Genomic DNA, 112,014 nt, shown 5'->3' on the forward strand with positions numbered 1-112,014 from the left:
GTGAGCGCACCTGGTGTCGCGGGTTCACGTGTCCGATGATCGAGCGCAGCTCGCGCAGGTCCACCCGGCCGAGTCGCTTGCCGAGCACGTCGACACTTCCGCTGGTCGGATGCTGCACCGCGCCGAGCAGGCTGAGCAGCGTCGACTTCCCCGCGCCGTTCGCTCCGATCAGTGCCCAGTGCTCGCCGCGGTCGACCGTCAGCGAGATATCCGAGAGGATCGCCCTCCCCTGCCGGACGAAGGCGACATCGGACACGGTGAGGATTCGTTCGGACACAGCACTATTGTCCCAGGACGCGCGCCTGGCAATCACCGCCGGGCGGCGGAGCCCGCATGACGCGGCAGCAGTGCGGCCTCCACCATGGGGAAGACCAGCAGCACAGCGACGACCGCGAGCGCCCAGCGGTAGCCGAGCCAGGCATCCGATGGGCCGAGGGCCGATGCCGCGGCAGTCGTGACCCGCACGATGAGGGCCGCCACCGCGATGCCGATCCCGACCGCCACCTGCTGCATGGTCGAGGCGAGCGTGTTCGCCGAGGTCATCAGCTCGCTCGGCACGTCGGCGAACTGCAGAGAGTTGTATCCGCTGAATCCGATGGACCGGAACACACCGCTGAGGAACAACAGCACGGCGATCAGCCAGAGGGGGGTCGTCGGGTCGATGAAGACGCACGCCACGTAGACGAGTGCGCCCAGCAGATTGCTGCCGACGATCACGTTCTTGAACCCGAAACGACGGATGAGCGGCGTCGTCACCGGCTTGATCGCGATATTGCCCACGAAGACGGCGCCGACGAGGAGGCCGGCCTGAGCTGCGGTCCATCCGAAGCCCACCTGGAACAGCAACGTGAAGAGGAACGGTGCAGCGCTGATGATCAGGCGATACACTCCACCGCCCACATTCCCCACGCGGAATGTATCGATGCGCAGGGCCGCGAAGTTCAGCAGCGGATGCCGCACCCTCCGCATCCAGACCACCCCGGCCACGCCCGCTCCGACGGCGATGATCAAGTAGGCGATGGCCCATCCCCAGTTCGTCGAGGAGGATCCGACCTCCTCCATACCGAGCACGAGCGCGGCGAGCGCGACCCCGGTGAACGCGAATCCAGCCCAGTCCAGGCGCCGCGCCTCCGGGCTCGGCGTGTTCGGCACGATCTTCAGTGCAGCGATGAACGCCCCGACACCGAACGGGATGTTGATCAGGAAGATCCACGGCCATCCGACCGTGTCGGTCAGGATGCCGCCGAGCGCGGGCGCGACCACCGGTGCCAGCAGGCCGGGCCAGGTGAGGTATGCCATGGCATCCAGGAGGTCACGGCGGTCGAGACCGCGCAGCACTGCCAGCCGTCCGACCGGGACCATCATGGCCCCGCCGATACCCTGCAGCACGCGCGCCGCTGTGAGCAGTGGCAGGTCGGGCGCGAAGGCGCACAGTGCTGATGCGACGGTGAAGACGGCGAGAGCGGTCGTGAAGATGCGACGCTCGCCGAAGCGGTCGGCGAGCCATCCGCTCACGGGCACGCACACCGCGACCGTGAGGAGATATGCCGTCATGGCAATATTCAGGTCGACCGCTCGCACGCCGAAGTCGTGTGCCATCGCAGGGGCCGCGGTCTGGATGATCGTGCCGTCAAGGTTCTCCATCGACAGGCCGACCGCGGCGAGCAGAGCGAGCGGGCGATTCAGGGTGGCGGATCGGGGCACTGTGACAGTCTGCCCTGCCAGACGGCCCGTTGCCGGTCAGTGCTTCTTCGCTGTGACCTCATCCTCGCGACGCGCGTAGTCGTCGAGCAACGGCAGGAAGACCTCGTCGACGACGGAGAGGACGAAGCCCTCCGCGATGGCGCTGAGCGACATCAGGAGTTCGTGCCGCAGCAGGTCGAAGGGAAGGCTCTTGACCCTGGCCGGAAGATCACGTGGAACACGCTCGCCACGCGCGCGGGCACGATCCAGCAGGATGTCGACGGCCGACGAGCGCGGATCGACGAGCCGCGCCCTGATCTGGCCGATCGTCTCTCCCGTTGACGAGTAGTAGCCGCCGAAGAGCACGCTGACGAGCGAGACCATGTCGGTGAACCGCGTGCTCGCGGATTCCATCAGTGCGATCAGGTCTCCGCGCAGGCTTCCGGTGTCGCGAATCTCGACCGGCGCGCGGCTGGTGACGTGCCTGGTGATCGCCGCAAGCACGAGGTCGTCCCGCGTCGGCCATCGCCGGTACAGCACCGGCCTGCTGGTCTGAGCGCGCTGCGCGACGGCGTCATAGGTGAGCGCCGCGTAGCCGTTCTGCTCGAGCTCGTCCCATGCGGCATCCAGAAGGGCTGCTTCAAGTTCGTCCCCTCTACGCCGACGCTGGCCCTGGGCTGCGCTAGGAGAGTCTGGGCTTTTCGACTCAAGATCCACTTGCGTATCTTATCGCAGCCTCGTATCCTGGACATTGTTAGATACATGCGCGTATCTAAATGAGGAGATTCCATGAGCACCACACCCCCGGCGGCGACCTCGGACCCGATCGTCAGCCGCGAACTCAAGCGAACGACCACCGCCCTCGTCGTCGGCGTGCTGGCGGTCGTCTTCGACACCACGATCATGAGCGTTGCCCTGCACACGCTCTCCAAAGACCTCGATGTGTCGGTCTCGACCATCCAATGGGTCACCACCGGCTACGTCCTCGCTCTCGCCGCGACGGTCCCGCTGAGCGCATGGGTGCAGCAGTGGCTCGGCGGCAAACGCGCCTGGATGATCGCCCTCACCCTGTTCCTCGTCGGCTCCATCCTCTGCAGCCTTGCGTGGAACGCCGAGAGCCTGATCGCGTTCCGCGTCATCCAGGGCATCGGCGGCGGCATCATGCTGCCCCTGCTGCAGACGCTCGTCATGCAGGCGGCAGGCGGCAAGAACCTCGGCCGCATCGCGGCCACCGTCGGTCTGCCCGCCATGCTGGGACCGATCCTCGGACCCGCGGTGGGCGGCATCATCCTGAACTGGCTGGACTGGCAGTGGATCTTCTGGGTCAACGTGCCGTTCTGCGTTGTCGGCCTCTTCCTGGCCTGGCGGATGCTCCCCCGCGACGTCCCCGCGAAGACCCGACCGCGGCTCGACGTCGTCGGCATGATCCTGCTGCTTCCGTCGCTGGTGGCGCTGCTGCTCGGTCTCTCCAACTCCGCGGGGTCCAAGGGATTCGGCGCCACGGATGCCTGGCTGCCGCTCACGATCGGCGCAGTCCTGCTCGCCGCCTTCGTGGCCTGGGCGTTGCGGCGTAAGGAGAAGGCACTGGTGGATATCAGACTGCTCCGTCATCGATCGGTGTGGTCGGCGTCCGCGCTGCTGTTCCTCTCCGGCCTCGCCGCGTACGGGATCATGCTCCTGCTCCCTCTCTATCTGCAGCAGTTGCGCGGCGCCGACGTTCTTGCGGCCGGCCTCTTCCTCATCCCGCAGGGACTCGGCACGCTCGCCAGTCGCAGCCTCGCTGGCGGCCTGACCGACAAGCTCGGTGCGAAGTGGGTCGGCGTCATCGGCTTCGCCATCGTCGGCCTGGCGACCATCCCGTTCGCGTTGAGCACGGCGACCACGAACGAGTGGTACCTGATGGCCGTGCTGTTCGTGCGAGGCTTCGGGCTCGGCGCCATCGTGATGCCGCTGATGGTGGCGTCGTTCCAGGGCTTGCAGCGGGCCGACATCCCGCACTCCAGCATCATCACCCGCACCGCGCAGCAGCTCGGCGGATCGTTCGGCACGGCCGTGCTCGCCGTCATCCTGCAGTCCGCACTCACCGCGCACGCCTCGGCGGGCGTGGCCGGTGTCGCCACCTCGTTCGACACGGCGTTCTGGTGGTCGATCGGCTTCACCGGAGTCGCGACGCTGCTCGCGTTCGCGCTGCCAGGACGGCCGAAGGCCGTCACGGATGCCAAGCCCGGCCCCGAGCAGAGCGTGGCATCACCCGCGGTCGCGAAGCAGGCTTAGGAGCGGCTCGGAGCAACGCAACGGATCGAAGGGTGGACGGAGTTCCAGCCCTTCGATCCGTTCGGTTCACTCGGCGAGTTCGATCGGCCGGTCCTACGCCGTCGTGTCGAGCAGGCGCTCCACCTCGGTGAGCAGGATCGCCGTGCACATCCCCTCGAGCGCCTCCACCAGCTCCGCGAGTGACGGCATGGTCGGCGCGATCCGGATGTTCGCGTCCTTCGGGTCGCGGTGGTACGGATACGTCGACCCGGCAGGTGTCACCGCAATGCCCGCCTGCGCGGCGAGCGCGACGGCTCGCTCGGCGCATCCGTCATGCACGTCGAGGCTCACGAAGTAACCCCCCGTCGGGGTGGTCCAGGTACCGGCTCCGTACGGCGAGAGCCGACGCTCGAACACCTCGCTCACCGCCGCGAACTTGGGCTCGATCAGTGCACGGTGGCGAAGCATGTGCTCGCGCACCCCGGCCTCGTCCTTCAGGAACTGCACGTGGCGCAGCTGGTTCAGCTTGTCCGGTCCGATCGACTGCACGGCCGCATGGCTGAGGTACCAGGAGACGTTCTCTGGTGATGACCCGAAGAACGCGACGCCTGCGCCCGCGAACGTCACCTTCGAGGTGGACGCGAACACGAACACGCGGTCCGGGTTTCGGGCCTCCGCCGCCAGCGACAGGATGTCGATGGGCTCGGGCACGTCGTCGGTGAGGTGGTGCACGGCGTAGGCGTTGTCCCAGAAGATGCGGAAGTCGGATGCCGCGGGCAGCGACACCAGAGCGCGCGCCACCTCTTCGGTGTAGACGGCACCCGTCGGGTTGGAGTGCACGGGGACGCACCAGATGCCACGGATCGTCGGGTCCTCAGCGAGCAGACGCTCGACTTCCGCGACATCGGGTCCGTCATCCGTCATCGCCACCGGGATCATGCGGATGCCGAGGTGCTCGGTGATCGCGAAGTGACGGTCGTACCCTGGCACCGGGCACAGGAACGACACGGTCTCCTCGCGGGCCCACGGCCGCTCGCTTTCCGGGAGTCCGTGCAGCAGCGCATGCACGACGACGTCGTGCATGATCGTCAGGCTCGAGCTGCCGAGGGCGAGGAGCTGGGGCACCGGCACGCGCAGCACGTCGCTGAAGATGGCGCGCAGTTCGGGGAGGCCCTGCGGGTTGCCGTAGTTGCGAAGATCCGCTCCGCCCGCGTCACGGTAGTTCCCCTCGCCCGGGAGCATCAGCAGGGCGTTCGACAGGTCGAGCTGTTCGGCGGACGGCTTGCCGCGCGTGATGTCGAGAGACAGCCCGCGCTCGACGAGCGCGGCGTAGTCAGCGGTGAGCTGCGCGTGCAGTTCGCGGAGCTCGGCAGAGGACAGTTCGGTGAGGGCGGTCACCCTTCGATCGTAGTCAGCCGCGTATACCGGTCGAGCGTCAGCTCTGCCGGATCGGGGCTCCGTTGTCTGGGCTCATGTGCCGCTGGTTGAGCTCGTGGAAACCAGCCCGGCCGCACGACCGCTGGTCCAGGTGGGGGCGCGGTGAGAGCCGAACGGCTCAATCTGCCGGATCGGAGCGGACCGTCGCTAGCTCGCCTTGGCGAGAGTGCCGTAGTCGGCCGAGACCACGATCGGCAGGTGATCGGAGTCGCCCCTGCGCAGAGTCTCGACCGTGTGCACATCGAGCCCGGCAGAGGTCACGAAGTCGAAGTGTCCTTTGAAGAACTTGTAGCGCGTGTACGTCTTGCGGTCGCTGAGAGACATGTCGTACCCGGCGGCCTTGACCTTCTCACCGAGCGACTGGGTGAAGAACGGGTAGTTGTAGTCGCCGATCATGAGCGTGGGCGCCCCGTGTCCGAGCCGCAGCAACTCGGCGTGCGCGGCATGGATCTGCGTGCGGCGCAACGAGTTCAGCGCGGTGAGCGGTGCCGCGTGGAACGACGCGACGACGACCTCGTGGCCGGTGGCGGCATCCTGAAGCAGAGTTCCGACGAGCCGCTCGTGAGCCGGAGCCAGCACGCGGTCGTGCAGCGACTTCTTCAGCTCGAAGGTGTCGGTCTCGCGCAGGTGGAATCGGTCGGCTCGGTAATAGACGGCGAGGCCGAGCCGGTTGCGCTTGGTGGAGTCGGCGAGACGGAGTGTTCCGACCTCCTCCGGCAGCACCGTGGTGTCCGCTTCCTGAAGGCACATCACGTCGACCGAGGTGGCGGCAGCGAGGTCGATGAGCTCGCCCGTCGCTCGGTTCTTGCGGAGGTTGTAACTGAGTACGCGTATCAGGACGATCACTTCTTCATCGGGGCGGTCGGGTGGAGCGATGATACCTGCGCGGTGTGTGCGACGTGTGAACGCGGTCCGACCGACAGGTGCGCCGACCCCCGCTACTCCGCCCAATCGAACGTTTTTGTCACGGCCTTCTTCCAGGTCTTGTACAGCTTCTCCACGGGCTGGCGATCGGATGTCGGCACCCACCGCTTGCCCTCCTGCCAATTGGTCCGCAGCTCGTCGCGGTCCCGCCAGAAGCCGACCGCGAGTCCGGCGGCATAGGCTGCGCCGAGCGCGGTCGTCTCGGCGACTGTCGGACGCACGACGGGGATGCCGAGCAGATCCGCCTGGAACTGCATGAGCAGCTCGTTGGCCGTCATCCCACCGTCGACCTTGAGCTCCGTGAGCGCCTTCCCGGTGTCCTGTTCGACGGCCTCGAGCACGTCTCGGGTCTGGTACGCGGTGGACTCCAACGCCGCACGTGCGAGGTGCGCCTTGTTCACGAAACGGGTGAGGCCGACGATCGCGCCGCGGGCATCCGGTCGCCAGTAGGGGGCGAACAGACCCGAGAACGCCGGAACGATGTAGGCACCGCCGTTGTCGTCGACGGAGGCGGCGAGCTTCTCCACCTGCTTCGCGTCCGAGATGATGCCCAGATTGTCGCGCAGCCACTGCACGAGCGAGCCGGTGACGGCGATGGATCCCTCCAGGGCGTACCGCGGCGCCTCGTCGCCGAGCCGGTACGCGAGCGTCGTGATGAGCCCGTTCCTGCTGTGCACAATCTCCTCGCCGGTGCCGACGATGAGGAAGTTGCCCGTTCCATAGGTGTTCTTCGACTCACCGACGTCGAACGCCGCCTGGCCGAAGGTGGCCGCCTGCTGGTCGCCCAGGATGCCCGCGATCGGCGCCTCCCGGAGCAGGCTGTGCGTCTCCGCCTCGCCGTACACCTCGCTCGAGGAACGGATCTGCGGCAGCATCGACCGCGGCACCCCGAAGGCGTCGAGGATATCGTCACGCCAGTCCAGCGTCGTCAGATCCATGAAGAGCGTGCGGGATGCGTTGGTCACATCCGTGGCGTGTACGCCTCCGTGCCTGCCGCCGGTGAGATTCCAGAGCACCCAGGTGTCGGTCGTGCCGAAGAGCAGCTCACCGCGCTCCGCGCGCTCGCGTGCTCCGTCGACGTTCTCCAGGATCCACGCGATCTTGGTGCCGGCGAAGTAGGTGGCCAACGGAAGCCCGACCTCCTGGGAGAAGCGATCCAGCCCACCCTCTGCGGCCAACCGGTCCACGATCGTCTGGGTGCGGGTGTCCTGCCAGACGATCGCGTTGTAGACGGGCTTGCCCGTCGCCCTGTCCCAGACCACCGTCGTCTCGCGCTGGTTCGTGATGCCGACGCCGGCCAGATCGTGCCTGGTCAGGTTCGCCTTGGCGAGCGCGATGCCGATGACCTCGCGCACGTTGCGCCAGATCTCCATCGGGTCGTGCTCTACCCAGCCCGCCTTGGGGAAGATCTGCCTGTGCTCCAGCTGGCCGACGGAGACGACGCTGCCCGCGTGGTCGAACACGATCGCGCGGGTGCTCGTTGTCCCCTGGTCGATGGCGAGGATATGGGTCGACATGCTCGTCAGGCTAGGGCGTGTCGCCGTCGTCGGCCGAGAGCATCGCGGGAGGGAGTCGGTTCCGCCCTGGCCCCTATCGGGTGACTCCGTCGCGCCTCGGCACCTTCCGGGTGCGAGGAGCGCAGAGTGGCGAGATGGAGAGCTCGGAGGCCGCCGCACCCGATGGACCACGTCGAACAGGACGCCAGGTCGACGTGCTGCAGGCGGCGCGGGCATCCGCTCTCCTCGCACTGCCGTTCCAGCTCGGCTTCATCGTGCTCGCCGTCGCGTTCTCGCTGTTCGGCCTCTCGACCAACATGATCGTGGCCGTGCTGATGGTGCCGGCGCTCTGGGTGCCGGCGATAGCTCAGCTCGTATTTCGCACGGTTCTGCCGCGGGCGCTGCAGCTCCACTTCCTGATCTTCCTGACGGGCGGGCCGTTCGCCGGCAGTGCGCTCGGCGTCTACGGGTACATTCCGCACTGGGACAAGGTCGTGCACCTCGACTCCGGCATCATGCTCGCGTGGGTCGGGTGGGTCGCTGTGCGACGCGTCGAGGAGCATACGGGCATCGCACTGCCGCGCTGGTTCTCGCTGACCATCGGGATCCTCACACCGATGGCGTTCGCCGCCGCCTGGGAGATCTGCGAGTTCACCAGCGACCACCTGATCGGCACGCACGCGCAGAACGGCAACACCGACACCATGGGAGACATCATCGCGGCGACGATCGGCGCCTTCCTCACGCTCGGGCTCACGCTCCTCTGGAAGCGACCGCGGAGTGTTCTGCCCCTCGCGCTGCTCGATCCGGATCACCGTCCTAGCCGCACGGCCACGTGGGCGGCGCCCACCGAGTAGTCGAGCATTCCTCTTTACCCGGCGACCGCAGCGGCGTAGTCTCACAGCACGTTTTCCCGGTCCTGCGGCGCCCGCCCGCGACCGGGCGAGACGCCGGCGTTCGGCGGATGGCGATGGCCCCGCCGGCGCCGTGCGCTGTCCGGATCGCCTCGGTCTGAGTGTCCGCGGATGTCGCTACCCTCATCACGAGCGCCGGCCCGACGACGCCACGACCCGGAAGATCCGCATGCCCACTGCTCCCGTTCGCCGCCGCCTTCACGCGGCTCGCGGAACCATCGCCCTGGCCGCCGTCGCCGCGGTCACCCTGATGCTCGCGGCGTGCTCGGGCGTGGCATCCGCTCTCTCGGACGGATCGCTGGACGGTCCCGATTCACCGACGTCCGTCGCGACGTCGACCGTCGCACCTGCCGCCGCAGGCACGGCCTTGGCCGCGCTCGACACCGTCCCGGTCAAGGGACGTGCGCCACACACCGGCTACGACCGCGTCGGTGACTTCGGCGCGGCGTGGAAGGACATCGACGGCAACCACTGCGACACCCGCGACGACATACTGTCCCGCGACCTGCAGCAGGTCGCGAAGAAGGGATCGTGCACCGTGGAGACGGGAGTGCTGAACGATCCGTACACGGGCAAGACGATCGACTTCCAGCGCGGAGTGCAGACGTCGCTGCTCGTGCAGATCGACCATCTCGTTCCGCTGTCGGATGCCTGGGAGACCGGCGCGCAGCAGCTCACGCAGCAGCAACGCGAGACGCTCGCCAACGATCCGCTCGAGCTTCTCGCGGTCGACGGCCCGACGAACAGCGCGAAGGGCGATGGGGATGCCGCCACCTGGCTTCCCCCGAACCGCTCGTACTGGTGCACGTACGCCGCGAAGCAGGTCTCCGTGAAGGCCGCCTATCACCTGTGGGTGACGCAGGCCGAGCACGATGCGCTGGCACGAATCCTGAGCGGATGCCCGACACAGCAGGCGTGGATCTCCACCCTCGCACCAACGGTCGGGCTCGGCTGAGCTCAGCGCGACTGCAGGGCTGCGGCGATCTGCACCACGTACTTCGCGCGCGTCTCCGCCCGCTTCGCGAGCGCGAGCTTCGTCAGCGAGGCCTTCTGCACGCTCGGAGTCTGCGCGAACCACGCGTCAGTGGCGCCTGCCGCCGCGAGCGCCGCCGAGAGATCATCCGGGACGACGAGCGCCTCGGCGTCGTCGAGCAGGTTCCAGCTGCCGTCGGCCTTCGCGGTCTCGATGACACGGCGACCGGCATCGGTCATCCTGCCGTCCGCCTCGAGTCGCGCGACCCTGACCTTGTTCGTTCCCGCCCACGGCGACCCCGGCCTTCGCGGACCGAACCGGAGCGCGGAGCGCTCCTCGTCGATCGTCTTCGCCTGGCTGTCCACCCAGCCGAAGGCCACGGCCTCCGTGATCGACTCGTCGTAGGTCATCGCCGGGCGCCCGGTCACACGTCGCCAGGACACCAGCCAGACTCCGGCGGACGAATCGTGGTTGCGCAGCAACCAGTCGCGCCAGGTCGCCGCGTCCTCGCAGTGCACGTGTTCCGCGTCGTCGCTCGGCATCTCAGCGTCCTTCCTCGCGCAGGTACTCGATGAGCGCCGACTCCACGGTGCGGTCCTGGAACTCGAAGCCGTCGTCCAGCAACGCGACCGGCAGCATGCGCTGGCTCCCCAGCAGCAGCTCGTCGGCCGCGTCCCGGAGCACGAGCCGCAGGGCGATAGCGGGTGCCGGCATCCCGTACGGCCGGTGGACGAGGCGTGCGAGCGTGCGCATGAACTCCGCCTCGGTCGCCGGAGTCGGCCCGGCGAAGTCGACCGGTCCCGCGATCCGGGATCCGATGAGGTGGTCGATCGCAGCCACCTCATCGCGGAGGCTGATCCACGGCCACCACTGGCGACCGGATCCGATCGGCCCGGCCAGTCCGGCCCTGGCCACGAATCCGAGCGCCTTCATCGCGCCTCCGCGTCCGACGACCAGTCCTGTGCGCACGAACGCGACCCGCGTGGCGTCAGAGGCCCTCGCGGCCTCCTCCTCCCATGCCTTCACGACCGCGGAAAGGAAGGCGGTCCCCCTCGGCGACGACTCCGTGAGGTCTTCGTCGCCCCGATCACCGTAGAAGCCGACGGCCGATCCGCTCACGAAGACTGCTGGTGGTCGCTTCGCTGCGTGGATGGCATCCACGATCGTGCGCGTCACGTCGAGCCGCGACTGCATCACGACCTCTTTATATGCACGCGTCCACGGAAGCCGCGCGGTGGGTGCTCCCGAGAGGCTCACGACAGCATCCGCTCCGCTCACCACCGCAGGGTCGAGGATGCCCTCCGCCGGATCCCAGCGCACCTCGCCCGCCGCGCGCTCCGGCCTGCGCACGAGCGAGACGACCTCGTCGCCCGATGCCTGCAACCGTGTCGCCAGCGCCGTTCCGATCATGCCCGACGCGCCCGCGATCACGATGCGCCGGGATCGGGGTTCGCCCGTCTTCTCCGCCATGAGGTCCACTCTGCCGCCGTCGGCCGCGAACGTGAACCGGATGCGTGCATCCGCTTCCCCGAACCGTTCGACTGCTCGCCCGGAACGACGGGGAAAGCCCTCACCTGAGGATCACTAAACTAGACAGTCACGTGCTCCCATCCACCAGTTCCTCGAAAGGGGATGCACCCATGCCCGACCAGACAGCGCTCGATGCCGTCATCGCCCTCGCCCGCCACCGCGGGTTCGTCTTCCAGTCGGGCGAGATCTACGGCGGGTCGCGGTCCGCATGGGACTACGGCCCCCTAGGCACGGAGCTGAAGGAGAACATCCGTCGCCAGTGGTGGCAGACGTTCGTGCGCGGCCGCGCCGACATGGTCGGCCTGGACTCGGCGGTCATTCTGCCGAAGCAGGTGTGGGTGGCATCCGGTCACGTCGGGGTGTTCACCGACCCGCTGGTGGAGTGTCTGCACTGCCACAAGCGCTTCCGCGAGGACCACCTCATCGAGGCCTTCGAGGAGAAGAAGGGTCGCGCGCCGGAGAACGGCATGGGCGACATCGCCTGCCCGAACTGCGGCACCCGCGGTCAGTGGACGCCTCCGCGCGACTTCAACATGATGCTCGAGACGTTCCTCGGACCGGTGAAGGACGACTCCGGACTGAACTATTTGCGCCCCGAGACGGCGCAGGGCATCTTCGTGAACTTCGCCAACGTGGTACAGGCGGCGCGCATGAAGCCGCCGTTCGGCATCGGCCAGGTCGGCAAGGCGTTCCGCAACGAGATCACGCCGGGAAACTTCATCTTCCGTACGCGCGAGTTCGAGCAGATGGAGATCGAATACTTCGTGCCGCCGGCGGAGGCGAAGGAATGGTTCGACCACTGGGTGGATGCCTCGTGGAACTGGTTCGTCGACCTCGGCATCGATCCGTCGCACATGCGCAAGTTCGACGTTCCGGAGTCCGAGCGCGCGCACTACTCGGACGGCACCATCGACATCGAGTACGAGTTCGGCTTCGCCGGCAAGGGCTGGGGCGAGCTCATGGGTGTCGCCAACCGCACCGACTTCGACCTGAAGAACCACACGGACGCCTCCGGCCAGAACCTCGCATTCTTCGACCAGGCGACGAACGAGCGCTACCTGCCGTACGTGATCGAGCCGTCGTTCGGTCTCACCCGGTCGATGATGGCGTTCCTCGTCGACGCCTACCACCAGGAAGAGGTGCCGAACGCGAAGGGCGGCACCGACACCCGCACCGTGCTGAAGCTCGACCCGCGCCTGTCGCCGGTCAAGGTCGCCGTCCTGCCGTTGTCACGCAACGAGAAGCTCTCGCCTCTGGCACGCTCCCTCGCCGACGACCTCCGCAAGCACCGCAATGTCGACTTCGACGATTCGGGCGCGATCGGCCGCCGCTATCGCCGGCAAGACGAGATCGGCACGCCGTTCTGCGTCACCGTCGACTTCGACTCCCTCGACGACAACGCTGTGACCGTGCGCGACCGCGACACGATGGGTCAAGAGCGCATCCCGCTCGAGGCACTCGACGCCTACCTCACGGAGCGTCTCAAGGAGCGCTGACTCGATCACCGCCGGTCGAGCCTGTCGAAACCAGCCCACACGGCCGCTAGTCGGTCAGCGATTACCCGTCAGCTCCGTCTGGGCGAGGTCACAGGCGCGGGTCGACGTGGACCTTCGGGCCAGGCCCGGCGTCCATCGGACGCTGTCCGCTGAGCACCTCGGCCACATGATCGAGGCTTATCGTCGCGGCGACGAGTGGACGCGCATCCACGGCACCCGACGCGAATCCGGCGATCGCAGCATCCAATCCCGGTGACGCACTGAGGATCCCCGTCGCTGTCGCATCCTTCAGCAGCAGGGTGCGTGTGTCGACGAGGCTCGGCTCCGACGCGATGCCGATGAGCACCACGCGACCGCCCGGTTGCACGAGGTCGGCCGCGCGAGCCGGGGTGCCGGCATCCGTCGCGGCGTCGATCACGGCGTCGAAGGGCAGGTCGGGCACGGCATTCCAGCCGAGCCATGCCGCGAACCCCAGCGAACGTGCGTAGTGGACGGATGCCTGCGTCACCCCCACGAGATGCACCTCGCTCCCCGAGGCGCGCGCGAACATCGCGGCCAGAAGCCCGATCGTGCCGGGACCGACCACAAGCACGCGCTCGGCGGATCCCGCCGCGCGAGCCGCACGCAGGCCGTTGCCCGCCGGCTCCACCAGCGCGCCGAGCACGTCGTCCACGGATGCCGGCAGCCCGTGCAGCGACCTGGCGGGCACCGCGATCCGCTCGGCGAGGGCGCCGGCGCGTCCGCGCCTGATGCCCACCTCCTCGCGGTCCGCGCACACGTGCTGTCGTCCGCTGCGGCACAGCCGGCAGTGCCCGCAGCCGAGCATGGTGTCGCCGGTCACCCGACGGCCGAGCCACGAGGCATCCACGCCGGGTCCGAGCTCGGTGACGACGCCCATCCACTCATGGCCGATGCGCACCGGATACCGCGCGTTCCCATCGTGCAGATACGCCATGTGGCCGGTGTAGAACTCCATGTCCGTGCCGCAGACGCCGGCCCGCCGCACGTCCACCACGACCTCACCGGATGCCGCCACCGGCTCCGGCACATCGGCGACCTCCGCCTGCCCAGGCGCGGTGATCACGAACGCGCGCACCTTCGCTCCCGTTCCCGCCGCTGCGGCGACGTCGGCTCCGAGCCTAAAGGTGATTGAGGGTTGGACGCACGAGCTCGCTCGTGGGGCCGACCCGATTGAGTCCCTGAGTCGCGGGCGCGGCGACAGGGGCGTCACAGGCTCCAGACACTTGCGAGCGTCACGACAACTCCGACGGTGTACCGACGGATGCTCATTGCGTCAGCCCGACCGCCAGCCCGACCGCGGCGCCTGTGCTCAGCACAGACCGCACGAGATTCCACGCAGCCCATCTGGCTTCCCTGAAACGGCGGCGGATGGCACCGGCGTCCTGCAGCGGATCCCCCGCTTCCGCCTTGAGCGCGTTGTTCGCCGGAAGGTGCACCGCCATTGTGATCACGATGCACACGACCGTCGCGGCGAAGGCGGCGACCATCCACCCGAAACCCGGACCGCCCCATCCAGCGATCGCGGCCAGCGCGGTCAGCACCGGCGCCCCGAAGAAGATCACGAGCAGGAACCACGGGTTGACGATGGCCCGATCGAGCGCCGCGAATGCCGTGACGAACGTGTTGTCATCCACACGCCGCAGGCCCGGCATGATCGCGAACGTGTAGAGCTGGAAGACCCCGGCAAGCAGCCCGGTGGTCACGGTGGCGGCGATGAGCGCCGTCGTCGTCAGTGCGTCCATGGATCGTCGTGCCGCCCCTCGTCGATGTCCTGGTGCGTCCACCGTAGCGACCAGCACAGCGAGAATGGGCTGGTGGCAGACACGATGCGGGCGGTCGTCTACGACGAGATCGGGACGCGACCGCGGATCGCCGAGGTCCCTGTTCCCTCCTGTCCTCCCGACGGCGCCGTCGTGCGGGTTGAGGCCACCGGCGTCTGTCGATCCGATTGGCACGCGTGGCGCGGACACGATCCCGTGCCCCTGCCGATCGTCCCGGGCCACGAGTTCGCCGGCGTGGTCAGCGCTGTCGGTGCCGCGGTGACGCGCTTCGCGCCCGGCGAGCGCGTCACGGCGCCGTTCGTCAACGGCTGCGGCAGTTGCGAATGGTGCGTGCGCGGCGACGCCCAGGTCTGCCCCGATCAGACCCAGCCCGGCTTCACCCGCGACGGATCTTTCGCCGAATACGTCGTGGTGACCGCCGCCGACACGAACCTGGTCAGGCTTCCGGATGTCGTCCCGTTCGACGCCGCCGCAGCGCTGGGCTGCCGCTTCGCCACGGCGTTCCGTGCGATCACGGCCCACGCTCGCGTGGCGCCCGGCGACGAGGTCGCCGTCTTCGGATGCGGCGGCGTCGGGCTCTCCGCGATCATGATCGCGTCCGCGCTCGGGGCACACGTCACGGCCGTCGACGTATCGGATGCCGCACTCGAGCGGGCGAGCGAGCTCGGCGCGACCCACGCCGTCCGCTCCGGATCCGACGACGCAGCGCTCGAACGCGCCGTCATCAAGGCGACGGGTGGCGGTGCACACGCGTCGATCGACGCGCTGGGATCGGCCGGCACCGCCGCATCCGCCGTGCGCTCCCTGCGGAGGCGTGGCGTGCACGTGCAGGTCGGCCTCATGCTCGGCGACAACACGAACGCACCGCTGGCCTGGGATCGCGTCATCGCCTGGGAGCTGACCGTCGCAGGGTCCCACGGCATGAGCGCCCGCGACTACCCGGAGATGTTGGAGCTCATCGCCGACGGGCGACTGGATCCGTCGCGACTCGTCGGATCGACCACGGACCTCGACGGCGCCATCGACGCTCTCGTCGCGATGGACGCCCCACAGCCGGCGAGCGCGGGGATCGTCATCGCGCGACCGTGAGCCATCCCGCGCCCCTCGCGTGCATCCAGACGGTCCTGTCTACACGACGGATGACGCGCGTCCGCGTGCGGCGAAGGGGCACGGTGGGCAGGAACCGGTCTGTGAGGAGCAGCAGATGAGGAGCGCGCTTCGCGCGGCTCGGTTCGGGACCGAGGCGATGCTTCGGTCCCGCGAAGGGGGAGTAGTCCCTGCGGCCCCTCCACACGCTGCTACGCAGCGCGCGGACCCTCCGGCCGCGGGGCCCACCCGGGCCGGTTCTCAGCAACCCTCAAGGGCAAAAGGAGAATGACCCCGGGAGATCCCGGGGTCATTCTCCTTTGTGCGCGAGGGGGGAGTTGAACCCCCACGCCCTCACGGGCACACGGACCTGAACCGTGCGCGTCTGCCTATTCCGCCACTCGCGCTGATTCGCCGACACGCGTGCGTGCCAACCCAGCGAGATTAGCATGCGATCGGCGGGGATGCCATTTCGCGGCATCCCCTCTCCGCTGCCGGCTGTCTTTGCCCTCGACCGTGTCATTCGACCGCGGGATGCCCGCGGCGCTCACCCAGCTCATCGGCGCTGCCGACGGCCCCGCGACGCGCCCGGATCATCCGTGAACGTACACGGTGGACAGGCCGGTGCAGAACGCCGTATTCACGGCGCCCCGATGGCGGATGACGCACCGAAGCCTCCCGTCGCGATCGAGGCCGCTTCACACTGGGTACGGCTAACATGCATCTAGTCGTCGGGCAGATCGGGAGACCTGTGGGCATTCTGGACAGTTTCGAGAAGGGCCTCGAACGCGCCGTCAATGGCGCGTTCGCGAAGACCTTCCGGTCCGGCCTGCAACCGGTCGAACTGACCAGCGCACTTCGGCGCGAACTCGACACGAAGGCCGCAGTCGTCACCCGCGATCGCATCCTCGCCCCGAACGACTTCACCCTGCTGCTCGCACCCAGCGATTACAAGCGGATGCACGCCATGGGTCCCGCGCTCACCGACGAGCTGACCGACTTCGTGCAGCAGCACGCGCGCAAGCAGCACTACCAGTTCGCCGGCGGCATCCAGATCACGATGCACCCCGACGATTCGCTGTCGACGGGCATCATGCAGGTCGAGTCGCAGAACATCCGCGGCGAGGTCTCGTGGGTGCCCGTGCTCGACATCGACGGCAAGCGCTACCCGCTGACTCACTCCCGCACGGTCGTCGGCCGGGGCCGCGAGGCGGACATCACGGTCGACGACAGCGGCACGTCCCGCAAGCACATCGAGATCTCGTGGGACGGCTCGCACGCTCAGGTGCGCGATCTCGGCTCCACGAACGGCTCGCAGCTCAACGGACGTCCCGTGAAGAAGGCCATTCTCGAACCGGATTCCGTCGTCACCATCGGCCGCACCCGTATCGTGTTCCGCGTGCTGCCCCAGGCATCCGCTCGTTCTCCGCGTACGCCAGAGCCCGACGACGTCACCCGGCGTCACGACATCGACGGATTCTGGGACCGATGACGGTCAGCACGCTCACACTCCTCGTGCTGCGCATCGGGTTCCTCCTGCTGCTGTGGCTGTTCGTCTTCGCCATCGTCTATGCGCTGCGCAGCGATCTCTTCGGCCAGCGCGTGCGCAAATTGCAGTCGGATGCCACGCCCGGCCCCTTCGCGAATGTCCCGTCCGCGCCTCCCGGCTCCGCTTCAGCGATGGGGGCATCCGCGGCAACGGGCGCCGCGACCGGCGCCGCTGCTGGCGCCGCAGGAGACCATCCCCTCGCGGGCCTCGCGCGACCGACCACCGGCCCCATCGACAGGCAGTCCGGACCTGCGACCGGATACCGTCCCAGACCAGGCGAGCCCACCGGCGCCTTCCCGAACCGCCCGATGGCAACGGTTCTCACGGCCAACAAGCTCGTCATCACGTCAGGACCGCGGCGCGGCACGGAGGTCGAGCTGGGCAACGAGCCCATCACGATCGGCCGCTCAGGCGAGTCCGGTCTCGTCATCCGCGACGACTACACGTCCACTCATCACGCCCGGCTCATGCTGTGGAACAACGAGTGGATGATCCAGGACCTCGATTCCACCAACGGCACGTTCCTCGACGGGCAACGTGTCACAGTCCCCACGCAAGTACCGCTCGACGCTCCCATCAAGATCGGCACGACGACCTTCGAGCTGCGGCGGTAGCCCATGGTGACCTCCCTCACTGCCGCAGCGCTGTCCCATGTCGGGAAGGTGCGCTCGAACAACCAGGACTCCGGATATGCCGGCGCCTCGCTGTTCCTCGTCGCCGACGGCATGGGCGGGCACGCGGGCGGTGACGTGGCCTCCGCGATCGCGACCAACCGCATCAAGGAGATCGACCACGCGTATCCGACGGCGGAGGAGGCGCAGATCGCGCTGCAGTCCGCGCTGCTGGCGGCCAACGGACTGCTCGCCGAGACGGTGTTCGAGCATCCGGAGCTCACCGGAATGGGCACCACCGTCAGCGCACTCATCCGCGTGGACGGCAGGATCGCCTTCGCGCACATCGGCGACTCGCGCATCTACCTGATGCGCCGAGGCGAGCTGAAGCAGGTCACGACGGACCACACGTTCGTGCAACGGCTCGTCGACACGGGACGCATCACCGAGGAAGAGGCGCTCACGCATCCTCGCCGCTCGGTGCTGATGCGCGTGCTCGGCGACGTGGACTCGTCTCCGGAGATCGACACCTGGACCGCGGACACGAATCCCGGCGACCGTTGGCTGATCTGCTCCGACGGCCTCAGCGGCGTCATCAAGCAGGAGCTCATCGCGGCGATCCTGGCGAACGTGGAGTCGCCGACGGCTGCCGCCGAGCGACTGGTCCGCGCGAGCCTTGACGCCGGAGCTCCCGACAACGTCACCGTCGTGATCGTGGACATCGACCGCGCGACCGCGGACGGCATCCGCGAGCCCGTCACCGTCGGATCCGCAGCAGCCCCCGTGCTGTTCGAGCAGGAGCCGTCAGCGCACACGAGGGCGCTCCGGCTTCCGGCGCTGCGACTGCATCCGTCCCGACCGGCCACCGGTCCCACCCACTTCGAGCCGCAGACCGACGACTACCTCGACGAGCTCATCGAAGAGGACCAGCGGCGCGCCCGTCGACGCAAGCTCACCTGGCTGCTCAGCGGCATCCTCCTTCTCATCGCCATCGTCCTCGCCGTCGTGGTCGGCTACGAGTGGACGCAGTCGCGATATTTCGTCGGAGAATCGGCCGGCAAGGTCGCGATCTTCCAGGGCGTGCAGCAGAACCTCGGTCCGATCTCGCTCTCGCACGTGTACAAGAAGACGGATGTCTCCGTCAGCAGCCTGAGCGACTACGAGCAACAGCAGGTACAGGACACCATCAACGCCTCGTCGCTCGACGACGCCAAACGCATCGTGAACCAGCTCTCCGATGACAGCTCCGGTTAGCGCGACGGCGTCCCCCGACCGCTCCGGCCCCGCGACGGCACCGGTGCGGCGCATCCGCCTGCCCAAGAAGCTGCGGAACCTCGAGCTCGGCCTGCTGATCTTCGCGTGCGCCATCAACGCGATCGCCGTCATCCTGGTCGAGCTCGGCGCGCTCGGGCACCTCGATTTCACCCTGATCTACCTGGGTGTCGGCCTCTCGGCGCTCGTCGTCGCCATGCACATCGTGATGCGCTACCTCGCACCGGATGCCGACCCCTTCGTCCTCCCCATCGCCACCGTTCTCAACGGCATCGGCATCGCCGAGATCTACCGCATTGACATCGCACGGCACGACACCGGATGGGAATCCGCGGCCGTCCGCCAGATCGTGTGGACGGCCATCGCGGTCCTCTGCGCCATCGCCGTCATCGTCGTGATCCGCAACCACCGCGTGCTGCAGCGCTACACCTACGTGTTCGGCCTCAGCGCGCTCGTGCTCCTGATCCTGCCGATGCTCCCGGTGATCGGACGCGAGGTGAACGGCGCCCGCGTCTGGATCGGCATCGGACCGTTCAGCTTCCAGCCCGGCGAGCTGGCCAAGATCGCCCTCGCCGTCTTCTTCGCCGGATACCTGGTGCAGGCCAGGGATTCGCTCTCCATGGTGGGCAAGAAGTTCATCGGCATCCGCTTCCCGCGGCTGAGGGATCTGGGACCGATCATCGTGCTCTGGATCATCTCGATGGCCGTGATCGTCTTCCAGCACGACCTCGGAACCGGTCTCCTCTACTTCGGCCTGTTCCTCGTGATGATCTACGTCGCGACGGCGCGCATCGGATGGGTCGTCATCGGTCTGGTGCTGTTCATCGGCGGCGCGTACATCGCCAGCCGCGTTCTGGACTACGTGCAGGGTCGCTTCCAGAACTGGCTGAATCCCTTCAACGACCACGTCTACAACGCGACAGGTGGCAGCTTCCAGCTCGTGCAGGGCCTCTTCGGGCTCGCCCACGGCGGTCTGCTCGGCACGGGCCTCGGACAGGGACGTCCCACCGTCACGCCCCTCGCGGAGAGTGACTACATCATCGCCAGCCTCGGCGAAGAACTGGGCCTGATCGGCATTTTCGCCATCCTGTGTCTCTATCTGCTCTTCGTCTCGCGCGGCTTCCGGGTGGGCTTCGGCGGCCAGGACGACTTCGGCAAGCTCCTCAGCGTGGGCCTCGCCTTCACCGTCGCGCTGCAGGTCTTCATCGTCATCGGCGGCATCACGCGTGTCATCCCGCTGACCGGACTCACCACTCCGTTCCTCGCTGCCGGCGGCTCGTCACTCGTCGCGAACTGGGTGATCGCCGCGCTGCTGCTGCGACTGTCCGACACCGTCCGCAACCAACCGAGGCTGGTGGTGTAGGTGAACAGAGAGATCAAGCGGGTCAGCATCGTCGTGCTGTGCATGTTCCTCGCGCTGTTCGTGTCGACATCTGTCATCCAGGTCGCAGCCGCCGACGTCTTGAACGCGGATGCCCGCAACTCCCGCACCCTCTACGACAGCTACCAGGTGCAGCGAGGTTCCATCCTCGTGGCGGGCCAGCCCGTCGCCGAGTCCGTCCCCAGCAACGACTCCTACAAGTACCAGCGGCAGTACCCGCAGGGCCCGCTGTACTCGTCGGTCACCGGATTCTTCCCCATCAGCGGCGCCCCGACCGGCATCGAGGGCGCCATGAACAGCGAGCTGAGCGGTACGTCGAACGACGACTTCCTCTCTCAGCTGCAGAACCTGTTCACCGGCAAGCATCCGCAGGGCAACTCGGTCGAGCTCACGATCGACCCCGTCGCGCAGCAGGCGGCCTACGACGCGCTCGGCGATCAGAAGGGCGCTGTGGCGCTGCTGCAGCCGAAGACCGGACGCATCCTCGCCCTGGTGTCGAAGCCTTCTTTCGATCCCAACACCCTGGCGGTGCACGACGTCAACCAGGTGGATGCCACGTATCAGCAGCTCCTCGACGCCGCCGGATCGCCCCTGATCAACAAGGCGATCAACGAGCTGAATCCGCCGGGATCCACGTTCAAGCCGGTCGTCCTGTCGGCTGCTCTGGAGAGCGGGAACTACACGCTCGAGTCGCAGATGCCCAACCCGTCCAGCCTGACGCTCCCCGGCACGAACACCACGATCTATAACGATTCGCACACGACCTGCGGCTCGGGCGACACCGTCTCACTGGAGACGGCGCTCATCCTGTCGTGCAACATCCCCTACGCCGAGCTGGCGATGAAGCTGGGATCGGATGCCATCAAAGCGCAGGCGGAGAAGTACGGCTTCAATCAGAGCTTCAACGTGCCGATGCGCACGTCACCCAGCGAGTATCCGGGCTACGACTCGCTCGATGCGGTCGCCATGAGCGGATTCGGACAGAAGGACGACAAAGCCACTGCGCTGCAGATCGCCATGAACTCCGCGGCAATCTGCACAGGGGGTGAGGTGATGCGCCCGAATCTCGTCGAGTCCGTGCTCACGCCCGACCTGCAGGCGAGGGACTCGTTCAAGCCAACGGCCTTCGGACGTGCGACCAGCAAGAAGACGGCGGATCAGATCGCCGCGACCATGGTCAGGGACGTCTCAGAAGGCGTCGCGAGCAATGCAAGAATAGACGGGGTCAAGGTCGGCGGAAAGACCGGGACCGCGCAAAACGGCAGTGATGACCCGTACACGCTGTGGTTCACCGGATTCGCTCCAGCGAATGATCCTCAGTTCGCCATTGCGGTCGTGGTCGACGATGGCGGCGGACTAGGTCAGAGTGGGAACGGAAACTCCGTCGCTGCTCCGATCGCTAAGAAGGTACTAGAGGCGGTGCTTGGCAAATGAGACCCACGACAGGGCTCACGTTCGGTGGACGTTATGAACTCCAGTCGCGGATCGCAGTCGGCGGCATGGGCGAGGTGTGGCAGGCCACGGACCTCGTCATCGGACGCCAGGTCGCCATCAAGATCCTCAAGGACGAGTACCTCGGCGATCCGACCTTCCTCGAGCGGTTCCGCTCCGAGGCGCGTCACGCCGCACTGGTGAACCACGAGGGCATCGCGAATGTCTTCGACTACGGCGAGGAAGACGGCAGCGCCTTCCTCGTGATGGAGCTCGTGCCGGGCGAGGCGCTGTCCACCATCCTCGAGCGCGAGCACACGCTCTCCACTGACAAGGTGCTCGACATCGTCGCGCAGACGGCCGCCGCCCTGCACGCCGCGCACGCCGCCGGACTGGTGCACCGCGACATCAAGCCGGGCAACCTGCTGATCACCCCGGACGGCCGTGTCAAGATCACGGACTTCGGCATCGCCCGCATCGCGGACCAGGTGCCGCTGACGGCCACCGGACAGGTCATGGGCACCGTGCAGTACCTGTCACCCGAGCAGGCATCCGGACATCCCGCATCGCCTACCACGGACATCTACTCGCTCGGCATCGTCGCGTACGAGTGCCTCGCGGGCCGTCGTCCGTTCACGGGCGAATCGCAGGTGGCCATCGCCATGGCGCAGATCAACGAGCAGCCTCCGCCGCTCCCGGTCACCGTCAGCGAGCCGGTGCGCAACCTGGTGTACGCGTGCATCGCGAAGAACCCGGCGGAACGCCCTGCCTCCGCGGCTCACCTCGCGCGTGCGGCGACGGCGCTGCGTCGGGGCGACATCCAGGCGGCAGCAGCCGCCGTTCCCGCCGTGCTCGGCGAGGGAACGGACACCACACGCTTCAACACGCTCCTCATGCCGGGTGCGGCGGCGGGTGCCACCGAGGCGACGACTGTTCTGTCTGCGGCAGACGGCGAAGAAGAGACCACGACCGAAGAGGAAGAGGGCGAGAAGAAGAAGCGCAGCCCGTGGACGTGGCCGCTCATCGCGCTGATCGCGCTCCTCGCCATCATCCTCATCGCCATGTTGATCGCGTTCCTGACACAGAACCATCCGACACCGGTGGCGACGAACACCACGCATTCGGCCCCGCCGACCACCCCGAAGACAACGGCGACGCAGACTGCAACGAAGCCCACCTCGGCTGTCATCAACGCCAACGACTACAAGGGCAAGACGTACGACCAGGCCGTCGCTGCGCTCGTCGCGCTCGGGTTCAGCCAGAACAACATCCAGAAGGATGAGACGAGTCCGGCCACGAGCCAGGACAAGGTGGACGTTGTCAACGGCGTGAACCCGACGGGGAACGTCGCGTTCACCCAGACCATCACGCTGAGCGTGTACGGTCCGATGACGCCGCCGTCGGCCCCGACCGATACCGTCACACAGGTGACGAAGCCCGCCATCGTCAACCAGCCGGCGACGTTCAACTTCGGCACTGCGCAATGCCCGTCCGGACAGTCGCTCACCGGACGCCAGTTCTACATCGACGGCAAGCCGGCGCCCACCGGTCCCACGCAAGGGTCGCAGGGCACCATCACCTTCACCACGGCCGGCGATCACACCGTCTCGTACACGATCTTCTGCGGTGCATCCGTTGAATCGGGTCAGTCGCCGACGATCACCGTCACGGCTCAGGGGTCGGCGACCTCGACTCCTGCCCCGGGCTCATGACCCCCGCTCAGCGGTGATCTCGTCCAGCCCGACGAGGTGTACCGAACTCACAACTTGGCCCCACTACACTGTTCGCAGTGTTGCCTGACGTCGACTACCCCACCACGGATGAACCCCGCATGCTTGCGGGGCGATACCGCGTAGGCGAGCTCATCGGGCGAGGCGGAATGGCCGATGTGCACAAGGGTGTCGACATCCGTTTGGGGCGCACTGTCGCCATCAAGCTGCTGAAGCCATCGCTCGCGACGGACCCCGCCTTCCGCACCCGCTTCCGCCAGGAGGCTCAGGCTGCCGCGCGTATGGCACATCCGACCATCGTCCGCGTCTTCGACGCCGGCGAGGAGACGGTCCGCGACACGCACGGCAACGAGGTGCAGGCTCCCTTCATCGTCATGGAGTACGTCGACGGCGTGCTGCTGCGCGACATCCTGCGCAACGGCCCGTTGGAGCCCGCGGAGGCGGCACGCATCGCATCCGGCCTGCTGACCGCGCTCGAATACTCACACCGCGCCGGCGTCGTGCACCGCGACATCAAGCCCGGCAACATCATGGTCACCCGCGCCGGCCAGGTGAAGGTGATGGACTTCGGAATCGCCCGCGCCATCAGCGACTCGTCCGCAACTGTCGCCCAGACGACGGCCATCCTCGGCACCGCAAGCTACTTCTCGCCTGAGCAGGCGAAGGGCGAGACGGTGGATGCTCGCACCGACCTGTACTCGACCGGCGTCGTGCTCTTCGAGATGCTGACCGGACGACCGCCGTTCCGCGGCGACACGGCCGTCGCGGTCGCCTACCAACACGTCAGCGAGCAGCCGGTCAAGCCGAGCAGCCTCAACGCCCGCGTCTCACCGGCATTCGACATGGTCGTGCTGAGGGCGCTGGCGAAGGATCGCTACCAGCGCTACCAGACAGCAGCCGAGTTCCGCGACGACCTCGAGCTCGCTGCTTCTGGGCAGGTGCCGATCCACAAGAAGCGCGACGCCTTCGATGCCGCACTCTTCGGCGAATCCGCCACCAGCCCCACTCCGACAGAGGCGGCGCTCCGGCAGCTGGCCGACGACGACCAGGTGGTCCGCACTCAGAGCCGCCCGCCCGTGCTCTGGATCTGGGCGGGCGTGCTCAGCATCGCCGTGATCATCGCGGCCCTGCTGCTCTGGGTCTTCAATCAGTCGCCGACCCAGCACCTGGCCGACAATGCAGCGAAGGTCCCGATCGTCGCCGGCATGACCGTCGACCAGGCGACCAAGGCTCTGAACGGCGTCAAGCTCAAGTCCACCTTCACCGAGGAATCCAGCAATTCGGTACCGAAGGACAAGGTCATCCGTACCAATCCGGCCGCAGGCGTCATCGCCACCAAGGGCGACACGGTCACGGTCTACGTCTCCACCGGCGCCAAGGCGATCCAGGTTCCGGATGTCGCGGGCACGTCGGTCGACGACGCCCAGAACACCCTGAAACAGCTCGGCTTCGTCATGGGCCAGGTCGACACACAGGACTCGCCGACGGTTCCGGCCAACGTGGTCATCTCGACGAATCCGGCCAGTGGCGCCACCGCGCATGAGGGTGACACCATTAATTTCGTGGTCTCGAACGGCCAGGTCACCCTCCCCGACATCACGGGAAAGAGCGTGCAAGAGGCGACCACGACGCTGCAGGATCCCAAGCTCGGCCTCATCCCCGACCCCGAAGCGGATCCGACGTGCAAGACGCAGACCGGCGCCCCGGTGAACCATCAGGATCAGGCGCCCGGCTCCGTGCCCCAGGGATCCACCATCAGGTTCACGTACTGCACTGGGTGATTGATGCAACTGCCGACCGAGACGGTCGGCAGCGCTGGCGTCGCGGCGGCGGCCAGCAATGGCCCCCGCTTTCAGCTCCAGCGCGCCCCGCCCGGCGCACCGCAGTCGGCTGACCGCGTGGTCGCGTCCGGCGGCGTACACGCCGCCGCCTCCTCCGAGAGCGGGTCGCGTCTCCTACGAGCTGGCTTGTCCCGATCCGAAGTCGCGATGCCATGGGACGCGAGGCTGCGCCACCTCGGACCGTGGCGTCGCACGGTCGGGCTGAGTGCAGCGTCCGGTTCAGGGCGCCCGGCTGCTCAGCTGACGGCGAGGAGCGGGTCCAGCGTGCGGGAGCGTTCCTTGGCGGAGGTGAGGCCGGCGACGGCGAGCCAGTTGCCCAGCAACCGGTAGCCATCCTGGGTGAGCACCGACTCCGGGTGGAACTGCACACCGTAGATGGGTGCCGTCCGGTGTCGCAAGCCCATGATGACACCACCCGGGGTGCGGGCAGTCACTATGAGGTCGTCTGGGACGGTACCGTCGACCACCGCGAGCGAGTGGTAGCGGGTGGCTGTGAATCCTTGGCGAACATCGTCGTAGAACGCCGAGCCGTCGTGCTCGACCACGGACGTCTTGCCGTGCATGAGCTCCTCGGCATTCGTCACCGTTGCGCCGAACGCCTCAGCGATCGCCTGGTGTCCGAGGCACACGCCCAGCAAGGGCGTCCCCGACGCCAGAGCGGCCTTCACCGTGTCGATCGACACCCCGGCATCCCGTGGCGTCCCAGGACCGGGCGAGAGCAGCACGGCATCGTAGCCGCGCAACACCGAGGGGATGTCGTCGGCGGCGATCGCGTCGTTGCGCACGACATCCGTCTCCGCACCGAGTTCGCGCAGGTACCCGTTCAGCGTGTAGACGAAGCTGTCGTAGTTGTCGATCACGAGCACCCGGGTCATACGCCGACGGTTCCTTCCTCATTGCTTTGCAGCAGACTATCGATCCACGGGAAAACCCACGTCACGAGGCAGTAGAGCACCGCCACGACCAGGACCACGAGAATGATGATCCTCAGCCAGACGGGTCCGGGCAACAGGCGCCACAGTGCGCCGTACATCAGTTGGTCCCCACTTCGGCAGCGATCTCTTTGGGCGGCCCCGCCGACAGAGGCTGCCAGGAATCCAGCACTCCGAACGCCGCGATGCGCTCCTGCGCGTGGTACGGCGGGTTGCACGTCGTCATGGTGATGTAGCGGTCTCCGGGCTGTGCATCCTTCACCTGCGGCACCGAGTAGAGCACCTGAACGGTGGTCGGCCTGATGTACTCCATGTTCCGGAACTGATAGGTGTAGTACCCGTCCTTGGTCTGGATGTAGATCTTGTCGCCCACCTGCAGCTTCGAGACGTCGATGAACGTGTTGCCGTATCCGGTGTCGTGTGCGGCGATCGCGAAGTTGCCCACCGCGCCAGGCATCGCCGTGTTCGAATAGTGGCCGACGCCGGCGTTGTAGCTGTTGAGCACACTCTCCACGTCCACCGTCTCGCGGATCGTGCGCTTCCAGTCCGCCCCGAACCGCGGCACGTAGATCACGGCGAACGATTGCGCGGCACCCGGCGCCTTCATGACGGGCGGATCACCGTAGTTCACTGCCGTGGAGCCCGGGGTGGGAGTCGGCTTCGGGGTTGGCGTCGGAGAGTCCTTCGCCTGATCCAGGAACTTCTTGCTCTGCTCCGCCGCCGCACTGTTCTGCTGAGACGCCAGCACGCTCGACTGCCACCAGGTCTGCCATCCGATGAAGAGCAGAACGAGCACTCCCGCTGTCACCAGCAGTTCGCCGATGACCCCGATAACGGACACCTTGCGACGTGGGCTGGCTGCGGCTCTGCGGCCCTTGGCGTGCCGCAGCTGTCCAGCGCTCGAAGGAGACGGAACACTGTCGTCGTCGTCCGTCGACGTCGGGAGGGTCTCCGCGACACGCAGCTCCTCCTCGGGAGCGGAATCATCGCGGTCTGTCACGAGTCCGGAGTCTAATCGGCCAGGCCGTGCGGGTGCCGAGAGGCGCTCACGTTCCTCCCCGCTGCGCAGAGAAGCCGCCGATCGTGTCCGGCTAGAATGTTGGCACTATGGCTTCCAAGACCCGCTCCAAGCGCTCGTCCCGATCGGTCAACGAGGTCCGGTCAACCGATGAGACCCCCAACCCGGTATGGTTCCTGCCGGTCATGCTCGGCTTCATGATCGTCGGCCTCCTCTGGATCGTCGTGTTCTACGTGAGCGGCAGCCAGTACCCCATCCCACAGCTCGGCGCGTGGAACATCCTGATCGGGTTCGGCATCGCGTTCGTCGGCTTCCTCATGACCACCCGGTGGCGCTGACCTCCGTCTGCACCGTCCAGCGAATCGCGTCGACTACGGTCGGCGCGAATCGCATTTAACGGAGCGGCGGATGCGAACGCCGACGTTTTCGTGTCGTTCGAGGAGCAATTACACCGGTGTAATTATCCCCTTGTGGGAAAACCTGTGGATAACTCTTGTGCGAAAACCTGTGGATAACTCAGAAATCCACACCCGTCATCCCCAATCGGTGGACGGGTGCAGCGCGACGGCAGGGTTCAGGCGAAAACGTGCCAGCTGCCCGCGAGAACGAGCAGCACACCCAGAACCACCAGGAGCACGATCTGCAGCGGACGACGCGAACGTGCTCGGGTCTGGGTGTAGATGAGTCCGACGAGCGCGCCGCCCACGAGGCCCCCCACGTGGGCCTGCCACGCGATGCCGAATCCGGGCAGGAAGCTGATCACCAGGTTGATGCCGACGAGTACCAGAAGCTGGGTGATCGGGCCGCCCAGGTGTCGCTGGATGATGAGCAGCGCGGCCATCATGCCGAAGATCGCTCCGGAAGCCCCGACGACAGGTTGCACGGGTGAGTCGAGCAGATACACGCCCACCGAGCCGGCGATCGCGCTCAGCACGAAGAGCACGGCGTAGCGCACGCGACCCAACATCGGCTCGAGCACGATGCCGAAGATCCACAGCGTGTACATGTTCAGGGCGATGTGCAGGATGTTCCCGTGCACGAACGCAGCGGTGAGCATGCGCCATGGTTCATACCCGGCCCATGAGACTGTGCCGTTCGGATACCCGTAGATACCGGCGTACCAGAGCGAACTCGTCACGGGACCGTTGGCCAGTCCCGTGATCCATTGGAGCAGGAACACCACGACGCAGATCGCGATGATCACGTACGTGACCACCGGCTGTCGCGGGCCGGTGAGCCTGGTCAGGAACGCCGGCTTCGTGCGCGGCGCTGTGGCTCGCTGCTGTCGCATGCACTCCGGGCAGATGAATCCGACGGGCGCCGGGGTCTGGCATTCGCCGCAGATCGGCCGACCGCAGCGCTGACACCTCACATAGGTGAGCCGATCCGGATGCCGGTAGCAGGCTGACGCGGACGGCTCACCCGGCGAGGACGGTTGCGACACTCTGTGCTCTGGTGCTCTGTGCTCGGATTGAAGGGGGGTGCAGCGACGCGGGCCGGCGGACTACGCCTGGTCGACCGTGATGGACTCGATGACCACGTCGTCGAGCGGACGGTCACGGGCATCCGTCGGCACAGCCGCCAGCTTGTCCACGATGCGGCGCGAGTCATCGTCGGCCACCTCGCCGAAGATGGTGTGCTTTCCCTGCAGCCACGTGGTCGGGCCGACGGTGATGAAGAACTGGGAACCGTTGGTGCCGCGACCGCCCTGGATGCCGGCATTGGCCATGGCGAGCACGTACGGCTTCGTGAAGTCCAGCTCCGAGTTGATCTCGTCGTCGAAGCGGTATCCGGGTCCACCGGTGCCGGTTCCCAGCGGGTCGCCGCCCTGGATCATGAAGCCGGGGATGATGCGGTGGAACACCACACCCTCGTACAGGGAGTCGTTGCGAGACTCGCCCGTCCGGGGATCCGTCCACTCCTGCTCACCGGTGGCGAGACCGACGAAGTTGCGAACCGTCTTGGGTGCGTGGTTGCCGTACAGGTTGACGGCGATGTCGCCGTAGTTGGTGTGCAGAGTGGCCACCGCGGTGTGCTTGGACATGGGCTCAATTCTTGCATAGCGGATTTGTCCATCCCCTGGCCGTCGGGGCTTTCGGTGGCAAGATGGAGGAACCTGCAAGTACGACCGGGTGGAGGAACCGTGAGTCTGTCACGAAAGCGCCAGAAGGAACTCAACCGGCTTCGCGCTGAAGCCCTCGAACTCTGGGGGGCGCAGCAGGATGTGCTGGGCCGGGCGAACGTCGTCGCCCAGGAGGCGGGCCGGCAGGCCGCGCATCTGACGCGCGAAGAGGTCGCTCCCCGCGTCCGCGAGGGCTACGACCAGTACGTCAGGCCCGTGACGCGTGCCGCGAGTGACGCCATCTCCAACAACGTGGTTCCCGCGGTGGGCACCGTGCTCGGCACTGCGCTGAGCGTTGCGGATGTCGCACACGACGCCCGTGTTCAGGCCGCCGTCAAGCGGCTCCAGGCCGCCAAGGGCGAGCTCACCAAGAAGGCCAAGCCGGAGAAGTCCGGTCCCGGATTCGGAACATATCTCGCGTTGGCCGTCGCCGCCGTGGCCGTCATCGGGATCGCGTACGCCGTGTGGCAGACGTTCCGCGCCGACGACGAGCTGTGGGTCGCCGAGGACGACCTCACCGAGCCGCCGGCCGCCGAGTAGATCCTGACGTTTCGAATCACGCCGTGGGCATCGTCACACGGCGTGATTCTGTCGTTCACGATTCGACAAGATTCGCGAACCGCAGACCGATGTCCACGAGCGAGACCTTTCGGATGTTCGCCACATCCGCGATGTCGAACCAGCGCGCCTCATCCGTCGACCCGTCGAGTTCGTCGGTGAGAGTCCCGCCAAGGATGTGCGCACGGTAGACGATCCGCAGTCCCTGCAAGGGTCCGTGGCCGGAGATGCGTTGGTTCTCCGGGATGACGTGCGAGTGCACACCGATCAGCTCATCGAGCTCGGCGTCGTATCCGGTCTCCTCGCGCACCTCGCGCACCGCGGCATCCGCAGGGTCCTCTCCCGACTCGATACCGCCGCCCGGGAGCGTCCATCCGCTACGGCCACGATCGTTCCAGTGAGCGAGCAGAACCCTGCTGCCGTCGGTGATGACGGCATACGCAGCGACGCGGATGTCCATCTAGACACCCTACGACGCCACATCCCGCGTGCGAGACCGGGTCAGTCGACCGGCGGATGCGAGACGTGCGGACGACGCAGCTCCGGATATCCGAGAGCGGACGCTCGTGCCGACGCACCTCGACCGCCCGACACCGTAGACTCCGACGGATGAGCGACGATGTACTCGATCTCTTCGATGGAGCCGAAGAAACGACCGAAGGTAGCGTCACTCCGGCGACGAGAGGAACAGCGGGACTAGGGATCCTCGGCCTCTGTCTGGCGTTCGGTCTCCTCGTGGGAATCGGCGTCGGCGCAGTCCTCGCGCTCTGGTACGTCCTGTACGGAGGAGCCAGCTTCGACATGGTGGCCTACGGCATCTTCCAGCTGTTCCCGTAGCGAGACCGTTCGTCCGTGCCACGCGAGATCCGCGAAGCGTCGACGACTCGAACTGTGGAGCCTAGGGGAATCGAACCCCTGACCTCCTGCTTGCAAAGCAGGCGCTCTACCAATTGAGCTAAGGCCCCGTGCCTATTTGCAAGCCGGTCCCTGCCCGGCTTGCGGCGCTGCGCGACTCGCCGTACACGCCGCCGAGTCGCTATGGTGCGGATGGCGCGCACGTCATTTTGTGCAGCAGTTGGCGTTCCTGCGACTACAGAAATCGAACCGTGGGGATACGAGGACTTGAACCTCGGACCTCTTCGTTATCAGCGAAGCGCTCTAACCGCCTGAGCTATATCCCCGGGATCCGGCCGTTGAATTGGCCGAATGACAGACTACCTGAGCGTCTGCGTTGACGCGAATCGAGGCGGTGAGAATCAGTTGTTGGTGAAGCCGACCAGCAGGCCACCGGTGATCTTCACGCTGAGGTTGTACAGCAGCGAGCAGACCGCACCGAGGGCCGTCGTGATGACCAGGTTCAGGATGGCGACGACGATCGAGAAGCCCATCACCGTCCCGAGACTGAGAATCGACTTCAAGTCGCTTCCGCTCGTGCCGGAGATGTCCTTGAACAGGCTGTTCAGGTTGTCGAAGATCCCCGTCTGGTCGAGCACGACCCAGATCAGGAACGATCCGACGATCGAGATGATCGCCAGGCACAGGCCGACAAGGAATGACAGCTTCACGGCCGACCAGAAGTCGATGTAGACCAGGCGAAGCCGCACCTGCTTGGCGGGTGCTCTGCGAGTGGAGGACTTCTGGGCCAATCGTTCTGCCACACTACTCATCTACTGCGTCGTCCTTTCGGGGCTCCTCGGCCTCCTCGCCGGTCTCAGGTTCAACCGGTTCGGCGTCGTGAGCGTCCAGATTCCGCTCGCTGTTCCGTGCGATGGCGATGATCTTGTCGTCATCGGCGAAACGAGCGAATACGACACCCATGGTGTCCCGGCCCTTCGCCGGCACCTCGGCCACGGCAGAGCGTACCACCTTGCCGCTGGCAAGAACCACGAGCACCTCGTCGTCCTCGTCGACGATGAGAGCACCCGCAAGATCCCCTCGGTCGTCGCTCAGCTTCGCGACTTTGATGCCCAGTCCGCCGCGTCCCTGGAGCCGGTACTGGTCGACTGCCGTGCGCTTCGCGTACCCGCCTTCGGTGACGACGAAGACGTAACCGTCGTCGGCGGATGCTGCGGTATCCGTGCGCTCGGCGCCGGGAGAAGCGATCACCGCGGCATCCAGAAGCGAGTCGTCGTCACGGAAGTGCATGCCGATCACACCGGATGTGGAACGACCCATCGGGCGCAACGCCTCGTCGGTGGCCGTGAAACGGATCGACATTCCCTTGCGCGAGACGAGCAGGACGTCGGAGTCCTCTTCGACAAGCAATGCAGAGATGAGCTCGTCACCCTCGCGGAGCTTGATCGCGATGATTCCGCCGGTGCGATTCGTGTCGTACTCGTCGAGAGCCGTCTTCTTGACCAGACCGTCCCGCGTCGCGAGCACCAGGTACTTCGCAGCGGAATAGTCGCGGATGTCCAGGATCTCGGCGATCTCCTCATCCGGCTGCATGGCGAGCAGATTCGCGACGTGCTGGCCCTTCGCGTCGCGTCCTGCCTCAGGCACTTCGTACCCCTTGGCGCGGTACACCCGGCCCTTCGTCGTGAAGAAGAGCAGCCAGTGGTGCGTGGTCGTCACGAAGAAGTGCTCGACGACATCCTCTCCGCGAAGCTGCGCTCCCTTGACGCCCTTGCCGCCGCGGTGCTGCGAACGGTAGTTGTCGCTGCGTGTGCGCTTGATGTAGCCGCCGCGCGTGACGGTGACCACCATCTCTTCCTCGGGAATGAGGTCTTCAACGCTCATGTCCCCGTCGAAGCCGTACAGGATGTTGGTGCGACGCTCGTCCCCGAACCTGTCGGCGATCTCCGTGAGCTCTTCGCTGATGATGCTCCGCTGACGCACCGGATCGGCGAGGATCGCCTGGTAGTCGGCGATCTCCGCCTCGAGGCGGGCGAGGTTGTCGATGATCTTCTGACGCTCGAGTGCCGCGAGCCGGCGCAGCTGCATCGAGAGGATGGCATCCGCCTGCACCTGGTCGACATCGAGCAGCTCGATCAGTCCCGCACGAGCCTCGTCGGCGCTCGGTGAGCGACGGATGAGCGCGATGACCTCGTCGAGCGCGTCGAGCGCCTTCACCAGGCCGCGCTGGATGTGCGCATCCTCCTCGGCCTTGCGCAGGCGGAACTGGGTGCGGCGCACGATGACGTCGACCTGGTGGTCGACCCAGGCGGAGATGAATCCGTCCAGCGGCAGCGTGCGCGGAACGCCGTCGACGATCGCGAGCATGTTCGCGCCGAAGTTCTCCTGCAGCTGCGTGTGCTTGTACAGGTTGTTCAGCACGACCTTTGCGACGGCGTCGCGCTTGAGCACGATGACGAGCCGCTGTCCCGTTCGACCACTGGATTCGTCGCGGATGTCCGCGATACCGGCGATCCTGCCGTCCTTCACGAACTCGGCGATCTTGATCGCCAGGTTGTCGGGATTGACCTGGTAAGGCAGCTCGGTGACGACGAGACAGTTGCGACCCTGGATCTCCTCGACGTTGACGACCGCTCGCATCGTGATCGATCCGCGCCCGGTGCGGTACGCGTCGTGGATCCCCTTCACACCGAGGATCTGAGCGCCGGTCGGGAAGTCGGGGCCCTTGATGCGCTCCATGAGCGCGTCGAGCAGCTCGTCACGTGTGGCATCCGGATGCTCCAGCGCCCACAGGGCGCCGGCAGCGACCTCGCGCATGTTGTGCGGAGGGATGTTCGTGGCCATGCCGACCGCGATGCCCACCGAGCCGTTGACGAGAAGGTTCGGGAACCGCGCAGGCAGGATGGACGGCTCCTGCGTTCGTCCGTCGTAGTTGTCCTGGAAGTTGACGGTGTCCTCGTCGATGTCCCGCACCATCTCAAGGGCGAGCGGAGCCATCTTCGTCTCCGTGTACCGCATGGCCGCCGCGCCGTCGTTGCCAGGGGATCCGAAGTTGCCCTGCCCGAGCGCGAGCGGATACCTCAGGCTCCACGGCTGCACGAGACGAACGAGCGTGTCGTAGATGGCAGTGTCGCCGTGCGGGTGGAACTGTCCCATCACGTCGCCGACGACGCGGGAGCACTTCGAGAACGCGCGGTCGGGACGGTATCCGCCGTCGTACATCGCGTAGATCACGCGGCGGTGCACGGGCTTCAGGCCGTCGCGCACCTCGGGCAGCGCACGGCCGACGATGACCGCCATCGCGTAGTCGAGGTAGCTGCGCTGCATCTCCAGCTGCAGCTCCACCGGCTCGATCTTGCCGTGAACGATTCCGGCGCTGCCGTCCGTTCCCTCGGATGCGGTCTGCTCGATGCCGTCGGTCTCGTCTGCCATCTACTTCTCTTCTTCGTCTTCTTCTCGTCTGCTGCGATTCTTCGGTTCACCGGCCCGGTCGGGACGGCCCGTCTGCTGTTCCCGGCTGCCGCGCCGGTGCTCATCAGATGTCGAGGAACCGCACATCCTTCGCGTTCTTCTGGATGAAGTGCCGACGCGACTCGACGTCCTCGCCCATGAGGGTGGCGAACGTCTCATCTGCGGCTGCCGCGTCATCCATGGTGACCTGGAGCAGTGTGCGAGTCTCCGGATCCATCGTGGTCTCCCACAGTTCCTGGTAGCTCATCTCGCCAAGACCCTTGTAGCGCTGGATGCCGTTGTCCTTCGGGATCCGCTTGCCAGCCGCCAGGCCGTCGGCGAGCAGCGCATCACGCTCTCGATCCGAGTACACGAACTGGTGGTCGGAGTTCGACCACTTGAGCCGGTACAGCGGGGGCTGCGCGAGATAGACGTATCCCATCTCGATCAGTGGTCGCATGTAACGGAACAGGAGCGTGAGGAGCAGCGTCGTGATGTGCTGGCCGTCGACATCCGCATCGGCCATCAGCACGATCTTGTGGTAGCGGGCCTTCTCACTGTTGAAGTCCTCGCCGATGCCGGTGCCGAACGCCGTGATCATCGCCTGGATCTCGGCATTCGCCAGCGCGCGATCGAGTCGTGCCTTCTCCACGTTCAGGATCTTGCCGCGCAACGGCAGGATCGCCTGCGTCGCCGGGTTGCGTCCCTGCTTCGCGGATCCGCCGGCCGAGTCGCCCTCCACGAGGAAGATCTCGCTTTCCGCGGGATTCCGGCTTGAGCAGTCGGAGAGTTTGCCCGGCATCCCCCCGCCCTCGAGAAGTCCCTTGCGCCGAGCCGTGTCTCTGGCCTTGCGTGCGGCCACGCGGGCGCTGGCTGCCTGGATGGCCTTGCGGATGATCTCCTTGGCCTGGTTCGGATTGCGGTCGAACCAGTCGCCGAGCTGATCACCGACAACCTTCTGCACGAACGCCTTCGCCTCGGTGTTGCCGAGCTTCGTCTTGGTCTGGCCCTCGAACTGCGGCTCGGCCAGCTTCACCGAGATCACGGCCGTGAGGCCCTCGCGCACGTCGTCGCCCGACAGGTTGTCGTCACGCTCCTTGAGGATGCCCTTCTCCCGGGCGTACTTGTTGACCAGCGTCGTCAGCGCGGCACGGAAACCCTCTTCGTGGGTTCCGCCCTCGTGCGTGTTGATGGTGTTCGCGTAGGTGTGGACGCTCTCGGTGTAAGCGGTCGTCCACTGCATCGCGACCTCGAGCGCGATCTTGCGCTCCGTGTCTTCAGACTCGAACGAGATGATCTCGTCGTTGACGACATCCGCTCGCTTCGCCGAGTTGAGGTATTCGACGTAGTCCTCGAGTCCCCGCTGATACAGGAACGTGTCGTTGCGCTCGGGCGCGAGTTCGCCCTCCTCGTCGAGCACCTCTCGCTCGCGCTTGTCCCAGAGCGAGATGGTGAGCCCCTTGTTGAGGAACGCGTACTGCTGGAACCGGGTGCGGAGAATGTCGTATTCGAACTCGGTGCTCTCGAAGATGGTCGCACTCGGCCAGAAGGTGATCGTCGTTCCGGTGTCGCTGGTTTCGGCGCCTCGCTGGAGCGGAGCATTCGGAACGCCGTCGTGGTAGCTCTGTGTCCACACGTGGCCCTGGTTCTTCACCTCTACCTCGAGCCTGGTCGACAGCGCGTTCACCACCGACGAACCGACGCCGTGGAGACCGCCGGACACCGCGTATGCGCCGCCGCCGAACTTGCCTCCTGCATGCAGAACGGTCAGCACGAGCTCGACGGTCGAGATGCCCTCCGGCTGATGGATATCCACCGGGATGCCGCGCGCATTGTCCACCACGCGCACTCCGCCGTCGGCGGTAAGGGTGATGTCGATGTGATCGCCATAACCGGCGAGGTACTCGTCGACCGCGTTGTCCACGATCTCGGTGACCAGGTGGTGAAGACCACGTGGACCGGTCGAGCCGATGTACATGCCCGGCCGCTTGCGGACCGCCTCGAGTCCTTCGAGAACCTGAATCTGGCTTGCGCCGTAGGTGTTATCGGTTCCAGCCGTATTCGGTTCTGTCGTCATCGGGTTGAGAGCTCCTGACCGCACGCTTTTCGTGACCACTCATTCTACCAAGAAGGACCTGATGACTGGGCGAGAAACGGCCGTCTGACGCGATGAAAGTGACGGGTTGACCTGATTTGGCGCCTTAACCGTAGGTGTCGCGTGGGCCACGCCCTGGAACCGACCTGGGGCCGCGTTTCCAGGTGGGGACGTCCGGCCCTAAAAACCGGATACTTTCCACACCCGCGTCCGGATACCGACGCTCGATGTGCAGCAGCAGCTCACCGCGCATGATGCGCAGCTGTGTCGCCCAGCTCGTCGAATCGCATCGCACGGTCAGCACGCCACCCTCGACGCCAACCGGATCCGAGTGCTTTGCCGTCTCTTCGCCGACGACCTGCGACCAGGCAGCCATCAGCTCAGACTTGGCCAACGGGGAGTTCCAGCCGAGCTCATCGGCGAGGGAGTCCATGAGTCGACCGAGTCCGTGGGGCTCCCGGCCGGGATCGAACGGTTGGCTGGCATTCCTCGAGTCCCGCTTGTCCGCGCGATCGGTCCGTCGCCGTCCACGACCCGGATCCGTGCCGAACAGTTCCTTCAGATGACGGTAGAAGTCGGACGCCTCGCTCATGACGTCTCGTCTGCCTGGCCGTGCTCGGAACGCTGGGAATCGTCATCCGCTCCCGCTTCCGTCTGATCGATCACCCGGCCGGCACGAATGTGCACGGTGTGAGCACGAAGTCCCGCAGGCACGTCGTCGAGCACGGCCGAAGTGACAAGCACCTGTTCGAAATCGTGAACGGATGCCGCAAGCCGCGCCCGCCGCGTCTGGTCGAGTTCTGCGAACACGTCGTCCAGTATCAGCACCGGATCACCGATGGTCGAGTGCTCGCGCAGCAGCTGAGCGGATGCCAGCCGCAGCGAGAGCGCGAACGACCACGACTCCCCGTGGCTCGCGTACCCCTTGGCGGGCAGTCCGTTCAGTTCGAATCGCACGTCGTCGCGGTGCGGACCGACGAGGGTTACACCGCGGTCCAGCTCGCGAGGCCGCAACCGCGCGATCGCCGCCGCAAACCGCTCGTTGGTGGTCCCTGACTCGCCGGGCGAGGCGTCCGCTTCGGATTCGGATGCGGAGTCGCCGTCCTCGTCAGGAGCTGCGCCGTCGACCGAGAGCAGGGGCACCAGTCGCGGGTCGTGATCGTCGCCGGCCACGGACCGATAGGCATCCCGCACCGGCTGCCTCAGCCTGTCGACGAGGTCGGACCGCTCGTCGATGATCTCTGATCCGAGGGCCACGAGGCGCTCGTCCCAGACATCCAGGGTGGAGAGCGCTGACCCTCTCACGCCGGATGCCCTTGCCGACTTGAGAAGCGTGTTGCGCTGCCGCAGCACGCGGTCGTAGTCCGCGAGCACCCCGGCAAGGCGAGGCGTGCGCTGCACGAGCACCGTGTCGAGCAGGCGCCGACGGATGGCCGGCTCACCGCGCACCAGAGCGAGGTCCTCTGGAGCGAACAGCACGGTGGACAGGTAGCGCACCAGTTCACGAGGACGAGACGACGACCGGTTGACCATCGCCTTGTTCGCCGAGCCCCTGTTCAGCTGCAGCTCCAGCAGCACGGCTCTGCCGTCGTGTTCGAGACGAGCCCGCACGACTGCTGCCGCGGCATCCTGCCGGATCATCGCAGCATCGACGGGCGTTCTGTGCGAGGAACCCGTCGAGACGTAGACGAGCGATTCGACGAGATTGGTCTTTCCCTGCCCGTTGCTGCCGACGAACAGGTTCGGACCGGCCGCGAGTTCAACCTCGGCGTGCTCGTAGTTGCGAAAGTCGGTCAGCGACAGGTGGGTGACCTTCATCGCCGCTCCTTCACCGGTTTCTCACTGATGGAGCCCGTACCGCTGGTCGAGCTTGGGCCGCCGGCCGCCGGCCGCCGCGGCGCGAAGCGATGTGACGGCGGCGCGCGCTGCGGAACGAAGCCAGCACAACGGGTCGACCCGGGCTTTCGACAAGCTCAACCAGCGGCGTGTGGATCAGTCGACGGCCTTGACCGCGTGTCCACCGAACTGGTTGCGAAGCGCGGCGACGGCCTTCATGGCGGGAGAGTCTTCCTGGCGCGAGACGAACCGGGCGAAGATCGAGGCGCTGATCGTCGGCATCGGGACAGCGTTGTTCAGGCCCTCTTCGACGGTCCAGCGTCCCTCGCCGGAGTCCTGCACGTAGCCCTCGATGTGCTCGAACTCCGGATCCTGCTCGAGCGCACGCACGAGCAGATCGAGCAGCCAGGATCGCACGACCGTGCCGCGCTGCCACGCTTTGAAGGTTCCGGTGACGTCCTTGATGATGTCTTTCCGGGTGTCGAGAAGTTCATACCCTTCGGCGTATGCCTGCATCAGCGCGTACTCGATGCCGTTGTGCACCATCTTCGCGTAGTGGCCGGCGCCGACCTCGCCGACGTGGACGAACCCTTCATCACGCGGTCCCTCCGGACGAAGAGCGTCGAAGACCGGCATGACGCGCTCGACCTGGGCTGCGCTGCCGCCCACCATGAGTCCGTAACCGTTGTCGAGACCCCACACACCACCGGAGACCCCGGCGTCCATGAAGTCGACGCCGGTCTTGCCGAGCAGTTCGGAGTGCTTGAAGTCCTCCGTGAACTTCGAGTTTCCGCCGTCGATCACAAGATCGCCGGCCTCGAGGAGACCCGCCAGATCGTTCACGACTCCATCGGTGATCGCGCCGGCGGGGACCATCACCCAGACGGTGCGGGGTGCGGGCAGTGCCGCGACGAGGTCGGCGAGTGTTGCAACGTCGGAGATGTCCGGGTTGGTGTCGAACCCGGTGACCTCGATGCCCTTGCGCTCGAGGCGCGCACGCATGTTGTTGCCCATCTTTCCGAGACCGATGAGACCGATGTGCATGAGTAGTCCTTCGTGGTGTGAGCCGAACCGGGAACCGACCGGATGATGGGTCAGCGCAACAGCAGGTTAGGCTGCAGCAGATAACGGTAGCTGTCGCTCCCCGCCTGCTCCTTGCTGGTCTGGCTCGTGATGAGCACGGGACCGGGCTTGTTGGGATTGTCGGTCTTCGTGAACGAGATGCGCACGTATTCCGAGTGCACGGCTCCGAGGCCGTCCAGCAGGAACTGGGGCTTGAGCGAGACGACGGTGTCTGGTCCGGTGAGGAGAGCGTCGATGCTCTCGGATGCTTGTGCCTGCTCAGACCCGATCGCCTCGAGCGTGAGCCCTTCGGTCGAGAACGAGAACCGCAGCGCGGCCTCCCGCTCGAGCACGAGGGATACACGACGAGTCGCCTCGATGAGGTCGGCGGTGTTGATGACTGCGTAGTTGTCGACGTTCTCCGGGAAGAGCCGCTTGACCGGAGGGAAGTTGCCCTTGATGAGGAGAGACGTCACGGTCTTCTTCTCGGCGGTGAAGGCGATGAGCTCCCGGTCGTCCTTGGAGACGAGCGTGACGCTGATCGTGCCGTTATGACCGAAGGTCTTGCCGATCTCCTGCAGCGTGCGCGCAGGCACAAGGGCAGTAGATGACTCTGTCTGCCCGAGTGATCCATCCCAGTCGATCTCCCGCACGGCGACCCGATACCTATCGGTGGCGACGAGGCTGAGTCGGTTCTCGGTGATTTCGAGCTGGACTCCCGTGATGACCGGGGTCACGTCATCTCGTGACGCTGCGACGGCGACCTGCGAAACGGCCTCGGAGAAATCCCCGGCAGGGACGAGACCGGACTCGCCGGCGATCTGGGGCAGAGTCGGATATTCCTCAACAGGCATAGACAGCAACGTGAAGCTCGCCGTGCCGCAGCTGACCACGATTCGGTTGTCATCCGTCGCGAAGGTCACAGGTGCGTTCGGCAGCTTCGATGCGATCTCGGCGAGGAGGCGACCGGAAACGAGCACCGTTCCGGGCTCTTCGACATTCGCTGTGATCTCGGTCTGAGCCGAGACTTCGTAATCGAACGCCGAGAGGGAGATGCCATCTTCTGTCGTCGTGATGAGGATGCCGCTGAGGATAGGCAGCGTCGTGCGCTGGGGAAGCAGTTTGACGGTGAACGAAACGGCTTCGCTCAGCACATCGCGGTTGGCCTGAAACCTCACGAAGTTCTCCCCTATCGGTGGATCGAGTACGCGCGCTCCATGCTATCCCCAGCCTGTGGCGGGTGGACGAAGCGGTGCGAGGCTCTGCCGACGGAGCTGAGGTTGTCGGACGCCTGCTTAAGAAAACTTGTTCTTTTAACCGGCTTAACCGCTGTGGATACTGTGGATAACTCGGCGCATGCCAGTGAACTACAGGGAACTACACGCTTGTCACTTGTCAGCGACCTGTTGATGACAAGCCGATGCCTGCTGAGCCGCCCGCCGCCGAATGACAAGGATTTCACAGCCGTCGCTGGATCGCTCACATGGCCGAGGCTGTTATTCGTTAACTATCCCCAGGGTTATCCACAGTGTGGATTTCTATGCAGGGCTTCCGGAGCGCGGCACCTGCCGGGGTCGGATCCGAGGATGGAACACGCCGGCGAGCGGATGCGGCGGGCGAGCTCACGAGGTGCGGGCGAAGCCGAATCGGACTCGTCGGCGAGCCGATGGCATCCGTGTCGACGTTGCGCGGTCGGGGCGAGACTTCGGCGGCTGGGCGCCCGGCGGCTGGTTGTACAGCGAAGAAGGTCACCGCCGGCACTGTCATCCGCTGACCAGTCGGTTCCGGTTCTTCATGCTGACGATCAAGGTGATCAGCGGTGCGTCTGCTTGATGCGCGCGGTGAGCTCCGTGACCTGGTTGTAAATGGAGCGCCGCTCCTTCATGAGCTCACTGATCTTCTTGTTCGCGTACATCACGGTGGTGTGGTCGCGGTTGCCGAACAGCTGGCCGATCTTGGGCAAGGAGAGATTGGTCATCTCACGGCACAGGTACATCGCGATCTGGCGGGCTGTGGCGATGGCTTGCGATCGGGATGAGCCGTAGAGATCGTCGACGCTGAGCTTGAAGTAGTCCGCGGTGGCCGTGATGATGTCGGCCGGCGCGACCACGTTGTCGTCGTCGAGCGTGATCAGATCCTTGAGCACGGTCTGCACAAGGTTCATGTCCACCGGAGTCTTGTTGAGACTGGCGAAGGCGGTGACGCGGATCAGCGTTCCCTCGAGCTCTCGGATGTTGCTGGAGACCTTGGTCGCCATGAACTCGAGGATGTCGTCGGGAACGAGGATCCGCTCGCTCTGCGCCTTCTTGCGCAGGATCGCGATACGGGTCTCGAGGTCGGGCGCCTGCACATCCGTGATCAGGCCCCACTCGAAGCGCGTGAGCATCCGATCCTCGAACCCTGTGAGGTGCTTCGGCGGCAGATCACTCGTGATGACGACCTGCTTGTTGTGGTCGTGCAGCGTGTTGAACGTGTGGAAGAACGCCTCCTGCGTCTCGACCGCTCGCTGAAGGAATTGGATGTCGTCGATCAGCAGGATGTCGATGTTGCGGTACCGCGCCTGGAACGATGAACCGCGGTTGTTGGCGATCGAGTTGATGAAGTCGTTCGTGAACTCCTCGGAGCTCACATACCTGACGCGGATGCCCGGGTACAGGCTCATCGCGTAGTGGCCGATGGCGTGCAGGAGGTGCGTCTTGCCGAGCCCGGAGTCACCGTAGATGAAGAGAGGGTTGTAGGCCTTGGCAGGCGCCTCGGCGACGGCGACGGCCGCCGCGTGGGCGAACCGGTTCGACTGCCCGATGACGAAGTTGTCGAAACTGTACTTCGGATTGAGTCGCGAGTCAGAGCTGCGCGGTGCAGCGCTGATCTCCGTGATCGGGGCCGAAGGCTGCGTCACGGTGGTCGGCGTGTCGATATAGCTGGACTCGAGGCGTTCCGGCTCGAGTTGTGGCGAGTCGTGCGTGATGTCCGGATTGACGACGATCGCGAACGTCGACACCGCGAAGGAGTCATCGAGCCTGCCGATCGAGCTCAGCAGCGGAACCCGGCAACGCTGCTCGATCATGCCGCGGGTGAACTCGTTGGGCACCTCGAGGTAGAAGGTGCCGGCCATGATGCCCTTGGGCTCGACCAGACTGAGGAATCCGTACAGCTGCGGGGTCACCCTGTCGTCCGCTTCGAGCGTCGACAAGACCGAGCGCCATGCACTCGTCAACGACGGATCGCCGTCAGCCATAGTTCCCCTAGATCATTCTCACGGACCCTGGCACCAGCAGTCCGATCCACCCCATCGTGAATCAGGCCGGCCGAAGCAGCAGGTCCGGCCGCTCTTATCCACACCGTTATCCCCAGCGTCGCAACAGCATTCTGCATGCTGCCGTAAGGGTTGGACACAGATCGATTCACAACCTGGGGATAACTCCGCATGTCACGCTAACGAATCGGACCCGCACGCTCAAATCTTCGAGCGAACGCGATCTCCGCGATCATCGGCGCGTCTTTCCAGGCATAGTCCTGTCCCTTGGGATAATCAACGCTTCATTCGCCCTCGGTTTGACCTTGCGCAGGTCACCCCGTACCGTTAATGGGTTGACCCCTGCCGTGCGAGCGGCACTTCTTCCTTCCAGGCGCCTCGGGCGATGTGTCCCACCAGGCCTGCCTCGCGAAGAGAACTCCATCGATCGAGAGACAAGTCTGATGAGCAAGAGAACGTTCCAGCCGAACAACCGTCGTCGCGCCAAGGTGCACGGCTTCCGTCTGCGCATGCGCACGCGTGCCGGTCGCGCCATCCTCGCGAACCGCCGCCGCAAGGGCCGTACCGAGCTCTCCGCGTAGCAGCTCAGTGCGGTGCTCGCCAAGGCGAATCGGATCCGGAGCGGCGCTGACTATCGCCTGACGGTCCGCAAGGGTGTACGAGTCCACGCGGCTCACACCATCACGTACGTCAGGCGAGCGTCCGATCTGACAACGGTTCGCTTCGGCTTCATCGTGAGCAAGGCGGTGGGCGTCGCTGTTGTCCGCAACACCGTGCGCCGCAGACTCAAGGCCGTGAGCAGAGAACTCCTTCCGGATATAGCGCCCGGCTACGAGATCGTGGTCCGGGCGCTGCCAGCGTCTGCGCAGGCATCCTGGACTACCCTGCAAGGTGAGATTCGCCGAGCCGTCGACAAAGTGGGCGCCAGATGCATGCCGTGATGACGACCCTCCTCCTTCTGCCGAGGAACGTCGCTGTGCTGATTCTGCGCGCGTACCGCGCGGTGATCTCGCCACTGTACGGCGACGTCTGCCGTTACTACCCCTCGTGCTCGGCGTACGCGCTCGGCGCGATCCAAGAACACGGTCTCATCGTCGGGACCGGTCTGGGAGTCGCGCGCATCGCGCGTTGCCATCCCTGGGCCGCCGGCGGAGTGGACGACGTTCCCCGTAAGAAGACCCCCCGCTATTCCGTCACCCCATTCGGGTTCGTGGTGGCACGCGGCCACGCAAAAGGATGACCGACTAACAGATGGACTTCATCTATACGATCCTCTGGCCGATCGAGTGGCTCGTGCAGCTGCTCCTGGTCGGCTGGCACCTGCTCTGGACATCACTCGGTCTCGATCCCAACGCCGGCCTCACCTGGGTGCTGTCCATCGTCGGATTGACCGCGGTGATCCGTGCGGCGCTGATCCCGATCTTCGTGCGGCAGATCAAGAACCAGCGCCGCATGCTGGAGGTCGCACCGCAGCTGAAGAAGATCCAGGACAAATACAAGGGCAAGAAGGACCAGCTCTCTCGTGAGGCGATGTCGCGCGAGACGATGGAGCTGTACAAGCGCACTGGTACGAATCCGCTGAGCTCCTGCCTCCCGCTGCTTCTGCAGATGCCGGTGTTCTTCAGCCTGTTCCATGTGCTGAACGATGCTCAGCAGGGCAAGGACAGCGTCGGTCTCCTCGCGAACTTCGACCTTCTGCATTCGTTCCAGAACGCGAAACTCCTGGGTGCCCCGCTCAACGCGTCGTTCGGTTCGCAATGGTCGCTCATGGTTGCTGGCAAGGACTTCAGCTGGGAAGTCATGATCATCGCGGCGACCATGGTCGTGCTGATGACTGCGTCGCAGTTCCTCACGCAGCTGCAGATCGTTTCGAAGAACATGTCGCCCGAGACCAAGGCGAGCCCGCAGTTCCGCCAGCAGCGGATCCTGCTCTACCTGCTCCCCTTCGTCTTCCTGTTCTCCGGTGTCGCGTTCCCGCTGGGCGTGATGTTCTACTGGCTGACCTCCAACCTGTGGACGATGGGCCAGCAGTTCCTGGTCATCCGGAACATGCCGACTCCGGGCAGCGATGCGGAGAAGGCGCGCGAGGCTCGCCTGGCGCGCAAAGGCAAGCTCAAGACTCCTGAAGGCGCACCGATTCTCGTCGTCGACGAGGTTCCGGCGAAGCCGATCACCACTCAACGACAGCAGCCGATGGGCAAGTCCCGGGCGAAGAAGTCTGGCGGAAAGAAATAGTGAGCATGACTGACGAGGCAGCAGTGAACGGAGCCGGTGGTGCGGCCGATGTCGACGCGACCACGAGCGTGGAGACGCTTGAAGCGCAGGGTGACGCTGCCGCGGACTACATCGAGGCGCTTCTGGACATCTGTGATCTGGATGGCGATATCGACATCGACGTGCAGAACGGCCGCCCGTACGTCTCTGTCTCCGCTGAGGACCCTCAGGCGCTTCGCCTCATCAATCGTGCGGACACGGTGAACGCTCTTCAGGAGCTCGCCCGCCTGGCGGTGCAGTCGAAGACCGGCGCGTTCTCGAGGCTGATCCTCGACATCGGTGGATCGCGAGATGCGCGGAAGAGTGAGCTGACCCTGCTGGTCGACCGGGCCATCGCCCGAGTCGAGGAGGGTGCGGCGCAGGCTGCGCTCCCAGCGATGTCGTCGTACGAACGCAAGATCGTTCACGATGTCGTGGCCGAACGCGGCTTCTCGTCGCATTCCGTTGGCGAGGCGTCCGATCGTCACACTGTCATCACGCGCGCCTAGTTTCACGTGAAACATGACGACTGCCGTCGAGCCTGAGCCTGCGGTCGCCGCGACGTTGTTCGGCGATCGTATCGATATGGCGCGTGCATTCACGGCTGCCTTGGCGCGCGAGGGTGAGGAGCGTGGGCTGATCGGTCCGCTTGAGCCACCCCGGTTGTGGTCCCGTCACCTCATCAACTGTGCGCTGATGGCTCCCCTGCTGATCAGCGGAGGTCGCGTCGGGGATGTCGGCAGCGGCGCCGGTCTTCCCGGGCTCGTGCTTGCCATAGCTCGACCGGACGTGCGCTTCGTGTTGATCGAGCCCATGGAACGCAGAATCGCCTGGCTGCAGGAGCAGAGTGATGCGCTCCACTTGGAGAACGTCGAGGTTCTGCGGGCCAGAGCCGAAGACGTGCGCTTGAACGATGCGCTCGATCAGGTGACGGCGCGCGCTGTCAGCGCGTTCAGAAAGCTGATCCCGATCACCGCTCCACTCGTGCGCGATGGCGGAGAGCTGGTCTTGATGAAGGGTGCGAATGCCCAGGCGGAGATCGACTCCGCGGTGAAGGAGATGCGCCGTTTCCACATTCACGACGTACGCGTGGAGATTCTTGGGACCGGGGTCGTCGACGAGGTCACGAGGGTCATCCGGGCTACAGTGAGATAGCTTCCCGACCGCCTGCGAGATCCCTTGCGCGGGCGGGCCGTTTGTAATGAAACAGCCGAGTTTCACGTGAAACATCCCGAGAACGAGAGCGCGGAGGTGCCTGCACCCTTGGACATGTCGACTCCCCTGGCGAGCGAGATCGTCGAACTCAATCGCCGCCGTCAGGCAATCGAGGAGACGACCCTTCCACTGCCGTCGCGCACGCGCATCTTCACCATCTCCAACCAGAAGGGCGGCGTCGGCAAGACAACCACTGTGGTGAACCTTGCCGCCGCCCTCGCACGGTCGGGTGCCCGCGTGCTCGTGATCGATCTGGATCCGCAGGGCAATGCGTCGACGGCTCTGGGGGTGGAGCATCGGGAGGGCACGCCGAGCGTCTACGACGTCGTCGTGAATGACGCCGAAATGGCGGATGTCGTGCAGCAGTCCCCCGAACAGCCAGACCTGTTCTGTGTTCCCGCCACGATCGACCTCGCAGGTGCCGAGATCGAGCTCGTGTCGATGGTCGCGCGCGAACAGCGGCTTTCGCGTGCCCTTCAAACGTTCCTCGACGAGGTCCCGGAAGGGATCGACTACGTGCTGATCGATTGCCCGCCGTCCCTCGGCCTGCTGACGATCAATGCTTTCGTGGCCGCTACCGAGGTACTCATTCCCATCCAGTGCGAGTACTACGCGCTCGAGGGGTTGAGTCAGCTGCTCAAGAACATCTCGTTGATCGAGAAGCACCTCAATCCGAAGCTGCACGTGTCGACGATCCTGCTGACGATGTTCGATTCGCGAACGAACCTCGCACATCAAGTGGCGGATGAGGTGCGTGAGCACTTCCCGAAGCAGGTGCTCGAGACGATCATCCCCCGCTCTGTGCGGATCTCGGAGGCTCCGAGCTACGGTCAGAGCGTCATCAGCTACGACGTCGGCTCACCCGGAGCCCTTTCGTATCTCGAAGCGGCGGCGGAGATCGCCAAGCGCGGCGCACCGCGCTGATCGGCCGCACCAGCACCACCCTTTTCGCCGAGGCCGCACGTAGCGGCAGACGAGGATATACAACACCATGGCAGCGAAGCGCACAGGTTTGGGCCGTGGAATCGGCGCGCTGATCCCCACCACAGACAGCGACACGCATCGCCCCGTGGACGTCTTCTTCAGTGAGGATCACGGCACGGCACCGGTCATCACGGCCCCATCCGACGGCCTCGTCGCGGTCCCTGGGGCGAGGCTGGCCAGCCTCTCCCCCGACGACATCGTGCCGAACGCGCAGCAGCCCCGCACGGAGTTCGACCAGGAAGCCATGGACGAGCTCGTAGCGAGCATCCGCGAGGTCGGCGTTCTGCAGCCCGTCGTCGTGCGCCCGCTGACGGGACTTCCGGGTAAGTACGAGCTCATCATGGGCGAGCGGCGACTGCGCGCTTCGAAGGCTGTCGGGCTTGAGGCGATTCCTGCTGTCGTGAAGGACACCGCCGATGAGGACATGCTGCGCGATGCGCTGCTCGAGAATCTGCATCGTTCGCAGCTCAATCCGCTTGAGGAGGCATCCGCCTATCAGCAGTTGCTCGCGGACTTCGGAATCACGCAGGACGAACTCGCCACGAAGATCGGACGATCGCGCCCTCAGATCACCAACACCATCCGTCTGCTGAAGCTGCCGGCTCCTGTTCAACAGCGGGTCGCTGCGGGGGTGTTGACGGCAGGCCACGCCCGAGCGATCCTCGCCGCCGGCGATCTGGAGGCGATGCAGAAGATCGCGGACAAGATCGTGAACGAGGATCTCTCGGTGCGCGCCGCCGAGGCGCTCGTGAGTCCCTCTGCGAAGCCGGCGAAACCCCGGCCTGCCGCGGGCAAACGACAGGCGCATTTGGACGAAGTGGCGGATCGTCTGGGCGACCGCCTGAACACGCGAGTCAAGGTGGCGCTCGGCGCACGCAAGGGGCAGATCACCATCGAGTTCGCCTCGGTGCAAGACCTCAATCGGATTCTCGGCGAGATCGGCGAAGGGCCGTACGCCGGCTGACGTCCGACGCTTTCGGCGCGACGCGCGACGGCTTCAACCGAGCGCCCGCCGCCCGCGACCCAGTTCTAGTCGTGGCGACTGGTGATGGTGTCTGGGCGCGTTCGGACGCAGGTTGAGCCGAGAATTCGGCCATGAGCACTTCCAGGCATGGGCTTGGACGGAAGGTCCGGCGCTCTCCTCGCGAAGCGGCAGGCCCCGGCGGTCCATCCAGAAGCTCTGGACATTGGCGAGTGAATCCGGGTGCGAATCGGGGTGTGGATCGATTGCGCACTCGGGACAGGGTGACTGGCGCACCCTCTGTTTGGCTGCACCCGTTGCGGTTGATGCAACGCCCTATCGTGTGCGCACGCAGCGCATGGTTGCTGGTTGCTGGTTGCTGGTTGCTGATTGCTGATTGCTGGTTGCTGGTTGCTGGTTGCTGGCTGCTGGCTGCTGGCTGCTAGGTGCTAAGTGCTAGGTGCTAGGTGCTAAGTGCTAGGTGCTAAGTGCTAGGTGCTAGGTGCTAAGTGCTAAGTGCTAAGTGCTAAGTGCTAAGTGCTAAGTGCTAAGTGCTAAGTGCTAAGTGCTAAGTGCTAAGTGCTAAGTGCTAAGTGCTAAGTGCCAGGCGCCCAGCGCCAGTTGCCCGGTGTTGAGCGCTCTGTGCTCAGTGAGTGGTGGACGGTCAGGCCAGCATTCCGTGCGCGGCATGCGTCGGCCTGGCCCGAAGGTCATGTGCGAAGTGTCACGGTCGGATCCCGAGGCCTCCGGGGCGCGCGTGCGGCATCGTTCTCGCAGACCCAACGACGGTGGTCGCCGACGCTTACACGTCGACGCTTCAGAGGCGCCGAGGTGGTCCGATGTTTCACGTGAAACCGTACATGCGAAGTGTTCAGCTGGGGACGCACCGGACGGCGCCCACAGAGCGCTGGAACGCTCGCCGACCGTTGGGGAGCTTCGCACAGCCCAGTGACGCTCGGCGCTCCCCTGTCCGAGGAATGTGTGCGTGGCTGTCGAAGCCAGTCGCGCTCGACAGCATGGCTCGAGCGCCTCTCTGGCGCATGACATCTGTGCGCTGCTGGCCCGATCCCGGTAATTGAGGTCGGTGACTGATCACGGACACGGAGTCGGTTCACGTCCGACACTCGTCCGCGCCCAATCGGTGCGATTTGGTCAAGTTGCCGTGTGGAGGCCGGCGTCGTCCACCGAATGAATAGGTCGCACTTCCGACACCGGCATGCCGAATCCTCAAGGGGCCAGCCTCGCGACTGTTGACCCCGATGGTTTGCCCGCCACACGTGCGCGTGTTGACTGTCAGGAAGTGGCGACTGGGAGGGACTCTCCCACTCAGGATGTTTCACGTGAAACGTCGCGGGTGTGATGGCGACGACACTCTCCGATGTTGGAAAGACAGTCTGGCGTGGGAGCGGCAAGCGGCTCCGTGCAGAGGAGGGCATTGCTGGTCCGCCCGGCGCGCTCGTGCTGACTTTCAGGAGAGTACCGACAGGGAGGGACGTCCCCACCACGATGTTTCACGTGGAGCGTCACGGGGTGCGATGGCGACGACACTCGCTGTGACTGGACTGGCAGTCAGGCGCAGAACGGCAAGTGGAGTCACGCAGAGGAGAGAGCCGGTGGCGCGGTCGCGCGCGCGACGCGCTCGTGCTGACTCTCACGAGAGTGCCGACAGAGAGGGGCGCCTCACTCAGGATGTTTCACGCGAAGCGCCCCGGGTGTGATGGCGACGACACTCTCCTGTGACTGGACAGGTGGCCACGTGCAGGAACCGCAAGCAGTTCCACCCGGAGGAGAGAACTACTGGGCGGTGGCCCGCCCGACGCACGCGTGTCGACTCTCAGGAGAGTGCCGACAAGGAGGACCGCTCACGCTCACCATGTTTCACGTGAAACATCGCCGGTCTGATCGCGACGATATTCCGCCTTGATTGGGTCGCCACGAAGCACCCCAGAAGTGGCACCGATATCCTGATGGCTTTTGTCACCGATGTCCTGATACGTGACACGGACGTCACGGAGGACCTGAGCGCACGCGGGTGCGCGACGGTCGTCTGGAGGGCGACTCGGATGGGTCAGGGTCGCAATCATGTTTCGCGTGAAACGTCGCGGTGCCAAGTAACTCAATCGGTCGAGGGGTGACCCAGACGAGAGTGAGCGCTGACCTAGACGAGAGTGAGCGCTGACCTAGACGAGAGTGAGCGCTGACCTAGACGAGAGTGAGACGAGGACGGCCCCTGCGCCGCCGATCGGATGGCGCGAGCACGAGTGTGCTTCGAACTTTCAGCCGGTTTGAGTGGAGTTTCGCCACTCGCGCATGTTTCACATGAAACGTCACCGCTGTGCGCCGACTGTTTCACCGCACGGTGAGCCGCACGACGAGGGGTGAGTGGATATCGCCACGAGGCGATTGCGTCGACGTGGAGCAAGACGGTCGGTACCGCGGTCCGCCACTGGCGCACACGCTGGCATCCCGCGCGCGGATCCACGGGCGCCCACTCGACGAGACGCCTATCTCGTCAGCGTGAGACCATCGCGGATCGCCTGCTCGGCCAGGCCGGCGTAGACCGCGCCGAGATCGAATCCGGCAGCCTCGATCGCCAGGGGAACGAGTGACGTCTCGGTGAGACCTGGCAGGACGTTCGCCTCGAGAAACCACGGCACGCCGGACGGATCCACGATCAGGTCGATGCGGGACAGGTGCCGAAGGCCGAGTGCCTCGTGCGCGGCGATGGCGACGTCCGCGACACGGGAGGTGGCGGCATCCGTGAGCCTGGCGGGTGTGTAGAAGCTGGTCTCCCCCGCGTTGTACCGGGCTTCGAAGCTGTACACGCCGTTGCGCGGCACGATCTCGACCGCAGGCAGCGCAACGGGGCCGGCGCCGGTGTCCAGAACGGTGACCGCGACCTCGATACCGGTGATGCGACGCTCGATGAGGGCGACGTCGTTGTACGTGTACGCGTTGACCAGCGCTCGCGGGAGATCGGTGATGTCGTCCACGTAGGTGACACCCTGGGCCGATCCGCCTTCGGCGGGCTTCACGACGAGTGGTGGCGTAAGCGCATCGCCGAGGGCTTCGAGCACGCTGACCGCGCCGAGTTCACGGAAGGTCTCGGTTGGGATCGTGACGGATGCCGGGGTATCGACGCCCGCTCGGCTCACAACGGTCTTGGCGACGGGCTTGAGCCAGGCGAGGCGGGCGGACTCCGCATCCGCACCGACGAATGGCACGCCGGCGGCAGTGAGGAGTGCGCGAAGGGCGCCGTTCTCCCCGCTCGCCCCGTGGAGAGCGGGCCACACCACGTCAGGATTGACGTCGCGGATGCTGGCAAGGAGCGTCGCATCCGGCTCGCGCACGGTCACCTTGTGGCCGTGCGCGGCGAGTCCGTCCGCAACGCGCCTGCCGGAGCGTAGCGAGACATCCCGTTCATGGGAGATGCCGCCGGCGAGCACGAGCACGTTGAGGCGTTCGAAGTCTGTCATGGTGCAGCCCTTCTCCGGTCGGAGTCAGCGAAGGTCGGACGGAGGGAACGTGTTCGCTGTTGCGCGCTCCGCGCGAAGCCGCCCTGTCCCCTTGAAGGTGTCGAGGAGGTCGAGTTCCCCGTTGATGACGTTGGCCAGCCTGCGCACGCCGACCCGGATCGACTCCGGAGTCGGGTAGCAGAACGAGAGGCGGATGTTCTGGGCACCGTCGCCGTTGGCGTAGAACGCCGTGCCGGGTGTGTAGGCGACGAGCTCCGTGACCGCGCGCGGCAGCATCGCCTTCGAGTCCAAGGGTTCGGGCAGCGTGAGCCACACGTAGAACCCGCCGTTCGGGTTCGTCCACGAGAGATCGGGCAGGTATTCCTCCAGCGCGGAGATCATCGCCTGCTTGCGCTCGCGATAGACACCGCGGAACGTGTCGATCTGGCCGCGCCAGTCCGCTTCGCTGAGGTACTGCGAAACGACGAGCTGGGTGAACGAGCTCGGGCTGAGCACCGCGGCCTCGTTGGCCAGGATGAGCTTCTCGCGGATGGCGTGCGGTGCGAGGGCCCATCCGACGCGCAGCCCCGGGGCCAGCGTCTTGGAGAACGTGCCGAGGTACACGACGCCGTCCTCGTCGATGGACCGCATCGCCGCCGGTGGCTTCTGGTCGAAGTAGAGCAGCCCGTACGGGTTGTCCTCGAGGACCAGGATGTCGTTCTCACGGCAGATCTCGAGGATCTCCAGTCGGCGCTCCCACGTGAGCGTCACCCCGGCCGGATTGTGGAACGTGGGGATCGTGTAGAGGAACTTGATCCGGCGTCCGACTGCGCGAGCGTTCGCGATGTGCTCGCGGAGAGCCTCGGGGATCAGGCCGTGTTCGTCCATGGGCACATGATCGACATCCGCCTGGTACGACTTGAAGATGACGAGGGCCGTCACATAGCTCGGTCCCTCGGCGAGCACCAGGTCGCCCGGGTCGATGAACAGCTTCGAGAACAGCTCGAGAGCGTGTTGGGATCCCGTGGTCACGACGACGTCGTCGGCGCTGGCGCTGATGCCCTCGAGCGCCATCACCTCGGTGATCTGCTCGCGAAGCAGCGGGACTCCTTGTCCGGAGCCGTACTGCAGGGCCACGGGACCCTGCTCGCGCATGACGCGCTCCATCGCTCCGACGACGAGGTCCTCGGGGAGAGCGGTGACGTACGGCATGCCGCCCGCCAGCGAGACCACTTCGGGCCTCGAGGCGACGGCGAACAGAGCTCGAACCTCACTGGCGGCCAGGCCGGCCGTGCGCTGCGCGTAGTGCGAGTACCAGGGGTCGAGGTTGTTGCCTGCGCTGTGCAGGCTGCCGTTTTCAATCACGTGTCATTCCGTTCTGGGCGTGGATTCCATGGTAGGGGATGCCTGTCCGCGAACTTGCTGGGGTCATGGACGGGCGTTGTCGCGTGGTGGTGTAGGGGAAGTAGTGGTGGTGCGGTGGGTGGTGGTGCGTCAGTGATGGTCCAGTAGTGCCCGGATGGTGCAGTAGTGCCCGGATGGTGCAGTAGTGCCCGGATGGTGCAGCGTCCGTGGTCGTACCGGGGTGGCGTGTCGATGCGTAGGTGGTGGTGCTGCGGGGTAGGCACTGCGGTGGTGTGCAGGGGGTGTCGCGTGGTGACGGACGATCAGCAGTGGTGCGCGGTCGGTGCTGGTGTTCGATCTCTGCTGGGTTCGACAGCCTCAGCCGACTTGCCCGGAAATGCAGAACGCCCGCCCGGCGTGTGCCGGGCGGGCGTTCGAGCCAGCGACCGACTACGAGATGTAGGCGGCCAGGTCGGCTTCGAGGGCGGGCTTCGGCTTGGCGCCGATGACGGTCTTGACGACCTCTCCACCCTGGTAGACCTTCAGTGCCGGGATCGAGGTGATCTGGTACTTGAAAGCGGTCTGCGGGTTCTCGTCGACGTTCAGCTTGACGATCTCGATCTTGTCGCCGTGCTCGGCGGCGATCTGGTCGAGGATCGGAGCGACCGCACGACACGGACCGCACCACTCGGCCCAGAAGTCGACGAGGATGGTCTTCTCGCTGTCGAGGACGTCCTGCTGGAACGAGGCGTCGGTGACGGACTTGGCGGTGGACATTGTTCTCCTTCTATCGGGTCTGGATTCGCAGAAGCCGCTGCGCGGCATCCGAAGAGTCAGTTGGCGAGGGTCAACGCCTCGTGTTCGGCCTGCTCCAGGGCGGCCAGGTAGTGCTCGGCATCCAGCGCAGCGACGGTTCCGCTCGCGGCGGCGGTGACGGCCTGACGGTATGTCGGGTCGACCACGTCTCCTGCGGCGAAAACGCCCTGCAGGTTGGTCTTCGAGCTGCGACCGACGACCGCGATGGTGCCCTCGGCGGTGAGATCGAGCTGCCCGTGCACGAGATGCGTGCGGGGGTCGTTGCCGATCGCGACGAAGAGTCCGTCGAGAGGCAGCACGCGCTGCTCCCCCGTGACCGTGTCGCGCAGCGTGACGCCGTCGACGGCACCTTCACCGTTGATGGAGACGACCTCGCTGTTCCAGACGAACTCGATCTTGTCGTTCTCGAACGCACGATCCTGCATGATCTTGGACGCTCGCAGCTGGTCGCGGCGGTGGATCAGGTAGACCTTCGACGCGAAGCGTGTGAGGAACGTCGCCTCCTCGACGGCGGAGTCGCCGCCGCCGACGACCGCGATGGTCTTCTCGCGGAAGAAGAATCCGTCGCACGTCGCGCACCAGGACAGGCCGTGACCGGAGAGGTGCTCCTCCTCGGCAAGCCCGAGCTTGCGGTACGCGGATCCGGTCGCGAAGATCACCGTCTTCGCCTCGAAGGTCTCGCCGCTGCCGACGGTGACCTTCTTGACCTCCTCGGTGAGTTCGAGCGAGACGACATCGTCGTACAGCACCTCGGCACCGAACTTCTCGGCCTGCACCTGCAGCTTCGCCATCAGATCGGGACCCATGATGCCGTCGGGGAATCCGGGGAAGTTCTCCACCTCGGTGGTGTTCATCAACTCGCCGCCAGCCTCGACGGAACTGGCGATGACGAGCGGCTCCAGATTGGCGCGGGCCGCGTAGATGGCCGCGGTGTAACCGGCGGGGCCGGAACCGATGATGATGATCTGCCGCACGTGCTCTCCTCGTTGTACTGCGCCGGGAGTAACCGCTGTCGACGGTTCACCCTCTGCGTGCTCACGTTGAACCCACTGGCCCACCGCTTGCAACGTGTGAAACACAGTGTAGGCGGATGCTATTCCGCGCCCCCCGAGGCACCCCCGCGGCTCGAAGGACCGCCGCTTCCCGAGCGCCCGCGACGTCGCGGAAGTCGGCCCTGGACCATGGCCCACGCGGCACCGAACTCCTCGGTTCGGAGGAGGCGGAGCATGCCGGCGTACACCGCGAACATGACCACTCCGACAGCGGCGATGGAGAGTATGGCGGGGATGCGGCCGGCCACCGCGAACCCGTCATCGAACGCGCCGACGAGCCAGAGCACCGGCATTCCGATCGCCCCGGCGATCACTGCTGCGACCAGGAAACGCCAGAGCCCGCGAACGATGCGCCGTCCATCGATGCCGCGTACGCGTCGCCTCAGCAGAATGGCGGCGACCACGGCCTGAACAGTGCCGGCGATGGAGACGGCGAACGCGATGGCCATCGCCCGGTACTCGGGGATCACGAGGAGACAGAGAAGCACACCGGCGATGGCCACGAAAACCTGCACGAGGGTGAAGAAGAACGGTGTGCGGGTGTCGCCCAGCGAGTAGAAGGCGCGTTGGATGACGAACAGGATGCAGAAGGGAACGAGGCCGACGGCGTAGCCGATGAGCACGTTTCCGACCTGCGAGTAGTCAGGGGTGAAAACGCGAGCGATCGGATATGCGGCAACGATGAGGGCGACAGAAAAAAAGCAGATCAGAGCGGATATTGAACGCGCCGCGGTGGAGAAATCGATGCGGAAGGACGAGATGTCGCCTTCGCGAGCGTGCTCAGCCATGCGCGTGTAGAAGGCGGTCACGATCGAGACCGCGATGATCGAGTGCGGCAGCATGAAGACCAGCCATGCGGTCGCCATCGCCAACACCGAGGCGACGCCCTGCGTGGCGACCGTGTTGGCGACATTCGTCTCGATGACGCCGGCGATCTGGGTTCCGATGAGCATGGCGAATGTCCAGCCCGCAGCCTTGCCCGCTGCGCCGAGGTTCACACCGCGCCACTTGAAGTCGAATCGGAAGGACAGTCCGACCCTCCGCCAGAAGAAGAAGAGCACGAGTGCCTGGACCGCGATTCCGAGCGTGGCCCCGCCACCGAGGAGGGCGATCATCTCGGGTGTCCAGGCATGCAGCTTGCGGTGGCTCCCCGCGTCACTGCCGAACGCGACGATGAACACGACCAGCATGGCGATGCTGACGATGTTGTTGAACACGGGCGCCCACGTGAACGGCCCGAAGGACTTGCGCGCGTTCAACACCTCGCCGAGCAGAGAGTAGAGGCCCAGGAAGAAGATCTGCGGCAACGACCAGTACGCGAACGCCGTCACCAGAGCAGCGAACTCGCCGCGCGCGCCGAACAGAAGGGAGAGGAACGGCGCCAGCAGGGTAGCCACGACAGTGACGGCGACGAAGATGAGAATGCCGAGCGTGACCAGTTTGTTGATGTACGCCTTGCCGCCGTCGGCATGAACCGACGCTCGAACGATCTGCGGCACCAGCACGGCACTGAGGATGCCTTGGGCGATGATCGCGTAGATGCTGTTCGGCACTTGCGTGGCTGTTGAGTAGGCGTTCGCTCCGGCTGCCACTGCACCAACGGCCTGTACCAGCACCAATGACCTGACGAATCCGAGCACGCGGGAGACCATCGTGCCCGAGGCGAGCATCGCGCTCGCGCGTCCGACGCTAGCCACGCGGCGTTCCGCCTTCGCCGTCCGCGGATGTGCCGTCACCGCCGACTGAGTCACTGGACGATCCGCCGCCGACGTTCCCCGCACCGTTGCTGCTTCGCTCGACGGTGTCGCTCCCGTCGTTCCCGGATCCGTCGGCGGAAGGCTTTGGGGTGTCGGCATCGGTGGCTGAGGCTCCTTCTGAGGTGTGTGCCGCAGTGGCTGACGTGCCAGCGACGGAGCTCCGCGGTTCGGAGTGGACGGCCAATCCGTCGCCGTGCTCTGCCTCGTCGTCGGCGTTCTCCTCGCCGTCGGGCTGCGTCTCGTCGTCGGCTTCGGGAGGCTTGCCGCGCGACCTCACGCGACGCACGATGCTGCGCGTCAGTCCGAAGCCGAAGAAGAGCACGACGGCGATGCCGAGGATCAGTGCGCCCAGGCCCTCCCAGTCGGCATGGACCTCGATGGATGACGTCTGCGGCGAGCCGATCGGCAGCCCGGTCGGGCTGTACAGCTGGAGACCGAGCTTGACGCTGCCGTTTCCGAGCCTTGCCTTGACCGGCACCAGGACCTTCGCGCTGGCCGAGGCCGGAATCGTCTTCGCCGTGTCCGATTCGACATCGAGGCGGCCGTTCGACGGGGTCGCCGTGAGCACGATGTTCACGGGCAGATCGAACTTGTTCGTGACGGTGACGGGGATGAGGCTCTGGGTGCTTGCGACGGTGATCTTGCCCGTCGGTTCGATCTGGACGGATGCCACGGTCTCGCCGGCTTGTTTCTGAAACTCCTCGACCGCCGATCCCCAGTTGTTGTCTGGCTGACGCCATCCGACGCCGAGCAGCGAGAGCAGCTGGTTGCGAGTGCGGCCGGTGAGCACGGTGGGATCCGAGAGCACGGTGGAGAAGGCATCCATGCTGCCCGCGGCGCGACTGAGTGTCTGCACGCCGGCCGTGCGTGTGCCGTCTTGTGTGACATCCGTGAGCTCGAGTCCGTCGCTCACCGGTGCAGTGAGCGCGTCGCGCAGTGAGGCCGCGGTCACCCAGGGCTGTGAGAACACGGAGGAGAGCGCCCGGGTCGTGTCTGCGGCGTTCGTCGGCCAGTCCCGATCGAGTCCCGCGAGGATGACGCCGCCGTCGCTGTGGGCGCTGACCTCGGCGAGTTGTGCGGACACGGACGCCAGTGCGGCGCTCTCCTCGTCGGTGGTGGTGGCGGAGATGAGCGCGCGCAGCGCGGTGCTGATGCCCTGATCGGTGACGAGCGCCGTTCCGCCCTTGACCGGCAGCGGGGCGTTGGGTGTTGTGGGGAGGGATGCCTGGTTGGTGTTGGATCCGGAGACGATCGTGGACGGGTACCCGCTCTTCGCCAGGGCCTCGACGTCGCTGGTGCGCAGGCTGGCGTCAGCCGGCCACGCGATTCCGCTGTAGGTGTACGGCCAGGACAGGAGCTGCGCGGTCGTGGGGACGTTGGACGTCGGCTGGGTGGCCGTCGGCGTGGGAGTCACGAAGGGGTTGGTGGCAGGCGTCGGCGTGGGCTCCGGCGTCTCCCCCACCTCGAGCGGCGCGGGGAAGTTCTTCGGATCCAGGGCGTACCCGAACGACGTCGGGGTGAGCAGCGACGTGATGCCGGACTGGAGCTGGCTGGCGACATCCGCATCGCCGTACTGCAGCGGGAAGGAGTCGTTGCTGAGCGTGTTCTCCAGCTCGTTGAGCCAGTTCTGCGCGCTCGTTGGCGCCGAGTTCCCGTACACGCGAATCGACGCGATGATCATCGGGTCGATCGCGACGGCGATGGACGGATGGTCCCTGGCGACCTCGAGTTGCCGTGTAAGGAGGCCATCGGGCGCCGTGTAGGTCGCCAGATCGTCCAGCGCGATGAGACCGGACGACGTGGGCGGCACAGTGATGGGCATGGCGATGGCAAGCCCGACCGACTGCTGCACACCGTCCCCAGCGAACGTGAGGCTGGAGTAACCGGCGCCGACGGTGTCGGATGCCGACGAGACCGTGGCCTGAAGCCCGTAGACGGCGGTCGATCCACTCAACGCGACGGCTGCGGCCGGGATCGTCACCGTGGCGACGCGCTGGTTGGTGCCGGCTGTAACCCCCTGAGTCGGTGTCGTGGCGATGACCCGGGTCGTTGCGTGGTCCCCGTCCGGCTTGAGCCAGTCGTTCAGCGAGTCCCGTGTGGTCAGCGGCTTCTCGGTCAGCGAGATGGTTGCCGTACCAGGGCCGACGAACTTCGCGGAGGAGTTCGCGATGCTGATGGTGACCGTCACCGACTCGCCCGACGACTCCGTTCCGGCGTTGCCGGCGTACAGGGAGACCTTTGCGGAACCGGCGTCGGAGTCCAGCGACGTCGCTGCGTCGGCCGGTTGGGCGGTGACCGGCGCGAGCGCCGTCAGCACGAGAGCCGCGCACGCCATCCACAGCGCGCTCCGGCGGAATCCCCGGGGTCTGCGACTCAGCCGCATGCGGCAGCGCAGGGTTCGACGGGGAGCATGACGGCAATTGTACGGGGACGAAGACGCCCGAAACCGGGGAACGAGCGGCGGATGCCGCGGGCTCACAAACATCCGTGACCTGCCGTCCAGAGAGCGCGGCTTCACGCCAGAGCAGGCCGAGACGTTCCGGTGGCCGTGCGGCCACGCTCCACGTCGCCGGTAGACTGGCGACCACTATGCAGAGCGTCGCCGAGTCCCTCGCGCGCCTGCGCGATACGGCCGAATCCCCCGCCGTCTCGCGCCTCGCGAAGGCGTTCGCAGAAGCCGGCTACGAACTCTCACTCGTCGGTGGACCCGTGCGCGATGCGCTCCTCGGACGGGCGGTGCACGACCTCGACTTCACGACGGATGCGCGGCCCGAACGCACGATCGAGATCGTGAAGCCGCTCGCGGATGCCTGGTGGGACATCGGCCGCCAGTTCGGCACGATCGGAGCCCGGCTCGGCGACGACACCGTCGAGATCACGACGTATCGGGCCGACAGCTACGACGGATCCACGCGCAAGCCCGAAGTCGAGTTCGGGGACAGCCTCGAGGGCGATCTCATCCGACGCGACTTCACGGTGAACGCGCTCGCGCTGCGCGTTCCGGATGTCGTGCTCGTCGATCCGGCGGGCGGTGTCGACGACCTCATCGCGCAGGTGCTCCGCACGCCGATCACACCCGAGATCTCCTTCGGAGACGACCCGCTGCGCATGCTGCGGGCGGCACGCTTCGCGTCCCAGCTCGGGTTCGCCGTCAGCGACGATACCGTCGCGGCCATGACCGCCATGGCGGACCGCATCGAGATCATCAGTGCCGAGCGCATCCGCGACGAGCTCGTGAAGCTGCTCGCCAGCGACGATCCGCGGCCGGGGCTCGAGTTGCTGGTCGAAACCGGACTGGCCGAGCGGATCCTGCCGGAGCTGCCTGCGTTGCGCCTGGAGATCGACGAGCACCACCACCACAAGGACGTCTACCGGCACACCCTCACCGTGCTGGACCAGGCGATCGGATACGAGCGGGAGCGGCATCCGGGCGAAGCTCCCGATGTGGTGCTGCGCCTCGCAGCACTGTTGCACGACATCGGCAAGCCGGCGACCAGGCGACTCGAGGCCGGGGGTGCCGTCAGCTTTCACCACCACGACGTGGTCGGGGCCAAGCTTGCCCGCAAGCGTCTGCGCGCGCTGCGCTTCGACAACGACACGGTGGATGCCGTCGCCCGCCTGATCGAGCTGCACCTGCGCTTCTTCGGTTACGCCGACGGCGCGTGGACCGACTCCGCCGTTCGCCGCTACGTGCGGGATGCCGGCTCCCAGCTCGAACGCCTACACGAGTTGACCCGCGCCGACGTCACGACCCGCAACCGCCGCAAGGCCGATCGTCTGGGCTTCGCCTACGACGACCTCGAAGACCGCATCGCGCAGCTCGAGGAGCAGGAGGAGCTGGCGGCCGTACGTCCGGACCTCGACGGCACCGCCGTCATGCAGATTTTGGGCTTGAATCCGGGACCCGAGGTCGGCAAGGCCATGAAGTTCCTGCTCGACCTGCGGCTGGACGAGGGTCCGCTGCCGCACGACGAGGTCGAGCGTCGGCTCCGTGAGTGGTGGGCAGCGCAGTAACCGATGTAGTTGGTTACTCGACGACTCGGACGCCGAACGTCGTGACGATCGGCTCACGCTGGCCGCCCGAGTGGACGACCTCGGCGCCGTCGACGGTGAGCTGCGTGGCGTGCGCACGGAGCGCATCCGTGATCGCGTCCAGACGATCGGTGGCGTCCACGACGTAGGCGCCCGGCGAATCCGGAGCGACGAGCTCGGCGAACGGCACGTCCTCCCGGCGGCTGGCCGCGAGTGCGGCCGCACGGATGGCGCGGTGATCCGGATGGCCGTATCCGCCCTGGTCGTCGTAGCTGACGACGAGATCCGGATGCAGGTGGCGGATGACCGCCGCGACGTCCGCGACGAGCTCGGACGCGGGCGCCAGGGTGAGAGCCGCAGCCGGTGCGTCGTCGACGGGACCGGCGAGCGTCGGGGTGACCCAGCGCATCCCGGAGTCGCTGTACTGCCGTGGTTGCCGTCCGTCGCCGCGCGCGGGAGGCTCCCCCAAGAAGAAGGCATCGGCGATGCCCAGTGACCGAACGGCACGCTCGAGCTCGCTCAGACGGATGCGCGTGAGCACCTCGGGATCGTCGCCGGTCGTCTCCCGCAGCGCGGGAACGACCTCTCCGCGCTCGCCGCGCGTCGCAGTCAGCAACGCGACCCGGATTCCGCGCGCCACGAGCCAGAGGATCAGGCCGCCCGACGAGAGCGTCTCGTCGTCGGGATGGGCGTGCACGACAAGCACGGACCGCACGCCCGCGAACGGATTCACGCGCAGTTCCGCCACGACTCGTGCGCGGCGCGGCCCAGCAGGTCGCGGTACACGTCGATCGTCTCGTGCACTGTGCGGTCCCAGGTGCGCTCGTGCGCGAAGCGGATGCCTGCTGCCGACAGTGAGTTCCACAGCGTCTCGTCGTCGAGCAGCTCCGTGAGCCGTGCAGCCCACTCCTGCGGATCCCTGGTCGGGAGCAGCGCGGCGGCGCGCTGGCTCACCGCTTCGAGCAGACCGCCGGATGCCGACGCCAGCACGGGCACGCCGCTCGCCTCCGCCTCCAACGCGACGAGTCCATACGTCTCGGAGTGCGACGGCACGAGTACGGCGGATGCGTGTGCGAACAGTTCGGCGAGATCCTCACGCGAGAGCGGACCCACGAATCGCACGCGCTCGGCGACGCCGAGCTCGTTCGCGATGCTGTGGAGTTCGTCGACGTGGGACTCGTATCCGTCGGTAGGGCCGCCGGCGATGACGAGATCCGGACGACGGTCGGACGGGATGGCAGCGATCGTGCGGATCGCGAGGTCGAGGCCCTTCAGCGGCTCGATGCGAGCAGCGGTGACGACGTAGGGACGCGGATCGACGGTGCGGGGCGCGCGATGGAAGAGAGTGGCATCCACTCCGGGAAGCACGACGTGAATGTGCTCCGGAGCGGCGCCCAGCCTCCCCGCGATCGTGTGCTCCTCGGCGTGGCTGACGGCGATGATCGCGTCGGACTCCCTCGCGAGCCATTCCTCGCCGGAGAGCCGTCCTGCCGACTCCGGCCGCTCCCCCTCGCTCAGTGCCGTCGACGGGTGCGCCGCGATGCTGTGGAAGCTCTGCACGTGCGGCACGCGACGGTCACGCGCGAACGGGAGCCCGGCCATGCCCGCGAGCCAGTGATGCGAGTGCACGATGTCGATGTCGCCGACGGCATCCAGTCCCCGACGGAACGCTGCGACGAACGCCTCCTGCTCGCCCTTCGGTCGCAGCCTGGCCGGGCCTGCGTCGACGAGACGCAGCACCACTCCCGACGGCCGCGTGCTGACGGCGGGGAGGTCAGGCGTGAAGCGCCGCGTGATCACCTCGACGTGATGCCCCTCGGATGCCATGCGTTCGGCCGTCGCCCGCACGAGCACGTTCATGCCGCCGACGTCGCCGGACCCTGGCGCGGCGAAGGGCGACGTGTGCAGCGCGACGACCGCGATGCTCAGAGTCGTGTGGGTCATTCATCCAGCCTAGAGAGGCGCCCACGGTCGCAGCGTCCTTCCTCCTCCGCCCCTCTCCTCCGCCCCCTCTCCTCCGCCCCCTTCCCTTCCGGACCGCGACTTACCGTCTGCTCCACGACTGCCGTCGAGGACGTAAGTCGCGCCGCAGACGGTAAGTCGCGGCGGATTGGCCGATCCGGAGCGGGTCCGGTACGATGTACAGGTTGTCTGCCCGACCGGGCACCCGTTCGCGGGGCAGGCACGATGCACAACCCTCCTGCTGCAGAAATACTGCAGCCGTTCTAGTCCAGAGGAGGTGGGTTAGTCATGCATCAGTACGAGTTGATGGTCATCCTCGATCCGGAGATCGATGAGCGCACCGTTGCTCCCAGCCTTGACAAGTTCCTCAACGTCATCCGCACGGATGGTGGAACGATCGACAAGGTCGACATCTGGGGCAAGCGCCGCCTGGCGTACGAGATCAACAAGAAGTCCGAGGGCATCTACGCCGTTGTCGACTTCACCGCTGAGTCCGCATCCACGCAGGAGCTCGACCGCCAGCTGAACCTTTCCGAGGCAGTCATGCGCACCAAGGTGCTGCGTGCCGAGGAAGCCATCGCCCAGGTCGCCGCCGCTGCGAAGCGTGCCGACGAGAAGGCGGCCCGCAAGGCCGACAAGGCAGGCGCCTAGTCCGATGGCAGGCGAGACCATCATCACCGTGGTGGGCAACCTCACCGCCGACCCGGAGCTGCGTTACACGCAGAACGGGCTGGCCGTTGCCAACTTCACCATCGCATCCACTCCGCGCACCTTCGACCGTGCGGCCAACGAGTGGAAGGATGGCGAGGCTCTGTTCCTGCGCGCGAGCGTCTGGCGTGATTTCGCCGAGCACGTGGCGGGATCACTGACCAAGGGTTCCAGGGTCATCGCAACCGGGCGGCTCAAGCAGCGCTCGTACGAGACGAAGGAAGGCGAGCGACGCACGTCGATCGAGCTCGAGATCGATGAGATCGGGCCGTCGCTGCGTTACGCCACCGCGTCCGTCACGCGTGCTCAGTCGTCGGGAGGTGGCGGCCGCGTCGGTGGGGCGCCGTCCAACGACGACCAGTGGGCGCCGTCCACCGGGTCCGACTCGAGCTCCGACGTGTGGAACACGCCGGGCAACTTCAACGACGAGACCCCTTTTTAACAGGCATTCCGCGGATGCCTGAAGCCAGGCATCCGCATCATTCGAAGGAAAAACCATGGCTGGAAAGTCGAGCGGCGACCGCCGCAAGCCGATCCGCAAGGGTAAGGACGGAAAGAACGCCGCTCCGGCGAAGACCGTCCGCGTCGGCGTCATCGATTACAAGGACGTCGCCACCCTGCGCAAGTTCATCTCCGAGCGCGGCAAGATCCGTGCCCGTCGTATCACCGGTGTCTCCGTGCAGGAGCAGCGCCTCATCGCGAAGGCCGTCAAGAACGCCCGCGAGATGGCTCTGCTGCCGTACGCCGGCTCTGGCCGTTAGGAGTCACCCCCATGTCGAAACTCATTCTGACGCACGAGGTCTCCGGCCTCGGTTCGGCCGGTGACGTCGTCGAGGTCAAGAACGGCTACGCCCGCAACTTCCTCATCCCGCAGGGCTTCGCGATCGCGTGGACCCGCGGTGGCGAGAAGCAGGTCGAGCAGATCCGTTCGGCGCGCGCCGCTCGCGAGCACGCGACCATCGAAGAGGCCCAGGACCTCAAGGCGAAGCTGCAGGCCACGAAGGTGAAGCTCACCGTCAAGGCCGGCGCCGAGGGCCGTCTGTTCGGTTCGGTGAAGCCGGCCGACATCGCCGCCGCCGTCGAGGCCGCCGGTATCGGCGCCGTCGACAAGCGCAAGATCGAGATCGCCGCGCCGATCAAGTCGGTCGGAACGCACGAGGCGACCATCAAGCTGCGCGACGACATCAACGCAACGATCACCCTTCAGGTGGTCGCCGCGAAGTAGGCGCCGCTCTTCTCACGAAACGGGCCGCACCCCTCCTCGGGTGCGGCCCGTTTCGTGTGCTCGCGCCGCCCCAGTGAGATCGACGTCGCCTTGCCAGCACGGAAACATCCGATGTCCGGACGGTTTCACGTGCATCCGGATGACCTCCGTCGGCGCCGCTCAGGCAGCGTGTCCGATGTCGCATGTAGCGATCCGTTGCATGCCGTCAGGAACATGGGACGAGCGGATGCCACACCCGTCGCCGCCGCTCTTCTGAGCACTCTGCGACACCGGTTGGCAACCTGTCGCGAACTAACACCTCGTCTGACTTTCCGCAAGCTTTGTCCACATGTCGGGAGTGTCGTGACGTGCGCTTGCCACAGGCCTCCGACGAGTTTTTACACACAGGACCGGGATAACTATTTCCCTGATCAGAGTTCATAAACGCGGTGAACTTAGTTAGTTATCCCCAGAGTTCCTCACACCTTGTTCACACAGCCGTCGGCGTTTCGCGCAGATTGTCCACAAAGTTATCCACAGGCTGAGTTGTGCTGTGGGGAGAGCCTTCCCTAGGGTTGGGCAGCGTTGCAGGCGGTGGGGTGCCGAGTGCGAATCGAAGGTCTTTGTCGGGGGTGGCTGAGACCGTTGTAGAGCACTGCCCGAGGACACCGCTGACGCGTCGTGCCCGCAAGGAACGCGATGCGGGGAGCGGTGGATCCGCCCCGAGCGCGAAATCGAAGACGTAGGGCCGGTCGAGTCCGGCACCGGGGAAGACAGGAGGTCTGGGTGTCGATCGCTCACCTGGGTCTGGCAGATGGCCGGCCCGCACCCGAAGGCCGATCGGCGGAGCGCACCCCTCCGCATGACCTCCTCGCCGAGCAGAGTGCGCTCGGCGGAATGCTGCTCAGCAAGGATGCCGTTGCCGACGTCGTCGAGACCGTGCGCGGCGGCGACTTCTACATCCCGAAGCACGAGGTCGTCTTCGAGGCGATCCTGTCGCTCTACTCGCGCGGTGAGCCCACCGATGTGATCGCCGTCACCGACGAGCTGAGCAAGACCGGCGACCTCAGCCGCGCCGGCGGACCCGAATACCTGCACTCCCTCACCAGCCTCGTGCCGACCGCGGCGAACGCCGGCTACTACGCCGAGATCGTCGCCGAGCGAGCGCTGCTGCGCCGCCTCGTCGAGGCGGGCACCCGCATCACGCAGATGGGATACAACGGCGAGGGCGAAGTGCTCGACCTCGTCAACGAAGCCCAGGCCGAGATCTACTCGGTGACCGGTCATCAGGAAACTGAGGACTACATCCCTCTGACGGATGCCGTCACCGCCGCCATCGACGAGATCGAGGCAGCGAAGCACAAAGACGGCAGCATGACGGGCGTGCCGACCGGATTCGCCGACCTCGACGAGCTCACCAACGGACTGCATCCGGGACAGATGGTGATCGTCGCCGCGCGACCCGCACTCGGCAAGTCGACGCTTGCGCTGGACTTCGCGAGGGCGGCCGCCATCCATCACGACCTGCCGACCATCTTCTTCTCACTCGAGATGGGGCGCAGCGAGATCGCCATGCGTTTGCTGTCGGCAGAGGCATCCGTTCCGCTGCAGAACATGCGCAAGGGCACGGTGGACCAGCGCGACTGGACCACCATCGCTTCGACCAGAGGGCGCATCAACGACGCACCTCTGTACATCGACGACAGCCCGAACATGACGCTCGTCGAGATCCGCGCCAAATGTCGCCGCCTCAAGCAGCGCGTCGGCCTCCGGATGGTCGTCATCGACTACCTGCAGCTGATGACGAGCGGCAAGCGCGTCGAGAGCCGCCAGCAGGAGGTCAGCGAGTTCTCGCGTGCGCTCAAGCTGCTCGCGAAGGAACTTCAGGTCCCCGTCGTCGCGCTCTCCCAGCTGAACCGTGGACCCGAGCAGCGTGCCGACAAGCTGCCGGCGCTCAGCGACCTGCGCGAGTCGGGATCGATCGAGCAGGACGCCGACGTCGTCATCCTGCTGCACCGCGAAAGCGCATACGAGAAGGACAACCCGCGCGCCGGCGAGGCCGACCTCATCGTGGCCAAGCACCGCAACGGGCCGACGCGGACGGTGACCGTCGCGTTCCAGGGGCACTTCTCGCGATTCGCGGACATGGCGGCGATGTAGGACGGCTGGTTATAGCTTCCGCGCGAAGATGCCCAATTCCGCGACACTTGTCCACCAAATGCCCTATGGGACAAGTAACACGGAATGCGGCCGTCTCGGTAGAAGGAAGGACGGTCTTCATCGTCGAGACTGGCACCGACTCGCCCACGCCGGTACCGGCGGCTGAGGCTCCGAACCGGCCCGCTGGGGACCGCGGGCGCACCACCCATCAAGCCGGAGCTCCGAGCAACCCGGGCCTGGCCGGGTTCGCCGGCGCGCGTCTGAAGAGGATCATCGGCATCGGGCGCTCCAGTAGCGTGGGCCGCATGGCCGAAGGCCGTGGGTTAGCCGGAAGTGGCCTTCCTCGTGCCCTCGGCAAGGCTCGCCAGTGGCGGGTTGGGTGTCTTCCTCACGTGCGATCGCGCGGACGCTCCGCCTTTCAGCGTCCGAAAGGCGGCCGAGCAGCACCAGGGGCGGCAGCGTAGCGTTCGATCATGAATACGCAAATTCCGCCCATTGATACCGACGTGGGACTGCTAGGCCTGCGATCGGTGCTGGTCAGCTCCCTGCCTGCAGCTCTCCTGACCGATGCAGCACCCGACCGATATACGGTCGAAGCAGTCTTCACCCGACGACCAGAGCCGCAAGAGGTCGCGGAGATTCTCGGGAACGAGACGCGCACCTTTTTGACGGACAGAGGCCATTCGACCATCGAATTGAGGATCTCCGATCGCCGTTTGGAGATCGCGAACACGAGCCTGGAGGAGCTTCGCGATGGCCTGGCAGGCATTCTCGAGGAACTGCTCGCCGAAATCTCCATTCGAGTGAAGTCGCAACGCGTGATGGCCGCCGCGCGGTCGCAGCTTGCAGCCGAGCTCGAGCAGGAACGAGCATTGGCAGTGGTCCGGCTTGCGGAGTCCGTGGTGTTCTCTCTCCCTTCGGACCGCACGGCGCGGGCCGAGGCCGACGAAGACCAGTCCACTTCATGGGAGGAAGAGGGAGGCGCAGCCGGACGTAGTCAGGTCGCCTGATCCTCTGCAGGTCGTTGCTCAAGCGAAATACGATGCGGGCGCCATCGCATGACGGCGCCCACGGCTCACGAACACTCGGGCCGGACCGCATTCGCCGGGGGCATCGAAGCTCTGATCGTTCGACGTGGAATCCGGTCGAACCACCGCGGAGGTGACTCGTGAGTCTTGCTTTCGTCTCCCTGACACCCGCCCAGACGTTGGGTATTCCGGTCGCGCTGGTGGGATCGATCTTCCTCGCGGTAGGGGCCGAGTTCCAACAACATGGCGTGACCAAGGTCGGTGACGCCCAGACCGGCACCGAACGTTCCGGTCTGGGCTGGAGGCAACTCGCCGCTCTCGCGCGGCGTCCGTCTTGGCTGCTGGGCACGCTCATGCTCGGGCTCGCGATCGTGTTCCAGCTCTTCGCCCTCTACTTGGCGCCGCTGACGGTCGTGCAACCGCTCGGCGCGATCGCGCTCGTCGTGACGGCCCTGATCACCGCCCGGCTGACCAGAACGAGGCTCCGGCCGCCGACGATCCGCGCGATTCTGTACTGCGTGGGCGGGGTCGGTCTCTTCGTCGCCGTTGCCGCACTGACCACCACGACCATTCCCATCACCGACGTTCAGCTCCTGATCGTGGTGATCATCCTCGCCGCAATACTCCTGGTGTTCGGTATCGCCTTCGTGCTGTTGAGCACCAGGTTCACCAGGATCTTCTACGTGGTCGGTGCCGGCGTGCTCTTCGGTTTCGTGGCCACGCTCGCCAAGGTGTTGATCACCCGCATCCAGACGATCATCCACAACGGCTTCCACGTGAACCCGGCCGACTGGCTGACCGTGGTCTGCCTGCTCGGGCTGGCGGCTGCCGGCATCCTCGGTTCCTACTTCGTGCAGACGGCGTACTCTGCCGGATCACCGGAGCTCGTGATCGCGGGGCTTACCGTCATCGACCCGCTCGTGGGCGTGAGCATCGGTATCATCGTGCTTGGCGAAGCCGCCACTGCACCGATCTGGGCCGACGTCGTGTTCGTCGTCACCGGCGCGATCGCCGTCTACGGCGTGATCCAACTCTCCCGGCACCAGCCGCACGCCGCTGCCACCGCGAGTACGGAATCGGCGGGGAAAGCCACCCGAGAGTGATCAGGGCTGCACGCCTGCATCCGATGACAGCGTGTCGGCGGTAGCCTCTTCGATCTCCCAGAACAACGGCTCCGGTGCATCCTTCTGCAACTGTGCACGGATGGCCGACTCGGCCACCTGGGATGCGTACGCGATCACGGCCCATTTTCCCGGCACCAGGATCTTTCCGGCCCGTTTCCGAAGTCCCCTCGCGGAGATGCGTTCGCTCTCGGTGACCCGGTCGGCCACGGCGCCCAGCGTGCCGTCGACGGATTCCCCGAGAAGTGGAGCCGCCAGGAGGGAGCCGAGGATCTGCGCGAACGATGCGGCATCCCGATCGCTCTCCGAGGCGATCGAGTCGTGCGGCGCGGTTGTCACGTCGAGATGCCCGTCCTTCGCGACGAAGATCCAGATCAGGCCGGTGAGGTTGAGCAGGGCGACGGTGTGCATCCTCTGAAAGTCGGCGAAGACGCGGTGCGATGTGTCTTCGTCGTCGAACGTGCAACTGATCAGAACCGAGGTCGCCATGAGCCGCCACCTTTACGAGCAGGAATCGGGCGCGCCCGCGCCCGGACCTTCCGACTCTCCCCCCACGTCCCCGCCGAATCAAGGGGTTGTCTTCGTGACACGCACGGCGACTGACGGTTCCACCCGATGCGGCTGTCCCAGAAAAGGCCCCAGCCTAGGCAACCCGGGTGCGTGGTGTGGGAATCCGCCACCTTCCGGGGAATCCGTGCTCGGAACCACCGCCAAGTGGCGCGGAGTCCGCGGCGATCTCCGCCATCTCGGCGTGGAAGCTGCAGGCAACTGTGGGTTCCGAGTCGAAATGTCGGATTCCGCGGCAAGTGTCGGTGAGATGCGGATCCGGCATCTGTCTCGGAATCCACCGTTGGCCTGACACACCCGGGGCAAAAGACGAACGCAATGTCATCCGTCGCCGCCGGATGCCAGGCTGCTGACGATGCGCTCACGCATCGTCAGCAGATCCCCGATCTGCGTGTCGACAACACCGAGACGCTGCAGCAGGGTTGCACGTGCAGCAGGGCATGTCGGCACTATTGCGCCGCTGCCGAGGCACGAGACGAGTTCGCGAATCTGCGAGACGGTCAGGCCCAACAGCAACAGGGCGCGAATCGCTTGCACGCGGCCCACCTGCTGCTCGTCGAAGTCCCGGTACTCGTTGCTGTCTCGAGTGGTTGAGACCAGACCGGCGTTCGCGTAGTGGCGCACCATGCGCACAGACACGCCGCTGCGTTCCGCCACCTCACCGATCAGCATGTTCGCTCGCGCTCCTCACGGGGTTGACCTTGACACCAGTGTCAAGTCGTACCGTTGCGTTCGCTATTCCAACTCGCCCGAGGAGAGACTCGTGACCATCGATATCCATGCGCACGTCACCGATGACCTGGACGCGCGGTTGACCGCGGACCTGCATGCCGGAATCGACCTGACCGTCTTGCTCTCAACCCGCGTGCACCCGGAACGTGCCCACACCGTGGAAGAAGTGCAAACCGAGTTCCGCAGCCTGCAGAACGTCATCGCCGGCGAGGCTGTCGACCCGAATGAGTTCGCCGCGCCGGCGATGGAACTGCGCACGGCGCTCGACGCGCATCCCGGACGCGTGCTCGGCATGGCGGCGGCCCCCTTGACGCTGGAGAGCCAGACCCTTGTCGAATTCGTGGACGAGCAGTTGCGGCACCCGTCGATGGTCGGCATCGGTGAGCTGACGTGCGCCCCGGATGCCGCGCAGACGGTAGAGCCCGTCGTCCAGCTCGCCGACGACCACGGTGGACTACCGGTGCTCGTGCACGGATTCGCGCCCAATACCGACGGCGACCTCCGCTCGTATGCTGCGGTCGCCAGTCGCCATCCACGCGTTCCCGTCATCATCGGCGCCTTCGGCGGTCTCAATGCGATGCTTGCGGTGCAGTTGGCCGCCGACGTGAGCAACGTGTACCTCGACATATCGAGCGCACTGCAGATCTTCGTTCTCCAGGCGGCGGGAAACGAGATCCCGTCCAAGCTTCTCTTCGGCTCGAACACACCGTACGGTCTGCCGGCCGCCTCTCTGGCAACGGTTCAGGCCGCCATCACGGATCGCGGCATCGTGACGGCGGTCCTGCACGACAACGCAGCAGGTCTCTTGTGCCCGTGATCACATCGATCTCCAGGCGCACTGCAATGCCGCTCAATGCTCCGCCGATGGAGGAACTCGCCATCTTCGGTGGAATCCGGGCTAGGGATCACCGCCATCTTCCGTGAAATCACCGACGATCTCCGCCACCTTCGCTCGGGACCGACAACCAACCAGGATCTCCGCGAGAGTGGCGTTGCTGCTGTCATCGCGGCAGCCGCCGCCAAGCGCCGCGGAGTCCCCGGCCTCTGCCGGCAGGTCGACGAGGAACCTACGGTCGGCTCGCTGATGCGGCTCCCGGTCGCCTATTCCTGGAATGTGCTGCGGTAGGTGGTCGGCGAGGTGCCGACGATGCTGCCGAAGTGCCGGCGGAGGTTCGTGTCGGATCCGAGGCCGGTCGCCTCTGCGATCTGCGTCACGGTGAGATCGGTGCGTTCCAGGAGTTCTCGGGCGTGGTCGATGCGCGCCCGAAGGATCCATTGCATGGGCGTGATGCCCGTGTCTGCCGTGAATCGCCGCGAGAACGTGCGGGCCGAGACATTGGCGTGTCTGGCGAGGGTGGTGAGGGTGAGCTCGTCGCGGAGGTGTTCGAGCGCCCAGGCTCGGGTGTTCGCGAAGGCGTCGCCGAGTGGTTCGGGGATGCTGCGGGGCACGTACTGCGCCTGCCCGCCCGTCCGATAAGGCGCGCTCACGAGACGACGGGCGACATGGTTCGCGAGCGCGACACCGTGGTCTCGGCGGATGAGGTGGAGGCAGAGGTCGATGCCGCTGGCCGCACCGGCGCTGGTGAGCACCTGACCGGCATCCACGAAGAGCACGTTCTCGTCGACGTCGATCTCGGGATACCGGTCCTGCATGACGTGCGTGTAGTGCCAGTGCGTTGTGGCTCGTCTGCCGTCCAGGAGCCCTGCGGCCGCCAGGGTGAATGCTCCGGTCGAGATGGCGGCGATCCTCGTTCCCCGGGTGTAGGCGGCGCGCAGCGCCTCGATCACCTCGGGTGACGTGCTGGTGTCGGCGGGGTTTCGATAGCCGGGGACCAGGATCGTGTCGGCCCAGGTGAGTGTCTCGAGGCCGTGACTGACGGCGTATGCCAGCCCGTTCCATCCTTCGACCGTTCCAGGGCGTTCACCGCAGACACGCACCTCATAGGGCATGCTCGGTCGTTTGGCGAAGACGTGGGCCGCTATTCCGACATCGAGCGCCTTCGCACCATCGAGAACGAGCACACCGACTCGGTGGTCGTTTGTGGTGGTCATCTTCGAGACGCTAGTGCGCATCGACGTCGGGTGTGCTCACACGATGAGGGATGAGTGTCGTCGAGTAGCCGACGAGGACGAGAACCACGAGGACCGCTGCCGCCGCGTAGACGGCTCTGTAGGTGTCAGGGAAGACCGCGAGAGCGGCGATGAGCGCGCCGGAGAGAACGGCGCCGACGCGACGTGTGTTGGTGAAAAGGCCGGACGCCAAGCCGGGGCTGGGGAAGACATCCTGGAACACGGTGAGTCCGACGCCGGCGACCGTCGCGAAGAACCACGCGTTCAGCGGCTGCAGCGCGAGGAGCTGCCAGGGCGCCCGGACCACCGCCGCCAGTGCGTAGTAGGCAACGCCGACACTGCAGGCGATGAGGACGAGGGATCGCGCCGACATGCGTGCGTGGAGCCATCCGATGAGAAGAAGGGAGGGGATCTCTAGGAGTGCCGCCGCCCCGAGGACGATTCCAGCCCAGAGTATCGGCGCGTGCAGCTGGCTGGTGACGAACAGGGTCGCGACGGTCACGGTGGCGATGTTCGTCACTTGGAGCACGAGAAAGGCGATGACGACGGCCCAGCGGCCCCAACCACGCAGCTGGGCGAGCAACGACGGATGCGGCGTCGGCGGCTCCGGTTCGCGCACGCGACGGCTCCGGCTGCGCAGGAGCAGCATGGCGGTCGCGACATTCACCAGACTGATGCCGGCGAGCAGCCACAACGCGGAGCCGCTGCCCAGGATTCCTGTGCACGCCGTCGCGAGCGGCGGACCGACCACCCACGCGAAGGACACGATCGCGCGGGTCCGGATCACCCGGGACGGCGAGGCGCCGTCGTGACGCAGCTGCGCGAAAAGGAGAGTGGAACCGACACCAGGCGGACCGCCGAGGAGGACGAGCGCGATGAGCGCGAACGGCAAGGATGTCGTCACCGCAAGGATGATCACCATCGCGAGACCGCAGATGCCGCAGACGAGCAGAGGGCGCAGGTAGTCGCTCCTCCGATCGGCGACAGCAGGGATCACCAGCGACGCGATGAAGCCACCGATGTTGTAGACGCCGAGCGTCAACCCGACCTGTGTCGGGGTGGCGTCGTACAGAGTCACCAGCAGGACAGCGAGCAGAGGGTTCAGCACGGCGAACTGCAATGCCCAGAACCAGGCGGCAGTGGGCCAGAGCAGCCTTCCGGCCGATCCCTTGGGCGACTCCACGCCCAACTTGGCCGTGCCCACTCCGGTCAAGGCCGCCCCACGATCAGCCGGAGCGATCCATTGAAGAACGGCTGGATGCGCAGGTGACCGTGCCTGGCATCCCATGCGCCGCTGTCGAGATCGGCACGGAGTGTTCGTTCGAACCGTTCGCCGACGGAGGGGTCGACGAAGCTCCAGGCCGAGTTCGCGAGACGGGCCCCGGGATCGAGGAGTGCCTCCGGCCTGCCGTAATACGCCTCCGAGAAACCGTCGGTGCACTTCAAGGGGATCGGCAGCTCCGTGACCGTGACGACCCCGCCGAGGCCGGACCGGATGTCCGCGAGGTCCGGGTACCGGGCCGCTTCCGTGGCGATGACCTCCGGGGCGTACTCGTTCAGCCAAAAGGACCGCAACGCTGTCGGGTCGCCGGTGAGGATCACCACCGGTCCGCTCGTGACGCGGCGCGCCTCCCGCAGGCCCGCGCGAAGGTCTCGCCACTGATGGACGGTGAAGGATGCCAGCGCTGCATCGAAGGCGTCGTCGGCGAAAGGAAGCCGCTCCGCAATGGCATCGACGACAGGGGCGGAACCGACGGGACGTTGCGCTCGCATGGCGGCGCTTGGCTCGACGGCCGTGACGTCGAGTTCCGTAGGCTCGTAGGAGCCGGCGCCGGCACCGATGTTGACCAATGTCATCGCATCGCCCAACGCGTCCGCGATCGCTGAAGCGAAGGCCGGCTCTGGTCGCCGGTATCGGGCGTAGCCGACGCCGATGACTGAATAGTCGGCGTCCCCGGCGCTGCCGTCCTCGCTTCGCGGATCCGGTCTGCTCTTCTCCTCGGACATGTCACCACCCTCGTGGCAGCCGACGAGTGCCGCCATTGGCCTGAACGCCACTACCCGCACGGATCACGCCAATGCGGTGCGTGCGGGCGTCGCAAACGAGAACAAGGTCGATGGCAGCGAGCGACGCTGTCCACGGATGCTGGCCTCCTGCTAGCTTCCGGGTATGACCCTGTCGGATGTCCTGGACGCCGTCAACGCTGTCGCGCTCATCGCGGGCGGTCTGTTCGCGGCGTACCAGCTGGTGGAACTTCGCCGGCAGCGCCGCCGCGAGGCGATCGTCGACCTCGTGCGTTCGTTCCAGAGCGGCGAATTCACTGCGGCACTCGCGGCAGTCAATTCGCTCCCCGACGACGCTGACAGCGCCACCGTCCAGCGCGTTCTGGGCGATGGCGGGCGCGATCGCGTCTTTCTCGTCGGCCTCACCTGGGAGAGTCTCGGGGTCCTGGTCTTCCGCCGCGAGGTCGACATGGCGACGGTTGATGACTTCTTCAGCGGCGCTATCGCCATCTCGTGGGCCAAGCTTCGTGCCTTCGTGGAAGAGGACAGGCGACTCCTGGGACGCCCCACGGTGTGGGAGTGGTTCCAGTGGCTGGCGGAGAGGATGACGGAGCGTGAAAGCGGAACGGCTCCGATTCCCGCTCACGTCGCGCATCGTGACTGGAAGCCGTGAGCCGGTGGCCGGTCGCCAGTCTCTCGCTCGACGCTCAGCATCTGACGTCGACTGAGCCTTCGTTCGGCTCAAGGGCTCATGTTCGGGAACCCGTTCTGTTGCGCGCGACGCGCGGCCGCTGGTGGAACGTCGGTGGCTGGCGCGATGGTTGGCCTATGGCACTTTCGGCCGCGGAGCGTGACGAGTTTCTTGCCCAGCCTCATGTGGCGGCACTGGCCGTTGCGGCCGGTCCGGGTCGCGGGCCGCTTATGGTTCCGATCTGGTATCACTACTCGCTGGGCGGTCCGATCTGGATATCGACGCGTCCGGACTCGCGCAAAGCCAAAGCCATCGCTGGAAGCGGCCGGTTCTCCCTGCTCGTTCAGCGAGTGTCGCCGACCACCCGTTACGTCTCGGTGGAAGGCAAGGCGACGATCGTGGGCCCAACGACGGACGACGACCTTCGGAAGATCGCGAGCCGATACCTGCTGCCTGAGAAGGTGGAGCCGTACGTGGCCTTCGCCCAAGGGGAATGCCGAATCGAGTTGAAACCCGAGCACTGGCTCTCCGCAGACCTCGGCACCCCATAGCTGTGTGACTGCCGCAGATTCGCGCAGGGATCGTGGTCGCCGACGTCGAAGCCAGGCCCGGTACGTGGCTGCGCTGACGACTGTGTCGAGCAAGACATGCAGCTGAGCGAGTCGGCCCGCGCGCATCCCGGAGGAGACGGGACGGATCGCTCACCGGATCGCCTCAGTGGGGACCGCGTCGAGGCGCTTCGGGTCGGCGAGCACCTCGAGTCCCATGATCCGGCCATCATCGATGTCGAAGGCCATGATCGACACGACTCGGCCGTTCATGACTGCGGCCACGCCGGGGCGGCCATCGATGAGGATGGGCGTGGAATGCGCGGCGAGCCGAGCAGACAGCACCGCCTTCGCCGCGATGGACCGGGCGCCTTCGACGGTCTCGGTGCTCGTGCCGTAGTCGGCGTGGAGGACGGCCCCGTCATCGAGCAGACTCAGAAGCGCGCCGATGTTCCCGTCTTGAGCTGCGGCGAGCCACGCCTCCACAATGCGTCGGCCCTTCTCGCGGCTGGGCTTCGCCGGTTCCTCTGCACCGCGCACTCGCCGCCGCCCCCTGGAGGCGAGTTGGCGCGCCGAATCGGGTGACCGATCGAGCACGACGGCGATCTCCTCGAAGGACTGCCCGAAGACGTCGTGCAGCACGAACGCTATCCGCTCTGCCGGACTGAGCCTCTCCAACAACACGAGAAGCGCGACGCTCACCTGGTCGCTCTCCGCGGTGAGCTCGGCCGGATCGGCCGCGACAGCGACCGGCTCGTCTCGCCACTCCTCGACTTGCCACGAACGCTCGCGCGAGCGGCGAGGTGCGCGCAACATGTCCAGGCTCACGCGCGAGACGACGGTGGTGAGCCACGCGTCCAGGTTGTCGATGCCGTCGACAGACGTGCGCTCCAGCCGCAGCCAGGTCTCCTGGACGGCATCGTCCGCGTCCGCAGCAGAGCCGAGCAGGCGTGTGGCGATGGCGCTGAGCCGTGGGCGTTCGGTCTCGAACCGCCGGGCGAGAATCCTTTTGTCCGTCATGTCACATCTCCTCGATGTCGGTCGTCATGGTGTCGACGAGGGAACGCCCTCGGTTGTGACATGAAAGGACGAAGGCCATGAACGCAACAGTGCTCGTGACAGGCGGAACCGGAACCATCGGCAGCCGCGTCGTGCCGATGCTACGGGAGGCCGGCCGCGATGTGCGGATCCTCTCCCGGCATCCGCGTGAGGACCAGCCCGGAATCCACCACGTCGCCGGCGACACTGTCGCAGGCACCGGACTCGCGGAGGCGCTTGACGGTGTGGATGTCGTGCTGCACCTCGCCGGCGGGGCGAAGGGCGACGACATCGCTGCACGCAACCTGGCTGCAGCTGCGACGGCCGCGGGTACGCGACACCTCATCCTCATCTCCGTGGTCGGCGCGGACCGGATGCCCATCGGCTACTTCCGCGCTAAGGCTGAGGCCGAGCGCGCGATCGCCGAGTCGGGCACACCGTGGTCCGTTCTGCGAGCCGCGCAGCTGCACGAATTCGTGTTCCCGATGCTGCGGGGCATGGCGAAGCTCCCCCTGTTGCCCACTCCGGGCGGGCTGCGCTTCGAGCCGGTCAATGTGGACGAGGTCGCCGCGCGACTTGTGGAACTGGCACTCGGGGATCCTGCCGGCCGTGTCGCCGACATCGCCGGGCCCGAGGTTCTCGACATCCGGCAGCTGGCCGACGTCTACGCCGAGGCGACCGGTGGCCGCTCGCATCCCGGGCTCCCGGTTCGGATCCCCGGGGCGATCGGTCGCGCCTACCGCGCCGGGGACAACCTCGCAGGAGACGACGTGCAGCGTGGTCGGCGAACCTGGCACGAGTTCCTCAACGCGCGTGCACAGCAGGACGGCACCGGCGAAGAGCCAGGGCGCGTGGGTCGCGGTTCTGCGGGTCTCGTGTAGGTGTTCGCCCGATGACGGATGCCCGTTCCGGTGCTACTTTCTGGGTGTGACGGCCTCGAGGAGGCCCGGAAAGCTGGTGTTGAGGTCGTCCAGCCGCAGCGTGGTCCAGCGGCGGGTCCCGTGGTCTTCCTGGAAGATCACGCCGGCGGTGCGGAGCACCTTGAAGTGGTGGCTGAGCGTGGACGGGGCCACGTCGACGGGGAAAGTGCCGCACGCGCGACCGTCGGCTTCGCGGTAGAGGGTGCGGACGATGGCCAGCCGGGTCGGGTCCGCGAGCGCATGCAGCACCGCCGTCAGCTCGAGTTCATCGCCGGCCGGGTGGTCGAGCCGCGGGCGTGGATTGTGGGCCATGATCCTCTCTTTCGATGATCTACGAATGATGCTACCGTGATCCGACATTCGATGGTTGTCGAAAGAAGGAACGGAATGCACGCAGTGCTGTTCGACGGGCCGGCGAGCGATGTCTCGCGCACGCGGATCGACGAAGTCGCTCGGCCGAAGCCCGGCGTCGGCCAGGTCCTCATCCGGGTGAGCTACGCAGGCGTGAACTTCAAGGACGTCATGGTGCGTCGTGGGGACCCGGGATACGCGGACTCATGGCCCGCGATCCCAGGGCTCGAGGTTTCCGGCACGATCGCCGACGTGGGGCCCAGTGTGGTCGGCTTCGCTCCGGGTGACGAAGTGGCGGCGCTGACGAACTCCGGAGGCCTCGCCGACTACGCGCTCGCCGCGGCATCCCTGGTCGCACGCGTCCCAGCAGGCGTTCCGCTGGATGCTGCGGCCGTCGCGCCGGGAGTGCTGACGACCGCGGCGTTACTGGTCGACGATGCCGCGCGCATCCGCTCCGGCGACATCGTCGTCGTGCACAGTGCGGCCGGGGCAGTCGGACAGGCGATCTCGTCGCTGGCGGCCATTCGCGGTGACGTGCGGTTGATCGGCGTGGTGGGCGCTCCCGCCCGAGTGCCGGCGGCCATCGCGGCAGGATACGAATCCGCGTTCGTGAGAGGACCGTCAGTGGCCGCGCAGGTGCGCGACCACCTCGGCGGCCGTAGGGCAGACGTGATCCTGGATCCGCAAGGCACCGCGGGGCTGGAAGCCGATCTCGACATGCTGGAACCGCTGGGCCGCGTCATCCTGTTCGGGAACGCGAACGGCGGAGCCTTTGCTGCGCTGCCACCGACCGCACGGCTTTTCGCCGCTAGCGCCTCGATCGGGGGATACAGTCTCGCCGGGATCTCGGCGGCTCGCCCGGAGCTCATCGGAGCCGCACTGACTCGTGCCCTGGCTTCGATGGCTGCCGGCGACGTGACGCCGCAACGCACGGTCGTCAGCGGCTTGGCGGCAGCGCCGGAACTGCAGCAACGACTTGCCGAGGGCCGTGGAGAAGGCAAATACGTGATCCGGGTCGCCTAGCAGCCGGACAGGGTGCCGACCTGGGTCTCGGCCCGGTCCTGCACGCCGCGCGGGGAGGGCGACGAGCGTCTCACGAGCGAGCTCGGCCGGCCCGATCGCGACTGCGCGCCGCGCCATGCGGCCGGCCACGAATTGTCAGACATGTCCTTGGCCGGCTCACTGGAACGACGGGCTGCCGTACGCGAGCGGCGTGACGTCTGCCAGGTGGGGCGCAAGGGCGAGGGCGTCCGACTCCTTGGTTCGTGACGGCGCCGTATGGGTGACCAGCAACTGGTCGGGGTGGGCCCCTGAGCGCAGCGACTGCTGCAGCACAGTGAGCGTTCCGAGCTCAGGATGGTTGAGGGTGACCTCCATCGCGGCGCAGGGCTGGATGCGGTGGTCGTTCCAGAGGGCAGAGAACTCCGTGCTGCGAATGGCGAGGTTGCCGATGAGTCTGGCGAGTTTCGCGTCGCCAGGATGCTGCGCGCTGACGATGCGCAGATTGCCGACGACGGCGTGCGCCTTCTGCGTCCAGTTCGTGTATAGGCTGCGCGTGCCGGGGTCGAGGAACACCGCCTCAGCCATGTTCGGCCGGTTGCCGTCGGTGAGCGCGACGTCGGGGAAGCTCGGCATGAGGAGCTTGCGGCCGCCGGCGTTCCAGGCGAGCACCTCCGTGTAGCGCCCGAGGATCAGTGCCGGGATGTTCGGGGCGACCTCGAGCAGTTGGAGCAGACCGGGGTCGGGTCTCACGGATGCTTGCTTCTCGGCTCTGCCGGTGCTCGGCCCGTCGGAGAGCGTGCGCAGATGGGCGCGCTCTGCCGGCGTGAGCAGCAGCGTGTCGGCCACGGCGTTCAACACCTCGATGCCGACATGGCGTGATCGCCCCTGTTCGATGCGCGTGTAATAGGAGACGCCGACGCCCGCCAGCAGCGCGACTTCTTCGCGGCGCAGTCCGGGCAGGCGACGAGACGTCCGCGCGGCCGGCAGGCCAACCTGTTCTGGCTGCACCCGGCCTCGCGCCGCCCGCAGGAAGGTGCCGAGCTCGTTGGCCTCAGGTTGGGTGTCCACCGTCCCAGTATCCGTGCGGGTCACCGCGGCTGCCTGCCCCTGGCAGGGGTAGTTCTCGCGTGGGCTGGGGCCGGGCGCATCCGCCGGCGAGGTTGTTCATGTACCGGCACCATCACCGCCGCAACCAGCACAGAACAGGCAACGAAATGACCATCACCTCCGCCTCACGCACCTCTGCCACGCCCACCTCCGCCTTACCCACTTCTCCCACGCTCACCTTCGGCGACGTGATCGTCACCCGCGCGGTCGAAAGCGTCGGCAGCGTCGGGATGACGCCCGAGCAGTTCTTCCCCGGCACCGCAGTCTCTGCCTGGGAGGATCACGAGGCCCTGCTGCGCCCGCACCACCTCGAGTCCGACGCCGACACCGTGCTGGACAGCACGGCTCGTGTCGCCTTCCAGAGCTGGGTGTTCCGCTCGGCCGGGAAGGTCGTGCTCTTCGAGGCCGCGATCGGCGACGACAAGGACCGTCCGGACGTCCCCGGCTGGTCGCACCTGAAGACCGGGTTCCTCGACCGACTGGCCGCGCTCGGCATCCGGCCGGAAGACGTCGACATCGTGATCAACTCGCACCTGCACGCCGACCACATCGGGTGGAACACGCGGCTCGTCGACGGCGCGTGGGTGCCGACCTTTCCGAACGCCCGCTATCTCATGCCGCAGGACGACCTGGACTTCTGGAACCCCGAGCGCGGCGCCGACACCATCATGGGTCCGGGCGCGCACCTCGCCTGGGCGGACAGCATCCAGCCCGTCCTCGACGCTGGACAGGTGACGGCGTGGCGAGGGATCTACCGCATCGATGACAACCTCACCCTCGAGGCGGCTCCTGGCCACACGCCCGGCTCCGCCATCCTGCGCGTGAAGTCCGGTGACGCGGAAGCGCTGTTCATCGGCGACACGATCCACAGCCCGGCGCAGGTGCACGACCACGGCACCAGCAGCTGCTTCTGCGAGGATCCGACGACCGCAGAGGCCACCCGCTTCCGCGTCTTCGGCGAGGCCGCGGACAAGGGGCTGCTCATGTTCCCGTCGCATACCCCCGGCCACGGCGGCTTCACGGTGACGCGTGACGGTGACGGCTTCGCCTTCGCGCAATGGGCGCCGCTGGACGCGATCTGACACCAGGATGTCCGGGGCTGGGCTCGACGGCCCCGTCCCGACGTCCGGCGGTGCAGGCGTGGCAGTCCGTGGTCTCGGTGAACCTACCTTGCCGCTTCGTGCAGGAGCCGGAACTCGTGACGGCGCAGGAGTCTGAGGACGATGGCCCGGGGGTTGCCGAATGCGCTGAGCCCCTCCTCGGTGCTGAGGGGTTCGATGCGGTCGATGTGATGCTCGACCCCCTGGTAAAGGATGTCGCAGTGTCCGGCGGCGACGATGTTGCGGTACCAGTTCACCTGCGGACCGTAGGTGAGTTCGGCCACGAAACCGTCGGCGCGGCGCGCCAGGATGACCGGGGTTTCGTACGTCGCACCGGATGTGCGTCCGACATGACGCACCAGCGAAAACGGACCTCGCCCCGACCGGGCGGCGCGGAGGGTGAGCGGGTTGAGGGTGTTCTTGAGCATCCGCAGGAATCCCGTTCGGATCGACGGCGTCACGGCTGCTCGCCCGGCCCTGCCGCAGCGGAGGCGAAGGCCGCCGGCATCCAGATCGTCGCTGCCAGCGCCGCCCGTCGTGCGGTGCGGTGGTCGACGAGTCGCACGCTCACGACTCGTATTCCTTCCGAACCAGTGCCAACAGTGTCCCGATCGGGATGCCGGCGGCCTTCGCCTCCGCTGCGGCACGGGCGACGGCCACACGCACCTCCTCGGCGGTGGGTGTGCCGAGCACCATGGCGCCACGGCCGCGTCGCAGCTCGACCTGGCCTTCGTCGCGCAGCTCCTGATAGGCGCGCAGAACCGTGTGGACATTGACGCCGAGAGAGCCGGCCAACTCCTTCGCGGCAGGCAGCCGTTCTCCGGTGACGATCGTTCCCGTCGCGATCTGCGTGGCGATCGACTCGGCGATCTGTGCGAAAACGGGGGTCACGGCTGTCGGGTCGACGAGCACGAACACGAGGCCATCCTAGCGAGAAGCACACATTATTCTAGTTGCAGTAGAACTTTCCGCGTTCTACTGTTCGACTGTCGGCCCGCGATTCGGGCCGACAGAGCGGACAGAGAGGCGGTTGCAGGTGCCTGAAGACGACCAGCGACCGACGGCGGGGCGCCGAGCATCGTACGGACCAGACGCGCATGCCATGGTTCGGGCCGAACAGGTCCGGGGTGGGCTGGCGACCGTATCGCTGGCAAGGCTGGGTGGTCCTCGCGCTCGTGGTTGCCGCGGTCGTCGCCGCGGTCGTGCTGTTCAGAACCGGGATGTTGTGATGGAGGTCGCATCGTGAGCGCGTTCTTCACGTGGGTGGCGCAATCCGGGGTGGTGCAAGGCGTGATCATGGGCCTCACGTTCGCCTACCTCACCACGATCCTCGTGTTGAACGCGGTGGCCAGGGCGGAGACGACGACCGTGAACGGATGGAGCGCGATCCGCAGAGCCGGGCGTCCGGGCAACGGCATCCTCGTGCGGGCGGCGCTGCAGAAGGCGCTCCCCGTCGTGAACGTGTTCGAGGAGGCCGCCTACTGGACGACCGCCCGCGACGAGAAGGGCGCGCGGCTCGGCGGCGGGAACACGTATCGGATGCACTTCCCAGCAGGGCAGCTTCCTCCGAACGATGCGTTCTGGTCCCTCACTGCGACCGACACCGCGGGCTACCAGACCCGCATTTCCAGCGGTCGGTCGAGCGTGGACAGCCACTCGGGTCTCGTGACGAATCCGGACGGCTCAGTCGACATCGTGCTCAGAGCGGACCCGCCCGCCGACGCGGCGCCGAACTGGCTGGCGACCCCGAAGGGTCGGTTCAAGCTCATGCTTCGCGCGTATCTGCCGGGCGCATCCGTCGTCAATGGCGACTACGAGGTGCCACCGATCGTCGAGGTGCGGTCGTGAACCGCCTGATCCTGAAGTACGGCGTGGTGGTCACGATCGTCATCCTGGTCGTCTTCGCGTGGGTCATCTACCAGCGGGTCGCCGACGGTGGCCCGGATGCCATCCTCCTGCTGGCTGTGACGGCTGTCGCCGTGTGGGTGGTCGGAGCGTTCGCCTTCATCTACTTCTGGCCGCGGATCACGGTCGGGGGTTTCAAGCGGCTCTTCACCAGGCGGGGGCTGGGCGGCGGCCCGATCCCGGTGAACACGATCTACGCCGTGCCGGAGAACTCGGCCGAATCCGCGGCCTCGGGCAGCGTCATCGCCACAGGCGCGGACGACGTGCTCTACGTCGGCGGCTGGCTGGATGTGAAGTCGGCGCCGCGAGTGCTCCACGTGCCCGACATGAACGACCGCTACTACTGCCTGCAGTTCACCGATCCCACCAGTGGCGCAAACTTCGCCTACGTCGGAAAGCGCACGACCGGAACGGCAGCCGGTGACTTCCTGCTCTGCGGGTCCGCGTGGAGCGGAGAAACGCCGGCCGGGATGACGAGGATTACCGTGCCGCATCACGCTGCCCTTCTCATCGGGCGGGTCTTCGTCGCCGACGAAGACGACCGGAGCGCGGCGTATGGCCTCGCGAGACAGATACGGCTCGCGCCGCTGGAACCGGGCGACGGAGCCTAGGCTCCGATCCGCTCCGATCCGTGCGATTTCGACACGGGGCTGGAGCGGTAGCGCGAGCTCCGCGGAATCTGCAGGGGCCCTCCGCCATTTCACATCGATTCGGTATTTGAGACCTACACCTCCTGCAGTTTTCGCGGTCGCGCCGGGATCATCAAACAGGGGATGAGGGCGATTGCCGTGAGCCCGATGCTCCAGAGGAACGCGGTGTGGAAACCGGTCAGGGGTTGGGTCGCCAGGGCGAAGCCCGCGAGCACTGTCGCGAGGATCGCCGTACCGGCCGAACCGCCCAGCTGCTGGACGAGGCGGACGACAGCCGAGCCGGCTGGCACCTCGGCACGGGACAGCCCGACGAATGCGCCGGCACTGATCGCGATGTTGACCGCACTGAGCGCTCCGCCGCGGACGATCAGGGCTGCTCCGAGAAGCAGATAACTGGTGTGCGGGGTGGCCACGGCGAAGGGAATCGTCGCGATGGCGCACAGGATGACGCCGGTGACGGTGATGAGCTTCGCGCCGATCTTGTCGACGACGCCGCCGACCCACCGGGTGAGCAGTGAACCGATGCCCTGCAAGGCGAGAATCGCGCCCGCCGCCAACGCCGTCATGCCGCGCTCTTGCTGGAAGTAGAGCGGGATCAGGAAGAGCGCCCCATAGAGAGCGACGCCGGTGAGGAAGAGCACGCTGGTGGCGGTGCCGAATGATCGCTGCGCGAACAGACGGACGGGGATGGCGGCACGCTCTCCGAGCCGCAGACTCCATGCGACGAATGCCCCGATGAGAACGATGCCGGCGACGAGCGGTGTCCACACCCGCAGTCCGGCATCATCTGACCTCGAAGCGGCATTGCTCAACGCGAACAAGAGCGCCGTGGTGCCGACCCCGAGCAGCAGCACACCGAGAAGATCGAGTTTCTTGTCGCGTTGCGGCTTCTCGCGCGGAACGTACACGGTGGCGAGCGCGGCCGCCGCTATGCAGAGCGGGAGGTTGATCACGAACACCCACTGCCAGCTCGCCGACGTGACGATGATCCCGCCGACCAGCGGGCCGGCGATCGGGGCGATCGTGGCCACGAGCATCACGATCGTGAGCACCCGGCCGACCCTGGATGGTCCGGCGGCACGAACCAGGATCGTCTGCATCACTGGAAGCATGAGTCCGCCGCCGACGCCTTGGAGGGCACGGAAGGCGACCAGGGAACCGAAGCTCCACGACACCGCACACAGTCCCGAGCCGGCCAGGAACAGCACCAACCCGATCAGCCACAGGCGCCTCGCACCGAACCGGTCGGACGCCCATGTCGTCACGGGCACAGTCACCGCCATGGTGAGCAGGTACGCGGTCGTCACCCACTGGACGCTGCTCGCGCCGACGCCGAAGTCCTCGCCGATCGTGTGCAAGGCGACGTTGACCACCGTCGTGTCGATCAGCGGTGTCACACCGCCGATCATGATCACGAGCGCCAATCGGATCAACGGCCAGCCCAGCGGCTCCAGCTTCTGTTTCGTGTCCGTCATGTCGCTCCCAAGAGTCACGTGTATCTAATGGGCTCAAGGTACACGTGTATCCTCTGGGTATGGAAACGCCAATCGATGCCGGTCCTGCGCATCGACGCAGTGCATCCGAGCTCGACGGCGCTCTCCTCGACGCTGCATGGAAGCAACTGCAGAGCGAGGGCTATACAGCGTTCACCATCGATGGCGTGGCCCGCGCGGTGGGCACCAGCCGGGCCGTCGTCTATCGCCGCTGGCCCAACAGGGCGGCCCTCGTGCTCGCGACCGTGCGTGCCCACGCCGGAACGATCGTCGGGCATGTGCCCGACACCGGAAGCCTCGAGAGTGACGTCCTGGCCCTCCTGCACGAGTTCGCACACCGCATGCGGCGGATCGGCATCGACGTCGCGGCCGGGTTGTTCAGCGAGCTCGACGAAATCCCCGAAGAGACGAGAGAGGTCGCGACCGCCGCATTCCGGCAGGTGGTGGACCAGGCCCGCAGCCGCGGTGAGATCGGCGACGCACCCGTTCCCGATGTCGTGCTCGTCATGCCGGGCATGTTCATCCGGTATTCCATGCTCGCCGAACGCATCGCCCCATCAAGTGAAGAGCTCGAACACGTGGCTCACCAGCTCTTCTTGCCTCTGGTGCGGTACCACGCGGGGCTTGAACAGCACGAGGACCTGCCGGGTTGATCCCCGTCAGGAACGGAGGCTTCGGAGGCCGGTGCGGATCTCCTCGACGAGGATCGCCGGTTGCTCGAGCGCGGCGAAATGGCCGCCCTTGCTTGCCTCCCCGTAGTGGATGAGGTCGGCGTAGGCCTCTTCGATCCACGTGCGCGGCAGCGATGCGGTCGACGTTCCATCCCGGCTCGGTCGGCTTGCCGGCGGTCTACTCGGCGATCGCCGCTATCGCCTCGATCTCCACGAGTTGGTCGGCGTAGCCGAGCACGGTCACGCCGAAGAGCGTGCTGGGCACGTCGTGTTGTCCGAATTCGGCGTGCGCGACATCCCAGGCCGCCCCGAGATCTTCCTGGCGGGTGGATGCCACGAGCACGCGCGTGAAGATCACGTCGGTGATGTCGGCGCCCGCGGCCTTCAGCGCGGCGTGCATGTTCTCGAGACACTTGCGGGTCTGCCCCGGGATGTCGCCGACCGCCGCCGTCGACCCATCCGCATTCAACGGGCACGCTCCGGCCAGGTAGACGATGCGCGCGCCGGCGGGAGCGGTCGCAGCATATGCGTAGGGGACACCGTCGAAGAGTTCGCTCGAACGGATGAGCTGCACGTTTCCGGCCATGGGATTCCTCCATGAGGACGTTGGGTCGACGCTCGAATCGATTCGACTCGGGCTGGTCGATGTCACCATATCCCACATCGTGGCTTCGGCAGGCGGTCGAGACGGACGCGGGTCACGCGAGCAATGGCATCCTGAAGGCCGCTGCCTTCCGTCGAGGCCACGTGTTTTCGGACCGGACGGATTCGTCGGTCGACGATCGCGTCCGTTGTGGCAGAGTGACGCGGGTGGAACTGCAACTCAGCATGGTCTTGCTGGAAGTGCGCGACCTCGCGGCTTCCGTCCGCTTCTATCGCGCCCTGGGCCTGGACCTGCCGGATCCGCCTGCCACGCGACCGATCGTCATCCACCGCATGCCGAGCGGCGTGAGTCTGCTTCTGACCACGGACTTCGCCTCCGTGTACGACCCCGACTTCTCCCGCCCGTCCGAGGGCTACCAGCAGCTGCTGGAGTTCTACGTCGGTGAGGATGCCGTTGTCGAGTCGAAGTGGCGCGAGCTCACCGAAGCCGGGTATCACGGCCGCATGGCGCCGACCAAGACCGCCGGACCGTTCGCCGCGATGATCGACGACCCCGACGGCAATGTCGTTCTGCTCACGTCGGACGAGGCGGCATCGCCCGAACATCAGACACCCTGACTCCTCGCGGAGTGGCGTCCGCCCCGCCACCCCTCGCCCGCGAGCCACCCTCTTGCCGAGCCACCCTCTTGCCGCCGAGCCACCCCTCGTTTCACGTGAATTCCCGGGTGGCTCGGCGACAAGAGGGTGACTGGTCCGGTGCGCGGGGCGGGACCGCGATTCACGACGCGAGCCGCACGTCGGCTCGCGGTTCGCCGAACCAGGCGCGGAGCTCATCCGCGAGGTCGACCGGATCCTCGGCGGACCAGGCGACGTAGCCGTCGGGACGCACCAGCAACGACGCAGCGGAGCCGTCATCGGCGACCGTCACGTGATCGATCCGATCGCTCCAGGGTGCGGCGATCTCCCCGAGGCGCCCGCCGGCGTCGATGAGGGTAGGCCGTGCCGTGCGCAGCAGTTCGGCGAGCCGCACGTCTTGGCCGTCGGGGAGGCGGAGGGTGATCGACGGCGCGAACCAGCCTGTCGGGCCGTTCGGCGCGGCCGACCCCATCGCGTAGCGAACGTCGGCGCCCGCGATGAGGTCGGCGACGCGTTGCACGTTGTCCGCATCCGCGAGGAATTCGCCGAACAGCTCCCTGAGCGCTGTGACATCGGAGCCGGGAGACATCAGCGCGGTCTGCGCCTGGGTCTGCATGAAGACCCGTCGGCCGAGCGGATGCCGCTCGGCCTCGTAGGTGTCCAGCAATCCGTCGGGCGCCCAGCCGTTCACGCGGGCGGCGAGCTTCCAGGCAAGGTTCGCGGCGTCTTGCAGTGCGAGGTTCAGACCGGGACCGCCGGCGGCCGAGTGCACATGTGCCGCATCACCGGCCAGGAACACGCGGCGATCGCGGTAACGCTCCGCCACCCGGGTGTTGCGGCCGCTTCGCCTCCGCAACAGCGTGGGCGATCCCTCCGCCGGCGCGGACAGCGAAAGGCGGATGCCGAGGACCCGCTCCAGGCTGTCCTCCATCTCGCTCAGCGTCATCGGGGCGCCGTTACCGGGAGAGTCGCCCTCGGGCGCTTCCTCCCATTCCAGCGTGTTGATCATCGGATGCTCGGGGTTCCACAGGGCGATGGTGGCCACGCCGTTCTCGGTGCGGTGGTAGCTGTCCGGGATCTCCCCGAGGCCGGCGACCCGCACTCGTCCCGGTCCGGCCGGCGCGAGCTGTGCGGTCGGCGCGATGAGCACCGTGCGGTCGACGACACGATGGTCGGTGTGACCGGGGAATCCGATTCCGGATTGCTTGCGCACCGTGCTGCTCGCCCCGTCACACCCGATCAGGTAAGCGCAGGAGAGCGTGGTCTCGGCGCCTGTCCGGTCCACAGTGACGACCTGGACCCCGTCATCATCCTGCTCGAACGAGCGGACCTCGACGCCCCGCCGCACCTGGACTCCGAGCTCCGCCGCGCGCTCGCCGAACACGCGCTCGAGGTCGCGCTGATTGATCGGCATCAGGTACATCGGGTTGCGGTCGCCGAGGACGTGCAGCGGCAGCGTCATCGCACCGAAGAAGAACGCGGGCGCCGGGGCCGGCTCGGCCTTTCCCGTGCAACGTTCGAACAAGCCGCGGTGGTCCATCAGTCGCACCACTTGTCCGGTCAGGCCATGGGCCTTGTCGCCCTGATCGATCTCGAGACGGCGTTCGAGCACGAGAGGATTCGCACCGGCCAGCTTGAGCTCGCAGGCGAGGAACAGGCCGACCGGGCCTCCTCCGGTGATGATGACGTCGAACATGGAACTGGGTCCTTTCTCGCGCACGCCGGTGGCGTCAGGTCGTGTCGGACCCACCTCAATCGAGGTGGTCGAAACCTGCTCCGAGCCGATCGAACGCGGTTCGGAGCAAGGGTTGCAAGGGGCCGGGATCCTCGCATCCGACCCAGTACTCGAGCGTGGTCAGCAGCGTGGAGAGCGCGGCGGTGGCGATGATGCGAGGAAGCGGGTCACCGAGCGCGGCCGTGCCCATGCGTGCGGCGATCCCCTCAGCGAGCACAGTCGCGGCGGCCCGAGTGCCGCGGTCGACGGCGGACTGCATGCCCGGATCGGACAGCACGGCCAGCAGCCCGCTCTGCTCCTTCGGGGAGCCGGGACCGACGCCGACGTACGGCGCGAGCAGCGACTCCGTGACCGCCGTCCACACGGACTCCTCGGCTGGGCGCCGCACCAGGTCGTCGGCGGCGACCCTGGCGCGCTGAACGTGGCGGTCGGCGATGGCGTCTTCCTTGCTGGAGAAGTAGTTGCCGAACGTACGGCGAGACACGCCGACCTTGTCGACGATGTCGTCGACGCGCAGATTGCCGAGTCCGCGCTCTTGGGCGAGCAACACCGTCGTCACGCTGAGCTCCTCGCGGAGCTGCTCCTTCTTCTTCTCGCGCAATGAACCGACCACGCCGACATCGTCTCATTAACTTGCCCATCAGGCAATATTGCCCATCAGGCAATTTCCTAAATCGGCGTCCACCCAACCCCCATCCCCGCCGAGCCACCCTCTTATTGCCGAGCCACCCTTTTGTTGCCGAGCCACCCCTCATTTCGCGTGAATTCCGGGGTGGCTCGGCGACAAGAGGGTGGCTCAGCGTGATGGCGGCAACAAGGGGGCGAGCGTGATGGCGGCAACAAGGCGGTGGCTGGCGGAGTGGTGACAACAAGCGGGTGGCTGGTCGAGACAGCGGGGTGGCTGGCGGAGTGGCGACAACAAGCGGGTGGCTGGGCGGGGCGGGGCGGCAGTGTGGGACGGGGCGGCGGTGTGGGGGCGGCGGTGTGGGTCGGGACGGGGCGGCAGTGTGGGTCGGGACGGGGCGGCAGTGTGGGCCGGGTCGGTCGGTCGGGACGGTCGGGCGGTCGGGCGGTCGGACTGCAACGAACGGCCGAACAGGCTGGGCGGATGCCGCCGTGCCCTACAGTTGGCGGGTGCGACTGGTTCAGTGGTGCCGGTCCCTGCCCGGATGGGTGTGGGACGGCCTCGGGGCGGTGGCGCTCGCCGCGATCTCCCTGGTGCCGGCGCTGAGGTCATACGGGCTCGAACTCGGCGAGCTCTCCTCGCGGCCCGGGGATCCCCTGCACGTCGTGCTGATCCTCGTTCAGACCCTGCCGTTGGCCGCCCGGCGGATCGCGCCGGGATGGGTGCTCGGCGTCGTCGGCCTCGCGTTCGCACTCGACCAGTGCCTCGGATACCCGGCATCCCCCGCCGGTCTCGGCATGCTCTTCGCGCTCTATTCGGCGGCCGCCCATCTGCGACGACGTCGTGGTCTCGCCATCGCGGTGAGCGTCGTCGCGTACGTCGCGCTCGCCGTCGCGCTGACCTGGCTCGGTTCACGCGAACAGCCGTGGGACTTCGCGACGTTCGCACTGGTGCTCGTCGCGGCCTGGGGCATCGGCGATGTGGTGCGAATCCAGGTGGCGGCGGCGCGCACCAGAGCCGATCAGGCCGCGCATGACGCGGTGAGCGATGAGCGTGCTCGTCTGGCCAGAGAGCTGCACGACGTGGTGAGTCATCACGTGACGGGCATGGTGGTGCAGGCGGATTCCGCGGCCTTCCTCCTGCCGGCCGACGAGACCGCGGTGCGCGCGCAGCTCGAATCGATCGCGGCCGGCGGCAGAAGCGCCCTCGCCGACCTGCGGCAGCTGCTCGACGTGCTCGGGCCAGAGGGTGCTGCAACCTCGCCCGCGATCGGCGACCTGCATGACCTCATCGCCGATGCGCAGCGGTCGGGCCAGCCTGTCGTGCTGCACGAGAACGGGGATCCCGTCGGAACGGATGAGCTGCGCCTCGCCGTGTACCGCATCGTGCAGGAAGGGCTGACCAACGCGTTGAAGCACGCAGCGGGTGCGTCGACCCAGGTGCGGGTGGACTGGGATCGGTCCGAAGTGCGGACGCGGCTCGTCACGCGGGCCGCCGGCCGCGCATCTCACGGACCGGTCGCGCCGGGCTCCGGCCGCGGACTGGCCGGACTGGCCGAGCGCGTGCGGCGTCTCGACGGACGACTGCGAGCGGATGCCGAACCTGACGGTGCATTCGTGCTGGAGGCGGTCATCCCGGTGACGGTGGCCGACGCCACACTCCGAGGAGGGACCCGGTGACAGCCGACGCCGCGAAGGCCGACACGGCGAGCCCTGGGATGGCTCGTCCCGGGACGGCGAGCCCCGGGACGGCGAGCCCCGGCGCGGCGAACTCCGGGGCCGACCGCGCTGACGCAACGGGCATGGACGACGTGAGCGGAGAGCGGATGCCGGGTGGCGGCATCCGCGTCATCATCGCCGACGACCAGGCCCTGATCAGGGCGGGGTACGCGACGATCCTCGGCGCGCAGTCGGACATCAAGGTCGTCGGCGAGGCGGAGAACGGACGTGACGCTGTCGAACTCGCCGGCCGCGTGCATCCGGATGTCGTCGTGATGGATGTGCGGATGCCCGTGCTCGACGGCATCGCGGCCACCCGGATGATCGCGGGCCCCGGGGTGGAGCACGCGCCGCGGGTGCTCGTGGTGACGACGTTCCACTTCGATCAATACGTGTACGACGCGCTGCGGGCAGGGGCGAGCGGATTCCTGCTCAAGGACACGAGTCCGGCCCAGCTGGTCGACGGTGTGCGCACGATCGCAGCCGGCGAATCGCTGCTGGCGCCGACCGTGACCCAGGCACTGCTCGGGCGGTTCGCGGAGCGCGTGCTGCCGCCTGGACCGCGCGCCGACGCTGATCCGCTGCTCGCGCAGCTGACGCCCCGCGAGCTCGAGGTGTTCACCGCGATGGCGCACGGGGATTCGAATGCGGAGATCGCCGAGGCGCTCGTGATCAGCCGCGAGACGGTGAAGACGTACGTGTCGCGGATCCTGCTCAAACTCGAGCTTCGCGACAGGGTGCAGGCGGTGGCCTACGCATACCGGAGCGGGTTGATCGTCCCCGAGCGGTGAGCGCCCGCCCCGATCCGGACGGGAGCTCAGCCGTGGGCCGTGACCGGATCTGGCCGATGCCCATCCCCCGGCAGAGGGATGGCGATTGTCCGCTCGGGGGCGATTCGGGCGGGGCGGGGGCATCCGTAGCGTCGGAGCCATGACAATCGTGCAGCACAACAAGCCCATCATCCGCTTCCTCCGCCACCCACTTGTGTGGCTCGTCGTTGGCGTCATCGTCGTTGGCGTGATTTCGGTGTTCGTCGGCGCCGGACCCCTGCCCGCTGTCGGCTGCGCGGCGCTCGCGATCGTCGCGTATTGGGCGGTGATGCGCTTCGTCGCAGGTCGTCGTACCCCCGAGATCGCCTTCCGTCACGCCCTCCGCGACGTGGGGATCGGCGCCGCGATCGGTGCCGGATTCCTCGCCCTGTCCGTCGGTGTGATCGCGCTGTTCGGCGGCTACAGCTTCACGTTCGACGGCGCGGTCGGCCTGCGTGCGCTCCCCGAGCTGATCGCCGTCGCGATCGGCGGCGCGGTCACCGAAGAGCTGCTCTTCCGCGGGCTCGCACTGCAGGCGATCGAAAAGCTCGGTGGGAGCTGGATCGCTCTCATCGCGACGGCCGCGCTGTTCGGGCTCGCGCACTCCGCCAACCCGGGCGCGACGCTGTGGAGCTCGATCGCGATCGCCGTCGAGGCCGGCGGCCTGATGGGCGCGGCCTTCCTGTGGCGTCGCAGCCTGTGGCTGGTCTTCGCCCTCCACGCGACGTGGAACGGACTCGAGCAGGCCATCGGCATCCCGGTCTCCGGTCACGTCGACCCCGGCCTCATGATCACCTCGGTGCACGGGCCCGCGTTCCTCACCGGTGGAGACTTCGGCCTCGAAGCGTCGATCATCCCCGTCCTGGTGAGCGTCGCGCTCTCGGCGATCATGCTGGTGGCGGCACACCGTCGCAAGGCGATCGTGCCGCTGTCGCCGCGCAAGCGCCTGAGCGCGGTGCCGGGATCAGCGAGCCTCGCAGCGGAGTGACGCGAAGAGGGCATCGCGGGAGGCCCTGACGAACACGACGAGGAGCGGGCGAGCGATGGAGAGCGTTATTGCGCGCGCGGCACAGGCAAGCTTCGGGGTGCGGCGGGTGAGCGGCGGTGTTACGGTCGCGGGCGGGAAGGGTCATCATGAAACTGCTGCTCACCTCCGGCGGAGTCACCAACCCGAGCATCGAGGACGCGCTGGTGCGGCTCCTCGGCAAGCCGATCTCCGAAAGCCGGGCACTCTTCATCCCGACCGCGCAATGGGGTCAGCCCGCGTGCACACCGGAATCGGTGTGGATGTCGGTGGCCGGCAGGTGGCCCGGCCAGGTCGGCCTCGGCGAGCTGGGCTGGAAGTCGGTCGGCGTCCTCGAGCTCACCGCGCTGCCGAGCATCGGCGAGGAACGCTGGCTGCCGTGGGTCCGCGAGGCAGACGTGCTGCTCGTCGACGGCGGCGAAGCCGTGTACCTCGCCCACTGGATGCGCGAGTCGGGCCTCGCGGCGCAGCTCCCTTCGCTGAGCGACACCGTGTGGGTCGGGGTCAGCGCAGGCAGCATGGTGATGACGCCTCGGATCGGGCGTCAGTTCGTCGACTGGCATCCGGATGGCGGCGACGAGACGCTCGGCATCGTGGACTTCTCGATCTTCCCCCACCTGGACTATCCGGGCTGGGCGTACAACACGACCGAGCGTGCGCACGAGTGGGCCAAGACGATCCAGGGACCGGCCTACGCGATCGACGACCAGACCGCGATCACGGTCGTCGACGGCGCAGTCGACGTGGTGTCGGAGGGACACTGGGAGCTGCTCAACGCCTCCTGAGCCACGTTGCTACGGCGACGCCGTGTGCTCAGCGGACGCCCGATGCTCCGCGATCACGTCGGCGATCACCCGCAGCGCGTTCGCCTGCTCGCGTGCCGGATCGTGCGAACCCGCCATACCGGCGGCGACGATCAGCGCCTTCCAGATCGCCCAGCCGCGGGCACGCACCCAGAGCTCGTCGTCCCAGCCGAGCGCGTCGCGGAAGGCGACGCGAGTCGGCGCGTCGAACGAGTTCCAGGCGATCACGAGATCACACGCGGGATCGCCGACACCGCTCGTGCCGAAGTCAATCACGGCCGCGAGGCGTCCGTCCCGTACGAGAAGGTTCCCGTGGGCGATGTCGCCGTGGAACCACACCGGATGCTCGCCCCACGACGATGCGCAGGCTGCGGCCCAGACGTCCAGGGCGGCATCCGTATCGATCGTGCCCTCGAGGAGCGCGAGCGCTCGCCGCGTGTCGTCGTCATAGAACGCGACGGGTCCGCCGCGCCAGAAGCAGTGCGGACCCGGCTCAGGTCCGTCGGTGGCGTCCGCCGCGCGCAGAGCGTTGAGGAAGCCGGCGAGGTCACGCGCGAAGAGCGACGGATCGGGGATGCGCGCCGTCGTGGCCGGCTCGCCGTCGAGCCACGTGTTGATCGTCCAGGGCCTCGGAAACTCGGCACTGGGCGCGCCTGTCGCCACCGACGTCGGAACGGGCACGGGAAGCTGCGGGGCGAGCAACGGCAGCCAGCGCTGCTCCTTCTCGGTGCCGGGAACATAGGCGTCCGCGCTCGGGAGGCGGACGCTCAGCTCGTCGCCGAGACGGAACGTGCGATTGTCCCAGCCGCCGGGTTCGACCTTCACGATCGGCAGGTCGGCCCAGTCCGGGAACTGGTCGTGCAGCAACGAGCGCACGAGATCGACGGTGATGGGAGCGGTGGCGTTGGGCGGATCGGCCGGCACGGCACGCACTCTAGCAACGCGCTTGCCGCACCGCGATCACGCGGGTCAGTTCCCCGCGGCGCTCCTGGATTCTCTCGCCGCCACTGTTCGTCGGTGATCGTGCTCGACGTCGTCCCCCGGATCACCCGATGGACGCGAATCATCCGAGCGTAGGCTCGACCGATGCGCGCGATCGTCCATCACGAATTCGGTGACCCGGCAGAAGTACTCGACGTCGAACAGCAACCGCTTCCCGAGCCCGGACCGCGGGAGCTTCGACTTCGTGTCGTGCTCTCCCCCATTCACAACCACGATCTCTGGACCATCAAGGGCACCTACGGCTACAAGCCGGAGCTGCCCGCGCGGGCCGGCACGGAAGCCGTGGGCATCGTGGATGCGATCGGCAGCGAGATCCAGGGTCTCGAGGTGGGGCAGCGCGTGGCGACCGGTGGCACGTTCGGGTCCTGGGCGGAGTACGTGATCGCCAAGCCGGGCGCCGTGGTGCCGGTCCCGGAGGGAATCCCGGACGAGGTCGCCGCACAGCTCATCGCCATGCCGTTCAGCGCCGTCTCGCTCGTCGACTTCCTCGAGGTCGGGCCGGGCGACGTGATCGTGCAGAACACGGCGAACGGGGTGGTCGGACGCCTGGTAGCGCAGATCGCGGCGAGCCGCGGCATCCGCGTCATCGGCGTCGTGCGTCGCGAGGAGGACGTGGCCGAGCTCGCGGCGTACGGGATCCCGGATGTCGTGGCCACGGCATCCGACGACTGGCGCGATCGCGTGCTCGAGCTCGCCGGCGACCGCCCGATCAGCGCGGCGGTCGACTCGGTCGGCGGGTCGGCATCCGGGGACCTGCTGCATCTGCTCGGCGAGGGCGGGACGCTCGTGTCGTTCGGAGCCATGGCCTCCGATCGCATGGAGCTGTCATCGGGCGATGTGATCTTCAAACAGACGACCGTGAAGGGATTCTGGGGCAGCAAGGTGTCGGCAGCAATGCCGGCGGACACGCGCCGGGCGTTGTTCGGCGAACTGTTCCGGTTGATCAGAAGCGGACAGCTGAGGCTTCCGGTCGAGGGGACCTTCGCTCTGAGCGATGTGCGTGCGGCGGTCGGGGCCGCCACGCGCCCCGGCCGGGTCGGCAAGGTGCTGCTGCGACCCTGAGGCTTCGGCTCGGCACGCGGCGAAGCATGCCCTGTCGCGAGACCTGACTGAAGAAGTCGTGCGTAAAGGGGATCCATTAGCGTGCGGCTCAGCGTGAGGCCAGGGTGTGCGTATGTCAACGCAACGGGGCAGCCGGCGGCCTTTGCGGCACGGCTCAGGCTCCCTCGGCGCCCCAGTGCGCGAGCGCGATGATCGCCTCACGCAAGGCAAGTCCGCGATCCGTCAGTGCATAGGCGCGGGTGTTGTGCCGGAGGGGCAGACGGTGCAGCACGCCTGCTTCTTCGAGTTCGCGCAGGCGGGTGGCGAGCACGCTCATCGGTATGCCGAGGTCGCGTTGCAGGTCGCCGTATCGTTGCGGCCCGTCCAACAGCCGCTCGACGAGGAGCAGGGCCCACCGTGCTCCCACGATCTCGAGGGCCGCGGCGAGGTCGCTCACGTGGTTGGGGCGGTGTCTGGCTTCATCCAGAACGGTGAGTAGTGGTAGCCGTCGGGGTCGTCGAACTGGCGCTGGTACATGAAGGGGTAGTCGTCGATGTCGCCGATCCGGCCGCCGGCGCTGCCGGCGCGCTCGATGAGGTCATCGACCGCCTCGCGGCTGTCGAGGTCGAACGAAACCGTGACCTTCGAGGGTGTGTCGGGTCCGCCGATCAGCTCCTGGACGCCGCCGACGCTTGCGTACATTTCACGGCTGCCGAGCATGACGTACTGATCGGGCGTGATCGCGAAGCATGACACGTTGTGATCGGACATCTCTGCGTTGAAGGTCCAGCCGAGCGCGGTGTAGAAGGCGGTAGCGCGTTCCACGTTCTCGACCGGGCAGGTGATGAAAAGGCTCATACATCGACACTTTCAAAATCAAAGTGCGGTGTCAAGTACCGCACACTCACTCCGCCCACGACATGGTCATCCGATTCTTCGTTCCCGATCCGGTAAGCCAGATCGCAAGCCGATCCCATTTGAGACGCAGTCGACTGGGCCTTCCAGCCGGGGCACGGCCGCACCACCTGTCGCGCTCCCGTGTTCAGCGGCAGCGCTGCCACTGCTGCAGGCGGACCCGCCACCGTGTACTTCGGCGGGAGCAGCGCAGACTGTAGAAGTGACCGACATGGACCTCCAGAACGCGGTGATCATCCCCGTCGTTGCTGTTGACGACCCTGCCGCGGCAGTCGAGTTCTACCGGCGTGCATTCGGGGCTGTCGAACTCCACCGGAACGCCTACCCGGATGGTCGTTTCGTCGCGGAACTGTCGATCGGTGGTGCGCATCTGCGTGTCGCACCAGCAGCAACCGGCACCAGCGACAGCCCAGACCGTTCGCCTACCGCACTCGGAGGAACCAGCGTGAGGCTGAATCTTCTGGTACCGGACCCCGACGAGGCTGCCGAGCGTGCTGTGTCAGCGGGCGCCCACCAGATCGTGCCGGTTGCCGATCAGGACTACGGCCTGCGCCAGGGCCGGCTCGTGGATCCGTTCGGACATCACTGGCTCATCGGCCGGCCACTGCCCGACGGATCCGGAGACTGGGCCGTCACGTAGCCGGACGCCACGCTCGTCACCACCTCACTGAGACCGCCGCTACCCGATTGTCGATCCTTGTGCGTGGCATGAGGTTGTGCCGGCTGGCTCTATGTCGGGGGCGCATGGGACTCTGAGGGGATGGTGACGACGACGCGGGTGTTGAGCGTGACGGTGCCGGTTCCCGACCAGGACCGGGCCCTGGAGTATTACCGAGACGTGCTCGGTTGCGAGGTCAGATATGACGGTGAGCCCTGGCCCGGTGCGCGGATGATCGAAGTGGTTCCGCCGGGGTCATCCGTTGGAATCGTGCTGCTCCCGCCAGACAGCGAGATACCGGTCGCCCTGCGACTTGGCACACACGACGCGGCGGAGGCATTCAGCCGCGTCAGAGACGCAGGCAGCGTGCTGCACAACGACGCTCCGATCTCGATCGGCGATGGCTCCCCGATGTTTTTCTTCGACGATCCGTTCGGCAACGGTCTCGTCTATATCCAGGAAGACTGAGCCAGGAACGCGAGTCCTCGTTGCACCCGCTGCAGCATCCGGCCGCGCGGGGATCGATGGTCATACCGGTTATATCGAGTGTATGAGAACAGCGATCTCTGTCCCTGACAAGGATTTCGAGCGCTTCGAGCGAGTCGCGGAACGTAACGGCATGAGTCGTTCGGAGTTCTACCGTCGTGCCGGCGCACGACTGGCCCACGAGTTGGAAGGCTCAAGTTCTCTGACGACGATCGCCAACGAGGTTCTGACCCAGGCAGGTCGGCCATCAGGTGACGGCCTCTTCCTGACGGAATCGCAACGGATCATCTCCACGGGTTCAGAGTGGTGATCGCCCGAGGCGACATCGTTTGGGCTGACTTCGGTGGACCGCGTGGCTCTGAACCGGGGACGAGCCGCCCCACCATCGTGTTCCAGGACGACTGGCTGCTGGCGACCTCGATCAACACGGTGCTGGTGATCCCGCTGACCTCGAACCTCGCGCAGGAAGCTTTCCCCGGCAACGTCCTGATCCCCGCCGTTGCATCTGGGCTGGACAAGGACTCGGTCGCCTTGGTCACCCAGCTCGGTCCCCTCAGCCGCGAGCACCTGCAGCCCGTCGCCGTCGGCCACCTCCCGCCATACCTCCTCAACGAACTCGGCACCGGAATACGCCTGGTCACCGGGGCCTGACCCGCACGCTGACAGACCCCCGTCGCGAACGTTTCGGTTCTGGGTGATCGTGTGGGGATGAATGAGATACAGGCTGGCTACGCGAGGGTGTCGACTCCTGAGCAGGATTTGACTGCTCAGCGGGATGCTCTTCTGCGGCTGGGAGTGGATGAGAGTCGGATCTTCGTTGATCACGGTTTGACGGGCACGAACCGTGCACGTCCAGGGTTGCGGGAGGCGTAGGCCTCGGTTCGATCGGGCGACACGCTCGTCGTCATCAAGTTGGATCGTTTGGCGAGGTCGTTGCGTGACGCGCGGGACATCGCGGACGAGCTGACGGCTAAGGGGTTGTGCTGAGTCTGGGTGGGAGTTTGTACGACTCGAGCGACCCGGTGGGCAGGTTGTTGTTCAACGTTCTCGGCATGGTGGCCGAGTTCGAAGCCGATCTGATCCGGATGCGCACCAAAGCGGGAATGGCTGTGGCCAAGGCGAAAGGAAAGCTGAAGGGCAAGCAACCCAAACTCTCGCGAACGCAGCGTGCTCATCTCTACGAGCTGATGGACGGATGCCAGTACGCCCAGTCGGAACTTGCGGAACTGTTCAGCGTCTCATGTGCCACCATCTACCGCGAAGGTCGCCGTCGCACCACAACAACGAGCACAGATTGAAACGCCAATCCTCGAGCGCGCGCCAGAACACGCACGCTCGAGGATCCGTCACCGTTCAATACGAAGGCAGTACATCCCGAGCCGCGCGATAAGCGATCCACTTGCGGGCTCAGGATCTGCAGGGTCGCGTTATGAGCGGGAACGTGGATCATCCTCCACGGCGCCTCATGGGGTGGATCGCATTTTGGATCGTGGTCGCTCCTACTCCTAGCGATCCCGGCATTTGTCTATCTGCACTTCGTACTCGCGGGACCCGTTGGGTTCGCCCACGCCTGAGCTTCTGCTCCGTCCGCGAGCGGGTCCCCAGCTGACGCTTGCAGGTTGTGGCCAGCGCTACCCTTCAGTCATGAGTGAGCCCACGCGGGATGGCATGGGAAGCCAGCAAGCGCGCCTGGGCGGGGCGGACGCCGTGGTGTCGACGGCTTTGATCGTGCTCTTGTTCCTCGCGACCTTGGGTGGGATGTTCATCGTGTTGGCGGTGTTTGCGGCCGCCACTTCGAGCAATGGGCCACAGGCAGTGCCGGTGTGCGCAGCTGATCTGATCATCTTCGGCAGCTTCCTGATGATCGCCGTGGCCATTCTTGTTGCTGGGTCGGTCGTGACCGTGCGCCGCCGAGAGCATCAACTCGTAGCTTGGCCGGCCGCGGCGATCGCTATCGGCTGCATCGCCCTAACGAGTGGAGTGGCCGTAGCGCTCACGCAGGTAAGCGCGTTGTCGATCTGCCCCGCATAACCCCCGCCGCTCGACAACAGCTCGCACAGGGATCCCCGATTGACGCATTTGGGGCGGGGAAGACGAGGAGTGGCCGCCCCGCGGTTTTCGGCGCGGTAACCGACCCGCTTGCACGGCAGTTGGCCCTGCAGCTCGTCGAGCTCGGTGCGTAACCGACCGACTTGCGCTGATCCTCAGGCATGCAGGCCAGTTCAAGAAGCAGTCACGACAACACATGTCAAGAACCCGCAACTGCGCCGTCGACATGCCCAATGCGCGGCGAAATTGGGACTCTGCAATCAAGGCTTGTAGCCATTCCAGATAGTTGCCCTAAATGCTTCCGGATGCCCTCGAAGCTTCGAATCGAAGACCAGATCGTCTCGAGAGCAGTAGTAGGCGGCTTCGAACCGAAGCGCTATAAGGTTCCACCCCGAGATGCGCTTCTTAAATGCATCAGAATCCCGTTGTGCACTGCGCGCTATGGCGGACGTGATCGCGCCGACGATGAGTGCCGGAACTATGGCGATGATCAACGCACCAAAGATCCCCGCCCCGATGCCGTCACCTATCGGATCGGTCGTGCCGCCGTGGGCGACGCTAAGCCCGCACCCGATCCCGATGAGCACAGTGGTCACTCCGTACGACCATCCGAACACGCGTCCGGTGTGAGTGGTTGGCTTCGGACGATTACTGAGACGGTTCCGCAGTATCGGCGCAGCGTTGGACCGAACCGCAAGAACCCGCTGTACGAAGTCCGACGCGCCGCACGAGGGACAGAGGTTATCTGCCGTTCCAGTCGTCACGACGACGGGCACCTGGGTCTGGTGCTCGGATCGCACTGTCACACCGGCTGCCGGCTGCCCGCATGAAGAGCAGAAATTCCCTTCCTGACCGGCACTTCCGCAATTCGAGCAGTACATCCCCACTAGCCTCCATTTCTCCGCAGCCTCTCGAAGCTACCGAGTGAGGGCGAACCCCGAAACCGCCAGAACTGGGGCAGTTAGTTCTTCGGCCCGGTGGATTGCCGAGAAGGGTTCGCACAGCGTGCTGCCGGCGATGCGACAAAGTTGGACCCGCACGCTGACGGATCCCGTTCCGAGCTGGCACACGCCTCATGGGCGCACTGGCTTGACTCCATGGGTGAACGCAGCGAGGCATTCCTCGATAATTTGGCTGCGCCGGGTCCGTTCGGGGGTGGCGGCAAGGATCTTCGCGTCGTCTGGAATGGTGTGCCGCACGTGAAAGATCCAAAGCATCCCGAGGACAAAGACTGGTCCGCCAGTGAACCAGATCCTGAAGCTCCATGAGTAGGCGCTTCGGAGCGCGCCGCGGGATCCGGCTGCGGGCATCTCGAGCGCGCGTCTAGCGCCCGTTTGCCTCGTAGACGGCGTCGGGTGGCAGCATCGCACTTCCTTCGATGCTGACGTTTCGGAAGCCATTGCCAGTGCGAACGAACCCGGGCTCCGCTCTTGCGATCTGTCCCCAGAAGGGAATCACCAGCGAACGTTGCGGTGGTTCATCACGCGGCAGCTCTAGTTCGTGTCGAAAGTAATCGAGGAGGTTCCAGCCGTAGACGATGACGTCCGTTTGCATCACGGACAAGATGGGCACTCCACGCGGCGCGTCGCCGCCTGGTAGGAAGCGATGACCGAACACAGGCAAGAGCTGAGGTACGGCAGCCAATTGCCGGGCGACGAGACGTGATCGCGCCTGTCGTGTCGTCGGGCGTCGGCCCCATGTGGGTGGCCAGAATCCGTTGTTTTCCACGTCCCATCGCACACCGTCCTTTGGCCAGTCCAGCCGTCGACGCAAGTCGTCCACGCTCGCATTGCGCCAGTCTGGGAACCCGGGTCCCTGTGGCAGGGCACGGCGCAAGAGATCCCGATGGTCAGGACTGAACTCGACGTCGAGTTGCTCCCGAAGCCGTCGGAACTCCGATTCATCAAGACCACGATCAAGGATCACGCCGTTGTCTCGAAGCAGAAGTAGTGCTGTCTCGATGGCGTCCGCATCTTCCATTGCTAGCACCCACCTCTTGAGCCCGCCGGTACAGCCGCAAGCGTACCGAGTCATCGACAGGCGGTGAACAGATAATCTCGCGCCGATCCCGGGTCCGGGACCGGGCAATAGACAATCCCGGGGCACATCGTTCCTGAGGGGTTTCGCGGAGATGGCGTCGGTTGGTTCTATGCAGTTGCGCACGAACGTGAGTGCTCGTTAGGTTTCCGCTACCGAGTGCCTGCCCACAGACGCCGTCGGGGAAGTGTTCAAGTCGCACCGAGTGAGGAAGCGGTCATACTTTGATTCCGAGTCGATGGTCGCGCGCCCTGTGGTGGCTCCTACTCATCCCGGCCTTCGTGGTTGTCTGCTCCGCGTTTCTCATGTTGGGCAGCGGTCGTGACCTTGGTCTTCCGGCAGTGGTGGCCATCTGCCTTGTCGTTGTGGTGCCGGTTGATGTCATCATTCTCGGGATGCGGTGGCGCGCTGATGCACGGTTCGATGCGGTCACTGCGATCTCCCCGCGTGGATATGTGGTTGAGGGTCTTTCCTGCAATCCGACGACCGCGGCCTTGTTCAGAGTCGGGGGTGTTGACGCGTCGAAGAGCTCGGGTCGTGGGTTCGCCGTGGTGTTCGATGCTGATGGTGCTCGCTTCTACGTCGGCGCTCGTTCGGTGCGACAGATCCTGAGTCTCTCCTGGTCTCAGATGACGTCGATTGACACTGAGACAGTGAGCGTGAACAACCGCGAAGTGGCGGCGCTGACGATCATGGTTGCTTGTGGCGGCGGTTCCACGGTTCTGCCGATCGTGATCAAAGCCACCAAGGGAGTCACCGGGTTTCAATTCAGTTCGTCTAGCGAAACCCTCGCGCACGTCCAGGCCGTTCAGAAGCTGCGCGGGAACCCAGCACCCACCCCTCGGATCAGCGCAAACGCTCAGCCGGTCAGTCGTGCCCGGCCGGTGGCGCGGCGAGAACGCCTGCGTGGTCTCAGCTCTAGAGAAATGGTGTGGCTTGCCTTGATCGGATTCCTGATTGGGATGGTCGGTCTTTTCGGCATGCTCCCGTTCGGCATCCTCACGTGGACGAACACTTGGGACGTGCCCAGTGGCGTATTCATGCCCTTCATCCTCGTTGGCCTGATCAGCGTCGCGAGCGGTGGCACTGTTCTCTCGTTCGTCCCGTTGCGTCAGTCCGCAGAGACGCGAGCCGGCTACACGCTCTTCAACTCCGGGGACACCAACCTTGACCTCATCGACGCCAAGACGGGATACGTCATCCGACCTGGTGGACATGAGGAACTCAGTACGGAGGAACTCAAGGACGCCCGCCACCGCGCACGGCTAGAAGCAGCCAAGATAAGCCCCCGACGCAAGATGAAAGAGACGGCATAAACCAGCAGGAAAGCGGCCCGTCAACACGTAGCAATTCATCACTGCCCGCTGAGCGATCCGCTACCGTCAACGCCTCGCCCGAGCTATCGGCGAACGTGTGCCGGACCCGCCTGGCTAAGGACAACTTGAGCGGTGTGTGTCGGTCGTGCCCGATACGCTAACGCTGAGCTCGCGCAGATGGTGGGCCGAAGGGGTGACAATGGCGAAGTCCGTTTTCTACAGCTTCCACTACGACCGCGATGCATGGCGCGTGCAGCAGATCATCAACATGGGCGCTTTGGACGGGCAGCCTCTGCTCAATCCACAGAAGTGGGAAGAGGTCCAGCGCAAGGGCACCACCGGCATCCAGAACTGGATCGACGAGCAGATGTCGTACAAGAGGGCAGTCGTAGTTCTCGTAGGCGCCCAGACAGCATCGCGACCTTGGGTGCAGTACGAGATCAAGAAGGCGTGGAACGCCAAGAAGCCGATCCTCGGAGTGCGCATCAATGGGCTGGCAGACAACTCTGGCAAGACAGACATTGCAGGCGCGAACCCGTTCGAAAAGGTGACGCTGCAAGGCGGGGGCACCGTAGCAGGCTACGTGCCTCTATTCACTCCGTTTGGAACGACTAGCCAGCAGGTGCACGCAAGCATCAAAGCCAATCTCACAGCGTGGGTAGACAAGGCATATCAGCGGTCATGATCGGCCGGGATCCCAACTGTGCGTTCTGCGAGATCGTCGCACGAGCAGACCCCGACGCGCGCGAAATCTATCGGGATGCGGATACCATTGCGTTTTTCCCAACCGAGCCTGCGGTGCTCGGTCACACGATGGTGATCCCGCTACGTCACGTCGCTGACATATGGGCCCTCGACGAGCACAGCGGCGAACGAATCGCAGTTACGACCCTCAAGATCGCCGGCGCAATCAAGAGTGCGCTCCACCCGCACGGATTGAACATCATCCAGTCCAACGGACGCGCAGCTGGCCAGACCGTCATGCATGTCCATGTGCATTTGGTTCCGAGATGGGAGAACGACCGGGTTGGCCGGATCTGGCCGCCAGAGAGCCACTACAGCGAGGCTGAGAAGGACGACGCCTGGGAGGCGTTGCGGACGGCCGTGAGGAATTTCAGCGGCTAGCGATCCAGATGATCCAGGCCAAGAGCGCGAGACCTGCCAGGAAGATCACGCCGTAGTAATTCTGAATCGACCAGGACCACATGACTCGCGGTATTGCGAGCGTCTTTCGTGCCTCCTCAGAGAGCAACTTGCAGTAGCCGTCCGCATTCATGTCGAAGACCTCGACTTGGCCAGCGGCGGCGGCCTGGAAGAGCTTTCGATACTTGCGCTCTTCCAGCAGATAGCGGGAATCGAGCGCGGCGAATACCAAGACTGCGCCGAGACCGAGGACGGCGACCGGAATGGAGTGCTTGGTCCCTGCGTAGCCGTAGGTCGCGACCGCGATAGTTAGCGCCCACCCTTTTGTGATCGCCGACGCCGAAGCCATTCGCGCGATAACCGATTGGATGAAGTCCAGGTGCTTCCTGCGATCTTCTAGCGAAGGTCCAGCAGGAACTGAGTCGGCACGCTTCCACCACATCAGAAGGTGTTCCTCCAGGCTGTCCCGCCCATCGAATTCACCAGAGCGTCAACGGACTTCCGCAGCGTGCCCCCGCTCTCGACCTTCGTGACTACCGGTACTCCATCCCGATCCCGATCGATGCTGGGGTAGAGCTGCAGATACTCCTGTCCGAGACTTCGACCGGACTCGTCCACCAACGGCATGATCGCGACAGATTCTCGTCCCCGATAGCCATCAAAGAATCCGAGTTCCCAGGGCATCCACTTCGACGATGAGGCCGCCGGGGTCAGCGCGTAGACCAGGGAACGGCACTGCGTCATCCGCCTACGGAGGATCATCGCGGTCGCCGGAGAAACTCGTGAGCGATCGAGCTGCGGATCATCAATCCAGTCGACATACACCGTCTTGCCCGTCTTCTGCAGTACCGCTCGTACGCCGAGGACGAGCTCTGCGTCCAGATAGCTGTGGCTGAGGAAGATGTCATAAGAACCCGACCCTCCGCCGGCTGCCTTGCGAAGAACCTCCCGGGCGCCACCTGGCTGATACATCGCGGCACTCCTACCGGCGTTGCGCACCTCGGTGACCGTGTATTGAGGCATCAGCCCTCCATGCCTTGAAGCTCGAGCCGCCTTCGGGCGGAGACCACGCCGAGTCTAGGGATACCTAGTGACACATGCTTGGAGTGGCCTGCTCCTATGCCCGCTCGACGGTCCCCCGCCGCACGGGAGCCCGAAGAACCCTGCGCCCGGCGACGTGCGGCGGCGGAGATGCACGTAAGACCCATACGGTGAGAACGCCCGCAAGGGTAGGTCAACCGCAACGTTCAGTGAGCGATTGCCGAGTTGCCTGCTGGAGCGAACTCGGAGCGGCTCCGGGAGCGTCGGCCGATGTGCGCCGGCGTCTGTGATGAAGTCCGGCGATCGGATTCGGAGCCTAGCGAAGGCGCTCCTCGCGCGCCCGAATCAGTTCTTCCACAGCGATCGGCAGCGTCGTCTCGAAGTCGATGAGCTTCGCCCACGTCGGCGTGACGACGATGCGCACCATGCCGTCCACGTAGAGCGAGCGAGTCTCCTTCTCCCACTCGACGCGCTGCTCCGCGGTCATCTCGTACGTCGTGTTCGCCTTGAGGAATTCGTCGGGGATGCCGTCGACGTAGTCCAGCTCGGCGCGGCCGCGGATCAGCAGGATCTGCGGCGGGTGCACCTCGGTGTCGAGGGTCATCGCCACGGCCGGGTTCGCTCGAAGGTGCCTCAGCTTCGGCGAGTTGGGTGGTGTGCTCATCACGATCTCCGCACCGTTCCACGTGAAACCCATCGGCACGTTGCGCGGTGTGCCGTCAGCCGCCACGTAGGCGAAGCGGATGATGTCTCGTGCGAGCAGTTCCCTGCTGATCGGGCGGTTCAGAACTTCGGTGATCTCGGTGGGGTGCACGTCGATGCTCCTTCGTCTTTCCGTCCATCCAACCGCACCCTTCACCCGGCGACGGCCGCGTCGCGCTGCGGGGAGAGGTACTTCGTGAGCGCGACGACGGCATCCCGTCCCGCACGATTCGCGCCGACCGTCGACTGCGAAGGGCCGAATCCGATGAGGTGCACGCGGGGGTCGCTGGCGACCTGAGTGCCGTGCATCCGGATGCCGCCCAGCTCGTTGCGCAGCTGCAGCGGTGCCAGGTGGGCGAGATCCGCCTTGAAGCCCGTCGCCCACAGGATGGCGTCGACCGGGGTGAAGCTCCCGTCCGCTTCGCGCACGCCGTGCGGCTCGATTCGGGTGAACATCGGACGACGCACCAGCGCGCCGCGCTCACGGGCGGCGACCGCGTAGGGCGTCCACGCCAGTCCGGTGTAGGAGACGACGGATCCGGTCGGTCGCCCGGCCTCCACATCGGCGACGACCTTCTCGATGACGGCTCGCCCCGTGGTCTCTGGCTGGAACTCCCCCTCGATGAAACGAGGCTCGTGCCGGGTGTACCAGAAGACGGTGGCGACGCGCGAGATCTCTTCGAGCTGCTGGATCGCGGAGATCCCACCGCCGACGACCGCGACGCGCTGCCCGGCGAACTCGTCGAGCGACACGTAATCGCGCGTGTGCAGCTGCCTGCCGAGGAACGATCCGGCTCCCGGATACGACGGCAGCACGGGGTTGTTCCACGTGCCGGTCGCGTTCACCACGGCGCGGGTCAGCCAGATGCCGTGATCCGTCTCGACCGCGAGCAGCCCGTTCGGGTCATCGTCGACGCGCCGCACGGATGCCACGACAACCGGTCGCAGGATGGGCAGCGCGTTCGCGTCCTCGAAGCCGGCGAAGTACCGCGGAACGGCCGTCCGGCTCTCCTCCTGCGGATCCAGCTGCGGTGCCGGATAACGCGGCAATCCGAAGATGCCGTTCAGCGTTGCGACGTGGAGGGACCGCCAGCGGTGCTGCCAGGCTCCTCCGGGCGTCGGGTTCGCATCCAGCACCACGAAGGTGCGCTCACCGCCCGGATCGGCGATCGCACTCGTGAACCCGCGCCGACTCAGGTGATAGGCCGCCGACAGGCCGGCCTGGCCGCCTCCGATCACGACCACGGTCGCCCGACGCTCGTTGCTGCTCACACCTGCTCAACCCATCGACGATGACGGTTCTTCCCACGCCGGGCGGCGCGTGTTCGGTTGGCAAACATGTGGCAACCCTTTGCCATCTGCCGAAGGCGAGCGTCAGACTTGCTCGGGCGGAGCATCCGCACGGCGTCTGCAATCGATGGACGACGAAGCACATAACCGGGAGCGAAGAAGCGTGGCCAAGATCGGCGTACAGGCGATGATGCTGAAGCAGCAGGTGGCGGAGAGCGGCGCCTACCCGATCTGGAAGCGCCTCGCCGACGGCGGATTCCGCGTCGTCGAGGTGTCGCAGGTCGAACTCACCGAGGCCACGCGGAACGACATCGTTCGCGCGAATGCCGACTTCGGCATGAGCGTCGCCGCGATCTCCGGCGGCATGGGAGAGACCGGAGGCGGCGGCAACGACTCGCTGCGCGAGTCCTTCGACAAGATCGTCGCCGACTGCCGCGCGCTCGGCACGAGTCGCGTGCGCATCGGCATGCTGCCCATGCCGTCGCTCGCGTCGAAGGATGCGCTGCTCCAGTTCGCAGCGGACGCCAACGACATGGCGCGCCGGCTGGCCGACGAGGGCATCGTGCTCAGCTACCACAACCACCACGCCGAGTTCGCGCGGATCGACGGCGTGCACCTGTTGGACCTGATCCGCGAGAACGCTCCGGATCTCAAGTTCGAGCTCGACGTGCATTGGATCCAGCGCGGCGGCATGGACCCCGTGACCGTCCTGAACCGCTACGCGGGCCTCGTCGACCTCGTGCACCTGAAGGACTACCGCATCGAGCTGCCCCCGGCATCGGCGTTCGACGCGCTCGCCGCCGGCGACCAGAAGACGTGGGGCGAGGCTTGGCAGAACCTCGTGCAGTTCGCGGAGGTGGGTCTCGGAAACCTCGACTTCAAGGGCGTCGTGGATGCCGGCATCGCGGCCGGCGCCGAGTACCTGCTGATCGAGCAGGACGACCAGTACGGTCGCGACATCTTCGACTGCCTCGCCGACTCGCGCGAGCACCTGGTCGAGCTGGGGTACGCCGACCTGTTCTGAAGCGCAGAGCCCATCACGTCGGTCCGCCGGGGCCTCCAGTCTCGGCGGCAGCGCGAGTCAGGGTCCCCGCTACGCTCGCATCGTGCCGCTCGCCCAAGAAAACACTCCTTTCGTCATCGCGGCCGATGTGGGCGGGACGTATTCGCGCGTCGCATGCTTCGGCCTCGACGGCACGCTGCTCGGGTCGGCGACAGGCAAGGGCGGCAGCCCGTTCCACAACACGGATGCCGCGGCCAACGTCGCCGACGCGACAGAGCGTGCACTGGGTGCAGGCGGCCTCGACGCGGCAGGTGCCATCGGACTGGTCGCAGGGCTCGCGAACATCAGCCGTCCCGGATCCAACCAGGGCGACGGGAACAACGACTGGGCAGAGGAGTTCTTCGCCATCCCGTCGCTGAGCTGCGACCGGATCATCGTCAACGACGCGGTCGTCGCACACCGTGGAGCGCTGCTCGGACGACCAGGGGTGATGGTCGTGGCCGGCACGGGATCGATGATCCTCGCCATCGACGAGGACGGCACCGAGGTCGAGAGCGGACAGTTCCAGCACTACGCCGGAGCAGCCAGGCACCTGGTCTTCGAGACGATGCAGCTCATCCTCGTGGGCGCGGCCGGGCCAGACGACGACGCGCTCGTCGATGCCGTGCTGAAGTACTGGGATGCGGCCGACGTGCCGGAGCTGCGTCGCGCGCTGCTCGACCTCGGCGCGACGGATCCCATTGAGGTGCGGCACCGCTACGGGCGGCTCGCTCCGACCGTGACGGCCGCAGCCGAGACCTCACCCCTCGCCGATCGCGCGCTCCGCGACCTGACGGACAAGACGGCGCGCGGCATCCGCCTGCTCCTGCCGTTCGTCGGCGACGAGGAGACCCAGGTTGCCGTGACCGGAAGCCTTGCGATGACGCCTGCGTTCACGTCACGACTGGATGCCGCGCTGCACGAGGAGCCAGCGGCGTGCGCGACGCTGGTCCCGACGGCTCTCGACGCCTTGCGGGGCGCAGCGCTGATGGCGTACCAGCGTGTGGGCGTACCGGTCGGGCCTGGCGTCGTTGGCCGGCTGCGCGAGAGCCAGGTCGACGTGGAGATCCGCTGATCCGATTCGGATGATGGAACGATCGAGGGTCGACCGGCGGCGGGAGCCGGGTCGCGAGGTTGACTCCGCCACAGTCCACCGCAACCCCGTTTCGCACATCTGCGTTCAGCGAAAGGACGCGAGCGCTTCCCGGTAGCGGTCCGGATCGGCACGCGTCTCAGCGGTGAGCAACAGTGCGTGCTCTCCGACGACCCGCGTGAAGGTGCCGCGGCAGGGGATCTGCACGATGATCGTGAGGCCGGCGCGCCAGGCCGGGATGAGCGCATCAAGGGCGATCCGCTCCGGTTGCTCGTCCAGCGTGTGCGGACGCTCGGCGCGGTGACGCTCGAAGAGCTGCTCCTGCCAGCGTTGGTGCTCGTCGGTGAAGGCATCCGTTCCGAACCGGTCCGACCAGATGGGACCGATGAGCTCGTGGAGGCGGCGTTTGTATTCGACCGAGCCAGGCTCGAACGCACGCAGGTGGTCGAACAAGGTCGGGTCGATCGGGATGCCCTCGTGCCGCAGGCAGTCGCGCCAGAGCTGCGACCAGGCATCCCGCCATTCGGTGACGGGTGCGCTCGCGCGGACGGTCTCGCTGACGGCCTGCGGGGTGTCGACGAGCGCCGGCGGCAGGTCGTCGCCTTCGGGGCCGAGGCGCCACGCCTCCCGGATCCAGAGGAGATCGAGGAGCGAATTCGGGTCATCCTTGACAGTGATGACCATGTCGTGCGGCCACGGGTTGCCGGGGATGGGGCGGAGCGATCTCATGAGAGTCCTCTCGACGGGTCGAGCTTAGAGCTGCTCCAGGAGCTGGGGCCAGGCAACCCTCCAGCCGCATGGGCGAGAATCATCCCGTGCCCCTCGCCCCGATCACCCCGTCCGACATCGACGCGTTGCGCGCATTCCTCGGTGAGGTCGACCTCACGCTTGCCGGGCTGGAGGGTCCGGGCGTGCGCCTGTGGGTCGAACGCGATCCGGATGGCTCCATCGTCGGCAGCACCGGACTCGAGCTCAGCGCGGACGGCCGCCACGCACTGATCCGCAGTGTTGCGGTTGCACCGGATCGACGTACAGCAGGGGCAGGATCCCGACTGGCGCACTTCGCGCTGGATGCCGCACGAGAAGCCGGTGCGGAACACGCCTGGCTGTTCTCACGCCGCTCAGGACCGTTCTGGCAGAAGCTCGGATTCGTGTCAGCGGATCGCGACCGACTGGCATCCGTTCTTTCCGGCTCTCATCAGGTGGAATTGTTCCGCAGCACGGGCCAGCTGGCCGGTGAGGTGGCCTGGTCGATGGCTCTCGACCAGCGAGTGGATGTCATGGCGTCGGCCTGAGAACCCGCCCGCACGTCGGCAGAGCGCTCAGTCGACGACGAGCACGAGCTTGCCGCGCACGCGACCCTCTTCACCGACACGATGAGCCTCGGCGATCTGGGCGAGCGGGAACGTGGTCACCTGCGGGAGCGCGAAGCGTCCGGACTCGATCAGGCGAGGCAACTCGTCGAGCACGTACATCGCGCGGCCGCCGTCGCCACGGCTGAAGCGCACGCCGTGCTCCTGCGCGCCCGCGAAGTCCGCCACGGTGATGACGTGGTCGGGGCCGCCCGCGAGGTCGATGAGTTCGGGCAGGATGCCGTTGCCCGCGACATCCAACGCGAGGTCGACTCCGCCCGGCGCGAGTTTCCGCACCCGATCGCCGAGACCCTCGCCGTAGACGACGGGCTCGGCACCCAACGAGCGCACGTACTCCTGATTCGAGGGCCCGGCGGATCCGATCACGCGCGCCCCACGGTCGACGGCGAGCTGCACGGCAGCACCGCCGACGTTGCCGGACGCGCCGTTGATGAGGACCGTGTCGCCGCTGCCGACCCCGAGCTGGTCGAGCGCCCGGGCCGCGGTCTCGACGGACGACGGCAGCGCCGCGATGTCTGCGAAGTCGAGTGCTGCCGGGATCGCGGCGCAGGCGGACAACACGGCGAGCTCCGCCTGCGCCGCGCCGTCGGTGCAGAAGCCGAAGACACGATCGCCGATGGCGACGTCGTCGACGCCGGGCCCGAGCTCGTCGACCACGCCGGCCGCCTCGTATCCGAGGGTCTGCGGAAGCTCGGGATCCATCAGGCCCTGCCGCTTCTTCCAGTCGCTGGCGTTGACGCCTGCCGCTTTCACGGCGATGCGGATCTCGCCGGGGCCGGGGTGGGGATCCGGGAGCTCGGCGATCTCCAACACGTCCGGGCCGCCGAAGCTGCTGAACCTGGCTGCCTTCATCGTTCGCTCCCCTTCGTCTCTGCCGCAGTCTGCACGGTCGTCCCCGTGTGCGTCACCACTGCCGGTGAACCTCAGCGTGTGGACCTGTCACCAGTGTGGACGGCGGCACGTCATCCGTCACGACCGCTCCCGCCGCGATGACCGCGTCCTTACCGATGGTGACGCCCGGGAGGATGGTCGCGCCGGCTCCGATCCACACGTTCTCGGCCACGTCGATCGGCGCGCCGGTCAGGTAATGGTGCCGCGGCTCAGGATGCACCGGGTGCCCGACGGTGATGAACGTGACCTTCGGCGCGACCAACACGCCCTCGCCGAGGCGGATCCCCGCGTAGTCGAGGAACGTGCAGTTCTGGTTGATGAAGACGCGCTCGGACAGCTCGAGGTTCAGGCCGTGGTCGGTGAAGAACGGCGGGTAGATCGTGACGCGATCCGGCAGAGGACGTCCGAAGATGCGCTCGAACAGCACGGTCTTGCCCTCCTCGTCGTCGAAGGGCAGCACGTTGAGCCGCGACGTCAGCGCGGTGACC

114 protein-coding genes, 3 tRNA genes and 1 pseudogene (2 of these 118 only partly in view) are annotated in these 112,014 nt (G+C 66.3%); 58 read left to right on the forward strand and 60 right to left on the reverse strand.

Features of this window, described 5'->3' with window-relative positions:
• The 3 genes in view from ACX9R5_RS02735 to ACX9R5_RS02745 are tightly spaced (at most 36 nt apart) and all read right to left on the reverse strand, a layout consistent with a single transcriptional unit that may run on beyond the window.
• Positions 1-277 carry the 5' end (the start) of an ABC transporter ATP-binding protein gene (locus ACX9R5_RS02735; protein ID WP_459407476.1) on the reverse strand. It extends 524 nt beyond the left edge of the window, so 277 of the gene's 801 nt are visible here — the first part of the coding sequence; it begins with the start codon at positions 275-277; the stop codon falls past the left edge of the window.
• 32 nt (positions 278-309) lie between these two features.
• A complete protein-coding gene (locus ACX9R5_RS02740; protein WP_459407477.1) occupies positions 310-1,704 on the reverse strand; it encodes an MFS transporter in 1,395 nt (464 codons plus the stop codon).
• A 36-nt stretch (positions 1,705-1,740) separates the two neighbouring features.
• A complete protein-coding gene (locus ACX9R5_RS02745) occupies positions 1,741-2,400 on the reverse strand; it encodes a TetR/AcrR family transcriptional regulator (RefSeq protein WP_459407478.1) in 660 nt (219 codons plus the stop codon).
• A gap of 72 nt (positions 2,401-2,472) precedes the next feature.
• Here ACX9R5_RS02745 and ACX9R5_RS02750 point away from each other — a divergent pair, with 72 nt between their 5' ends.
• A complete protein-coding gene (locus ACX9R5_RS02750; RefSeq protein WP_459407479.1) occupies positions 2,473-3,957 on the forward strand; it encodes an MDR family MFS transporter in 1,485 nt (494 codons plus the stop codon).
• 93 nt (positions 3,958-4,050) lie between these two features.
• Here ACX9R5_RS02750 and ACX9R5_RS02755 read toward each other — a convergent pair whose 3' ends face one another.
• From ACX9R5_RS02755 to glpK, 3 genes are all read right to left on the reverse strand, one after another.
• Positions 4,051-5,334: an aminotransferase class I/II-fold pyridoxal phosphate-dependent enzyme gene (locus ACX9R5_RS02755; RefSeq protein ID WP_459407480.1), complete on the reverse strand. Its 1,284-nt coding sequence runs from the start codon at positions 5,332-5,334 to the stop codon at positions 4,051-4,053.
• A gap of 186 nt (positions 5,335-5,520) precedes the next feature.
• The gene (locus ACX9R5_RS02760) at positions 5,521-6,207 is read right to left on the reverse strand and encodes an endonuclease/exonuclease/phosphatase family protein (protein ID WP_459409019.1); all 687 of its coding nucleotides are present in this window, start codon (positions 6,205-6,207) and stop codon (positions 5,521-5,523) included.
• Between the two features lie 104 nt (positions 6,208-6,311).
• Complete coding sequence (glpK, locus tag ACX9R5_RS02765) at positions 6,312-7,814, reverse strand: glycerol kinase GlpK (RefSeq protein WP_459407481.1); 1,503 nt, start codon at positions 7,812-7,814, stop codon at positions 6,312-6,314.
• 134 nt (positions 7,815-7,948) lie between these two features.
• Here glpK and ACX9R5_RS02770 point away from each other — a divergent pair, with 134 nt between their 5' ends.
• Together ACX9R5_RS02770 and ACX9R5_RS02775 are read left to right on the forward strand one after the other, a co-directional pair.
• Positions 7,949-8,650, forward strand: a complete 702-nt coding sequence (locus ACX9R5_RS02770; protein WP_459407482.1) for a hypothetical protein — start codon at positions 7,949-7,951, stop codon at positions 8,648-8,650.
• A gap of 226 nt (positions 8,651-8,876) precedes the next feature.
• Positions 8,877-9,662 carry an HNH endonuclease family protein gene (locus ACX9R5_RS02775; RefSeq protein ID WP_459407483.1) on the forward strand — a complete coding sequence of 262 codons (786 nt, stop codon included), beginning with the start codon at positions 8,877-8,879 and terminating at the stop codon, positions 9,660-9,662.
• 2 nt (positions 9,663-9,664) lie between these two features.
• Here ACX9R5_RS02775 and ACX9R5_RS02780 read toward each other — a convergent pair whose 3' ends face one another.
• Positions 9,665-10,222 (reverse strand): YdeI/OmpD-associated family protein, encoded by a 558-nt coding sequence (locus ACX9R5_RS02780; protein ID WP_459407484.1) that lies wholly within the window; start codon positions 10,220-10,222, stop codon positions 9,665-9,667.
• A 1-nt stretch (position 10,223) separates the two neighbouring features.
• Positions 10,224-11,150, reverse strand: a complete 927-nt coding sequence (locus ACX9R5_RS02785; RefSeq protein ID WP_459407485.1) for a TIGR01777 family oxidoreductase — start codon at positions 11,148-11,150, stop codon at positions 10,224-10,226.
• Between the two features lie 170 nt (positions 11,151-11,320).
• Here ACX9R5_RS02785 and ACX9R5_RS02790 point away from each other — a divergent pair, with 170 nt between their 5' ends.
• Positions 11,321-12,706, forward strand: a complete 1,386-nt coding sequence (locus ACX9R5_RS02790) for a glycine--tRNA ligase (protein WP_459407486.1) — start codon at positions 11,321-11,323, stop codon at positions 12,704-12,706.
• A gap of 88 nt (positions 12,707-12,794) precedes the next feature.
• Here the strand turns inward: ACX9R5_RS02790 and ACX9R5_RS02795 are convergent, their stop codons facing one another.
• Together ACX9R5_RS02795 and ACX9R5_RS02800 are read right to left on the reverse strand one after the other, a co-directional pair.
• The gene (locus tag ACX9R5_RS02795; RefSeq protein WP_459407487.1) at positions 12,795-13,790 is read right to left on the reverse strand and encodes a zinc-dependent alcohol dehydrogenase; all 996 of its coding nucleotides are present in this window, start codon (positions 13,788-13,790) and stop codon (positions 12,795-12,797) included.
• 202 nt (positions 13,791-13,992) lie between these two features.
• The gene (locus ACX9R5_RS02800) at positions 13,993-14,469 is read right to left on the reverse strand and encodes an anthrone oxygenase family protein (protein WP_459407488.1); all 477 of its coding nucleotides are present in this window, start codon (positions 14,467-14,469) and stop codon (positions 13,993-13,995) included.
• Between the two features lie 84 nt (positions 14,470-14,553).
• On the opposite strand from ACX9R5_RS02800, the gene ACX9R5_RS02805 reads away from it, so the two are divergent.
• Positions 14,554-15,597, forward strand: coding sequence for a zinc-dependent alcohol dehydrogenase family protein (locus ACX9R5_RS02805; RefSeq protein ID WP_459409020.1), 1,044 nt, complete (start codon positions 14,554-14,556; stop codon positions 15,595-15,597).
• Positions 15,598-15,917: 320 nt separating this feature from the next.
• On the opposite strand, the gene ACX9R5_RS02810 is transcribed toward ACX9R5_RS02805, so the two are convergent.
• Positions 15,918-16,001 (reverse strand) — tRNA-Leu (locus ACX9R5_RS02810).
• A gap of 344 nt (positions 16,002-16,345) precedes the next feature.
• On the opposite strand from ACX9R5_RS02810, the gene ACX9R5_RS02815 reads away from it, so the two are divergent.
• The 7 genes from ACX9R5_RS02815 to pknB all read left to right on the forward strand — a co-directional run bounded on the left by ACX9R5_RS02815 (position 16,346) and on the right by pknB (position 25,349).
• Positions 16,346-17,086: an FhaA domain-containing protein gene (locus tag ACX9R5_RS02815; RefSeq protein WP_459407489.1), complete on the forward strand. Its 741-nt coding sequence runs from the start codon at positions 16,346-16,348 to the stop codon at positions 17,084-17,086.
• The gene (locus tag ACX9R5_RS02820; RefSeq protein WP_459407490.1) at positions 17,083-17,757 is read left to right on the forward strand and encodes an FHA domain-containing protein FhaB/FipA; all 675 of its coding nucleotides are present in this window, start codon (positions 17,083-17,085) and stop codon (positions 17,755-17,757) included. The genes ACX9R5_RS02815 and ACX9R5_RS02820 overlap by 4 nt, the downstream gene beginning before the upstream one ends.
• 3 nt (positions 17,758-17,760) lie before the next feature.
• Positions 17,761-19,008 carry a PP2C family protein-serine/threonine phosphatase gene (locus ACX9R5_RS02825; RefSeq protein WP_459407491.1) on the forward strand — a complete coding sequence of 416 codons (1,248 nt, stop codon included), beginning with the start codon at positions 17,761-17,763 and terminating at the stop codon, positions 19,006-19,008.
• Positions 18,992-20,389: an FtsW/RodA/SpoVE family cell cycle protein gene (locus ACX9R5_RS02830; protein ID WP_459407492.1), complete on the forward strand. Its 1,398-nt coding sequence runs from the start codon at positions 18,992-18,994 to the stop codon at positions 20,387-20,389. The genes ACX9R5_RS02825 and ACX9R5_RS02830 overlap by 17 nt, the downstream gene beginning before the upstream one ends.
• Positions 20,390-21,841 (forward strand): peptidoglycan D,D-transpeptidase FtsI family protein, encoded by a 1,452-nt coding sequence (locus ACX9R5_RS02835; protein WP_459407493.1) that lies wholly within the window; start codon positions 20,390-20,392, stop codon positions 21,839-21,841.
• The gene (locus ACX9R5_RS02840) at positions 21,838-23,550 is read left to right on the forward strand and encodes a serine/threonine-protein kinase (protein ID WP_459407494.1); all 1,713 of its coding nucleotides are present in this window, start codon (positions 21,838-21,840) and stop codon (positions 23,548-23,550) included. Before ACX9R5_RS02835 ends, ACX9R5_RS02840 begins: the two co-directional genes overlap by 4 nt.
• A 119-nt stretch (positions 23,551-23,669) precedes the next feature.
• Positions 23,670-25,349, forward strand: coding sequence for a Stk1 family PASTA domain-containing Ser/Thr kinase (gene pknB, locus ACX9R5_RS02845; protein ID WP_459409021.1), 1,680 nt, complete (start codon positions 23,670-23,672; stop codon positions 25,347-25,349).
• 296 nt (positions 25,350-25,645) lie between these two features.
• Here pknB and ACX9R5_RS02850 read toward each other — a convergent pair whose 3' ends face one another.
• Both ACX9R5_RS02850 and ACX9R5_RS02855 read right to left on the reverse strand, forming a co-directional pair.
• Positions 25,646-26,284 (reverse strand): anthranilate synthase component II, encoded by a 639-nt coding sequence (locus ACX9R5_RS02850; RefSeq protein ID WP_459407495.1) that lies wholly within the window; start codon positions 26,282-26,284, stop codon positions 25,646-25,648.
• Between the two features lie 157 nt (positions 26,285-26,441).
• Positions 26,442-27,341: a class E sortase gene (locus ACX9R5_RS02855; protein WP_459407496.1), complete on the reverse strand. Its 900-nt coding sequence runs from the start codon at positions 27,339-27,341 to the stop codon at positions 26,442-26,444.
• A 107-nt stretch (positions 27,342-27,448) separates the two neighbouring features.
• On the opposite strand from ACX9R5_RS02855, the gene ACX9R5_RS02860 reads away from it, so the two are divergent.
• On the forward strand, positions 27,449-27,697 hold the full coding sequence (locus ACX9R5_RS02860; RefSeq protein ID WP_170025620.1) for a cell division protein CrgA: 249 nt from the start codon (positions 27,449-27,451) through the stop codon (positions 27,695-27,697).
• Positions 27,698-27,933: 236 nt separating this feature from the next.
• Here ACX9R5_RS02860 and ACX9R5_RS02865 read toward each other — a convergent pair whose 3' ends face one another.
• The gene (locus tag ACX9R5_RS02865; protein ID WP_459407497.1) at positions 27,934-28,650 is read right to left on the reverse strand and encodes a rhomboid family intramembrane serine protease; all 717 of its coding nucleotides are present in this window, start codon (positions 28,648-28,650) and stop codon (positions 27,934-27,936) included.
• A 213-nt stretch (positions 28,651-28,863) separates the two neighbouring features.
• Complete coding sequence (locus ACX9R5_RS02870; RefSeq protein WP_459407498.1) at positions 28,864-29,403, reverse strand: peptidylprolyl isomerase; 540 nt, start codon at positions 29,401-29,403, stop codon at positions 28,864-28,866.
• Positions 29,404-29,502: 99 nt separating this feature from the next.
• Between ACX9R5_RS02870 and ACX9R5_RS02875 the strand changes: the two genes are divergently transcribed.
• On the forward strand, positions 29,503-30,021 hold the full coding sequence (locus ACX9R5_RS02875; protein ID WP_459407499.1) for a hypothetical protein: 519 nt from the start codon (positions 29,503-29,505) through the stop codon (positions 30,019-30,021).
• Positions 30,022-30,076: 55 nt separating this feature from the next.
• On the opposite strand, the gene ACX9R5_RS02880 is transcribed toward ACX9R5_RS02875, so the two are convergent.
• Positions 30,077-30,499 (reverse strand): NUDIX hydrolase, encoded by a 423-nt coding sequence (locus tag ACX9R5_RS02880; RefSeq protein ID WP_459407500.1) that lies wholly within the window; start codon positions 30,497-30,499, stop codon positions 30,077-30,079.
• A gap of 149 nt (positions 30,500-30,648) precedes the next feature.
• Here ACX9R5_RS02880 and ACX9R5_RS02885 point away from each other — a divergent pair, with 149 nt between their 5' ends.
• Positions 30,649-30,876, forward strand: a complete 228-nt coding sequence (locus tag ACX9R5_RS02885) for a hypothetical protein (protein WP_459407501.1) — start codon at positions 30,649-30,651, stop codon at positions 30,874-30,876.
• A gap of 55 nt (positions 30,877-30,931) precedes the next feature.
• Here ACX9R5_RS02885 and ACX9R5_RS02890 read toward each other — a convergent pair.
• The 10 genes from ACX9R5_RS02890 to dnaA form a co-directional block, all read right to left on the reverse strand.
• Positions 30,932-31,004, reverse strand: a tRNA-Ala gene (locus tag ACX9R5_RS02890).
• Between the two features lie 142 nt (positions 31,005-31,146).
• A tRNA-Ile gene (locus ACX9R5_RS02895) sits at positions 31,147-31,220 on the reverse strand.
• Between the two features lie 75 nt (positions 31,221-31,295).
• Complete coding sequence (locus tag ACX9R5_RS02900; protein ID WP_170025614.1) at positions 31,296-31,706, reverse strand: DUF3566 domain-containing protein; 411 nt, start codon at positions 31,704-31,706, stop codon at positions 31,296-31,298.
• On the reverse strand, positions 31,699-34,326 hold the full coding sequence (gene gyrA / locus ACX9R5_RS02905; RefSeq protein WP_459407502.1) for a DNA gyrase subunit A: 2,628 nt from the start codon (positions 34,324-34,326) through the stop codon (positions 31,699-31,701). The genes ACX9R5_RS02900 and gyrA overlap by 8 nt, the downstream gene beginning before the upstream one ends.
• A gap of 103 nt (positions 34,327-34,429) precedes the next feature.
• Positions 34,430-36,421 (reverse strand): DNA topoisomerase (ATP-hydrolyzing) subunit B, encoded by a 1,992-nt coding sequence (gene gyrB, locus ACX9R5_RS02910; RefSeq protein WP_459407503.1) that lies wholly within the window; start codon positions 36,419-36,421, stop codon positions 34,430-34,432.
• Between the two features lie 124 nt (positions 36,422-36,545).
• On the reverse strand, positions 36,546-37,031 hold the full coding sequence (locus ACX9R5_RS02915; protein ID WP_459407504.1) for a DUF721 domain-containing protein: 486 nt from the start codon (positions 37,029-37,031) through the stop codon (positions 36,546-36,548).
• Positions 37,028-38,257: a DNA replication/repair protein RecF gene (gene recF / locus ACX9R5_RS02920; protein WP_459407505.1), complete on the reverse strand. Its 1,230-nt coding sequence runs from the start codon at positions 38,255-38,257 to the stop codon at positions 37,028-37,030. Before recF ends, ACX9R5_RS02915 begins: the two co-directional genes overlap by 4 nt.
• A gap of 174 nt (positions 38,258-38,431) precedes the next feature.
• The gene (gene gnd, locus ACX9R5_RS02925) at positions 38,432-39,319 is read right to left on the reverse strand and encodes a phosphogluconate dehydrogenase (NAD(+)-dependent, decarboxylating) (RefSeq protein WP_459407506.1); all 888 of its coding nucleotides are present in this window, start codon (positions 39,317-39,319) and stop codon (positions 38,432-38,434) included.
• A 50-nt stretch (positions 39,320-39,369) separates the two neighbouring features.
• On the reverse strand, positions 39,370-40,515 hold the full coding sequence (gene dnaN / locus ACX9R5_RS02930) for a DNA polymerase III subunit beta (RefSeq protein ID WP_459407507.1): 1,146 nt from the start codon (positions 40,513-40,515) through the stop codon (positions 39,370-39,372).
• Between the two features lie 635 nt (positions 40,516-41,150).
• Entirely contained in the window at positions 41,151-42,575 is a 1,425-nt protein-coding gene (gene dnaA, locus ACX9R5_RS02935) for a chromosomal replication initiator protein DnaA (protein ID WP_459407508.1), read from the reverse strand.
• Between the two features lie 461 nt (positions 42,576-43,036).
• On the opposite strand from dnaA, the gene rpmH reads away from it, so the two are divergent.
• The 8 genes from rpmH to ACX9R5_RS02975 all read left to right on the forward strand — a co-directional run bounded on the left by rpmH (position 43,037) and on the right by ACX9R5_RS02975 (position 48,009).
• Positions 43,037-43,174 carry a 50S ribosomal protein L34 gene (gene rpmH / locus ACX9R5_RS02940; protein ID WP_026940492.1) on the forward strand — a complete coding sequence of 46 codons (138 nt, stop codon included), beginning with the start codon at positions 43,037-43,039 and terminating at the stop codon, positions 43,172-43,174.
• A gap of 12 nt (positions 43,175-43,186) precedes the next feature.
• The gene (rnpA, locus tag ACX9R5_RS02945) at positions 43,187-43,534 is read left to right on the forward strand and encodes a ribonuclease P protein component (RefSeq protein ID WP_459407509.1); all 348 of its coding nucleotides are present in this window, start codon (positions 43,187-43,189) and stop codon (positions 43,532-43,534) included.
• The gene (gene yidD, locus ACX9R5_RS02950) at positions 43,534-43,833 is read left to right on the forward strand and encodes a membrane protein insertion efficiency factor YidD (RefSeq protein WP_459407510.1); all 300 of its coding nucleotides are present in this window, start codon (positions 43,534-43,536) and stop codon (positions 43,831-43,833) included. The genes rnpA and yidD overlap by 1 nt, the downstream gene beginning before the upstream one ends.
• Positions 43,834-43,844: 11 nt before the next feature.
• Entirely contained in the window at positions 43,845-44,828 is a 984-nt protein-coding gene (gene yidC, locus ACX9R5_RS02955; protein ID WP_459407511.1) for a membrane protein insertase YidC, read from the forward strand.
• Positions 44,829-44,833: 5 nt separating this feature from the next.
• On the forward strand, positions 44,834-45,355 hold the full coding sequence (locus tag ACX9R5_RS02960) for a Jag family protein (RefSeq protein ID WP_459407512.1): 522 nt from the start codon (positions 44,834-44,836) through the stop codon (positions 45,353-45,355).
• A 13-nt stretch (positions 45,356-45,368) separates the two neighbouring features.
• A complete protein-coding gene (gene rsmG, locus ACX9R5_RS02965; RefSeq protein WP_459407513.1) occupies positions 45,369-46,001 on the forward strand; it encodes a 16S rRNA (guanine(527)-N(7))-methyltransferase RsmG in 633 nt (210 codons plus the stop codon).
• A gap of 114 nt (positions 46,002-46,115) precedes the next feature.
• Positions 46,116-46,985, forward strand: coding sequence for a ParA family protein (locus ACX9R5_RS02970; RefSeq protein WP_459407514.1), 870 nt, complete (start codon positions 46,116-46,118; stop codon positions 46,983-46,985).
• Positions 46,986-47,052: 67 nt separating this feature from the next.
• Positions 47,053-48,009, forward strand: coding sequence for a ParB/RepB/Spo0J family partition protein (locus ACX9R5_RS02975; protein WP_459407515.1), 957 nt, complete (start codon positions 47,053-47,055; stop codon positions 48,007-48,009).
• 2,501 nt (positions 48,010-50,510) lie between these two features.
• On the opposite strand, the gene ACX9R5_RS02980 is transcribed toward ACX9R5_RS02975, so the two are convergent.
• The 6 genes from ACX9R5_RS02980 to ACX9R5_RS03005 form a co-directional block, all read right to left on the reverse strand.
• Complete coding sequence (locus ACX9R5_RS02980) at positions 50,511-51,482, reverse strand: D-alanine--D-alanine ligase family protein (RefSeq protein WP_459407516.1); 972 nt, start codon at positions 51,480-51,482, stop codon at positions 50,511-50,513.
• A 24-nt stretch (positions 51,483-51,506) separates the two neighbouring features.
• Entirely contained in the window at positions 51,507-52,826 is a 1,320-nt protein-coding gene (locus tag ACX9R5_RS02985) for an aminotransferase-like domain-containing protein (RefSeq protein ID WP_459407517.1), read from the reverse strand.
• A gap of 429 nt (positions 52,827-53,255) precedes the next feature.
• Complete coding sequence (gene trxA / locus ACX9R5_RS02990; protein WP_170025596.1) at positions 53,256-53,582, reverse strand: thioredoxin; 327 nt, start codon at positions 53,580-53,582, stop codon at positions 53,256-53,258.
• Positions 53,583-53,638: 56 nt separating this feature from the next.
• Positions 53,639-54,595 (reverse strand): thioredoxin-disulfide reductase, encoded by a 957-nt coding sequence (gene trxB / locus ACX9R5_RS02995; RefSeq protein ID WP_459407518.1) that lies wholly within the window; start codon positions 54,593-54,595, stop codon positions 53,639-53,641.
• A 119-nt stretch (positions 54,596-54,714) separates the two neighbouring features.
• Positions 54,715-56,370, reverse strand: a complete 1,656-nt coding sequence (gene murJ / locus ACX9R5_RS03000; RefSeq protein ID WP_459407519.1) for a murein biosynthesis integral membrane protein MurJ — start codon at positions 56,368-56,370, stop codon at positions 54,715-54,717.
• Complete coding sequence (locus ACX9R5_RS03005) at positions 56,363-58,765, reverse strand: DUF6049 family protein (RefSeq protein ID WP_459407520.1); 2,403 nt, start codon at positions 58,763-58,765, stop codon at positions 56,363-56,365. Before ACX9R5_RS03005 ends, murJ begins: the two co-directional genes overlap by 8 nt.
• Positions 58,766-59,019: 254 nt before the next feature.
• Between ACX9R5_RS03005 and ACX9R5_RS03010 the strand changes: the two genes are divergently transcribed.
• A complete protein-coding gene (locus tag ACX9R5_RS03010; RefSeq protein ID WP_459407521.1) occupies positions 59,020-60,444 on the forward strand; it encodes a CCA tRNA nucleotidyltransferase in 1,425 nt (474 codons plus the stop codon).
• A gap of 13 nt (positions 60,445-60,457) precedes the next feature.
• On the opposite strand, the gene ACX9R5_RS03015 is transcribed toward ACX9R5_RS03010, so the two are convergent.
• Both ACX9R5_RS03015 and ACX9R5_RS03020 read right to left on the reverse strand, forming a co-directional pair.
• Entirely contained in the window at positions 60,458-61,210 is a 753-nt protein-coding gene (locus ACX9R5_RS03015) for a PIG-L family deacetylase (protein ID WP_459407522.1), read from the reverse strand.
• A complete protein-coding gene (locus ACX9R5_RS03020) occupies positions 61,192-62,406 on the reverse strand; it encodes a glycosyltransferase (protein ID WP_459407523.1) in 1,215 nt (404 codons plus the stop codon). The genes ACX9R5_RS03015 and ACX9R5_RS03020 overlap by 19 nt, the downstream gene beginning before the upstream one ends.
• Before the next feature lie 306 nt (positions 62,407-62,712).
• Here ACX9R5_RS03020 and rpsF point away from each other — a divergent pair, with 306 nt between their 5' ends.
• The 7 genes from rpsF (at position 62,713) to ACX9R5_RS03055 (ending at position 68,627) form a co-directional block, all read left to right on the forward strand.
• A complete protein-coding gene (gene rpsF / locus ACX9R5_RS03025; protein ID WP_170025589.1) occupies positions 62,713-63,075 on the forward strand; it encodes a 30S ribosomal protein S6 in 363 nt (120 codons plus the stop codon).
• A 4-nt stretch (positions 63,076-63,079) separates the two neighbouring features.
• A complete protein-coding gene (locus ACX9R5_RS03030) occupies positions 63,080-63,574 on the forward strand; it encodes a single-stranded DNA-binding protein (RefSeq protein WP_459407524.1) in 495 nt (164 codons plus the stop codon).
• Positions 63,575-63,629: 55 nt separating this feature from the next.
• Complete coding sequence (rpsR, locus tag ACX9R5_RS03035) at positions 63,630-63,893, forward strand: 30S ribosomal protein S18 (protein ID WP_170025587.1); 264 nt, start codon at positions 63,630-63,632, stop codon at positions 63,891-63,893.
• A gap of 11 nt (positions 63,894-63,904) precedes the next feature.
• Entirely contained in the window at positions 63,905-64,357 is a 453-nt protein-coding gene (rplI, locus tag ACX9R5_RS03040; RefSeq protein ID WP_459407525.1) for a 50S ribosomal protein L9, read from the forward strand.
• 765 nt (positions 64,358-65,122) lie between these two features.
• Positions 65,123-66,496, forward strand: coding sequence for a replicative DNA helicase (gene dnaB / locus ACX9R5_RS03045; RefSeq protein WP_459407526.1), 1,374 nt, complete (start codon positions 65,123-65,125; stop codon positions 66,494-66,496).
• A 473-nt stretch (positions 66,497-66,969) separates the two neighbouring features.
• The gene (locus ACX9R5_RS03050; protein ID WP_459407527.1) at positions 66,970-67,506 is read left to right on the forward strand and encodes a hypothetical protein; all 537 of its coding nucleotides are present in this window, start codon (positions 66,970-66,972) and stop codon (positions 67,504-67,506) included.
• 158 nt (positions 67,507-67,664) lie between these two features.
• Entirely contained in the window at positions 67,665-68,627 is a 963-nt protein-coding gene (locus ACX9R5_RS03055) for a DMT family transporter (protein ID WP_459407528.1), read from the forward strand.
• Here ACX9R5_RS03055 and ACX9R5_RS03060 read toward each other — a convergent pair whose 3' ends face one another.
• Together ACX9R5_RS03060 and ACX9R5_RS03065 are read right to left on the reverse strand one after the other, a co-directional pair.
• Positions 68,628-69,134, reverse strand: a complete 507-nt coding sequence (locus tag ACX9R5_RS03060) for a hypothetical protein (protein ID WP_459407529.1) — start codon at positions 69,132-69,134, stop codon at positions 68,628-68,630.
• A gap of 399 nt (positions 69,135-69,533) precedes the next feature.
• Positions 69,534-69,884, reverse strand: coding sequence for a MerR family transcriptional regulator (locus ACX9R5_RS03065; RefSeq protein WP_459407530.1), 351 nt, complete (start codon positions 69,882-69,884; stop codon positions 69,534-69,536).
• 91 nt (positions 69,885-69,975) lie between these two features.
• On the opposite strand from ACX9R5_RS03065, the gene ACX9R5_RS03070 reads away from it, so the two are divergent.
• Positions 69,976-70,761, forward strand: coding sequence for an amidohydrolase family protein (locus ACX9R5_RS03070; protein ID WP_459407531.1), 786 nt, complete (start codon positions 69,976-69,978; stop codon positions 70,759-70,761).
• 284 nt (positions 70,762-71,045) lie between these two features.
• On the opposite strand, the gene ACX9R5_RS03075 is transcribed toward ACX9R5_RS03070, so the two are convergent.
• From ACX9R5_RS03075 to ACX9R5_RS03085, 3 genes are read right to left on the reverse strand one after another with little or no spacing between them, the layout of a single operon-like run.
• Positions 71,046-71,996, reverse strand: a complete 951-nt coding sequence (locus ACX9R5_RS03075) for a GlxA family transcriptional regulator (protein WP_459407532.1) — start codon at positions 71,994-71,996, stop codon at positions 71,046-71,048.
• Between the two features lie 10 nt (positions 71,997-72,006).
• A complete protein-coding gene (locus ACX9R5_RS03080; RefSeq protein WP_459409022.1) occupies positions 72,007-73,218 on the reverse strand; it encodes an MFS transporter in 1,212 nt (403 codons plus the stop codon).
• Between the two features lie 5 nt (positions 73,219-73,223).
• Positions 73,224-74,021, reverse strand: coding sequence for a methyltransferase domain-containing protein (locus ACX9R5_RS03085; protein WP_459407533.1), 798 nt, complete (start codon positions 74,019-74,021; stop codon positions 73,224-73,226).
• Positions 74,022-74,184: 163 nt separating this feature from the next.
• On the opposite strand from ACX9R5_RS03085, the gene ACX9R5_RS03090 reads away from it, so the two are divergent.
• Complete coding sequence (locus ACX9R5_RS03090; protein WP_459407534.1) at positions 74,185-74,691, forward strand: DUF4760 domain-containing protein; 507 nt, start codon at positions 74,185-74,187, stop codon at positions 74,689-74,691.
• A 155-nt stretch (positions 74,692-74,846) separates the two neighbouring features.
• Positions 74,847-75,260 (forward strand): pyridoxamine 5'-phosphate oxidase family protein, encoded by a 414-nt coding sequence (locus tag ACX9R5_RS03095; protein WP_459407535.1) that lies wholly within the window; start codon positions 74,847-74,849, stop codon positions 75,258-75,260.
• A gap of 150 nt (positions 75,261-75,410) precedes the next feature.
• On the opposite strand, the gene ACX9R5_RS03100 is transcribed toward ACX9R5_RS03095, so the two are convergent.
• Complete coding sequence (locus ACX9R5_RS03100) at positions 75,411-76,277, reverse strand: sigma-70 family RNA polymerase sigma factor (RefSeq protein ID WP_459407536.1); 867 nt, start codon at positions 76,275-76,277, stop codon at positions 75,411-75,413.
• 77 nt (positions 76,278-76,354) lie between these two features.
• Between ACX9R5_RS03100 and ACX9R5_RS03105 the strand changes: the two genes are divergently transcribed.
• Positions 76,355-77,176 (forward strand): SDR family oxidoreductase, encoded by an 822-nt coding sequence (locus ACX9R5_RS03105; RefSeq protein WP_459407537.1) that lies wholly within the window; start codon positions 76,355-76,357, stop codon positions 77,174-77,176.
• A 33-nt stretch (positions 77,177-77,209) separates the two neighbouring features.
• Here the strand turns inward: ACX9R5_RS03105 and ACX9R5_RS03110 are convergent, their stop codons facing one another.
• Positions 77,210-77,527 carry an ArsR/SmtB family transcription factor gene (locus ACX9R5_RS03110; RefSeq protein WP_459407538.1) on the reverse strand — a complete coding sequence of 106 codons (318 nt, stop codon included), beginning with the start codon at positions 77,525-77,527 and terminating at the stop codon, positions 77,210-77,212.
• Between the two features lie 75 nt (positions 77,528-77,602).
• Here ACX9R5_RS03110 and ACX9R5_RS03115 point away from each other — a divergent pair, with 75 nt between their 5' ends.
• Positions 77,603-78,589 carry a quinone oxidoreductase family protein gene (locus ACX9R5_RS03115; RefSeq protein WP_459407539.1) on the forward strand — a complete coding sequence of 329 codons (987 nt, stop codon included), beginning with the start codon at positions 77,603-77,605 and terminating at the stop codon, positions 78,587-78,589.
• A 156-nt stretch (positions 78,590-78,745) separates the two neighbouring features.
• Here ACX9R5_RS03115 and ACX9R5_RS03120 read toward each other — a convergent pair whose 3' ends face one another.
• Complete coding sequence (locus ACX9R5_RS03120; protein ID WP_459407540.1) at positions 78,746-79,636, reverse strand: helix-turn-helix transcriptional regulator; 891 nt, start codon at positions 79,634-79,636, stop codon at positions 78,746-78,748.
• A 146-nt stretch (positions 79,637-79,782) separates the two neighbouring features.
• Here ACX9R5_RS03120 and ACX9R5_RS03125 point away from each other — a divergent pair, with 146 nt between their 5' ends.
• A complete protein-coding gene (locus ACX9R5_RS03125) occupies positions 79,783-80,757 on the forward strand; it encodes an MBL fold metallo-hydrolase (RefSeq protein ID WP_459407541.1) in 975 nt (324 codons plus the stop codon).
• Between the two features lie 83 nt (positions 80,758-80,840).
• Here ACX9R5_RS03125 and ACX9R5_RS03130 read toward each other — a convergent pair whose 3' ends face one another.
• Complete coding sequence (locus ACX9R5_RS03130) at positions 80,841-81,236, reverse strand: PNPOx family protein (protein WP_459407542.1); 396 nt, start codon at positions 81,234-81,236, stop codon at positions 80,841-80,843.
• Between the two features lie 106 nt (positions 81,237-81,342).
• Positions 81,343-81,693, reverse strand: coding sequence for a GntR family transcriptional regulator (locus ACX9R5_RS03135; protein WP_459407543.1), 351 nt, complete (start codon positions 81,691-81,693; stop codon positions 81,343-81,345).
• Between the two features lie 324 nt (positions 81,694-82,017).
• On the opposite strand from ACX9R5_RS03135, the gene ACX9R5_RS03140 reads away from it, so the two are divergent.
• Both ACX9R5_RS03140 and ACX9R5_RS03145 read left to right on the forward strand, forming a co-directional pair.
• On the forward strand, positions 82,018-82,623 hold the full coding sequence (locus ACX9R5_RS03140) for a DUF1214 domain-containing protein (protein WP_459407544.1): 606 nt from the start codon (positions 82,018-82,020) through the stop codon (positions 82,621-82,623).
• The gene (locus ACX9R5_RS03145; RefSeq protein ID WP_459407545.1) at positions 82,620-83,291 is read left to right on the forward strand and encodes a DUF1254 domain-containing protein; all 672 of its coding nucleotides are present in this window, start codon (positions 82,620-82,622) and stop codon (positions 83,289-83,291) included. Before ACX9R5_RS03140 ends, ACX9R5_RS03145 begins: the two co-directional genes overlap by 4 nt.
• Before the next feature lie 113 nt (positions 83,292-83,404).
• On the opposite strand, the gene ACX9R5_RS03150 is transcribed toward ACX9R5_RS03145, so the two are convergent.
• On the reverse strand, positions 83,405-84,805 hold the full coding sequence (locus ACX9R5_RS03150; protein WP_459407546.1) for an MDR family MFS transporter: 1,401 nt from the start codon (positions 84,803-84,805) through the stop codon (positions 83,405-83,407).
• 59 nt (positions 84,806-84,864) lie between these two features.
• Here ACX9R5_RS03150 and ACX9R5_RS03155 point away from each other — a divergent pair, with 59 nt between their 5' ends.
• The gene (locus ACX9R5_RS03155) at positions 84,865-85,476 is read left to right on the forward strand and encodes a TetR/AcrR family transcriptional regulator (protein ID WP_459407547.1); all 612 of its coding nucleotides are present in this window, start codon (positions 84,865-84,867) and stop codon (positions 85,474-85,476) included.
• Between the two features lie 196 nt (positions 85,477-85,672).
• Here the strand turns inward: ACX9R5_RS03155 and ACX9R5_RS03160 are convergent, their stop codons facing one another.
• Complete coding sequence (locus ACX9R5_RS03160) at positions 85,673-86,080, reverse strand: RidA family protein (protein ID WP_459407548.1); 408 nt, start codon at positions 86,078-86,080, stop codon at positions 85,673-85,675.
• A gap of 224 nt (positions 86,081-86,304) precedes the next feature.
• Between ACX9R5_RS03160 and ACX9R5_RS03165 the strand changes: the two genes are divergently transcribed.
• Complete coding sequence (locus ACX9R5_RS03165) at positions 86,305-86,715, forward strand: VOC family protein (protein ID WP_459407549.1); 411 nt, start codon at positions 86,305-86,307, stop codon at positions 86,713-86,715.
• Between the two features lie 160 nt (positions 86,716-86,875).
• Here the strand turns inward: ACX9R5_RS03165 and ACX9R5_RS03170 are convergent, their stop codons facing one another.
• Together ACX9R5_RS03170 and ACX9R5_RS03175 are read right to left on the reverse strand one after the other, a co-directional pair.
• Positions 86,876-88,429: an FAD-dependent monooxygenase gene (locus tag ACX9R5_RS03170; protein ID WP_459407550.1), complete on the reverse strand. Its 1,554-nt coding sequence runs from the start codon at positions 88,427-88,429 to the stop codon at positions 86,876-86,878.
• A 55-nt stretch (positions 88,430-88,484) separates the two neighbouring features.
• Entirely contained in the window at positions 88,485-89,081 is a 597-nt protein-coding gene (locus tag ACX9R5_RS03175) for an acyl-CoA-like ligand-binding transcription factor (protein ID WP_459407551.1), read from the reverse strand.
• 521 nt (positions 89,082-89,602) lie between these two features.
• Between ACX9R5_RS03175 and ACX9R5_RS03180 the strand changes: the two genes are divergently transcribed.
• The 4 genes from ACX9R5_RS03180 to ACX9R5_RS03195 all read left to right on the forward strand — a co-directional run bounded on the left by ACX9R5_RS03180 (position 89,603) and on the right by ACX9R5_RS03195 (position 93,429).
• Positions 89,603-90,772, forward strand: a complete 1,170-nt coding sequence (locus tag ACX9R5_RS03180; protein WP_459407552.1) for a sensor histidine kinase — start codon at positions 89,603-89,605, stop codon at positions 90,770-90,772.
• On the forward strand, positions 90,769-91,602 hold the full coding sequence (locus tag ACX9R5_RS03185; protein ID WP_459407553.1) for a response regulator: 834 nt from the start codon (positions 90,769-90,771) through the stop codon (positions 91,600-91,602). Before ACX9R5_RS03180 ends, ACX9R5_RS03185 begins: the two co-directional genes overlap by 4 nt.
• Before the next feature lie 139 nt (positions 91,603-91,741).
• On the forward strand, positions 91,742-92,608 hold the full coding sequence (locus ACX9R5_RS03190; protein ID WP_459407554.1) for a CPBP family intramembrane glutamic endopeptidase: 867 nt from the start codon (positions 91,742-91,744) through the stop codon (positions 92,606-92,608).
• Positions 92,609-92,754: 146 nt separating this feature from the next.
• On the forward strand, positions 92,755-93,429 hold the full coding sequence (locus ACX9R5_RS03195; protein ID WP_459407555.1) for a Type 1 glutamine amidotransferase-like domain-containing protein: 675 nt from the start codon (positions 92,755-92,757) through the stop codon (positions 93,427-93,429).
• 9 nt (positions 93,430-93,438) lie between these two features.
• On the opposite strand, the gene ACX9R5_RS03200 is transcribed toward ACX9R5_RS03195, so the two are convergent.
• Complete coding sequence (locus ACX9R5_RS03200) at positions 93,439-94,371, reverse strand: aminoglycoside phosphotransferase family protein (RefSeq protein ID WP_459407556.1); 933 nt, start codon at positions 94,369-94,371, stop codon at positions 93,439-93,441.
• Positions 94,372-94,533: 162 nt separating this feature from the next.
• On the opposite strand from ACX9R5_RS03200, the gene ACX9R5_RS03205 reads away from it, so the two are divergent.
• On the forward strand, positions 94,534-95,511 hold the full coding sequence (locus tag ACX9R5_RS03205) for a zinc-binding dehydrogenase (RefSeq protein WP_459407557.1): 978 nt from the start codon (positions 94,534-94,536) through the stop codon (positions 95,509-95,511).
• Positions 95,512-95,665: 154 nt separating this feature from the next.
• Here ACX9R5_RS03205 and ACX9R5_RS03210 read toward each other — a convergent pair whose 3' ends face one another.
• Positions 95,666-95,947 (reverse strand): winged helix-turn-helix transcriptional regulator, encoded by a 282-nt coding sequence (locus ACX9R5_RS03210; RefSeq protein ID WP_459407558.1) that lies wholly within the window; start codon positions 95,945-95,947, stop codon positions 95,666-95,668.
• On the reverse strand, positions 95,944-96,348 hold the full coding sequence (locus ACX9R5_RS03215) for a VOC family protein (RefSeq protein WP_459407559.1): 405 nt from the start codon (positions 96,346-96,348) through the stop codon (positions 95,944-95,946). Before ACX9R5_RS03215 ends, ACX9R5_RS03210 begins: the two co-directional genes overlap by 4 nt.
• A 268-nt stretch (positions 96,349-96,616) precedes the next feature.
• On the opposite strand from ACX9R5_RS03215, the gene ACX9R5_RS03220 reads away from it, so the two are divergent.
• From ACX9R5_RS03220 to ACX9R5_RS03245, 6 genes and pseudogenes are all read left to right on the forward strand, one after another.
• The gene (locus ACX9R5_RS03220; protein WP_459409023.1) at positions 96,617-97,045 is read left to right on the forward strand and encodes a VOC family protein; all 429 of its coding nucleotides are present in this window, start codon (positions 96,617-96,619) and stop codon (positions 97,043-97,045) included.
• A 120-nt stretch (positions 97,046-97,165) separates the two neighbouring features.
• Positions 97,166-97,531: a VOC family protein gene (locus ACX9R5_RS03225; protein WP_459407560.1), complete on the forward strand. Its 366-nt coding sequence runs from the start codon at positions 97,166-97,168 to the stop codon at positions 97,529-97,531.
• Positions 97,532-97,613: 82 nt separating this feature from the next.
• Positions 97,614-97,859, forward strand: coding sequence for a ribbon-helix-helix domain-containing protein (locus ACX9R5_RS03230; protein WP_459407561.1), 246 nt, complete (start codon positions 97,614-97,616; stop codon positions 97,857-97,859).
• Entirely contained in the window at positions 97,856-98,200 is a 345-nt protein-coding gene (locus tag ACX9R5_RS03235; protein ID WP_459409024.1) for a type II toxin-antitoxin system PemK/MazF family toxin, read from the forward strand. Before ACX9R5_RS03230 ends, ACX9R5_RS03235 begins: the two co-directional genes overlap by 4 nt.
• A 57-nt stretch (positions 98,201-98,257) precedes the next feature.
• Positions 98,258-98,847, forward strand: a pseudogene (locus tag ACX9R5_RS03240) (recombinase family protein).
• 346 nt (positions 98,848-99,193) lie between these two features.
• Entirely contained in the window at positions 99,194-99,580 is a 387-nt protein-coding gene (locus ACX9R5_RS03245) for a hypothetical protein (protein ID WP_459407562.1), read from the forward strand.
• A 278-nt stretch (positions 99,581-99,858) separates the two neighbouring features.
• Here the strand turns inward: ACX9R5_RS03245 and ACX9R5_RS03250 are convergent, their stop codons facing one another.
• Both ACX9R5_RS03250 and ACX9R5_RS03255 read right to left on the reverse strand, forming a co-directional pair.
• Entirely contained in the window at positions 99,859-100,194 is a 336-nt protein-coding gene (locus ACX9R5_RS03250) for a hypothetical protein (protein ID WP_459407563.1), read from the reverse strand.
• Between the two features lie 727 nt (positions 100,195-100,921).
• Positions 100,922-101,578, reverse strand: coding sequence for a hypothetical protein (locus ACX9R5_RS03255; protein WP_459407564.1), 657 nt, complete (start codon positions 101,576-101,578; stop codon positions 100,922-100,924).
• A gap of 338 nt (positions 101,579-101,916) precedes the next feature.
• On the opposite strand from ACX9R5_RS03255, the gene ACX9R5_RS03260 reads away from it, so the two are divergent.
• From ACX9R5_RS03260 to ACX9R5_RS03270, 3 genes are all read left to right on the forward strand, one after another.
• Positions 101,917-102,951: a hypothetical protein gene (locus ACX9R5_RS03260; protein WP_459407565.1), complete on the forward strand. Its 1,035-nt coding sequence runs from the start codon at positions 101,917-101,919 to the stop codon at positions 102,949-102,951.
• Positions 102,952-103,150: 199 nt separating this feature from the next.
• Entirely contained in the window at positions 103,151-103,636 is a 486-nt protein-coding gene (locus ACX9R5_RS03265; protein WP_459407566.1) for a TIR domain-containing protein, read from the forward strand.
• Positions 103,633-104,076, forward strand: a complete 444-nt coding sequence (locus ACX9R5_RS03270; RefSeq protein WP_459407567.1) for an HIT family protein — start codon at positions 103,633-103,635, stop codon at positions 104,074-104,076. Before ACX9R5_RS03265 ends, ACX9R5_RS03270 begins: the two co-directional genes overlap by 4 nt.
• Here ACX9R5_RS03270 and ACX9R5_RS03275 read toward each other — a convergent pair.
• The 4 genes from ACX9R5_RS03275 to ACX9R5_RS03290 all read right to left on the reverse strand — a co-directional run bounded on the left by ACX9R5_RS03275 (position 104,066) and on the right by ACX9R5_RS03290 (position 107,109).
• Positions 104,066-104,443, reverse strand: coding sequence for a hypothetical protein (locus ACX9R5_RS03275; RefSeq protein WP_459407568.1), 378 nt, complete (start codon positions 104,441-104,443; stop codon positions 104,066-104,068). The two genes, ACX9R5_RS03270 and ACX9R5_RS03275, sit on opposite strands and share 11 nt — an antisense overlap.
• Positions 104,444-104,535: 92 nt before the next feature.
• Positions 104,536-105,117 carry a hypothetical protein gene (locus ACX9R5_RS03280; RefSeq protein WP_459407569.1) on the reverse strand — a complete coding sequence of 194 codons (582 nt, stop codon included), beginning with the start codon at positions 105,115-105,117 and terminating at the stop codon, positions 104,536-104,538.
• Positions 105,118-105,451: 334 nt separating this feature from the next.
• The gene (locus ACX9R5_RS03285) at positions 105,452-105,949 is read right to left on the reverse strand and encodes a pyridoxamine 5'-phosphate oxidase family protein (RefSeq protein WP_459407570.1); all 498 of its coding nucleotides are present in this window, start codon (positions 105,947-105,949) and stop codon (positions 105,452-105,454) included.
• A 41-nt stretch (positions 105,950-105,990) separates the two neighbouring features.
• A complete protein-coding gene (locus ACX9R5_RS03290) occupies positions 105,991-107,109 on the reverse strand; it encodes an NAD(P)-binding domain-containing protein (protein ID WP_459407571.1) in 1,119 nt (372 codons plus the stop codon).
• Between the two features lie 181 nt (positions 107,110-107,290).
• Between ACX9R5_RS03290 and ACX9R5_RS03295 the strand changes: the two genes are divergently transcribed.
• Complete coding sequence (locus ACX9R5_RS03295; protein WP_459407572.1) at positions 107,291-108,151, forward strand: sugar phosphate isomerase/epimerase family protein; 861 nt, start codon at positions 107,291-107,293, stop codon at positions 108,149-108,151.
• A gap of 82 nt (positions 108,152-108,233) precedes the next feature.
• A complete protein-coding gene (locus ACX9R5_RS03300; RefSeq protein ID WP_459407573.1) occupies positions 108,234-109,244 on the forward strand; it encodes a BadF/BadG/BcrA/BcrD ATPase family protein in 1,011 nt (336 codons plus the stop codon).
• 105 nt (positions 109,245-109,349) lie between these two features.
• On the opposite strand, the gene ACX9R5_RS03305 is transcribed toward ACX9R5_RS03300, so the two are convergent.
• On the reverse strand, positions 109,350-109,991 hold the full coding sequence (locus ACX9R5_RS03305) for a hypothetical protein (RefSeq protein ID WP_459407574.1): 642 nt from the start codon (positions 109,989-109,991) through the stop codon (positions 109,350-109,352).
• 86 nt (positions 109,992-110,077) lie between these two features.
• Here ACX9R5_RS03305 and ACX9R5_RS03310 point away from each other — a divergent pair, with 86 nt between their 5' ends.
• Positions 110,078-110,557, forward strand: a complete 480-nt coding sequence (locus ACX9R5_RS03310; protein ID WP_459407575.1) for a GNAT family N-acetyltransferase — start codon at positions 110,078-110,080, stop codon at positions 110,555-110,557.
• A gap of 27 nt (positions 110,558-110,584) precedes the next feature.
• On the opposite strand, the gene ACX9R5_RS03315 is transcribed toward ACX9R5_RS03310, so the two are convergent.
• Positions 110,585-111,487 (reverse strand): NADP-dependent oxidoreductase, encoded by a 903-nt coding sequence (locus ACX9R5_RS03315; protein WP_459407576.1) that lies wholly within the window; start codon positions 111,485-111,487, stop codon positions 110,585-110,587.
• A 52-nt stretch (positions 111,488-111,539) separates the two neighbouring features.
• Positions 111,540-112,014, reverse strand: partial view of a sugar O-acetyltransferase gene (locus tag ACX9R5_RS03320; protein ID WP_459407577.1) — the 3' portion only. The gene runs 68 nt beyond the window's last position; only the last 475 of its 543 coding nucleotides appear in the window; its start codon lies beyond the right edge, outside the window — the gene reads right to left on this strand; the stop codon is at positions 111,540-111,542.

The organism is Rathayibacter sp. CAU 1779 (genome assembly GCF_054551755.1).

Coding starts and splice junctions, on each gene's coding strand:
- ACX9R5_RS03265 (WP_459407566.1), top strand. CDS start 103,151: ATGGCGAAGTCCGTTTTCTACAGCTTCCACTACGACCGCGATGCATGG.
- rpmH (WP_026940492.1), top strand. CDS start 43,037: ATGAGCAAGAGAACGTTCCAGCCGAACAACCGTCGTCGCGCCAAGGTG.
- ACX9R5_RS02840 (WP_459407494.1), top strand. CDS start 21,838: ATGAGACCCACGACAGGGCTCACGTTCGGTGGACGTTATGAACTCCAG.
- ACX9R5_RS02870 (WP_459407498.1), bottom strand. CDS start 29,403: ATGTCCAAGCACACCGCGGTGGCCACTCTGCACACCAACTACGGCGAC.
- glpK (WP_459407481.1), bottom strand. CDS start 7,814: ATGTCGACCCATATCCTCGCCATCGACCAGGGGACAACGAGCACCCGC.
- ACX9R5_RS03215 (WP_459407559.1), bottom strand. CDS start 96,348: ATGAGCCTTTTCATCACCTGCCCGGTCGAGAACGTGGAACGCGCTACC.
- ACX9R5_RS02885 (WP_459407501.1), top strand. CDS start 30,649: ATGAGCGACGATGTACTCGATCTCTTCGATGGAGCCGAAGAAACGACC.
- gyrA (WP_459407502.1), bottom strand. CDS start 34,326: ATGGCAGACGAGACCGACGGCATCGAGCAGACCGCATCCGAGGGAACG.
- ACX9R5_RS03020 (WP_459407523.1), bottom strand. CDS start 62,406: ATGACCCACACGACTCTGAGCATCGCGGTCGTCGCGCTGCACACGTCG.
- ACX9R5_RS03280 (WP_459407569.1), bottom strand. CDS start 105,117: ATGCCTCAATACACGGTCACCGAGGTGCGCAACGCCGGTAGGAGTGCC.
- ACX9R5_RS03010 (WP_459407521.1), top strand. CDS start 59,020: ATGCAGAGCGTCGCCGAGTCCCTCGCGCGCCTGCGCGATACGGCCGAA.
- yidC (WP_459407511.1), top strand. CDS start 43,845: ATGGACTTCATCTATACGATCCTCTGGCCGATCGAGTGGCTCGTGCAG.
- gnd (WP_459407506.1), bottom strand. CDS start 39,319: ATGCACATCGGTCTCATCGGTCTCGGAAAGATGGGCAACAACATGCGT.
- gyrB (WP_459407503.1), bottom strand. CDS start 36,421: ATGACGACAGAACCGAATACGGCTGGAACCGATAACACCTACGGCGCA.
- ACX9R5_RS03110 (WP_459407538.1), bottom strand. CDS start 77,527: ATGGCCCACAATCCACGCCCGCGGCTCGACCACCCGGCCGGCGATGAA.
- ACX9R5_RS03105 (WP_459407537.1), top strand. CDS start 76,355: ATGAACGCAACAGTGCTCGTGACAGGCGGAACCGGAACCATCGGCAGC.
- ACX9R5_RS03155 (WP_459407547.1), top strand. CDS start 84,865: ATGGAAACGCCAATCGATGCCGGTCCTGCGCATCGACGCAGTGCATCC.
- ACX9R5_RS03085 (WP_459407533.1), bottom strand. CDS start 74,021: ATGTCCGAGGAGAAGAGCAGACCGGATCCGCGAAGCGAGGACGGCAGC.
- ACX9R5_RS02960 (WP_459407512.1), top strand. CDS start 44,834: ATGACTGACGAGGCAGCAGTGAACGGAGCCGGTGGTGCGGCCGATGTC.
- ACX9R5_RS02800 (WP_459407488.1), bottom strand. CDS start 14,469: ATGGACGCACTGACGACGACGGCGCTCATCGCCGCCACCGTGACCACC.
- ACX9R5_RS03255 (WP_459407564.1), bottom strand. CDS start 101,578: ATGGAAGATGCGGACGCCATCGAGACAGCACTACTTCTGCTTCGAGAC.
- ACX9R5_RS02770 (WP_459407482.1), top strand. CDS start 7,949: ATGGAGAGCTCGGAGGCCGCCGCACCCGATGGACCACGTCGAACAGGA.
- ACX9R5_RS03305 (WP_459407574.1), bottom strand. CDS start 109,991: ATGAGATCGCTCCGCCCCATCCCCGGCAACCCGTGGCCGCACGACATG.
- ACX9R5_RS03095 (WP_459407535.1), top strand. CDS start 74,847: ATGGCACTTTCGGCCGCGGAGCGTGACGAGTTTCTTGCCCAGCCTCAT.
- ACX9R5_RS02980 (WP_459407516.1), bottom strand. CDS start 51,482: ATGACAGACTTCGAACGCCTCAACGTGCTCGTGCTCGCCGGCGGCATC.
- trxA (WP_170025596.1), bottom strand. CDS start 53,582: ATGTCCACCGCCAAGTCCGTCACCGACGCCTCGTTCCAGCAGGACGTC.
- ACX9R5_RS02915 (WP_459407504.1), bottom strand. CDS start 37,031: ATGAGCGAGGCGTCCGACTTCTACCGTCATCTGAAGGAACTGTTCGGC.
- ACX9R5_RS03100 (WP_459407536.1), bottom strand. CDS start 76,277: ATGACGGACAAAAGGATTCTCGCCCGGCGGTTCGAGACCGAACGCCCA.
- ACX9R5_RS03245 (WP_459407562.1), top strand. CDS start 99,194: ATGAGTGAGCCCACGCGGGATGGCATGGGAAGCCAGCAAGCGCGCCTG.
- ACX9R5_RS02860 (WP_170025620.1), top strand. CDS start 27,449: ATGGCTTCCAAGACCCGCTCCAAGCGCTCGTCCCGATCGGTCAACGAG.
- ACX9R5_RS03315 (WP_459407576.1), bottom strand. CDS start 111,487: ATGAAGGCAGCCAGGTTCAGCAGCTTCGGCGGCCCGGACGTGTTGGAG.
- ACX9R5_RS03220 (WP_459409023.1), top strand. CDS start 96,617: ATGGACCTCCAGAACGCGGTGATCATCCCCGTCGTTGCTGTTGACGAC.
- ACX9R5_RS02880 (WP_459407500.1), bottom strand. CDS start 30,499: ATGGACATCCGCGTCGCTGCGTATGCCGTCATCACCGACGGCAGCAGG.
- rsmG (WP_459407513.1), top strand. CDS start 45,369: ATGACGACTGCCGTCGAGCCTGAGCCTGCGGTCGCCGCGACGTTGTTC.
- recF (WP_459407505.1), bottom strand. CDS start 38,257: ATGAAGGTCACCCACCTGTCGCTGACCGACTTTCGCAACTACGAGCAC.
- ACX9R5_RS02780 (WP_459407484.1), bottom strand. CDS start 10,222: ATGCCGAGCGACGACGCGGAACACGTGCACTGCGAGGACGCGGCGACC.
- ACX9R5_RS03005 (WP_459407520.1), bottom strand. CDS start 58,765: ATGGCGTGCGCGGCTCTCGTGCTGACGGCGCTCGCGCCGGTCACCGCC.
- ACX9R5_RS02970 (WP_459407514.1), top strand. CDS start 46,116: ATGTCGACTCCCCTGGCGAGCGAGATCGTCGAACTCAATCGCCGCCGT.
- ACX9R5_RS02850 (WP_459407495.1), bottom strand. CDS start 26,284: ATGACCCGGGTGCTCGTGATCGACAACTACGACAGCTTCGTCTACACG.
- ACX9R5_RS02975 (WP_459407515.1), top strand. CDS start 47,053: ATGGCAGCGAAGCGCACAGGTTTGGGCCGTGGAATCGGCGCGCTGATC.
- ACX9R5_RS03050 (WP_459407527.1), top strand. CDS start 66,970: ATGAATACGCAAATTCCGCCCATTGATACCGACGTGGGACTGCTAGGC.
- ACX9R5_RS02865 (WP_459407497.1), bottom strand. CDS start 28,650: ATGCGACAGCAGCGAGCCACAGCGCCGCGCACGAAGCCGGCGTTCCTG.
- ACX9R5_RS02825 (WP_459407491.1), top strand. CDS start 17,761: ATGGTGACCTCCCTCACTGCCGCAGCGCTGTCCCATGTCGGGAAGGTG.
- ACX9R5_RS03230 (WP_459407561.1), top strand. CDS start 97,614: ATGAGAACAGCGATCTCTGTCCCTGACAAGGATTTCGAGCGCTTCGAG.
- ACX9R5_RS03190 (WP_459407554.1), top strand. CDS start 91,742: ATGACAATCGTGCAGCACAACAAGCCCATCATCCGCTTCCTCCGCCAC.
- ACX9R5_RS03150 (WP_459407546.1), bottom strand. CDS start 84,805: ATGACGGACACGAAACAGAAGCTGGAGCCGCTGGGCTGGCCGTTGATC.
- rplI (WP_459407525.1), top strand. CDS start 63,905: ATGTCGAAACTCATTCTGACGCACGAGGTCTCCGGCCTCGGTTCGGCC.
- ACX9R5_RS02820 (WP_459407490.1), top strand. CDS start 17,083: ATGACGGTCAGCACGCTCACACTCCTCGTGCTGCGCATCGGGTTCCTC.
- ACX9R5_RS03205 (WP_459407557.1), top strand. CDS start 94,534: ATGCGCGCGATCGTCCATCACGAATTCGGTGACCCGGCAGAAGTACTC.
- rpsR (WP_170025587.1), top strand. CDS start 63,630: ATGGCTGGAAAGTCGAGCGGCGACCGCCGCAAGCCGATCCGCAAGGGT.
- ACX9R5_RS03225 (WP_459407560.1), top strand. CDS start 97,166: ATGGTGACGACGACGCGGGTGTTGAGCGTGACGGTGCCGGTTCCCGAC.
- ACX9R5_RS02900 (WP_170025614.1), bottom strand. CDS start 31,706: ATGAGTAGTGTGGCAGAACGATTGGCCCAGAAGTCCTCCACTCGCAGA.
- ACX9R5_RS03160 (WP_459407548.1), bottom strand. CDS start 86,080: ATGGCCGGAAACGTGCAGCTCATCCGTTCGAGCGAACTCTTCGACGGT.
- ACX9R5_RS03170 (WP_459407550.1), bottom strand. CDS start 88,429: ATGTTCGACGTCATCATCACCGGAGGAGGCCCGGTCGGCCTGTTCCTC.
- ACX9R5_RS03075 (WP_459407532.1), bottom strand. CDS start 71,996: ATGACCACCACAAACGACCACCGAGTCGGTGTGCTCGTTCTCGATGGT.
- ACX9R5_RS03090 (WP_459407534.1), top strand. CDS start 74,185: ATGACCCTGTCGGATGTCCTGGACGCCGTCAACGCTGTCGCGCTCATC.
- rpsF (WP_170025589.1), top strand. CDS start 62,713: ATGCATCAGTACGAGTTGATGGTCATCCTCGATCCGGAGATCGATGAG.
- ACX9R5_RS03125 (WP_459407541.1), top strand. CDS start 79,783: ATGACCATCACCTCCGCCTCACGCACCTCTGCCACGCCCACCTCCGCC.
- ACX9R5_RS03195 (WP_459407555.1), top strand. CDS start 92,755: ATGAAACTGCTGCTCACCTCCGGCGGAGTCACCAACCCGAGCATCGAG.
- dnaA (WP_459407508.1), bottom strand. CDS start 42,575: ATGGCTGACGGCGATCCGTCGTTGACGAGTGCATGGCGCTCGGTCTTG.
- ACX9R5_RS02750 (WP_459407479.1), top strand. CDS start 2,473: ATGAGCACCACACCCCCGGCGGCGACCTCGGACCCGATCGTCAGCCGC.
- ACX9R5_RS03270 (WP_459407567.1), top strand. CDS start 103,633: ATGATCGGCCGGGATCCCAACTGTGCGTTCTGCGAGATCGTCGCACGA.
- ACX9R5_RS02785 (WP_459407485.1), bottom strand. CDS start 11,150: ATGGCGGAGAAGACGGGCGAACCCCGATCCCGGCGCATCGTGATCGCG.
- ACX9R5_RS03030 (WP_459407524.1), top strand. CDS start 63,080: ATGGCAGGCGAGACCATCATCACCGTGGTGGGCAACCTCACCGCCGAC.
- ACX9R5_RS02830 (WP_459407492.1), top strand. CDS start 18,992: ATGACAGCTCCGGTTAGCGCGACGGCGTCCCCCGACCGCTCCGGCCCC.
- ACX9R5_RS03060 (WP_459407529.1), bottom strand. CDS start 69,134: ATGGCGACCTCGGTTCTGATCAGTTGCACGTTCGACGACGAAGACACA.
- yidD (WP_459407510.1), top strand. CDS start 43,534: ATGACGACCCTCCTCCTTCTGCCGAGGAACGTCGCTGTGCTGATTCTG.
- ACX9R5_RS02775 (WP_459407483.1), top strand. CDS start 8,877: ATGCCCACTGCTCCCGTTCGCCGCCGCCTTCACGCGGCTCGCGGAACC.
- ACX9R5_RS02805 (WP_459409020.1), top strand. CDS start 14,554: ATGCGGGCGGTCGTCTACGACGAGATCGGGACGCGACCGCGGATCGCC.
- ACX9R5_RS02790 (WP_459407486.1), top strand. CDS start 11,321: ATGCCCGACCAGACAGCGCTCGATGCCGTCATCGCCCTCGCCCGCCAC.
- ACX9R5_RS03115 (WP_459407539.1), top strand. CDS start 77,603: ATGCACGCAGTGCTGTTCGACGGGCCGGCGAGCGATGTCTCGCGCACG.
- ACX9R5_RS03275 (WP_459407568.1), bottom strand. CDS start 104,443: ATGGCTTCGGCGTCGGCGATCACAAAAGGGTGGGCGCTAACTATCGCG.
- pknB (WP_459409021.1), top strand. CDS start 23,670: ATGCTTGCGGGGCGATACCGCGTAGGCGAGCTCATCGGGCGAGGCGGA.
- ACX9R5_RS03065 (WP_459407530.1), bottom strand. CDS start 69,884: ATGCTGATCGGTGAGGTGGCGGAACGCAGCGGCGTGTCTGTGCGCATG.